Origin of the sequence: Ulvibacterium sp., from assembly GCF_028285715.1 — a bacterium.
Classification (GTDB): domain Bacteria; phylum Bacteroidota; class Bacteroidia; order Flavobacteriales; family Flavobacteriaceae; genus Ulvibacterium.
In genome coordinates this window covers 576715-692057 of the sequence record NZ_JANQOO010000035.1, presented here as the reverse complement: position 1 = coordinate 692057, position 115343 = coordinate 576715, and the positions used below count along the sequence as shown (strand labels likewise).

The 115343-nt window shown below is 43.1% G+C and carries 93 protein-coding genes (2 of these 93 only partly in view); 50 read left to right on the top strand and 43 right to left on the bottom strand.

Going from position 1 to position 115343, the window contains the following annotated elements; translation table 11 throughout:
* The 10 genes from Q0993_RS20935 to Q0993_RS20890 form a co-directional block, all read right to left on the bottom strand.
* Positions 1 to 193, bottom strand: partial view of a phosphopantetheine-binding protein gene (locus tag Q0993_RS20935; RefSeq protein ID WP_299537104.1) — the 5' portion only. The gene continues 59 nt to the left of window position 1, outside the view; the window shows 193 of its 252 coding nt (coding positions 1–193); its start codon is at positions 191 to 193; its stop codon lies off the left edge, out of view.
* Positions 194 to 233: 40 nt separating this feature from the next.
* On the bottom strand, positions 234 to 1508 hold the full coding sequence (locus tag Q0993_RS20930) for a beta-ketoacyl synthase (RefSeq protein WP_299537102.1): 1275 nt from the start codon (positions 1506 to 1508) through the stop codon (positions 234 to 236).
* Positions 1501 to 1956 (bottom strand): 3-hydroxyacyl-ACP dehydratase FabZ family protein, encoded by a 456-nt coding sequence (locus tag Q0993_RS20925; protein ID WP_299537100.1) that lies wholly within the window; start codon positions 1954 to 1956, stop codon positions 1501 to 1503. Before Q0993_RS20925 ends, Q0993_RS20930 begins: the two co-directional genes overlap by 8 nt.
* 11 nt (positions 1957 to 1967) lie before the next feature.
* On the bottom strand, positions 1968 to 2759 hold the full coding sequence (locus Q0993_RS20920) for an SDR family oxidoreductase (protein WP_299537097.1): 792 nt from the start codon (positions 2757 to 2759) through the stop codon (positions 1968 to 1970).
* A 97-nt stretch (positions 2760 to 2856) separates the two neighbouring features.
* Entirely contained in the window at positions 2857 to 3912 is a 1056-nt protein-coding gene (locus Q0993_RS20915) for a type III polyketide synthase (protein ID WP_299537094.1), read from the bottom strand.
* Complete coding sequence (locus Q0993_RS20910; protein ID WP_299537092.1) at positions 3905 to 4630, bottom strand: methyltransferase domain-containing protein; 726 nt, start codon at positions 4628 to 4630, stop codon at positions 3905 to 3907. The genes Q0993_RS20915 and Q0993_RS20910 overlap by 8 nt, the downstream gene beginning before the upstream one ends.
* A gap of 2 nt (positions 4631 to 4632) precedes the next feature.
* Entirely contained in the window at positions 4633 to 5757 is a 1125-nt protein-coding gene (locus tag Q0993_RS20905) for an NAD(P)/FAD-dependent oxidoreductase (protein ID WP_299537089.1), read from the bottom strand.
* Positions 5758 to 5830: 73 nt separating this feature from the next.
* On the bottom strand, positions 5831 to 6520 hold the full coding sequence (locus Q0993_RS20900) for an OmpA family protein (protein WP_299537087.1): 690 nt from the start codon (positions 6518 to 6520) through the stop codon (positions 5831 to 5833).
* A gap of 11 nt (positions 6521 to 6531) precedes the next feature.
* Complete coding sequence (locus Q0993_RS20895) at positions 6532 to 7017, bottom strand: lipocalin family protein (RefSeq protein WP_299537085.1); 486 nt, start codon at positions 7015 to 7017, stop codon at positions 6532 to 6534.
* Positions 7018 to 7156: 139 nt separating this feature from the next.
* Complete coding sequence (locus Q0993_RS20890) at positions 7157 to 9133, bottom strand: dehydrogenase E1 component subunit alpha/beta (protein WP_299537083.1); 1977 nt, start codon at positions 9131 to 9133, stop codon at positions 7157 to 7159.
* A gap of 114 nt (positions 9134 to 9247) precedes the next feature.
* On the opposite strand from Q0993_RS20890, the gene Q0993_RS20885 reads away from it, so the two are divergent.
* From Q0993_RS20885 to Q0993_RS20855, 7 genes are all read left to right on the top strand, one after another.
* Entirely contained in the window at positions 9248 to 10198 is a 951-nt protein-coding gene (locus Q0993_RS20885; protein ID WP_299537081.1) for a 2-oxoglutarate and iron-dependent oxygenase domain-containing protein, read from the top strand.
* A gap of 27 nt (positions 10199 to 10225) precedes the next feature.
* Positions 10226 to 11812 (top strand): sulfatase, encoded by a 1587-nt coding sequence (locus tag Q0993_RS20880; RefSeq protein ID WP_299537078.1) that lies wholly within the window; start codon positions 10226 to 10228, stop codon positions 11810 to 11812.
* 17 nt (positions 11813 to 11829) lie between these two features.
* Positions 11830 to 12159 (top strand): translation initiation factor, encoded by a 330-nt coding sequence (locus Q0993_RS20875; RefSeq protein WP_299537075.1) that lies wholly within the window; start codon positions 11830 to 11832, stop codon positions 12157 to 12159.
* Between the two features lie 124 nt (positions 12160 to 12283).
* Entirely contained in the window at positions 12284 to 13216 is a 933-nt protein-coding gene (locus Q0993_RS20870) for a DUF1835 domain-containing protein (RefSeq protein WP_299537073.1), read from the top strand.
* An 8-nt stretch (positions 13217 to 13224) separates the two neighbouring features.
* Positions 13225 to 14097, top strand: a complete 873-nt coding sequence (locus Q0993_RS20865; protein WP_299537070.1) for a nucleoside phosphorylase — start codon at positions 13225 to 13227, stop codon at positions 14095 to 14097.
* Between the two features lie 61 nt (positions 14098 to 14158).
* The gene (gene ppk1 / locus Q0993_RS20860) at positions 14159 to 16195 is read left to right on the top strand and encodes a polyphosphate kinase 1 (RefSeq protein ID WP_299537067.1); all 2037 of its coding nucleotides are present in this window, start codon (positions 14159 to 14161) and stop codon (positions 16193 to 16195) included.
* Positions 16192 to 17043 carry a substrate-binding domain-containing protein gene (locus Q0993_RS20855; RefSeq protein ID WP_299537064.1) on the top strand — a complete coding sequence of 284 codons (852 nt, stop codon included), beginning with the start codon at positions 16192 to 16194 and terminating at the stop codon, positions 17041 to 17043. The genes ppk1 and Q0993_RS20855 overlap by 4 nt, the downstream gene beginning before the upstream one ends.
* Before the next feature lie 76 nt (positions 17044 to 17119).
* Here the strand turns inward: Q0993_RS20855 and Q0993_RS20850 are convergent, their stop codons facing one another.
* Both Q0993_RS20850 and Q0993_RS20845 read right to left on the bottom strand, forming a co-directional pair.
* Positions 17120 to 17785: a uracil-DNA glycosylase gene (locus Q0993_RS20850; protein ID WP_299537387.1), complete on the bottom strand. Its 666-nt coding sequence runs from the start codon at positions 17783 to 17785 to the stop codon at positions 17120 to 17122.
* Positions 17786 to 17974: 189 nt separating this feature from the next.
* Entirely contained in the window at positions 17975 to 19021 is a 1047-nt protein-coding gene (locus tag Q0993_RS20845) for a DUF6340 family protein (protein WP_299537062.1), read from the bottom strand.
* Positions 19022 to 19268: 247 nt separating this feature from the next.
* On the opposite strand from Q0993_RS20845, the gene Q0993_RS20840 reads away from it, so the two are divergent.
* A complete protein-coding gene (locus Q0993_RS20840) occupies positions 19269 to 20996 on the top strand; it encodes a hypothetical protein (protein ID WP_299537060.1) in 1728 nt (575 codons plus the stop codon).
* 86 nt (positions 20997 to 21082) lie between these two features.
* On the top strand, positions 21083 to 23254 hold the full coding sequence (locus Q0993_RS20835) for a DNA mismatch repair protein MutS (protein WP_299537058.1): 2172 nt from the start codon (positions 21083 to 21085) through the stop codon (positions 23252 to 23254).
* A 132-nt stretch (positions 23255 to 23386) separates the two neighbouring features.
* Here the strand turns inward: Q0993_RS20835 and Q0993_RS20830 are convergent, their stop codons facing one another.
* Entirely contained in the window at positions 23387 to 24997 is a 1611-nt protein-coding gene (locus tag Q0993_RS20830; protein WP_299537056.1) for a thiol-activated cytolysin family protein, read from the bottom strand.
* A 301-nt stretch (positions 24998 to 25298) separates the two neighbouring features.
* Between Q0993_RS20830 and Q0993_RS20825 the strand changes: the two genes are divergently transcribed.
* From Q0993_RS20825 to Q0993_RS20815, 3 genes are all read left to right on the top strand, one after another.
* Entirely contained in the window at positions 25299 to 27194 is a 1896-nt protein-coding gene (locus Q0993_RS20825) for a tetratricopeptide repeat protein (RefSeq protein WP_299537053.1), read from the top strand.
* Positions 27195 to 27667: 473 nt separating this feature from the next.
* The gene (locus tag Q0993_RS20820) at positions 27668 to 29554 is read left to right on the top strand and encodes a tetratricopeptide repeat protein (protein WP_299537051.1); all 1887 of its coding nucleotides are present in this window, start codon (positions 27668 to 27670) and stop codon (positions 29552 to 29554) included.
* A gap of 24 nt (positions 29555 to 29578) precedes the next feature.
* Positions 29579 to 30001 (top strand): thiol-disulfide oxidoreductase DCC family protein, encoded by a 423-nt coding sequence (locus Q0993_RS20815; RefSeq protein WP_299537049.1) that lies wholly within the window; start codon positions 29579 to 29581, stop codon positions 29999 to 30001.
* A 233-nt stretch (positions 30002 to 30234) separates the two neighbouring features.
* On the opposite strand, the gene Q0993_RS20810 is transcribed toward Q0993_RS20815, so the two are convergent.
* From Q0993_RS20810 to aroC, 5 genes are read right to left on the bottom strand one after another with little or no spacing between them, the layout of a single operon-like run.
* Complete coding sequence (locus tag Q0993_RS20810) at positions 30235 to 31407, bottom strand: flavohemoglobin expression-modulating QEGLA motif protein (protein ID WP_299537047.1); 1173 nt, start codon at positions 31405 to 31407, stop codon at positions 30235 to 30237.
* The gene (locus tag Q0993_RS20805) at positions 31404 to 32231 is read right to left on the bottom strand and encodes an N-formylglutamate amidohydrolase (RefSeq protein ID WP_299537045.1); all 828 of its coding nucleotides are present in this window, start codon (positions 32229 to 32231) and stop codon (positions 31404 to 31406) included. The genes Q0993_RS20810 and Q0993_RS20805 overlap by 4 nt, the downstream gene beginning before the upstream one ends.
* The gene (gshB, locus tag Q0993_RS20800) at positions 32224 to 33255 is read right to left on the bottom strand and encodes a glutathione synthase (protein WP_299537042.1); all 1032 of its coding nucleotides are present in this window, start codon (positions 33253 to 33255) and stop codon (positions 32224 to 32226) included. Before gshB ends, Q0993_RS20805 begins: the two co-directional genes overlap by 8 nt.
* 12 nt (positions 33256 to 33267) lie before the next feature.
* Entirely contained in the window at positions 33268 to 34605 is a 1338-nt protein-coding gene (locus Q0993_RS20795) for a dicarboxylate/amino acid:cation symporter (protein ID WP_299537040.1), read from the bottom strand.
* A gap of 58 nt (positions 34606 to 34663) precedes the next feature.
* Positions 34664 to 35728, bottom strand: a complete 1065-nt coding sequence (gene aroC / locus Q0993_RS20790; RefSeq protein WP_299537038.1) for a chorismate synthase — start codon at positions 35726 to 35728, stop codon at positions 34664 to 34666.
* Between the two features lie 304 nt (positions 35729 to 36032).
* Here aroC and Q0993_RS20785 point away from each other — a divergent pair, with 304 nt between their 5' ends.
* Positions 36033 to 36917 (top strand): UDP-2,3-diacylglucosamine diphosphatase, encoded by an 885-nt coding sequence (locus Q0993_RS20785; protein ID WP_299537035.1) that lies wholly within the window; start codon positions 36033 to 36035, stop codon positions 36915 to 36917.
* Here the strand turns inward: Q0993_RS20785 and Q0993_RS20780 are convergent.
* On the bottom strand, positions 36897 to 39806 hold the full coding sequence (locus Q0993_RS20780; protein ID WP_299537032.1) for an FAD-binding and (Fe-S)-binding domain-containing protein: 2910 nt from the start codon (positions 39804 to 39806) through the stop codon (positions 36897 to 36899). The two genes, Q0993_RS20785 and Q0993_RS20780, sit on opposite strands and share 21 nt — an antisense overlap.
* 93 nt (positions 39807 to 39899) lie before the next feature.
* Here Q0993_RS20780 and Q0993_RS20775 point away from each other — a divergent pair, with 93 nt between their 5' ends.
* The gene (locus Q0993_RS20775) at positions 39900 to 40409 is read left to right on the top strand and encodes a hypothetical protein (RefSeq protein WP_299537030.1); all 510 of its coding nucleotides are present in this window, start codon (positions 39900 to 39902) and stop codon (positions 40407 to 40409) included.
* A 97-nt stretch (positions 40410 to 40506) separates the two neighbouring features.
* Positions 40507 to 41640 carry a TlpA disulfide reductase family protein gene (locus Q0993_RS20770; RefSeq protein ID WP_299537028.1) on the top strand — a complete coding sequence of 378 codons (1134 nt, stop codon included), beginning with the start codon at positions 40507 to 40509 and terminating at the stop codon, positions 41638 to 41640.
* A gap of 71 nt (positions 41641 to 41711) precedes the next feature.
* Here the strand turns inward: Q0993_RS20770 and Q0993_RS20765 are convergent, their stop codons facing one another.
* Entirely contained in the window at positions 41712 to 43361 is a 1650-nt protein-coding gene (locus tag Q0993_RS20765) for a hypothetical protein (RefSeq protein ID WP_299537026.1), read from the bottom strand.
* A 152-nt stretch (positions 43362 to 43513) separates the two neighbouring features.
* Entirely contained in the window at positions 43514 to 44164 is a 651-nt protein-coding gene (locus Q0993_RS20760; protein WP_299537023.1) for a rhomboid family intramembrane serine protease, read from the bottom strand.
* Between the two features lie 57 nt (positions 44165 to 44221).
* Here Q0993_RS20760 and Q0993_RS20755 point away from each other — a divergent pair, with 57 nt between their 5' ends.
* Together Q0993_RS20755 and Q0993_RS20750 are read left to right on the top strand one after the other, a co-directional pair.
* Positions 44222 to 45109, top strand: coding sequence for a lysophospholipid acyltransferase family protein (locus tag Q0993_RS20755; protein WP_299537020.1), 888 nt, complete (start codon positions 44222 to 44224; stop codon positions 45107 to 45109).
* Positions 45110 to 45185: 76 nt separating this feature from the next.
* Positions 45186 to 46175 carry a sterol desaturase family protein gene (locus Q0993_RS20750; RefSeq protein WP_299537017.1) on the top strand — a complete coding sequence of 330 codons (990 nt, stop codon included), beginning with the start codon at positions 45186 to 45188 and terminating at the stop codon, positions 46173 to 46175.
* On the opposite strand, the gene glmM is transcribed toward Q0993_RS20750, so the two are convergent.
* The gene (glmM, locus tag Q0993_RS20745) at positions 46172 to 47560 is read right to left on the bottom strand and encodes a phosphoglucosamine mutase (protein ID WP_299537014.1); all 1389 of its coding nucleotides are present in this window, start codon (positions 47558 to 47560) and stop codon (positions 46172 to 46174) included. The genes Q0993_RS20750 and glmM overlap by 4 nt on opposite strands.
* Before the next feature lie 73 nt (positions 47561 to 47633).
* Between glmM and Q0993_RS20740 the strand changes: the two genes are divergently transcribed.
* Together Q0993_RS20740 and ggt are read left to right on the top strand one after the other, a co-directional pair.
* Positions 47634 to 48227 carry an acyl carrier protein phosphodiesterase gene (locus tag Q0993_RS20740; protein ID WP_299537011.1) on the top strand — a complete coding sequence of 198 codons (594 nt, stop codon included), beginning with the start codon at positions 47634 to 47636 and terminating at the stop codon, positions 48225 to 48227.
* Complete coding sequence (gene ggt, locus Q0993_RS20735) at positions 48215 to 49900, top strand: gamma-glutamyltransferase (RefSeq protein WP_299537008.1); 1686 nt, start codon at positions 48215 to 48217, stop codon at positions 49898 to 49900. The genes Q0993_RS20740 and ggt overlap by 13 nt, the downstream gene beginning before the upstream one ends.
* A 4-nt stretch (positions 49901 to 49904) precedes the next feature.
* Here the strand turns inward: ggt and Q0993_RS20730 are convergent, their stop codons facing one another.
* Positions 49905 to 50999 carry a transporter substrate-binding domain-containing protein gene (locus tag Q0993_RS20730; RefSeq protein ID WP_299537004.1) on the bottom strand — a complete coding sequence of 365 codons (1095 nt, stop codon included), beginning with the start codon at positions 50997 to 50999 and terminating at the stop codon, positions 49905 to 49907.
* 321 nt (positions 51000 to 51320) lie between these two features.
* On the opposite strand from Q0993_RS20730, the gene Q0993_RS20725 reads away from it, so the two are divergent.
* On the top strand, positions 51321 to 51509 hold the full coding sequence (locus Q0993_RS20725) for a hypothetical protein (protein WP_299537002.1): 189 nt from the start codon (positions 51321 to 51323) through the stop codon (positions 51507 to 51509).
* A 47-nt stretch (positions 51510 to 51556) separates the two neighbouring features.
* Here Q0993_RS20725 and Q0993_RS20720 read toward each other — a convergent pair whose 3' ends face one another.
* Entirely contained in the window at positions 51557 to 52318 is a 762-nt protein-coding gene (locus tag Q0993_RS20720) for a LexA family transcriptional regulator (RefSeq protein WP_299537000.1), read from the bottom strand.
* A gap of 191 nt (positions 52319 to 52509) precedes the next feature.
* On the opposite strand from Q0993_RS20720, the gene Q0993_RS20715 reads away from it, so the two are divergent.
* The 11 genes from Q0993_RS20715 to Q0993_RS20665 all read left to right on the top strand — a co-directional run bounded on the left by Q0993_RS20715 (position 52510) and on the right by Q0993_RS20665 (position 67410).
* A complete protein-coding gene (locus tag Q0993_RS20715; protein WP_299536997.1) occupies positions 52510 to 53772 on the top strand; it encodes a putative DNA modification/repair radical SAM protein in 1263 nt (420 codons plus the stop codon).
* Between the two features lies 1 nt (position 53773).
* Positions 53774 to 54550, top strand: coding sequence for a TIGR03915 family putative DNA repair protein (locus Q0993_RS20710; RefSeq protein WP_299536993.1), 777 nt, complete (start codon positions 53774 to 53776; stop codon positions 54548 to 54550).
* Positions 54551 to 54613: 63 nt separating this feature from the next.
* Positions 54614 to 55390, top strand: a complete 777-nt coding sequence (locus Q0993_RS20705) for a DNA alkylation repair protein (RefSeq protein WP_299536988.1) — start codon at positions 54614 to 54616, stop codon at positions 55388 to 55390.
* A gap of 201 nt (positions 55391 to 55591) precedes the next feature.
* The gene (gene uvrA, locus Q0993_RS20700) at positions 55592 to 58465 is read left to right on the top strand and encodes an excinuclease ABC subunit UvrA (protein ID WP_299536985.1); all 2874 of its coding nucleotides are present in this window, start codon (positions 55592 to 55594) and stop codon (positions 58463 to 58465) included.
* 48 nt (positions 58466 to 58513) lie between these two features.
* A complete protein-coding gene (locus tag Q0993_RS20695) occupies positions 58514 to 59200 on the top strand; it encodes a TIGR00730 family Rossman fold protein (protein ID WP_299536982.1) in 687 nt (228 codons plus the stop codon).
* 11 nt (positions 59201 to 59211) lie between these two features.
* Entirely contained in the window at positions 59212 to 62067 is a 2856-nt protein-coding gene (locus Q0993_RS20690; RefSeq protein ID WP_299536980.1) for a metalloprotease, read from the top strand.
* 158 nt (positions 62068 to 62225) lie between these two features.
* A complete protein-coding gene (locus tag Q0993_RS20685) occupies positions 62226 to 64637 on the top strand; it encodes a thiamine pyrophosphate-dependent enzyme (protein WP_299536978.1) in 2412 nt (803 codons plus the stop codon).
* Positions 64638 to 64688: 51 nt separating this feature from the next.
* Positions 64689 to 65885 carry an AraC family transcriptional regulator gene (locus Q0993_RS20680; RefSeq protein WP_299536975.1) on the top strand — a complete coding sequence of 399 codons (1197 nt, stop codon included), beginning with the start codon at positions 64689 to 64691 and terminating at the stop codon, positions 65883 to 65885.
* A gap of 115 nt (positions 65886 to 66000) precedes the next feature.
* The gene (locus tag Q0993_RS20675; protein ID WP_299536971.1) at positions 66001 to 66498 is read left to right on the top strand and encodes a DoxX family protein; all 498 of its coding nucleotides are present in this window, start codon (positions 66001 to 66003) and stop codon (positions 66496 to 66498) included.
* Positions 66499 to 66510: 12 nt separating this feature from the next.
* Entirely contained in the window at positions 66511 to 66999 is a 489-nt protein-coding gene (locus Q0993_RS20670; RefSeq protein ID WP_299536966.1) for a hypothetical protein, read from the top strand.
* Between the two features lie 12 nt (positions 67000 to 67011).
* Positions 67012 to 67410, top strand: coding sequence for a hypothetical protein (locus Q0993_RS20665; RefSeq protein ID WP_299536962.1), 399 nt, complete (start codon positions 67012 to 67014; stop codon positions 67408 to 67410).
* A 29-nt stretch (positions 67411 to 67439) separates the two neighbouring features.
* On the opposite strand, the gene Q0993_RS20660 is transcribed toward Q0993_RS20665, so the two are convergent.
* Positions 67440 to 70223, bottom strand: a complete 2784-nt coding sequence (locus Q0993_RS20660; RefSeq protein ID WP_299536958.1) for a pitrilysin family protein — start codon at positions 70221 to 70223, stop codon at positions 67440 to 67442.
* Between the two features lie 162 nt (positions 70224 to 70385).
* On the opposite strand from Q0993_RS20660, the gene Q0993_RS20655 reads away from it, so the two are divergent.
* Together Q0993_RS20655 and Q0993_RS20650 are read left to right on the top strand one after the other, a co-directional pair.
* The gene (locus tag Q0993_RS20655) at positions 70386 to 72635 is read left to right on the top strand and encodes an aminotransferase class III-fold pyridoxal phosphate-dependent enzyme (protein ID WP_299536953.1); all 2250 of its coding nucleotides are present in this window, start codon (positions 70386 to 70388) and stop codon (positions 72633 to 72635) included.
* A 22-nt stretch (positions 72636 to 72657) separates the two neighbouring features.
* Positions 72658 to 73035, top strand: coding sequence for a DoxX family protein (locus tag Q0993_RS20650; RefSeq protein WP_299536951.1), 378 nt, complete (start codon positions 72658 to 72660; stop codon positions 73033 to 73035).
* 2 nt (positions 73036 to 73037) lie between these two features.
* Here the strand turns inward: Q0993_RS20650 and holA are convergent, their stop codons facing one another.
* Positions 73038 to 74039, bottom strand: coding sequence for a DNA polymerase III subunit delta (gene holA / locus Q0993_RS20645; RefSeq protein WP_299536948.1), 1002 nt, complete (start codon positions 74037 to 74039; stop codon positions 73038 to 73040).
* A 26-nt stretch (positions 74040 to 74065) separates the two neighbouring features.
* Between holA and Q0993_RS20640 the strand changes: the two genes are divergently transcribed.
* From Q0993_RS20640 to Q0993_RS20625, 4 genes are all read left to right on the top strand, one after another.
* The gene (locus Q0993_RS20640) at positions 74066 to 74512 is read left to right on the top strand and encodes a type I restriction enzyme HsdR N-terminal domain-containing protein (RefSeq protein WP_299536946.1); all 447 of its coding nucleotides are present in this window, start codon (positions 74066 to 74068) and stop codon (positions 74510 to 74512) included.
* Between the two features lie 12 nt (positions 74513 to 74524).
* On the top strand, positions 74525 to 75526 hold the full coding sequence (locus tag Q0993_RS20635; RefSeq protein ID WP_299536944.1) for a glycosyltransferase family 2 protein: 1002 nt from the start codon (positions 74525 to 74527) through the stop codon (positions 75524 to 75526).
* Positions 75527 to 75625: 99 nt separating this feature from the next.
* Positions 75626 to 76477: an OmpA family protein gene (locus Q0993_RS20630; RefSeq protein WP_299536942.1), complete on the top strand. Its 852-nt coding sequence runs from the start codon at positions 75626 to 75628 to the stop codon at positions 76475 to 76477.
* A gap of 178 nt (positions 76478 to 76655) precedes the next feature.
* Positions 76656 to 79223, top strand: a complete 2568-nt coding sequence (locus Q0993_RS20625; protein WP_299536940.1) for a zinc-dependent metalloprotease — start codon at positions 76656 to 76658, stop codon at positions 79221 to 79223.
* Between the two features lie 8 nt (positions 79224 to 79231).
* Here the strand turns inward: Q0993_RS20625 and Q0993_RS20620 are convergent, their stop codons facing one another.
* The 3 genes from Q0993_RS20620 to Q0993_RS20610 are packed head-to-tail and all read right to left on the bottom strand — an operon-like array spanning position 79232 to position 83092.
* Complete coding sequence (locus Q0993_RS20620) at positions 79232 to 79852, bottom strand: L-threonylcarbamoyladenylate synthase (RefSeq protein ID WP_299536937.1); 621 nt, start codon at positions 79850 to 79852, stop codon at positions 79232 to 79234.
* A 10-nt stretch (positions 79853 to 79862) separates the two neighbouring features.
* Complete coding sequence (locus tag Q0993_RS20615) at positions 79863 to 80735, bottom strand: glycoside hydrolase family 16 protein (RefSeq protein ID WP_299536935.1); 873 nt, start codon at positions 80733 to 80735, stop codon at positions 79863 to 79865.
* A gap of 29 nt (positions 80736 to 80764) precedes the next feature.
* The gene (locus Q0993_RS20610) at positions 80765 to 83092 is read right to left on the bottom strand and encodes an ATP-dependent helicase (protein ID WP_299536933.1); all 2328 of its coding nucleotides are present in this window, start codon (positions 83090 to 83092) and stop codon (positions 80765 to 80767) included.
* A gap of 131 nt (positions 83093 to 83223) precedes the next feature.
* On the opposite strand from Q0993_RS20610, the gene Q0993_RS20605 reads away from it, so the two are divergent.
* From Q0993_RS20605 to Q0993_RS20590, 4 genes are all read left to right on the top strand, one after another.
* On the top strand, positions 83224 to 83769 hold the full coding sequence (locus Q0993_RS20605) for a DsrE family protein (RefSeq protein WP_299536930.1): 546 nt from the start codon (positions 83224 to 83226) through the stop codon (positions 83767 to 83769).
* Positions 83770 to 83881: 112 nt separating this feature from the next.
* The gene (locus Q0993_RS20600) at positions 83882 to 85456 is read left to right on the top strand and encodes an FMN-binding glutamate synthase family protein (protein ID WP_299536927.1); all 1575 of its coding nucleotides are present in this window, start codon (positions 83882 to 83884) and stop codon (positions 85454 to 85456) included.
* A gap of 39 nt (positions 85457 to 85495) precedes the next feature.
* A complete protein-coding gene (locus tag Q0993_RS20595) occupies positions 85496 to 86272 on the top strand; it encodes a hypothetical protein (RefSeq protein ID WP_299536925.1) in 777 nt (258 codons plus the stop codon).
* An 83-nt stretch (positions 86273 to 86355) separates the two neighbouring features.
* Positions 86356 to 86874 (top strand): hypothetical protein, encoded by a 519-nt coding sequence (locus Q0993_RS20590; protein ID WP_299536923.1) that lies wholly within the window; start codon positions 86356 to 86358, stop codon positions 86872 to 86874.
* 55 nt (positions 86875 to 86929) lie between these two features.
* On the opposite strand, the gene Q0993_RS20585 is transcribed toward Q0993_RS20590, so the two are convergent.
* Positions 86930 to 87841: a patatin-like phospholipase family protein gene (locus Q0993_RS20585; protein WP_299536921.1), complete on the bottom strand. Its 912-nt coding sequence runs from the start codon at positions 87839 to 87841 to the stop codon at positions 86930 to 86932.
* A gap of 1 nt (position 87842) precedes the next feature.
* Positions 87843 to 89921, bottom strand: coding sequence for a M1 family metallopeptidase (locus Q0993_RS20580; protein ID WP_299536919.1), 2079 nt, complete (start codon positions 89919 to 89921; stop codon positions 87843 to 87845).
* Positions 89922 to 90002: 81 nt separating this feature from the next.
* Here Q0993_RS20580 and recG point away from each other — a divergent pair, with 81 nt between their 5' ends.
* Positions 90003 to 92108 (top strand): ATP-dependent DNA helicase RecG, encoded by a 2106-nt coding sequence (gene recG, locus Q0993_RS20575; protein ID WP_299536916.1) that lies wholly within the window; start codon positions 90003 to 90005, stop codon positions 92106 to 92108.
* A 59-nt stretch (positions 92109 to 92167) separates the two neighbouring features.
* Here the strand turns inward: recG and Q0993_RS20570 are convergent, their stop codons facing one another.
* Entirely contained in the window at positions 92168 to 93277 is a 1110-nt protein-coding gene (locus Q0993_RS20570) for a DUF2911 domain-containing protein (RefSeq protein WP_299536914.1), read from the bottom strand.
* Positions 93278 to 93520: 243 nt separating this feature from the next.
* Between Q0993_RS20570 and leuC the strand changes: the two genes are divergently transcribed.
* From leuC to leuB, 4 genes are all read left to right on the top strand, one after another.
* Positions 93521 to 94939: a 3-isopropylmalate dehydratase large subunit gene (leuC, locus tag Q0993_RS20565; protein ID WP_299536912.1), complete on the top strand. Its 1419-nt coding sequence runs from the start codon at positions 93521 to 93523 to the stop codon at positions 94937 to 94939.
* 88 nt (positions 94940 to 95027) lie between these two features.
* A complete protein-coding gene (gene leuD, locus Q0993_RS20560) occupies positions 95028 to 95624 on the top strand; it encodes a 3-isopropylmalate dehydratase small subunit (RefSeq protein ID WP_299536910.1) in 597 nt (198 codons plus the stop codon).
* A 6-nt stretch (positions 95625 to 95630) separates the two neighbouring features.
* Complete coding sequence (locus tag Q0993_RS20555) at positions 95631 to 97148, top strand: alpha-isopropylmalate synthase regulatory domain-containing protein (protein ID WP_299536908.1); 1518 nt, start codon at positions 95631 to 95633, stop codon at positions 97146 to 97148.
* A 22-nt stretch (positions 97149 to 97170) separates the two neighbouring features.
* Entirely contained in the window at positions 97171 to 98226 is a 1056-nt protein-coding gene (gene leuB, locus Q0993_RS20550; RefSeq protein ID WP_299536906.1) for a 3-isopropylmalate dehydrogenase, read from the top strand.
* Between the two features lie 100 nt (positions 98227 to 98326).
* Here the strand turns inward: leuB and Q0993_RS20545 are convergent, their stop codons facing one another.
* The 11 genes from Q0993_RS20545 to Q0993_RS20495 all read right to left on the bottom strand — a co-directional run bounded on the left by Q0993_RS20545 (position 98327) and on the right by Q0993_RS20495 (position 111586).
* Positions 98327 to 99532, bottom strand: a complete 1206-nt coding sequence (locus Q0993_RS20545) for an MFS transporter (RefSeq protein ID WP_299536904.1) — start codon at positions 99530 to 99532, stop codon at positions 98327 to 98329.
* A 296-nt stretch (positions 99533 to 99828) separates the two neighbouring features.
* The gene (locus Q0993_RS20540; protein WP_299536902.1) at positions 99829 to 101421 is read right to left on the bottom strand and encodes an NADP-dependent glyceraldehyde-3-phosphate dehydrogenase; all 1593 of its coding nucleotides are present in this window, start codon (positions 101419 to 101421) and stop codon (positions 99829 to 99831) included.
* Positions 101422 to 101490: 69 nt separating this feature from the next.
* Entirely contained in the window at positions 101491 to 102966 is a 1476-nt protein-coding gene (gene ilvC, locus Q0993_RS20535; RefSeq protein ID WP_299536898.1) for a ketol-acid reductoisomerase, read from the bottom strand.
* 38 nt (positions 102967 to 103004) lie between these two features.
* A complete protein-coding gene (ilvN, locus tag Q0993_RS20530) occupies positions 103005 to 103535 on the bottom strand; it encodes an acetolactate synthase small subunit (protein WP_299536896.1) in 531 nt (176 codons plus the stop codon).
* 89 nt (positions 103536 to 103624) lie between these two features.
* Positions 103625 to 104206, bottom strand: a complete 582-nt coding sequence (locus Q0993_RS20525; protein ID WP_299536894.1) for an O-methyltransferase — start codon at positions 104204 to 104206, stop codon at positions 103625 to 103627.
* 48 nt (positions 104207 to 104254) lie between these two features.
* Positions 104255 to 105988, bottom strand: a complete 1734-nt coding sequence (ilvB, locus tag Q0993_RS20520; RefSeq protein ID WP_299536892.1) for a biosynthetic-type acetolactate synthase large subunit — start codon at positions 105986 to 105988, stop codon at positions 104255 to 104257.
* Between the two features lie 4 nt (positions 105989 to 105992).
* A complete protein-coding gene (ilvD, locus tag Q0993_RS20515) occupies positions 105993 to 107669 on the bottom strand; it encodes a dihydroxy-acid dehydratase (RefSeq protein ID WP_299536890.1) in 1677 nt (558 codons plus the stop codon).
* A gap of 419 nt (positions 107670 to 108088) precedes the next feature.
* Entirely contained in the window at positions 108089 to 108928 is an 840-nt protein-coding gene (locus Q0993_RS20510) for a biotin-dependent carboxyltransferase family protein (RefSeq protein WP_299536887.1), read from the bottom strand.
* Positions 108921 to 109658: a 5-oxoprolinase subunit PxpB gene (gene pxpB / locus Q0993_RS20505; RefSeq protein WP_299536885.1), complete on the bottom strand. Its 738-nt coding sequence runs from the start codon at positions 109656 to 109658 to the stop codon at positions 108921 to 108923. Before pxpB ends, Q0993_RS20510 begins: the two co-directional genes overlap by 8 nt.
* Entirely contained in the window at positions 109655 to 110392 is a 738-nt protein-coding gene (pxpA, locus tag Q0993_RS20500) for a 5-oxoprolinase subunit PxpA (RefSeq protein ID WP_299536882.1), read from the bottom strand. The genes pxpB and pxpA overlap by 4 nt, the downstream gene beginning before the upstream one ends.
* Positions 110393 to 111586: an Nramp family divalent metal transporter gene (locus tag Q0993_RS20495; RefSeq protein ID WP_299536880.1), complete on the bottom strand. Its 1194-nt coding sequence runs from the start codon at positions 111584 to 111586 to the stop codon at positions 110393 to 110395. It lies immediately after the preceding gene.
* 242 nt (positions 111587 to 111828) lie between these two features.
* Here Q0993_RS20495 and Q0993_RS20490 point away from each other — a divergent pair, with 242 nt between their 5' ends.
* The 4 genes from Q0993_RS20490 to Q0993_RS20475 all read left to right on the top strand — a co-directional run.
* A complete protein-coding gene (locus Q0993_RS20490) occupies positions 111829 to 112272 on the top strand; it encodes a hypothetical protein (protein WP_299536877.1) in 444 nt (147 codons plus the stop codon).
* Positions 112273 to 112288: 16 nt separating this feature from the next.
* Positions 112289 to 112852 carry a hypothetical protein gene (locus Q0993_RS20485; protein ID WP_299536874.1) on the top strand — a complete coding sequence of 188 codons (564 nt, stop codon included), beginning with the start codon at positions 112289 to 112291 and terminating at the stop codon, positions 112850 to 112852.
* 125 nt (positions 112853 to 112977) lie between these two features.
* On the top strand, positions 112978 to 114090 hold the full coding sequence (locus Q0993_RS20480; protein ID WP_299536871.1) for a histidinol-phosphate transaminase: 1113 nt from the start codon (positions 112978 to 112980) through the stop codon (positions 114088 to 114090).
* A gap of 458 nt (positions 114091 to 114548) precedes the next feature.
* Positions 114549 to 115343: the 5' portion of a Gfo/Idh/MocA family oxidoreductase gene (locus Q0993_RS20475; RefSeq protein ID WP_299536869.1), read on the top strand. 294 nt of this gene lie beyond the right edge of the window; only the first 795 of its 1089 coding nucleotides appear in the window; the start codon lies at positions 114549 to 114551; its stop codon lies off the right edge, out of view.

Genomic DNA, 115343 nt, shown 5'->3' with positions numbered 1-115343 from the left:
GTTCCATATCCTCATTTTCGAGCATAATATCAAAGGCATCCTCAACATCCAAAATAATATCCACCAAATGGGCGGAATTGATATTGAGTTCGTTGGTGAAATGGCTTTTTTCCGATATATCGGTAACGGATACGTCTTCGGGAAGGTAAATCTGTATGATATCCCTTAGCTTGTGATAGCGCTCTTCGTTCATCTTTTCATAGCAATTTGGACTCCGGGAAGTCGTTGAGGCATCAGTCGTTAAAAGCCCTAAAAATAACACATGCATTGACATCTCCAAAACCAAAACTGGCCTTTGCTATTATTTTTGGGGAATAAGGTATCGTTTTGACCGGGATTCTGGCCGGGTCTACGCTACTGGAAACCTCAGGGTGCAGATCATCACAATTGCTATTGCCAAATAGACATTGGTTCTGAAATTGCAACAAGGCCCCTACGCATTCTATACTTCCCGCAGCTGCCAAGCAATGGCCGAACAGGCTTTTAAAGGCATTGACATATGGGAATTCGGATCCCTCGCGTTCCAGGGCAAGGCTCCAATTTCTGATTTCTATAGGGTCCTTCGCCGTTGCGGTAAGGTGGCCGTTGATGACATCCACATCTTGCTTTTGAATTCCCGCTTGTGCTATCGCTTGCACGATACATCGTTGTACGGCTTCGTTATTGGGGGCGGTCATGCTACCTCCTGCACGTTGTCCTCCACTATTGACCGCTCCTCCCAACACTTCGGCATAAATTCGGGCTCCCCGGGCCTTGGCACTTTCCAAGGATTCCAAAACCAGGGCCCCCGCCCCACTCCCCGGTACGAATCCGGCCGCAGAGGCACTCAAGGGCCTACTGCCTTGCGTAGGGGTATCGTTGTACTGTCTGGGTAGGATTCGCATGGCATCGAAACCACCCCAAACATAGGGTCCACTATCACTGCAACTCCCAGCGAGCATACGCTCCGCCTTTCCCGAAGCAATGCGGTCATAGGCCATTAATACGGCCTCGGTTCCGGTTGTACAGGCCGATGAGTTGGTGGTCACTTGATTGCCACAACCCAAAATGCCCCCTAAATAGGCACTGATACCACTGGCCATGGTCTGCAATACGGTAGTACTTCCCAAACGCCGCACCTTGTGATCATCTACCAAATGAATGGACTCCCGAAATTTGTCGACACCCAAAATTCCAGTTCCAAAAACTATTCCGCTTTCCCAGTCGGGTTTGTCCAGATCCCGAGGTTTCAATCCGGCGTCCTTCCAGGCATCACTACCCGCAATGACCCCATAGACGACCCCACTGGCATTTAGACCTCGTAATTGCAGGGGAGTAAAATAGTGATGTACCAGATTGTCCCTGATCAAAGGCTCCCCGGCAATTTGACAACCAAAATTCAATTCCCTTAGTCGGGCTTGAAAACGGATACCACTCTTCCCATGCTGCAAGGAGTCAGCAAATTCTTCCAGCCCTACTCCATTCGGTGCACAGACACCCAAACCCGTAATAACGACCCTCCTATTCAATATCCTGCAACTTTAACATCCCTGAAATAATTCCCTTGCATACCAATTTTCCGGAAGCGTTGTGCATTTTTACCCGACATTTTAACTTGTTGAAACGAAAATAGATTTTCTCGGAGGTGACCGTCACTTTTTCATTGGGCAATACCGGATGATAAAAATCCATCTCGGAGCTGCTTAATCCCACCGCAATTCTGGCACCTTTGTTTTCCCTTATATATACCTCCATCAAAAAAATTCCCAAACACACCAATCCGATCTGCGCACAACACTCTGTTAGGATTACTCCGGGGGTAACCGGAAAATCCCTAAAATGACCCTGATAAAAATCCAGATTGGGTGAAAAAGTAAAGGCCCCAACTACCCCATCCTCGGTCACCTCCAGAAGTTCCTCTACAAAAAGAAAGGGTGCGGTATAAGGCAGTAAATCTAAAATCTCCTGATTCTTCAAAGTCCTATAGTTTATCTAAGGCTTTCACCGCCATCTACTTTTATCACCGTGCCCGTTATCCATTTGGCCTCTTCTGTGGTTAAGAGATACACGGCATTGGCCACATCCTCGGGGGTGGTCAAACGACCATTGGGATTGCGTCTTATGGCGCTTTCCCGTAACTTTTCATAACCGGGAATCCTTTGAAAGGCTTGGGTCTCCACTACCCCGGCCTGAATACAATTCGCCTTAATACCCATAGGTGCAAACTCCAAAGCGATATTCCGGGTCAAAGCCTCCAGGGTTACTTTTGCGGCGGATACAGCTGCATACCCCGGCCAGGCCTTGGTGTTACCTTCACTGGTAAAGGATATGATTCGTGCATCATTGGCAAATAGTCCCAATGTGACCAGATTTCGGGTCCAATCATAGAGACTCAGGGCCATGGCATTAAGGGTGAGCTGAAAATCCTGCTGGTTTAAGGTGCTTTGCGTTTCCCCATACATAGGCTTAAGGCTTCCCTTGGCAATACTATGTACCAAAACCTTTAGGTGCTGTCCTTCACCCAAATGGGTCTTTATTTCTTGAAGGGTTTCTTCCCTTTTTTCGGCATTGGCCGCATCCATATTAAAGCTCAACAATTGTACCCCCAAAGCCCTGATTCCTTGAAACTCCGATTCTATCCCTTCCAATTCCGATCGTCTATCCCGATGAACCACGAGGATATTAAAACCGTGGAAGGCCAATTTTTTTGCGGTAGCCAGCCCTAACCCACTACTACCGCCCAATACCAAAGCCCATTCTATATTTCTACTATTGTTCATATACGCTATTAAAAAACGTGTTGAGTCCTTAAGTCTTTAATCCTTGGTCTTTTGTACCGGCTTCCAGCCGCTAACCAGCGCCTACAAAACGTACTGTTTACCATTCCAACAACACGCGTTGTGCCGAAAACCCAGGACCAAAGCTCAATAGCAATCCTTGCTGCCCCTGTGGTATCTCCCGTTCCAAAAATCGTTCTAACACGTAAAGCACCGTAGCACTGCTCATATTGCCATATTTACGTAAAACCTCCCGGGTATCATCTATATTTTTCCCTAATTTTCCAAAAAGCTCCTCTACCGTCTGTACAATCTTCCGCCCCCCGGGATGAAAGATCAGGTGGTCCACATTTTCTATAGATGTACCCTGTTTTTTCAAAAAAGGATGGATTATCTTGGGGAAATGTTCAGCTATGGTCTCCGGTACCGAAGCGTCCAATATCATTTTTAACCCGGTATTCGTCAAATCAAAGCCCATTAGATGCGTGGCCTCGGTAAAGTGATACATGCCTTCCCCAACGATTCTGGGACCTGAAGCTTTGTCCTCGGAAGATAGCAGTACGCAGGCCGCCCCATCGCCAAAAATGGCAGCACTTACCATATTGGCCATGGAGAAATCGTCTAGTTGAAAGGTGGCCGTGGGACTTTCCACTGCTACGAGTGCCAGTCTTTTCCCAGGATTGGATTTTAGAAAATTATGGGCATATATCAACCCGGAAATTCCCGCGGCGCATCCCATCTCCGTTACGGGAAGCCGCACAATGTCCTGTTTGAGTCCCAAATCGTTGACCAAATAGGCATCCAAGGATGGAATCATGATTCCAGTACAACTTACCGTTACGATATAGTCCAATGATTCTGGTTGCCAACCACTTTGCTCCAAGGCCTTCTGCAAAACCGATTTTCCCAATTTCTTGACTTCCCTGACGTATATCGCGTTTTTTTCCTCAAAAGAAGTAGCCGTAAACACTTCTTCAATATCCATTATTCCGTACCGCCTTTCCACTCCGGCCCCTTCAAAGATTTTAATGACCTTCCTTTTAAACCGCTCCTCCTGACCGCTTAACCAGAAATCGACAAAAGGGAGGATATCCTTGGTATCCCTGGAATAGGCGGGTAATACCTTGGTGGTAGAAACTATACGTACCTCATTCATATGTTCGGGTTAGTCGGTGCATTTTAATGATCCATACATATCTAAAGGCCCATTGTCCCATAATTTTGTGTTCGACCCCTGAAATCCCTTTGGAAAATTGCATCAATTCAGCTTTGGTAAAACCGCGCTCTATAGAGACCAGGCCATCGTTTTTAGCGATTGCGCTATGTATAAAAATAAGGCTAAACATCTTAAAAAGGGAATACGCCAAAGGACTTCTTTGTAAATCGTTGATTACAACCCCAATATGGGCCAACGTACTGAATCGTTTTAGAATAGCGGGTATCTGTTCATCATAAAAATGGTGTAAGGTTAAGGTGGTTATCAGGATGTCACATGCCAGACCCTGGGTATCCGAATCCATGATATCCCTTTCCAGGTAGGTGATTTCAGGAAAATCCAAGGATGCCTTCCGGGCGATTTGTAGTGCATTCCCGTTTAAATCAATTCCGAGACACTTTACACTTTTACCGATTCGCCTAAAAAAGAAAACCACCTCACGTAGCATGGCCCCGTCTCCACAACCCATATCCAAAACCGAATAACTTTCCTTTGGATTTTGGGAAACAAGTTGGGCTACGGCCCTTATGGTGCCCTTGTTGCCTCCCAAAATCCGGTTGGCCCTGTTAATGTCCTGCAATACCTCCTTTAAGGTTTGTGGAGAAACTTTGGGGTCGTCCATCAGTTCCGCTTCCCGGCTTCTTTTTGAAAAATCCATTTTCATAGTATGGGCTTACCATGGGTTTGCTTGATCAAATATCGCAATAAGCCAGGCGAACGGGTGGCCAAACCCAGGGCTATATGTGATAATTTCTTGTTGAGCAGCAGTGATTGAAGTTGTCTGCCCATCCACAAGCGATTACCAAAATGCTGCTTCCATAAGGCCGTGTACCGTTTCTCCATTATGTCCCGGTCAAATATGGAATCGGTCAAATAACAATGTATCTGTTCCGAAGCCAGTTTGGCGGAATGGATGGCCATGGCCATCCCGTTGCCACAAAGTGGATGTATAAGCCCGGCACTATCCCCGCACATGATTATGTGTTCCTTTACGGTCTCCTTTGCTTCAAAAGAAACCTGGGCAATAGCTAAGGGTTCCTTGAACAAGGGCTCGGCGTTTTCCAAGAAAGCACACAGAAAGGGATTCCGGGCCACCACCTTCTCGTTGAATCCATGAACATCGTTTTCCTTGCGAAAACTACGGTATGAAACCAAATAGCAAAAGTTTACGGCCCCGGTTTCCGTTTTGGAAAGCCCACCGTAGCCTCCTTCAAAGGTATGGAGCGCCACAAGGTTATCCGGAAAATCCTTATAGGCGTAATGGGCCTTTATACCTAACCAATGTGATTTTTTCCGAAAGAAAGGTCTGTTCAAATGTTTGTCCAGATTACTCCGCTTCCCATAGGCGCCAATTACCATTTTGGCTGAAAATGCATTACCGGATGCCGTACGTACCTCAAATTGGTCATCTGCAAATTGTATGTTCGTTACATTTTCGAAAACAAAGGGTATGTTTCTTTTTAAGGCCGACTCATACAGCAGGTTATCCAAGGCATATCGGCTGATTCCCTTTCCGCCCAAGGGAAGTTTGCCCTTTATGGATTTTCCGGACACCGTGCTTAGTTGCATGGTATCTATGGAAACGATGTTGTGGGCATCCAGGGAAATCCCAAGTTTTTTCAGATAGGGAACTACTTCTGCCGAAACATATTCCCCACATACCTTGTGATGGGGATATTGCTGTTTTTCGCAAACCAATACCGCATGTCCATTCTGCTCCAAATGCAAGGCGGCGGTAAGACCTGCCAATCCGCCACCAACAATAATCACCTCAAAATACTCCACTAAGGAAAGATAGACATTTCAAAAAAAATCCCGACCAAACGATCGGGATTTACTAGAAAAAAATGGAACTTTTCTAATTCTTTGATTGGGTTCTGGCTTCCTGTTTCAATTCATCACTTGCCATAATGGCCAATTCTACCCTCCTGTTCTTTGCCTTTCCTTCCGAAGTGGTATTATCGGCAACAGGCTGGCTCTCACCGTACCATTTTGTGGTAAACCTTCCACTGTCCAGACCTTGGGATACCAGATAATTGGAAACGGATTCCGCACGTTGTTGGGATAATTTCATATTGTACTCATCGGGACCGGCACTGTCCGTATGACCTTCTATCAAAATAACGGATTTGGGATATTCCTTGAAGATCCCTGCCAATGTATTTAGGGTTTCGGCCGAAGTGCCTTTTACATTGGACTTATTGGTATCAAAATATACGCCTTGACCTTCATTAAAGGTAACATTGATTCCCTCACCAACACGGGTAACCTCGGCTCCGGGAATTTCCTCCTCAATACGTTCGGCCTGTCGATCCATACGATCTCCGATGTAACCCCCGGCAACACCTCCAATAGCCGCGCCGATAAGGGCACCAAGTACGGTATTGCCCTTGCCCACATTGTTTCCGATAACACCGCCGATTACAGCACCACCACTGGCCCCGATTACGGCCCCCTTCTGTTTGTTATTGGCGTTCTGAACCGTTTTACAACTAATGACCAAAGTAAGGGCCATCATTACATAAATACTCTTTCGTATAGCTTTCATTTTCTTTTATTTTATTGTTTTTTGGTGAAGTCGTAGACTATGGTAACGGATTCTCCGTCCACGGACACATTGGATTTAAGGGTCATGCTTTGTTCGGATAATGAGGCGATATTTAAACGATATCCTACACCGCCATCTATATCCTTATTCTTTTCGTTGATAAATTTAAACTGCAGTTGGCTCGTATAGTTTTCCGGACGTTCAACAACGGACCAACGGATGTACCTATCCCCACCGTTGCAGAGGGTAGATGGACTAATAGTATAGCGTCCTGTACTGTTGTTATCCCTAAAGAACCATTCACTGTCCTCAAAACAAATATCTTCGGCATCGTTAAAAATGACCGATTTGAAGTTTCCGGTATTGTTCTCATAGGAAACATTGTCCAAGTTCCAAGTACCGCTTAAGAGGTTTCTCTGACCTCGAGCCGATTTGGAGACCGAACAGGATACGGATAACAGGGCAAAAGCCGTCAGCAGTAAAAAGGTTTTTTTCATTGGTGTTATTTTTTTGGTTTTCCTATATACGGGCCAAGACAATTTTTGGCCTTTTATTTTTGACAATATTTTGTTAAACCTCATCGGGTTGTTCTCGATGGCCATGTATGGTTATTGATCAACCTTTGTTTAACCTCGATCAATAGGCCAACAGCTCCTGTAATTCCTCGGCAAAACGCTTTTTGGGGAGGTAATTGTCCTCCAAACTCTTGGCAAACGGAATGGGCGTCTCCAAGCTGGCCACCCGCTTTATGGGACCATCCAAAGAGGCAAAACAATTTTCCGTGACCAAAGCGGAGATATCACTTGCAATACCCCCGAACAGACTATCCTCCTGAAGAATAATCAGTTTCCCCGTCTTTTTTACCGAATCATAGACCGTATCCATATCCAAAGGGGCCAACGTGCGCAGATCGATGAGATCGGCCTCGATTTCAGGTTGACTTTCCAAAACCTCCAGAGCCCAATGGATTCCCGCTCCATAACTTACTATGCTTATGGCCTCCCCCTCTTTCAATATCTTGGCTTTTCCGAAAGGCAATGTATAGTAATCCTCGGGTACATCTTGATATACGCTGCGATACAGGCCTTTGTGTTCAAAGAACAAAACGGGATTGGGATCGTTGATGGCCGTGGCCAAAAGGCCTTTGGCGTCATAAGGGAATGCAGGATAAACCACTTTTAATCCCGGGGTCTTGGTAAACCAGGCCTCATTGGTCTGCGAATGGAATGGCCCCGCACCTACCCCGCCCCCGCAGGGCATACGGATAACGACATCTGCCTTTTCGCCCCAACGATAATGCGATTTGGCCAAGTAATTTACTATAGGGTTGAAGCCGCTACTCACGAAGTCGGCGAACTGCATCTCCATAACGGCCTTCATTCCGTTAATGGACAATCCCATGGCCGTACCCACGATACCCGACTCACAAATGGGCGTGTTGCGGACCCTTTCCTTGCCAAATTTCTCCAGAAAGCCTTGCGTTATCTTAAAAACACCGCCGTACTCCGCGATATCCTGACCCATGACCACAAGATTATCATGCCGCTCCATAGATTGTTGCAATCCTTTGGAAATAGCATCCACTAAACGTATATTTTTGAATTTTTCTTTTGGTTTAACTTCTTGATAATCATAATTTTTAAAGACATCATTTAATTCATGAGTTTCAGTTGAATCAATACTGTCTTCCGCAAAGGCCTTCTTCAGGTTTTCCTCAATCTCATGGACTATGACCTTTTTAATGGTTACTTCCTCTTCCTCGGAAAGGATCTTTTGGTTCCGCAAATATTCGGTGTAGTTTTCCAAGGGATCTTTGGACGCCCAGTGATCCATCAAGGCCTGTGGCACATATTTGGTTCCGCTGGCCTCTTCATGGCCCCGCATCCGGAATGTTTCAAATTCCAACAAAATCGGTTGTGGGTTCTTGCGAATTCGCTTGCATAGGGAATCCACCATGGTATACACCTCCAGAACGTTATTGCCATCAATGGTATGGGATTCCATACCATATCCTATCCCCTTATCCCTTAGATTTTTGCAATTGTACTGTTCGTTGGTTGGCGTAGAAAGGCCGTAGCCATTATTTTCAATGCAAAAAAGGACCGGAAGGTTCCAGACCGAGGCTATGTTCAATGCTTCATGAAAATCCCCTTCACTGGTACCCCCTTCTCCGGAAAAAACGGCCGTTACCTTGCCTTCATTTTTGAGGAGATGGGCCAAGGCAATCCCATCCGCAACCCCAAGCTGGGGGCCTAAATGGGAAATCATACCTACAATTTTAAACGCCTGTGTTCCAAAATGAAAGCTCCGGTCCCTGCCTTTTGTAAATCCACTGGCCTTTCCTTGCCACTGTGCAAAAAGCCGATGCAAGGGAATACCCCGGGTCGTGAAAACACCCAGGTTGCGGTGCATGGGAAGTATGTATTCATCGGGCTGCATGGCACTGGTAACCCCCACGGCAATTGCTTCCTGACCTATACCACTGAACCATTTGGAAATTTTCCCTTGACGCAACAGAATCAGCATCTTTTCCTCGATCATCCGGGACTTCTGCATCCGCTCATAGAGGTCGATTTGGGTCTGGATATCCAACCCCTTATTTTGGTACTGCATGTGCGTGAATTAAGACAGGGCAAAAGTAGTGAAAAACCTTCCAATCCTTAAATTGGTTTAAAGAACGATGCGCCATTATTTATTAACTTTGGCCTATCTCAGAATTCAAAGATTATGGATACGATACCCAGTGTAGATTTAAGGGAATTTACATCCGGACAACCGGATAGGAAGCTAAAGTTTACCCAAGACATCGGGGACGCCTTTGAACAGATAGGGTTTGTGGCATTGAGCGGCCACTTCTTGTCCAACGAATTGGTAGAGGAGCTTTATGCCGAAATTAAGGGATTCTTTGGTCTTCCGCAACACATTAAGGACAAATATGAAATTGAGGGAATCGGCGGGCAAAGAGGGTATACCTCTTTCGGCAAGGAGCACGCCAAAGGCAGAAAGGAAGGGGATTTAAAGGAATTCTGGCATTTTGGACAATTTGTGGAGAACGACCCTGTATTGGAGGCGGAATATCCAGCAAATGTGAAGGTAGATGAACTCCCCAATTTTAACAAGGTCGGCAAGGAAACCTATAAAATGCTGGAAAAGACGGCCCAATATGTTTTACGCGCCTTGGCGTTACATCTCGACCTGGAAGAAACCTATTTTGACCCCTATATTACCAATGGGAACTCCATCCTTAGGCCCATCCATTATCCCCCGATAACCCAAGAGCCCAAAAACGCCGTACGGGCCGCCGCACATGGCGACATCAATTTAATTACCTTATTAATGGGTGCCCATGGGAAGGGGCTTCAGGTACAAAATCATAGAGGCGAATGGATCGATGCCGTGGCACGTCCTGACCAACTTATGATCAATGTGGGGGACATGTTGTCCCGACTTACCAATGACAGACTGAAGTCCACCATACATCGGGTGGTGAATCCTCCTAAGGAGCTATGGGGCGTTTCCCGTTATTCGATACCGTTTTTTATGCATCCCATTAGCCAAATGCCCCTAAATTGTTTGGAACACTGTGTAGATGACGAACATCCCAAACACTATGCGGATATTTCTGCAGGCGAGTTTCTACATGAACGATTGATCGAATTGGGATTGATAAAAAAATAATTTTTCCAACCAAAAAGTAACTAAACCTTGCGAAAAACGATACGATTACTCCTTTTCTCCCCCATCTTGTTCCCATGTATATCATGTAAGGAACATCCCGAAGTAATTAAAAAACGGCCCAACATACTTTTTATTCTGGCGGATGATCTCGGTGTTCACGACTTAAGCAGTACGGGGAGTACCTACTATGAAACTCCTAACATAGACCGCATTGCATCGGAAGGGATGGTCTTTGAACAAGGCTACGCCGCCAGTAGGGTGTGCAGCCCTTCCCGGGCCAGTATCATGACGGGGAAGTTTACGGCACGACATGGCATTACGGATTGGATAGGGGCCAAATCCGGGACGGCTTGGCGGGATCATAAGAGGTACGATAAACTGTTGCCGGCGGAATATGTCCACGCCTTGCCCAAAGCCGATGTGGTCTTGCCCGAGGCTATAAAAGCCGCAGGATATACGACCTTCTTTGCCGGAAAATGGCATTTGGGCAACAAGGGGTCTTATCCCGAGGAGCATGGATTTGACATCAACAAGGGTGGATGGGAAAAGGGCAGTCCTATCGGAGGCTATTTTTCGCCATGGAAAAACCCAAATCTCGAAAACTTGGTCGATGGGGAAAACCTATCCATGCGTCTGGCCAAGGAAACTTCCGATTTCATTAAAACGCATAAGGATTCCACGTTTTTTGCCATGCTCTCTTTCTATGCGGTACATGGCCCCATACAGACCACCCAAAACAAATGGGCAAAATATCGCGAAAAAGCCACAAATACCGGATTGGCTGAGAATGGCTATGTCATGGAACGAAATCTTCCCATACGGCAGGTACAGGACAACCCAATTTATGCCGGTCTGGTGGAAAGTATGGATGATGCTGTAGGTTTGGTCCTAAATACACTGGATCAATTGGGTCTTGAAGAGCATACCATAGTCATTTTTACCTCGGACAATGGCGGGGTCGCTTCCGGGGATGCTTTTTCGACGAGCAATCTTCCTTTGCGTGGCGGAAAGGGATACCAATGGGAAGGCGGCATCCGGGAGCCTTATTTTATCAAGGTACCGTGGTTGGACAACAAGGGAGGCCGTACCGATTATCCCGTATCGGGAACGGATTTTTATCCCACGATTCTCGATCTGGCCGATATCGACCCCTTGCCCGGACAACATATGGACGGCATAAGCCTAAAACCCGTGCTGGAAGGGAAGACCTTGCCCGAAAGGACTCTTTTTTGGCATTATCCGCATTATGGCAACCAAGGCGGCGACCCCTCTTCCATAGTCCGCAAGGGCAAATGGAAGTTGATCCATTACTGGGAAGATGGTAGCCAGGAACTTTATGATCTGGAGGAAGACCCAGGGGAGCAAAAGGATGTTAAAGCGGAACACCCTGAAATAACCGCAGATTTAAGTAGTGCGCTAAAATCCTGGTTGGCAGAGGTCAAGGCGGTTATCCCCGAAAAAGACGCTGAATATGACCCAAAAATGGACGAGCTTCGAGATGCCCGTATTACTAACGAGTTGTGGCCCAAATTGGAAAGGGAACGTTTGGAATTCCTTTCCGAAACCTTTGAACCCAATGCAAATTGGTGGGGGAGCCAAACGACTACCGATTAACCAAAAAGTATTCAAGAATGGATCTTAAAGACCAGCTCAAAAACCTTTTCCCGGACCATATTCCGGAGGAAGGAGAAGCAAAACCCCATGCAAAACCCGACATCTGGCTACAGGACGACCCCATCCTTTGTAAATATGAAAAACGCAAAGGCAAACCCGTTACAATTCTGGAAGGATATAATGGGGCGGATAAGGACTTTAAAAAATTGGCCAAGGAATTGAAAACACGGTTGAGCGTAGGTGGCTCTATTAAAGGTGAAATTATCATCATTCAAGGGGATTATCGTAAAAAAATAATGGAAATCCTTACGGAAAAGGGGTTTAAGGTAAAACGTGTGGGCGGGTAAAATATCCGTTCTTTTATTGCGATGCCTTAACACTCAATGAGTTGCGTAGTTTTCTGTTAATTTTTTTTGTTTTTTTCGATTAAATGTTACTTTTAACCGATTAAACCTAAACCGAGACCATTTTATGAGTTCCCTACTACATATTACCAACGGAGACAGTTTCACAGAGCGGTTAAAAACGCTTGATTTTAAGGGGGACATCATTACTTGGCGTGAAATGTTGTGTGAGGGCCGAACCGAAACCAACGTGGGCAGTGAATCCTTCTGGAAGATCCGATTTGAGTTTCTACATAAGAATTATAAGGTCTCCAAATCTTGGTTTATTGAGAAGACGTTAAAGGAATACCGATCACTTTGCAATCACAAACAACAAGACCAGATCATTTTGTGGTTTGAATACGACCTATTCTGCCAAATAAATCTGTTGGCCGTGGTCAGTTGGCTCAAGGCCAACCGAAAATATGCCGAAATTTCCTTGGTTTGCAGTGGAAAGGAAGATGAATCCGAAAGGTTGTATGGTCTTAACGAACTCACAAACGAACAATTACAAAAATTGTTCGACCATCGGATAATTCTAAATCAGGATGACATAGAATACGCCGATTACATTTGGCAGCTGTACTGCAGTGACAATCCCATACGCCTTGAAAATTTGACCGATTTTGGCGATTTTCAGTTCAACTACCTTTCCGATGCCATTCAGGCGCATCTAAAGCGGTTCCCTACCATTAAAAATGGGCTGAACAATGTGGAAAACCATGTGTTGAACCTTTCCTTGGAACATAGACCCAAGTCAAAACGGGAACTCATGGGTACTATTCTTCGGAATCAGGGGATTTATGGTTTTGGCGATTCCCAATTTGAACGTGTTATCTCCTTATTAAAACCTTTGTACACCTCTTTTAACCCTGTGAGGCTTTCCAAAAAAGGCAAGGAGATACTAGAGGGAAAAACCAACTATTATTCCGCTATGAGGGATAATGAGGCCTATTTGGGAGGTGCCTTAAAATACAACTATCTCTACAATACGGATTCTAACAGAATACTTAAGCTCTAAGGGTATTCATGAAATTCGAGAAGTCCGAGCTCATCCTTAATCCGGACGGCAGTATTTACCACTTAAACCTGTTACCAGAAGACATTTCGGAGACCATTATTACGGTCGGTGACCCTGAACGGGTATCGGACGTTTCCCGATATTTTGACCATGTTGAGGTAAAAAAGGAAAAAAGGGAATTCCATACACATACCGGAACTTTAAACGGCAAAAGGCTTACCGTTATCTCCACAGGAATCGGTACGGACAATGTAGATATCGTTTTAAACGAGCTGGATGCCTTGGCCAACATTGATTTTGTGAGCAGGAAGCCCAAAGAAAATCGTATACGATTTGAAATAATCCGCATTGGCACTTCCGGTGCCTTGCAACCCGAAATTCCCATCGATTCTTTCCTGTTAAGCGAATATGGAATCGGTTTTGATGGTCTGCTTTATTTCTATAAAAGCGAATCCATCCGGCACTTGGAAATTTCCGAGAATTTAAGGTTGCATTTGGGATGGGAAGACGTCCCTATGCGGCCCTATGTGGTAAAATACGATCAAGATTTAGCGGATAAAATAAGCGAAAATCGTATACGATTAGGGGCAACTGTCACTAATTCAGGATTTTATGGCCCTCAAGGAAGGCGATTACGCCTTGAGCCCAAAGATGATGATTTCCTTTCCAAACTAACAGCTTTCAATTTTAAAAACCTGCGCATTACCAATCTGGAAATGGAAACTGCCGGTATTTACGGGCTTGCGCAATTACTGGGACACCGTGCAATTTCGCTCAATTGTATCCTGGCCAATCGGGCTACCGGGAAGTTTTCAAAAAATGCCCAAAATGCGGTCGATAAATTGATTCGTTTTACCCTGGAGGGCCTTACTTCTTCATGAATCGGTAGCTTAACATTCGCTTTAACTAAAACGAAGCTCTATTTCCTACTTTTGCCCTTACATGGAAAAAGAAATATACAAGCACCGCGATGTAAATTGGCTCTTTTTTAACGAACGTGTGCTATTGGAGGCAGCGGAAAAGACTACCCCACCCTTCGAACGTTTAAAATTCCTCGCGATTTTTTCGTCCAATCTTGATGAGTACTTCAAAGTTCGGGTTTCCCAACTACGTCAGCTAAAAAAGGTAGACAAACCGCTCCGCAAGAAATTGATGCTAAGACCTAACAAAAAACTAAAGTACATTTTAAAGGTTATTGATGGCCAACAACAACGTTTTGGGAGCATTCTAAGGGATATCTTGGAGGATTTAAGAGGACATGACATCCATTTTCCCGATTTGGACCACTTAACCGATGCCCAGAAGAAATATATATCGGAATATTTTGCCGAGCACATTCAAAACGACTGTGAAATACTGGGAATGGATGAGAACCCCAAGTTAATGGATGGTAGATTATACCTTTTGGTATACTTTTTCGATGAAAATTTCAATTTTGTCAAAATCCCTACGGATAGACATCCTCGATTTGTCGAAATTCCCGGGGAAGGCACCACCTATGTCTTCTTGGATAGCGTTTTAAAAATGAATTTGGAAAAGCTGTTCCCCGAAAAGCAAATTGCGGGAAGTTATGCTATTAAACTTTCCCGGGACGCCGAATTGTACCTGGAAGACGATTATGGGGACACCGCCCTGGTAGAGCGTATTTATGAATCCTTGGGGCAAAGAAAATCGGGACAACCCACACGTCTTCTCTATGATTCAAAAATGCCCGAAAATCTAAGAAAGTCATTGCGCAACCATCTTAATTTGGGCAAGGTAGACCTTTTCCCGGGCGGTACCTTCCATAATTTTTCCGATTTTTTTGGTTTTGGCAACCCCACTGGAAACCCCAAATTGAATTATGGGCAAAAAGAACCGCTGCCACACCCCGTGCTTTCCAATTCCACCGATTTTTTCGCGAGCATCGCCGAAAAGGACAGCATAGTTCATTTTCCCTATCAAAGCTTTGATTCGGTCGAAAAATTCATGCTTACGGCAGCCCGGGACGAACATGTGGAGCACATTAAAATGACACTTTATCGGATTGCCAAAACCTCCGTACTGACGGATGCCCTGCTTACCGCCCTTGAAAACGGCAAGAAAGTAACCCTATTTATCGAGGCCAAGGCCCGTTTTGATGAACGAAACAATATAGAGTGGGGAAAAATATTCCAAAAGCAGGGAGCCCAGGTATTCTTTAGCGTGCCCAATATCAAAGTACACTCCAAAATAGCGCTTGTGGAACGCCGCGAAGGGCGGGTACTACGACGTTATGCCTACATAGGTACCGGAAATTTCAATGCAAAGACGGCGAAATTGTATTGTGACCATGGCCTTTTTACCGCCCACCCACAGATTACCGAGGACCTGCACCAAGTTTTTTCCACTTTGGACCGTAAATTGATCGTTCCCAAACTAAAACAGCTTTTGGTTTCGCCCTATACCACACGGCACACCTTTCTGCAATGCATAGAAAATGAGATTAAGCATCGTCTAAAGGGAAAATCGGCTTCTATCAGCATAAAGATGAACAGTCTGGAGGATAAGACCATGATAGATGCCTTGTACAGGGCTAGCGATGCAGGAGTTAAAATACGGCTTTTGGTTCGGGGATTTTGCTGCTTGGTGCCCAATACCAAAGATGAGGCCCACCCCAACAGGGAACCTATACAAGTGACCAGTATCGTGGATCGCTATTTGGAACATGGGCGGATTTACGTATTCGAAAATGGAGGGGACGAGAAGATGTATATAGGTTCGGCCGACTGGATGGGCCGAAATTTGGACAGGCGTATCGAAGTATTGACCCCTATCCTGGATAAAGCAGTCTTTGCGGAACTCAACCATATCCTACAGCTTCAATTTAGCGATAATGTCAAGGCCCGGATTCAAGATGCCTCGGATAGCAATGAAAGGGTACGGCAAGAGCAAGGTGGGAAGGCCATACGGTCACAATACGCCATTTATGACTATCTTCAGCTAAAACTAAAAAAATGAAAACGGTAAGGATAGTGGGCGTTCCCGAACATTTTAACCTTCCGTGGCACATGGCCATTGAGGAAGGGGCTTTTCAAGAAAGGGGTATTGATCTGCAGTGGACGGATATTCCTGAAGGTACAGGCAGAATGTGCCAAATGTTGCAAAACCGTGAAACGGATCTGGCCATAATCCTGACTGAGGGAATGGTTAAAAGCATTTCCGACGGAAATCCCGCCAAGATTGTTCAGGAATATGTTTCCTCTCCCCTGCTCTGGGGTATCCATGTAAGTGCTAAAAGCGATTTTAAGGCGGTTTCCGAGCTCAAAAACACCACGGCGGCAATTAGTAGGTTTGGAAGCGGAAGTCATCTCATGGCCTTTGTAAATGCGCAGAAAGAGGGCTGGGATACCGATGCCTTGCCTTTTGGGGTCATCAACAACTTGGAGGGCGCCGTTGAAGCCTTGACCCAAGGGCAGGCCGATTATTTCATGTGGGAGCACTTTACCACCAAGCCCTTGGTGGATAATGGGACTTTTAGAAGATTAGGCGACTGCCCTACCCCATGGCCCTGTTTTGTAATAGCGGCAACGGATGCGTTTTTGCAAAACGATACCCGGACCTTGGAACATGTTTTGGAGATAATAAATCTGTACACCTCGGAATTTAGGCGAATTCCGAGTATAGATAGGACCTTGGCGAATAGGTATGGCCAGCAATTGGAGGATATTCAAAAATGGCTTTCGTTGACAAAATGGAATCAACAACAAATTAGTGTTCAAAATATTGAAAACGTGATTAATACACTAATTGAATTAAAGTTGATTAATAAGCAAATAAGGCCAAGCGATATTTTAGCTTCCCTGTAATTTCGCATGTTACGAAACAACTTCGCCGATGTTCCATGCTTCAGTCAAGACCATTTCCACAATGTTACCTAGCATCTCACCAAACTATGGGCTCCTTCCCCATTTGCTGCAGCAAGGCATTGGTTTTGCTAAAATGACGATTCCCGAACCAGTACCCCTTGTTGGCACTTAAGGGAGAGGGGTGGCCCGATGTGAGAATGTGGTGTTTGCTTTTATCGATTAGAGCGGCCTTCTTTTTGGCGAACCCGCCCCAAAGCAGAAAAACCACGCCTTCCCGACTGCTCGAAAGCTTTCGTATAACGGCGTCCGTAAAGGTTTCCCATCCTTTGTTTTGATGGCTTCCCGCCCGATGCGCCCTCACGGTAAGGGTAGCATTGAGCAGAAGAACGCCTTGCTCGGCCCAGGATTCCAAATTGCCGCTTTTGGGATAGGGTTTGGCGACATCCACCTTTATTTCCTTGAAAATATTGACTAGCGAAGGGGGATGTGGAATTCCATCCTTTACCGAAAAACAAAGCCCGTTGGCCTGCTCCGGGCCATGATATGGATCCTGACCTATGACCACCACCTTGGTTTCCCAAAAAGGACTATGGTCAAAGGCGGCAAAAATATCCTTCCCTTTGGGGAAACAGGTATAATTCTGATACTCCTTCCGCACAAAATCGGCCAAGACCTGAAAATAAGGCTGGTCAAATTCCGAATTCAGTTGTTCCTTCCAACTGGGGTGAATGTCTACGTTCATGGACATACTTTGTCGATTGGGAACCACCGGTCGCTCCTTCCCTATGCAATCAGGGGAATTCTCGAAGCAAACGCCAAAAAGGCTTTCGGAGGTCCGAATCAAAAGTAGTCAAAAAACCTTCGCAAAATTAGGAGTGATAGACGCCAAAAAAATAAAAGAATGGACGCCCAACCAGCCCATTAACTGGGATTATCGGGAAACCTGCTGTTCCAAGGCCTCGTTTTGGGCAAATCGGTATTTTAGGACATTAAGGTAACGTAGGGCATTCCTGTCCCTGTAATCCGCGTAGGATTTGGAGGCCCAATCCATAGCCTCTACCAAATTCCCGTTTATCTCGTTTATAATGGCCATGTTATAATGGGCCCGACCGGCAATCTTTCGATTTGGGTTGTTAATTTCCTTTTCCCATAATTCCGCGGCCCCATCCCAGTCCCCGGTCTGTGCCCTGCGTCTGGCTATTATAAAATTATCCGTTCCGCGCACATAGTAATCCCGTGATATACGAATACGAAAGGGCAATAAGCGCAAGGCATAGGAACTGCCCATATTCTTGCTAAGCTCTACCACGCCCTCATTTCTATTGGCAATTGCCTCCACGGCCTTTATAGGGTTTAAGCCTCTGCCCATGGAGGTTAGGCCCTCGTTGAAGACAAATTGATCTACAATGCGTCTTTCCGAAGGATAGTATATCCGCCATCCGTTCTTTATCAGTGTCCGTAGGTGAACCTCATGGGCGGGAATGGGCACCTCAATACCCAAACTGTTGGGCAATTGCATAGTAGTCATGTTGTAGGATGCCTTGGTATCCGTATCATAAAAGGCCAAGGAAAAAATGGCATCTACATGGTGTATGGCACAAAGAGATTCTATTTTTTCCCACGAAAGGGAAGCGGGAAACACACCCAATCCCTTACTGACATCGGTATCCGATAGGATTTCTACCTTTCCAAAGGAATCGTGGCGCTCTAACTCTTCCTTAAGGGCGGTAACTGCGGCATGTGCGCCCTTTTTATCGAGTTCAAGCCCCTCGGCGGAAAGTATTTTATCGATTTTGTCCAAGGTCCGATTGCCCTCAGAGGGTGCACTTCGGTCAATAATGCCGATGTTTACGACTTCCTTGGGCAGATGCACGGGAGCAGGTTCCAATGCCCCCATGGTTAATTGGTTTGTTGCACTACAGGATGAAATGAGCAAGGCGAGGCCAAAGCCGATGGCGAGTAGGTTAGGATTTTTCATTGGGACGAAACAATTATGTCGCTTTTTTTTAGCGGACATTTGGTTTGTTTTAAAAACTCAAAAAGTCCATGAATATTGTAGTAACTCCAATTCAAAAAGCCGAGAATCGAATATTTTAAACAAAAAATGAGGGTTCATCGAAAAAATGGAGAATTTAGCTTTTTATCAAAAGAGCCATTAGAATTATTTAGTAACTATGCATAAGAGTTACATATGATTCCTGCATAGTTAATTATTAGACTAAACAATGAAAATTAAAATTAGTTCCCTCTTCATCCTGGTTTTCATCGTATGCTGTAGCAAAAACGAATCCAACACCATAGCGGAAGGTGAAAACCCAAAAATTCCTACCGTAACAACAAACGAAGTATCCAATATTACTAGTTCCTCGGCGTTGGTTGGTGGCAATGTGATTGCCGATGGCGGGAGTGAGGTAATAAAGAAAGGCATCTGCTGGGGTATAAACGAGAACCCTACAATAGAGGACAATGCTTCGGATAGCGGTAAAGGTATGGGGGAATTTTCCTACGAGATAACTGATTTAGAGGAAAATACAACGTACTTTGCAAAATCCTATGCCGTTAACAACACTGGGATAGCCTATGGGAACGAAATAAACTTTAGCACTACGAAATCCCCTGAATTGGTTTACAATGGTAGTGTCGTTCTAAGGACTCAGTCGGAGATAGATAATTTTGGTGAACCGGGTTATACTAGAATCAAGGGCAACCTTGTAATTTACCCAAGTTCATCTGGCAATACTATGAACCTCAAACCCCTGAGTAATTTAAAAGAAATTGATAGTACACTTCAAATTACTGGACGCATGGGTATTCAAAATCTAGACGGGTTAGATGAGTTAAACAGAATAGGAGGCAATCTTTGGATACAACATGAAAAACTGTCAGACCTAGAAGGATTATTAGGCCTTAATTCTATAGGAGGCAATCTTATCATTCATGGAAACGAAGTTATGAGCGACATTAATGGATTAAAAAACGTTTCCAGCATTGGAGGCGATATCCAAATTTCAGCAAATGTTTTTTCAAATATTGAAGGGCTTTCCGGTATTACCGAAATTAATGGGAATTTATTTGTTCAAGAGATGGGAAACTTAGTTAATCTTAATGGCCTGAATAACGTTACACGTATCGGGGGCGTTCTATGGATAATTTCCAATAGGTTTTTGACCGATGTAGATGCATTTGAAAGTTTGGAAAGCGTAAATGGGTCTATTTATATTAGGTTAAATAATCAACTTACCAATATTAACGGATTAGGTAGTTTATCAAAAATCAGTGGGGATTTAAGCCTGGATCAAAATCAAAAGCTTGAAAACATCGATTTTTTAGAAAGCTATGAGAGTATAGGAGGCGACCTGGTTTTTCATCTTTTGACTGAATTAAATGATTTTAGTGGTTTAACAAATATTACTGAAATCAATGGAAACATGGATTTTTACGCCTTACCATTATTGGAGGACCTCAATGGGTTAAGTAAGTTATCCCAGGTTGGAGGCGAGTTGAGAATACGTAGTTTAGAACAAGTAACCGAGGTAAACGGATTGGGCAATCTGGTTTCAGTTGGGGAAAATCTTATCATTGATTCCAACTATGCGCTTACTAGTTTGGAAGGATTGAAGGGGCTAGAATTTCTAGGCGGTTCATTGCAACTTTCGAGCAATATTGCACTGCAAAATTTGAATGGCTTGGAGTCACTAACAGTATTGGGTGGAGAGCTCGCCATAATGTTTAATTATTCCCTAAAAAATATTGATGGGCTCAGTAATTTGTCCCAAATTGGGCGAAGATGTAGGATTTTTGGCAATTCGGACTTGACAGATTTTTGCGGAATAAGCTTGTTGGTGGAAAATGATCTTTCCTTTACCCCAAATGATTATTCGGTCAATCAAAATGCCTACAATCCCAGCGTTCAAGATGTTATAGACAAAAATTGCAGTTTGCAGTCTCAGTGAATCCCATGAATTGCTAAAGGTAATGGTTTACCCAAAACTCAGCATCTTACAAATCCGTACCTTTGCCATCGTTCAAAAAAACCAAGATGGACAATACCTTGAAAAAAGTAATTCAAGACCTTGAATTGCCCGCGGTACTGCAACAAGTATCTTCGCGCTGCACGACGGAATTGGGCAAGGAAAGGACATTGTCCCTTATGCCACTGTTCGATAAGGCCAGTATTTTGGACGCTTTGGGCCAGACTTCGGAATATGTTTCCTCGCTGATAAGTGACAATCGTGTCCCTAATCATGGTTTTGACATGATAGACGGGGATCTGAAGCTACTTAAAATAGAGAATACCACTCTTGAAATTAGCGGGTTTCGGAGAATAGGCTCCCTTTGTACCACGGTAATGGGGCAAAAGAAATTCTTGGGGAAATTCAAGGAATATTACCCATTGCTTTTTGCCAAATCCGAAGAAATTGAACCCAACACGGAGATTCCGGTTGCTATTGACGTGGTTATCGATCGTTTCGGGGAGGTCAAGGACAGGGCATCCGAGGCACTTTTTCGCATACGCCGGGAAATACTACAGGTAAAGGGGAAAATTAGCCAAAGTTTCGCATCGGCCTTAAATACGTATCAAGGGTCGGATTATTTGGATGAAATCCGGGAGTCGGTCGTGGAAAATCGGCGGGTTCTCGCCGTAAAGGCCATGTACCGAAGGAAAGTCAAGGGTACGGTAATGGGCACCTCCAAGACAGGAAGTATTGTCTACGTGGAACCAGAGGCCACCTTACGCCACAGTCGGGAACTGAACAATCTGGAATTTGATGAAAAGGAAGAGGTGCAACGGATTTTAAAGGAATTGACGGACGTTATCCGTCCTTTTGCGCCGTTACTTTCCGATTACCAGGATTTTTTGGCCTTTATGGACGTTACCGCTGCCAAGGCCAAATACGCCTCGGACATCAATGCGCTAAAACCGGAGATCAATGAGGACCGTCGTCTCTTTCTGCGTGAGGCCTATCACCCCCTACTCTATTTGACCAACAAACGCAAGGGCGAAAAAACTTGGCCACAGACCATAGAGCTACATCAGGAAAATCGCATCATTGTGATATCCGGACCCAATGCAGGAGGGAAAAGTATAACCTTAAAGACCATTGGGCTACTACAGACTATGTTGCAAAGTGGTTTACTTATTCCGGTTCACGAACGCAGTTCCGTCTGTCTTTTCGGGCAGGTTCTTACTGATATTGGAGATAACCAATCCATTGAAAATCATTTAAGCACATACAGTTATCGGCTTAAAAACATGAACCGTTTCTTACGGAAGTGTAATGGCGATACCTTATTTCTTATCGATGAGTTCGGTACAGGTAGCGATCCTGAATTGGGCGGTGCTTTGGCGGAAGCCTTTTTGGAAGTCTTTTATGAACGGAAAGCTTATGGCGTTATTACCACCCACTATGCCAATTTAAAGGCGTTGGCCAATGAATTGCCCCACGCTACCAACGCCAACATGCTTTTTGACGGCAGGACCTTGGAGCCTACCTTTCAATTGGTACTTGGGGAGGCCGGCAGTTCGTTCACTTTTGAAGTGGCGCAGAAAAATGGCATTCCATATAGCCTTATCAACAAAGCAAAGAAGAAAATAGAGCGCGGTAAAGTACGTTTTGATGCCACGATAGCGAAATTGCAAAAAGAACGCAACAAAATGGCCCAAACAGGCTCTAGGCTACAGGAAGAGGAGTCCAAGGCCAGGGAAGAGGCCATGCGCCTGGAAAAATTAAACGCAAAGATCAAATCCAAGCTGGAGAACTATCAGGAACTCTACGACCATGACCAACGGATGATCCAATTGGGCAATAAGGTCAACAAAGCGGCCGATCGCTATTTCCACGATAAGAAAAAAAGGCCTTTGGTATCGGCACTATTGCAGATTATTGAGACGGAGAACAGCAAACGCAAGAAAAAATCGGCTCGGGAGGCCAAAGCGGAGCGTGTCAAGAAGGCCCAGGTCGCCCAGGAAGTACAAAAGGAGGTGCAAGTTATCCGGGCAAAAAAGAAGGTGGCTCAAAAAAAAGCAGCTCAACAAGAGAAGAACAAACCGAGACCTGTTTTTAAGATCGGGGACCGTGTTCGGATGCAAGACGGAAAGGCCGTGGGCAGTATCGACAAACTGGAAAAGGACAAAGCCGTGGTCAATTACGGTGTTTTTACCACCAATGTAAGCGTAGACCAGTTGGAATTGGTCCCGGGCAAAAGGTAATGCCCTGGCATAATTTGCAAACGCCCTGGGCAAAACGGGCAAAAATGACTAAAGAAACAGCCGATACCCAAGTTATTGAATCCACAACTTTAGATACCGACTGTAAATAAATGGGATAGCCAATGGATAATTTTAATTGGGCTCTACGGAAACGGTTTTGCAAAAACCGATGAAATCACGTTCGGAGCAGAAAACCCTAAAATCTTCCTCATTTCTGATGTAACCCAGATCAAATTCCCCCATTCTATCCCATTGGAACAAGGCGTTCTGGAGATCAAACTGGACTAGGACATCGTATGCACCGTCCGGAGGGCTGCCACTTACACGCTTGTCGTTGTTTACCTCAACGAACCCGGTTTGCAACTCGTCATTGTTACCGGCCAACTTATAGATGAAACGGAAGCGGGTATCGTAATTGGATTCATTTTCGACCACAATATTTTTATGTTCAAATCTGAACGAACCACATTTCTCCACGGTATAATCGGTAGTATATCCCATTTTCGCCAAGGTATTGTCCTTTAGATACCGGATGGTATACGCAATTGGAACGCCGGGGTTGTTTCTGCTGTATACGGCATTTCCACCGGTTATGACACTGTTCAAGGCACCAAAGCCCGTGTTGATATCGGCCAAACTGATCGCCTCTGAAGCTGCCTCCGCATTTCCGCCAATGGTAACTACCGTAACACTAGAATTCTTAAGGATTTCATCATATTTGGATTCCAAGGAGCCGGCGGCACGATACCCGCCTGCATATTCCAGTACTGCATCCAGTTCGATCGAGGTGTCCTCCTCTGTGGTCTGCATACGGACCATGATGACCCTTCCGTAGGAGACGGAACTTACATAAGCGGGTGGTGTATCCGAATCAAAGGCCGCCTCGGCCTGCTCTTTGGTAACTGCGGGAGCAAATACGCTTGCCGCTGAACTCGGGGTATCCATGGTTACCGTGTAAAATACCTGTTTAAATACAATAGCAGCGGTCCGCTCCGTTCTATTGCTTTCAAACTCGAACTGCGATGCCAAGGAACCGCTGGCCCATTCCACATTTAAACCCACATCCAAGCTAAACTGCTTTGAAGAATAGGATGTAGTTGCCTGGTAGGAGGAATTTGCCGCATTTACATACCCTTCTTGGTAGGCATTGGCGTTCCACCATTCCAAGGCGTTGTCTATACTGGACTGTACGGATGAATTCGTGGGGTCCTCGACAACTATGGTACCCTGGTCCCCGATACCGGGAAGATCTATACTTAGCGTTACCGCGGACCTGTCCAGGGTCAAGGGATCCGGCGCGCCATCTAGCATACCATCGTTTCCAATGACCAGCGCACCAGGAAAGATTACGCCGTTTGTAGGCCGCAAGATGGCTACATCATCAAAATTGGATTCCAGATTATAGTCCTTGATCTTGCATTCGGTCACCCAACCTTCGGTCGGGCCTTGATTGTCGTTTCTGCTGCTCGTTTCCTCGCGATCCGGCACCAAGGAACCGGTATTTTGGACATTGAGGAGCACATCGGCATCATAGCTGAGATTGGCAATCAGGGAGTTAAGCTCCTCAAGGTTGTTCTCGTTTTCCCCTTCTCCCGGATTTTCCCCGCCAGCGTTTCCATCCCCTCCCTCGGCTGGGGGAGGATCTACTGGAGCCTCATCTTTACTACAGGAAATCACAAGGCAGCACATTGAGGTCAACAGTAAAAGAGCCCCCATTTTAATTTTTGAAATCGTTGTTTTCATAACTTTTTGGTTTTTAAGGATTCAACAGCTCGAAACTAGCTTCAAATCAACGCCGTAACTAATTATGTCCATGGACAAACCATGGACATACATTCCTGTATTCCGATATTTCTTACATGGACAGTCTGTATTTTTATTTTCGGAATTTACTATTTAAGATATTATATATCAGTACTTTATAATTTATTTAAAAAAGAGTGATATTCCTAAGATCATGGACAAAGTATGGACAGCGTCCTTTTTGGATATGGATTGGTGTTTTATCATACTACATTAATTAATTAACTTAGAACAAACCAATATGCACAACTGTACCATGACCAAATTACCTATTTGGATATTCGTTATCGTTCTTTCCCTAATCAAAGTCCAAGGTCAAATCCAAAAAAAGGCGGATAGTCTACTTTCTATCTACAATTCCACAAACAAAATTGAAATAAAGGTGGATTTGCTGGAATCTCTGATAGACAATTACATTTATAATGACACGGACAAGGCAAAGGCTTACATTCAAGAATTGGTTTCCATTTCAAATAAGGAGAAGTATGATGCAGGCTTAATTTTGGGTCAATTGAACCTTGGTAACTATTATTATAGCATTGAAAAGATGGATTCCGCATCATTTCACCTGAACCGGACTTTGGATCTAGCGAAGGAAAAAAACAAAAAAGTCGGTATGGTAGAGGCACTTTCGAAACTTTCATTGGTTCAAGGGCACAATGGGGATTATGTTTCGGCCATACGGCTTATGGACTCTGTTGCCAGAATATATTTAGATCAGGGGGATTATCTAAACTATGGCGTTTCGATCAACAACACCGCTGCCCACTATTATGATAAAGGAGACTACCTAAAGGCCATGCAAGGTTATCGAAAGGCACTGAAGATTTTGGATACCATTCCACGTGAACCTTATAGAAAAGCTGATGTACTTCGCAACATTGGAAAACTAAATACCAGGCAAGGAAATCAAAAGCAGGCACTGGACTATTTTGGGCAAGCCCTTGAAACTTATTTGGAAATAGAGGATTATGTATACGCCGCTTCCACCTTTACGGACATGGGAAGCGTTCATTCAGATCTAGGAGATGAAAACAAGGCCCTTGAATTCCATAAAAAGGGATTGGAGATTAGCCAATTAAGCAAAAACAATTCCGTGTCCATTATTTCTTATGGAAACATTGGAATAGCTTACAAAAACTTAGGGGAATATGATATGGCCATCGAAAATCTAAAAAAATGTCTAGCGTATGATCGACAAGAACTTTCGGATATCAATGAGGTAATCTATTTGTATCACATTGGCAACTCTTTTACGTACAAAAAAGAATTCTCCATAGCGGAAAAATATCTAAATGAATCCATCTCACTTGCGAAAAAAGGAGGAATAGGCAATGAGCTCCTTAATGCCTTGGATTATAGAGCATTCAACTCTGAGCAAAAAGGGGAACCACAATCCGCTTTGGTTGATATTAGAGCATCCCAGGCTATAAAAGACAGTCTATTCTCCACCCAAAAGGCGAAACAAATCAGTGAGCTTCAAACCGCCTACGAAACCGAAAAGAAGGAAGCTGCCATTGCTCTGCAGCAAGAAGAAATAAACACTTTAAATGAAAAGGCAAAGGTCGACCGATTGACCAAGGGGCTCTATGCAGGGGGAATGTTCACCTTCCTAGCCGTTTCAGGATTGTTGTTCTTTGGCTTTCGGCAACGGATGAAAAAGAATAAAATAGCACGCGAAAAACAAGAAGAAATCTACCAAAGAGAGATAGAGCATAAACAAAAGGAACTAGCCAGCCAGACCTTGCATCTTGTGCAAAAGAACACCTTTATTCAGGAGTTATTGGAAAACTTGGAAAACATCCGATATTCCCCGGAGAAGTTCAAAATGGAATTCCGACGAATCATGATGTTGCTTAGAAAGGAAAATGCCTCGGACAAGGACTGGGAGGTGTTCAAGACCTATTTTTCAGAGGTGCACAACGACTTTGACCAGAAGCTAAAGACCTTATACAACGATATTTCAGAAAAAGAAATCCGATTGGCCGCCTTTTTACGCATGAACCTGACCACCAAGGAAATCGCCGCGACCCTCAATGTGTTGCCGGACAGTATCCTCAAATCCAAATACCGGTTAAAGAAGAAGCTGGGATTGGATAAGGCAACGGATTTGACAAGTTTTTTGAACACTATTTGAATCACAAAACCCTATTCATGCTTTATTACCAGAATTGGAAGATTCAATTACTGGTAGATAGCATCAAATGCTATTGATAATGGCACTACAAACCAGGTTATTTCTTTTTAACATACCCTTTTTAATCACTATTGCCTAGGCGAGTCAATACTCCAAAAAACAACGCCTGGAATAACCTACCCAAAATGAGTGAAATTAATTTCATGCTCCTTTGGTTTTTAAAAATTGTCCTAGAATCCGCGCCAAGCCATTATGAATCCACGCGTATTGAAGTTTGGATTAATTCTAATTGCTTTTTCCACATGGACAGCGCAAAGCTCTATGTGCTAACCAAAAGTATTAACCCTTTAATAAACAACATATTACATATATTCTTTCAAAAGAGAGGTATCCAGAACCCATGGACAAACTATGGACAGGGAACGTTTACCCATTGAACGGAGGTAAATTGGAATATCTCATTACCATCGTTTATGCAAACAAAGCTTATAGCTGGCCTCATTGCCCTATTTTCACTTTGGACATGTTTAGGACAGGGAAGAAACCAGATAAAGGTAGACAGTCTTTTAAAGGTTTACGAAACCTCTAATAGCATTGAAGGTCAGATTGAAATACTGGATGATATTATCGGTCTTTTGATTTACAATGATTCGGAAAAGGCGAAGACCTTTATTCTAAAGATGCGTAAAATCTCTAAGGATGCTGAGTATCCAGTAGGCATACTTCAAGGAGATTTTAATTTGGGATACCACTATTTCAATCTAAAGGAAATGGATTCGGCCGAATACTATTTTAATAAAACCCTAAAGCAATCAAAAAGAATAAATGACGATTCCTTTGTATCCAGTACGCTGAAAAATTTGTCCATCTTAAAGGCACATAATGGGAATTACCTGGACGCTATCCGCTTAATGGACAGCGTTGCAAAAATAAATGTAGTGGGGGGAGACTATTTAAGGTATGGTTCGGCGCTCAGTGATAACGGAGTGCACTATTACGAGTTAGGTAATTATCCCAAGGCCATGGAGCTCTATAAAAAAGCCCTGACCATATATGACTCCTTGGACATAAGAACTTATCACAAAGCAGATTTGTTCAGGAACCTGGGCAAACTACACAGTGTAATGGCAAACAACGAAAAGGCCATCACTTATTTTGAACAAGCCATTATCGTGTACAATAGATTGGAGGATAATTACTTCCTTTCCAATACCTTGTTGGATATAGGCAATGTCTACTCCTCCCAAAAAAAACACGCCGCTGCCATAAAAAAATACCAGGAAAGCCTGAAAATGGCCTTGGCCTACACTTTCCCATCCTCAGAAATCATTGCCTATGGTAACATTGGCAATGAGTACCTGAATTTAAAAGACTACCCAAAAGCCATAGAATATCTGGAAAAGGCTTTTATTAAGGGAAAAGAAATTTCCGCAACCAACAACTGGATTACCGACATGTCCAACCTTGGCCATGCCTATGCCCTTACGAAAAGGTTTCAGAAAGGAATCATTTTATTGGATAAGGCCGTAAGTTTATCCGATTCAATTGGGATCTCCAATGAATTGCAAAATACACTTTATATAAGGGGTTTGGTCTATGAAGAAAATGGAGACCTCCAGAAAGCCATCCAAGATTTCAAAAGATCGAGAGTTATCAGTGATAGTTTATTCTCCAAAGAGAAAGCAAAACAAATCGATGAGTTGCAGACCTTGTATGAAACCGAACGTAGGGAAGCAGAAATTGCATTAAAGGAAGAGGAAATCAATACTTTAAACGAAATGGCTAAGGTAGATAGACTTAGCAAAGGGCTCTACGCGGGAGGAATGTTTACCTTTATTGCCGTTTCCGGTCTGTTGTTTTTTGGGTTCCGCCAACGTATAAAGAAAAACCGAATAGAACGGGAGAAGCAAGAACAGATCTACAGACAGGAAATTGCCCATAAAAAGAAAGAGCTCGCTAGCCAAACATTGCATTTGGTCCAAAAAAACACCTTTATCCAAGAACTTCTCGGCAACCTCCAAAATATAAAAAACGATCCAGATCGTTTTAAGGTTGAATTCAGGCGCATTGTAATGCTACTTAAAAGAGAAAATGCCTCGGATAAGGATTGGGAGGTCTTTAAGACCTATTTTGCCGAGGTGCATAACGATTTTGACCAAAAGCTAAAAACATTGTATCCGGAAATTTCAGAAAAAGAGATACGATTGGCCGCCTTTTTACGGATGAACCTGACCACCAAGGAAATCGCGGCAACCTTAAACGTATTGCCGGAGAGTATCCTTAAGTCCAAATACCGGTTGAAAAAGAAATTACGCCTGGACAAGGAGGTGGATTTGACCACATTCTTAAATACATTATAAAATTTAGCCTACCTGTTTTCCCTAATGTATCTTTGTATAGTGGAAAAGAATAAAAAAGTTATTCTCTTTGATGGGGTCTGCAATCTGTGTAACAGCTCCATTCAATTCGTCATAAAGCGGGACAAGAAAGATGTCTTCCGCTACGCTGCCTTACAAAGCGAAATTGGTCAAGAACTTATTAGAGAACGAAACATTGATACCTCCAAGGTGGATTCCATCATTCTTATCGATCCCGGGGTCGCATTTTACACCAAATCGGACGCGGCACTGAAAATAGGTCGTTCTTTCGGAGGCATTTGGATAATTCTCACCGTATTTAACTTGATTCCCAGATCATTACGTGATATCGTATATGATTTTGTCGCCAAAAATAGGTACCGTTGGTTTGGTAGAAAAGACGCCTGTATGATCCCAACCCCCGAGTTGAAGGCGAAGTTTTTGGGTTAAAGCCCGTTATGGTTCTCGATACAATTTTATTTTTCGTTATTATTCGAAATAAAATCACTCGAACCGATATCACATGATTTTGATTTAATGGTTTTTGTCTCTTAGAGTGGATTTTACGAACAAAGTGAGGAAAATTTGTACCGAGAAATATTTAAAATTTCTTTTCAGCCAAATTTGTAATTGGTTATAATTAATTCCCAACTTGGCCTACAATCTAAAAAGCCTAGCGGTAACTATTTCAGATTGTTCAGGATAAAATCCAGTGTCTTGTTTTTGTTCAGGTTTTGTGCGTAAGCGAAGTTTATGTGGGTAATCTTACGGGCCAGTCCCATATTAAAAAGGTGTTTGATGTCCTTTTCGTGTTCCAGGGTCACTTTTCCGGTCATCAATTCATCCATGGATTCTTCACGTAGATAGCGTTTGTATATTTTTTGAAGTCCGCTTAGGTAAAGCCGGTCTTTGGTGAACCCCCCTCCCCTATGCGCCCTAAGGGTAATGGCAAATGCTTCGTGGCGGTTGAGTTTGTATTGATTATGAATCAAATCGAAGGTGTCCGAAAAGTTGTATCCCTTGATCAAACTGTCCGAGGCCAATACGCGGTAGGCCAATTCCTTTAAACGTTTAAGGGTAAGGGCACCGCTCATGTATTCACTGAACACGGCCAACCCTTCCTGGGTTTCTACATTTTTGGGGAAACCGTTGGAAAATATTTTTAAGGGCTGCATCAATCCATTAAACGTGGTCACCAAATGCACGCCAATTTCGTGATTGGCCAAGGTAAGAAGTTCGTTGCTACTGAATTTGGCGTTTTTTTTGATGAGCAGGGTCCGCGATATGTTACTGACCATGGCATCCGCGGCAATATGGGTCGAAAACTTAATATTTAGTGGAAAGTCGTATTGCTTTGCAAAATCCTGAAAGTAGACCTTGGCCTCATCTGCAGTAAACCGCTTTTCCATAGTATTGGAAACGTGTTCATCGGCAAAATGCAGAATAAACTTTGCATTTTGCACGTCCCTTTCCGTAGGGGAACCGTATACCCTGAGGGAATTGTAATAAAAATCCTTGCCCTGTCCAATAGTCTCTATACATTGGACCATATTGGAGTAGTAGTAAATAATATCCTGATATAGCTTTCGGATTCGCTCATCGGGAATAACGTCCAGACGCTTGGAAAAGAACAAGCGATGCAATTTATACGGATCGAATTTTAGCTTTGGGTAACGAAATTGAGGTTCTTCATTATACTTGGACGCAAAAAAACGTTGTTTCTCCTTTTCAATATTCAAGGGGTTCACATAACTCAGCAACTCAATTCGCTTCACCAACCTATCCAAATGCGTATCTATGGCCAATAAATTGGCATGTTCCCGTTCAATATCGCTGCGCTGCGCTTCCCCTATCATAATTTAACTTCCAAGAATTCCTTGACCTGCAAAGGTATCAATTCCATTAATTGCTTCGTTGCGGAATGCACTACTTCCGGATAAAGTATTCCGGTAAGCTCATCGCAATACACTTTGGCAATTTCCGTGGCCAATACCAAGGTATAATCAAAATTTCGGGTAATGTATTTTAAAAAATGTCCGTTTCCCTGAAAGGTGTCATTGATTTTTGAGGAAGGCTCTATGCCATTTGGCAAATCTATAGTGCCCAGTTTTTGACTCCAAGAAGAGGTGGTTTCCCCAAATCTTTTCATATCGATATTGATCGTTCCCAAATTCCAGGTAGGTACTTCCCTATCCCAACGTTTCCAATTATAGCTGTGCATATCAAAAACCAAGGCTCTCCCGTGTTTTGATTCCAGTTTTCCGATTAGGGCGTGTACTACCCGGTAAAAATTGGCATGTTTCCTCAAACTATGCTTTCTTTCGGAATCAGGTAAGGGGTTTTTCCATAGTTGTTTTCCCCAGGCCGTATCAAAGACAGTAGTTTCCGGAGACCGGTTCAGATCATATTCAAAACGGCTGTCACATCCTGCTATAACGATAGGGTGCGATTGTACCATTTCCTTAGTACAGGGATCCTCCTCGTACCAGCGCTCATATTCCGTGTGCAAACAGTTTTCCCAGAGCGATTTCCGAAATTGATGACCATCGTGGACAGCCCCACAAACATAAGGAACGTAATCCTCTATTTTAAGGGTAAAGGAGTAATCCTCGGATACCGCTTCAAAAGGGGTTTCCGATTGAATCAATTCAATTATATTTTCAACGGAAAGTCTACGCATTTTCTACCTCATCGCGTAGCCTGGAACGTCTTTGGAAAGCCTTCAGCTTGTCTATGACCTTACTTTCCACAAAATCGATGACCTTGGACTGTATCTTTGTCTTATAGACCTTGTTCATGTAGGTGACCCCACCGGGAGACATTACATTTACCTCAACCAATTTACCACCTATTACATCAATACCGACAAAATACAGCCCATCCTTTACCAATTTTGGGCCAATCTGCTTGCAAAGGGCCTTTTCCTGCTTTGTCAAAGAGTGTTTGGCCACAGAACCCCCTGCGGAAACATTGGAACGATGATCATCTGAACCAGGTACTCGTTTCATGGCCCCAATAGGTTCTCCATTTAGCAGAAGAATACGTACATCGCCCTGGTCAGCACCTTCAATGTATTCTTGAAGTATGACATAGTTAGACGTTCCATCCGAGTTAGTTACATAAAAATCCAATAAAGATTTGATATTGTTCATGGCCGACTTCTCGATAAGGATTACCCCTGATCCCCCAAAACCGTTTAAAGGCTTCAAAATCATCTTGTCCGATTTGGACTCCTTGATTTGCCGTAAGAGATAGTTCTTGTTCTTGGACACATGTGTAGCCGGTATAATATTACTATGGGAATCACCGAATGCTGCGGTATACAATTTGTTATTGGCTTCACGAAGCCCTTGTATGGAATTCACAATGAATACATCGTCCTTGACCGAATCCAGAAAATTGAGCATAATTGGGTCCAACGGCGGATTGGCGCGCATAAAAATAACATCAAATCCGGCCAATGGCAACATCTCTTCCCGGATGTCGGCCTGTTTATAGAAGGATTTCAAACTACTTGAAACCTTCTCCATTCTATTGATTACCGTGCAAAAAGCGTTAGTAACGCTATTTCGGATGGTCAGGTTTGCAGGGCTACATAGCGCTACCCCATGATTGCGTTTTACGCATTCGTGTATCAATGCCAGGCTTGTATCGTTTTCAGGATCGATTTCATCCCAGGGATACATTAAAAAACAAATGTTCATCGCTCTTGCTATTTAATTTTTTGAAATTACCTCTTCCAAATGGTCGTCCCATTCCTGTGGATGGGGCTCGCCCAGTTTGCCAACGGATTTTGCAACCACCATGGACACGGTGGCGTCACCCGTAACGTTCACGATCGTACGACACATATCCAAGGGTCTGTCTACCGCAAAGATCAAAGCCAGTGCTATGGGATATAGATTTGGGGGGAAACCGATGGATTCCAGAACAATAACCAACATGACCATACCCGCACCCGGCACAGCGGCCGAGCCAATGGATGCCAAAAGCGCTGTGAGGACTATGATAATCTGATTACTGAACAATAGGCCTTCCGGCCAAAGGACCTGCATGGCGAAAACTGCAGCTACCCCTTGGTACAGACTGGTACCGTCCATATTGATCGTTGCCCCTACCGGGAGCACGAAACTGGAAACCTCCTTATCCACGCCTATGTGCTCCTCCACCCTCTCCATGGTCACCGGAAGGGTAGCCGCGCTGGAACTCGTGGAAAAGGCCAATAATTGCGCAGGACTGATCTCCTTTAAGAACCAGAAGGGGTTTTTTTGGGTATATGTGGAAACCAGAATGGTATAAAAAATAATCATTAAGAATAAACCCAGTACCACCACACCGGCATACTTGAGAAGCGCTACCAACAGATCGGAGTCCCCGGAGGAGGCCACGACATTTGCCAATAACGCGAAAACGGCATAGGGAGCTGTAAGCATGATCAAGTCCACCATTTTTAAAACCACCTCGTTCAAGGCATCAAACAACTGCTTTAGGGGTCTTGCCTTTTCCTCACCGATCAACAACATGGAAATCCCCATAAAAATGGTGAAAAATATCACCTGAAGCATCAATGCATTTTCGCTCATGGCCTTTACCGCATTGTCCGGAACCATATCCTCCAAGAATTGAAGCGGCCCACTTTCCTTTTGTTTCAAGGCCTCGTCCAATTTTGAGGTAACCCCGCTATCCGAGGCATAGGTCTCCGAAAGCTTGGCGACCGTTTCTTCGGAAATGCCATTGCCAGGTTGCAATACATTTACCAATAAAAGGCCAATGGTTATGGCTACAACGGTAGTAAAAATATAAATGCCGATAGTTCGAAGTCCGATTCTTTTAAACTTGGAAATGTCCTTAAGGTCGGATATACCTTTTATCAAGGAAGCCAGAATCAAGGGAATTGCAATAAGTTTTAGCAGCTTTACGAAAATAGTACCCCATGGTTTGATCCAATCGGTGACGAATTCCCGCCCCCAATCCGGATAGGTCATAACAAAGCCAAAGACCAATCCTAGGAGCATGCCAATTAGGATTTTCCAATGCAGTTCCATTTTCCTCATACCTGATGAATTTTGGAAGTAAGATACTATTTTGGAAGGAAAACCCCTAGAAAGCGGATTACAATTTTACGGTACGATCAATAAGCGTATAATCGGCCAAGACCAAGGCCGCCATGGCTTCAACGATAGGTACGGCCCTAGGTACCACACAGGGATCGTGGCGTCCCTTTCCTTGGGTCTTTACTTTGTTGCCTTCCTTGTCTATAGTCTCGTAACCCTGGATTACCGTGGCAACCGGTTTAAAGGCCACATTGAAATAAATATCCATCCCATTACTAATTCCACCTTGAACGCCACCACTGTGGTTTGTCTTGGTGGTACCATCGGAATTGAACGGGTCATTATGTGCACTACCCTTCATTTTTACCCCGGCAAAGCCACTTCCGTACTCAAAACCTTTTACGGCATTTATGGACAACATGGCTTTTCCGAGTTCGGCGTGGAGTTTATCAAAAACAGGCTCTCCCAGTCCTATAGGTACATTTTGGATAACACAAGTTATGATTCCGCCAATGGTATCTCCTTCTTTTCGGATTTCCTTGATGTACTCCTCCATTTTTAAGGCGGTCTCCGGATCTGGACAACGCACCGGGTTGGATTCGATGAGGGAAAAATCGAGCTCCGTGTACGGTTTATCCAAAGACAATGTGCCTACCTGGGACACAAAGGCATTAAACCGTATATCCTTTAAAAACTGCTTGGCAATGGCACCGGCCACCACTCTACTTGCCGTTTCCCTGGCCGAACTTCTACCGCCACCCCGGTAATCGCGAAAGCCATATTTTTTATCATATACATAATCAGCATGGGAAGGCCTGTAGGAATTTTTAATATGCGAATAGTCCTTGGATTTCTGATTCGTGTTGTATATGGCAAAACCGATAGGCGTTCCCGTAGTCTTTCCCTCAAAGATTCCCGATAGAAAATCGACCTTATCCGGTTCTTTGCGTTGGGTAACGATGGTGGATTGCCCAGGTCGTCTCCGGTTCAGTTCCTTTTGTATCGCCTCCAGATCTAATTCCAGGCCTGCGGGACACCCATCCAATACCCCCCCAATGGCAATTCCATGGGATTCACCAAAGGTGGTTAGCTTAAAACTGTTTCCGAAGGTATTCCCTGCCATTTTCTAGAATCAATTGATATTACGTTTATAAGACGCGCCGGTCCAATTTTTGATAAATGCCAAAGGTAAATCTTAAATCAGAGATACAAAAATTCATCCTGTGCTTAATATTTACTTAACAATTTAAGGGCGGTGGTTACGTAAACTTAACATTATGCCAATCAATTATTGATTTCAAATTCATTTCCAAGTTATACCTATAGGTTTATTTTGTAAGAAATTTGTCTTACATCAGCGAAAAAATGAATGGCAAATTTTACCCCACCAAAAAAATGACCCTTATGGCGATTTATTGAAGTTGTAGATGAAGAAACGAAAAATAGACCTTGTGGTTATTTCGGATGTGCATTTGGGCACCTATGGATGTCATTCCGACGAACTTATTGCTTATTTAAATAGCATTCAGCCAAATAGGTTAGTCCTCAATGGTGATATCATCGATATTTGGCAATTCAAAAAAAGGTACTTTCCATCCTCCCATATGAAAGTATTGCGTAAAATCATTGGAATGGCCTCTAAAGGAACGGAAGTATTCTATATTACCGGAAATCACGATGAGGTGCTAAGGAAGTTCAGTGATACCTCAATGGGCAATCTTCATATTACGGACAAACTGGTTCTAAACCTGGATGGGAAAAAGGCCTGGTTTTTTCATGGTGACATATTTGATGTCTCCACACAAAATGCAAAATGGCTGGCTAAATTGGGAGGATACGGCTATAGTACGCTTATTTCAATAAATCGATTCTTTAACTGGGTATTGGTCAAAATGGGACGGGAGCGTTATTCATTGTCCGAAAGGATAAAAAATAGCGTGAAAAGTACCGCGAAATATGTGCGCGACTTTGAAAAAACGAGTGTGGATTTGGCCATTGAAAACGATTATGATTATGTAGTCTGCGGACATATCCATCAACCTAAAAAAGAAATCCATATCACAAAAAAGGGGAAATGCACCTATTTGAATTCCGGAGATTGGGTAGAGAACCTTACGGCCCTGGAATATTCCTTTAAACGCTGGAAAATCTATAAGTACAACCAGGACAAGCTTTCGCCATTTTTTGCCGATGAGGAATTAAAGGAAATGGACATGCACGAACTCATTGCCTCAATTACCGCAAAAAAAGAGGAGGAAGAAAAAAGTAAGGGTAAAAAAGGAGAGAAATCCTTAGACGAGGGCCCTCTTTAAAATGGAAACGGGATGCAAGGCTTTCCTTTCCGTACCGTCATAAATTTGGTGTCTGCAACTAGTGCCGTTCGCTGCAATAATGACATCGTCCTTTGATTTTCTGATAGCCGGAAACAATTTTAGTTCTCCTACCTGCATGCTTACGGCATAATGTTCCTTTTCATATCCAAAAGAACCCGCCATACCGCAACAACCTGATGGGATAATGGAAACGGTGTAATTCTCCACCAGATTCAGGGTGTCAAAGGTTACTTTCTGATTACTCAATGCCTTCTGGTGACAGTGACAATGTATTTTTACGGTTTTAGGCTCCCTGGTAAAACGCTCCGGGCCCACATTCCCCTTCTCAATTTCGGTCGAGAGAAATTCTTCGAACAAGAAAACATGGGATGCAACCACCTCAGTGGCCTCCTTATCCGGGGAAAAACGTTTCAATTCATCACGAAAAGTCAAAATGGCCGAAGGTTCCAGGCCTACAACCGGGATTCCGGCGTCCGCAAATGATTTAAGGTCCCCTATGTTTTCCAAGGCCAACTTTTTTGCCTGCTTTAAAAACCCTTTAGAAATATAGGTTCGTCCACTTTCAGCATAAAAGAGCTGTACATCGTAACCCAAGCGCGTTAATACCTCTATGGCATCCCTGCCCAGATCGGTATCCAGATAACGCGTAAATTCATCAATGTACAGAACAACTTTTTTGTTAATTGGTTTATATTGGTTTTTAGTTTGTTGTAAGTGTTTATTAAAATTAAAGCTTGATACTTTCGGCAATTGTCTTTCCTTGGCTATTCCGGCCGACTTTTTTAACAACCCGCTGAGCACCGGAGAGGAATACACGGCATTCGTCAATCCGGACATCCTACTTCCGAGTTTATTCAATAAGGTGTTATGGGCAAAAAGCTTGGCACGCAAGGGGTAGCCGTTGGTTTCCTGATATTGATAGAGGAATTCGGCCTTAAGTGTCGCGATATCCACATTGCTGGGACATTCACTTGAGCAGGCCTTGCAGCTCAAACAAAGGTCAAAGACCTCCTTTAATTCCTTTTGGTTGAACTTATTGTTCTTTTCGGAAGTAGTGAGAAATTCCCGTAAGGCGTTTGCCCTGCCCCTAGTAGTGTCCTTTTCATTTCTTGTGGCATGGTAGCTGGGACACATCCCCCCTTTCATATGCTCGGATTTTCTGCAATCCCCGCTCCCATTACATTTTTCAGCGGCCCTTAGAATACCCTCACTATCCGAAAAATCCAACAAGGTCTGTATCTCGGGCTCTTTTCGATCTATTTCATAACGCATGGATTCATCCATCGGATAAGCATCCACTATTTTTCCAGGGTTAAAAATGTTCTTGGGATCAAAATAGGTCTTTATGCGCCGTAAAAGTTCATAATTGTCCTCCCCTATCATCATAGGGATAAACTCGGCGCGCACAATGCCATCCCCATGTTCACCACTAAAAGAGCCCTTATATTTTTTGGTAAGCCGGGCCACATCCGTGGTTATCTTTCTAAACAAACCAACATCCTTGGATTTTTTAAGGTCGAGGATAGGACGTAAATGTAGTTCGCCTGCGCCGGCATGGGCATAATACACGGCATCTTGTCCGTAATCCTTCATGATCTGGGTAAACTCACCTATAAAGTCCGATAAGTCCTCTAGGGCGACCGCCGTATCCTCGATACAGGCAACCGCTTTCCGATCACCCACCATGTTGCCCAAAAGTCCAAGGCCAGCCTTGCGCAATTCCAATGCTTTGTTGATCTCATTTCCCTCCAAAATGGGAGAAGCATAGCTCCGGGCCGATTTTTGAATGGTGGACTGCAGTGCTACTAGCTGTTCCGCCAGACCTTCCTTCGTATCGGCCTTTACTTCCAACATCAACAAAGCCGCGGGATCTCCGGACACAAAAAATCTGTTTTTTAGCTGCTCCCTGTTATTCTTGGTACAATCCAGAATTACCTTGTCCATCATTTCGCAGGTATGGAGATCGTGCTGCATTACCGGGGCAACATCCAAAAGGCAATCCTCCAAGGTTTTATAATGCGTCACCACCATGGCGGCCAGTTCCGGTGGTTTTTCCTCCAGTTGCAAGGTAATCTCCGTGGTAAAGGCAAGGGTCCCTTCACTACCACTGAGCAGCTTGCAAAAATTAAAGGGCTCCCGGGATTCACCAAAAACGACATTCCGCAACAGTTCATCCACGGCATATCCTGTATTCCGACGGTGTATGGATGGCTTGGGAAATTCGGCTATAATCCGGTTTCTAATGGAGTTATTGGACAACTCCTTGTAAACCCCCTTGTACAATTCACCTTCCCGGCTGTCCAATTCCAATTTTTTTTGGAATTCATTAAGTTCCATGGATGAAAACTCCGCCATGTTGCCGTCGGAAAGCACAGCTTGTAAGCTAACCACTTTGTCCCGGGTAACCCCATATTGGATAGAGGTAGTACCGGAAGAATTATTTCCGACCATACCCCCTATCATACATCTATTGGATGTTGAGGTATTGGGGCCAAAGAAAAGGCCATGCGACTCCAGATACCGGTTGAGTTCATCCCTTACCACACCGGGTTGTACCCTCACTTGTTTTTTTTCCAGATCCAAATGGAGGATTCGGGTAAAGTGCTTGGATACATCAACCACAACACCGTCCCCCACACACTGTCCTGCCAAGGAAGTACCGGCAGTTCTTGGAATAAGCCCAATGGCGTTTGTAGCTGCAAAACGAACCAGTTTTTTAATATCATCTACGTTCTTTGGAAAGGCAACTGCCTGTGGTATTTTACGATAAACGGAGGCGTCGGTCGCGTAAAGTGCCTTGGTGAGTTCATCGGCATGTAGTTCGCCGTGCAACTCCTTCCCCAATTCTTTTAGCAAATTTTTAGTCAAGCTGAAACAATTTTAGGGGCTAATTTAAGTTTTTATTGTTTGAGCCTGATAACGAAGACTCTTTTATTTAAGCGAAACTTAAACAGAAAACTTATGAAAATCACAAAAGGAATTACCTTCATTCTTTTTCTAGCTTCCCTGTCCGTGGGGGCGCAGGAAATATCGAATCACGCCATTGGGCTTCGACTTGGGGATAGTGATGGCTTTGGGGCCGAAATTTCTTATCAAAAATCCATAGCACGATACAATCGGGCAGAATTCAATCTAGGCTGGCGGGATAGTAGAAACTACGATGCCTTTAAATTGTCCGGACTATACCAATGGGTACATAATATTGACAAGGGCTTCAACTGGTACTATGGTGTCGGAGGCGGATTGGGTAGTGTAGATTTTGATGGAAGGTTCAATTCGGACAATGAACCCTTTACCCCGGATGGAGGACTTTTTGTTTTTGCGGCTGGGGATATCGGAGTAGAATATAACTTTGACTTTCCACTACTGTTATCCTTGGACTTTAGGCCAGAAATAGGGATAATAGGGTACGACGATTTCTCCGATAATTTCGATTTTGATATTGCACTTGGGGTACGTTATCAATTCTAAAAACACATTTTATCCATGAAAAGCCCTTACATACATAATGTTAAGGGCTTTTTATATATCCCATTATATACCTACATTTGCCCCCATTAAACCATATATGATGAAAAAATTCTTGTTCGCATTTATAACGATTTCCGCTTTTATGGCATGCAACCAAAATCCTAAAGGCTACGTTGTTGAAGGTTCCCTTAGGGGCGATTTGGAAGATGGCACCAAGGTGTTTCTTAGAAAGCAAGGTGAAAATAGGCAACCTGTAGATGTGGACACCACAACTACTTTGGACGGGAAGTTTACATTTACCGGGGAAGCGGCCATTCCGGAAATGCATTATATTTTCTTGGAAAATGCAATGGGCTATTCCGCTATTGTTTTGGAAAATGGGAAAATAAGCTTATCCGCCCATATGGACAGTCTTGGGCTTTCAAAATTGGAGGGCACTCCACAGAACGAGGTATTTACCGACTATTTGAAGAAGTCCAAGGATATATCTGAAAAAGCGAGGTCCATTCAGCAAGACATCCAAACAGCTACCATGAGCAAGGATACGGCTTCTTTGGTTTCCCTTAGGGACGAGATGATGGAACTTCAGGACGAATACAAGAATTTTGAACTCACCTATATAAGAGAACACCCCACTGCACTAATTTCCGCCTTGCTGATTGATAGAGCCATGGGTTCCCAATCGGTATCTTCGGAGGAAATTCAGGAACTATACGATGGTCTTTCCCCGGAAATTAAGGAAACCAAGGTGGCCAAAAGTGTTTTGGAAAGATTGCAATCGGTCAAGGAAAGGGAAGAAAGAAAAAAGAGTACAAGTATTGGCGCCAAGGCCCCGGATTTTTCAGCTCCTACTCCCACTGGTGGGGAACTGGCCCTAAACGAGGCTTTGGGCAAGGTAACCCTTGTGGATTTTTGGGCAGCTTGGTGCAAACCCTGCAGGGCAGAGAACCCCAATGTGGTAAAAGTATATGAGAAATACCATGGCAAGGGATTGAACATTGTCGGTGTTTCATTGGACAAGACCAAGGCGGCCTGGGAAAAGGCGATTGCCGACGATGGATTGACATGGAACCATGTCTCCAATCTTGCCTACTTTGATGATGAAATTGCAAAACTTTACGGTGTCGATGCTATTCCGGCCGCATTTCTATTGGACGAAAATGGGGTGATTGTTGCAAAAAACCTGCGTGGCCCTGCCTTGGAAGCGAAAGTGGCGGAGCTACTACAATAATAGACTATGAAATTGAACAAAAAAAGCCCTTTCGGCAGAGTCGAAAGGGCTTTTTTATGTGATGCCTCATTTTAAAACTTGTTCTGAATATCACTAAAGGTACCTTTCACTTCAGTATTTCCTGAACGCCTTACACGACCAAAGATATTTACTACGGAGCCATCACCAATAAACTCTATAGTGGCACCGTCATTTAATATTAGGTCACCGTAAATGGTCAGATTGCCCTCCACTCTAAAGACAGCTCCAGAGTTTACGATTATGTTCTTCCTTTTATTATTTCTTCCGATAACAAAAGTACCGTTCATTTCAAACAAGCCATTGCTATTAATTGTGCTATTATTATTTGCCGTCCAAGAACCACAAAGCAAAAGCGACCCGTTTACATTCAATCTATTGAAGCGTTTTGAGCCTCTATATCCCAGGGTTTCCCCGCCGTTGACATTTAAATTGGCACTTCCTTGATAGGAAGGGAGCTCGGCACATCGTTCCACCAAACTTTCACTAGGCCGGTTTAATTTAAGTATCTGCAAACCTTCAAGCCCGGAGGCGGCAAAAATATAATCTCCCTTGGATTCCACATAATTAATAGATCCTTCCAGGGCTATTATACCAAAGGTCTCGATGCTTCCCGATTCCTCTTGGGATAAACATAAACCGTTTGATCCATTGGCCATTAAAAGGATGTCGTCGTTTACCGCCACGGCATTGGTGACATTATCCGAGGCTATACCGATCTTGTTTTTTTGATTCCCTAGGGTATTATCCAGAAGTGGAATATGCTGTAGTAGGTTTCCTGTGCCGGCATCGTAGACCCCGGCTCCCTTTTCCCCCTCTGCAACGACCATTTTTTCGGCATAAAAATCCAAAGTCCTTTTGGCAGCTTCCGGAAAATCGGACCCAACGGGTATTTCTTTTTCGATTTCTAGATTCCCATCCAAAAACACGATTCCTTGATCGGCATCCAAAACGGCAATTTTATCCTCATTGACCGAAACCGAACGCAAATCCGCAAAGGGTGTTTCATCCAGAATTTCCAAGGTATTTCTATCATACATGGTTACCGATCCCTCGGAACCGCTGCTTACCAATACCGAATTGCCACTTATGGCTACATCGTTGGCGACCTTTCCCTGTTGGAAACCGTAGATAATAGTACCAATATTGAATCGGGCATTGGAAACCGATATTTTGGCTATAAAAGAATTGGAGGTGGCCCTCACCGAAGTTTCCGCATCCACACCACCAACGACATAGACATGTCCATCCGCGTAGACCAAAGAATTGACATCGGCATTTCTATAGGTAAGCCTAGATCGAAGTCTTGGCCTATTTGGGTCCCTTACATCCACAATATCTATGGCTCCAAGGTAAGTATCATCCGCTGTGTTGTAGCTCACGTAGGCATAATTGCCCTGAACATCTACATGGGTGGCTCCCAAAGTAGAGGATGGGGATTTTATGCGTGCTATCAAGGTCAATGGATGGTCCCCGGCCAATTCATCATCGGAGCTCTTGGAGGATTTACCGGCAAGCTCTTCTTCTTCAAAAATATCCAGTACACCGGCGTCATCAAGGGCTATACTTCCCTCTAATTCAGATTCGCTGTTTTCTACAACAATATCGTCCTGAAGCTTATCTTGATACACTGTAGTTTCATCCGTACATGAAATATTAGACCCCAAAGCAAATGCGATTAGGGCAAAAGAAACTCTTTTCATTATAAGTAGGTTTAATCAGTTATATTTGGTTAACAACCTAACGATGAAACCTCTGGAAGTGTATACTTTATTGTGCTTTTTCGATGAACTACTACCTATGGAATTTATCTAGGTATACCTATGGGGCATCATGGTTTATGTAGGAATTCAGGTCAGATTTTTCCTGTTTTTTCCATAACAAACAAAATAACAATGGGAATGGCCAGAAGAATAACCATAAGTGTCTCTGTAAGAAATAGCTCGGGCATAAACGCCAATGTGGTCAAATACCCCCCAATTGCTCCACCAAAATGGGCCGTATGGCCAATATTGCCTAACCTACTCTTCATACCGTAGATGGAATATAACAAATATCCTATGCCGAGAACATAGGCCGGAATAGGGATGGGGATAAACATAAGAAGAAGATCCATATCCGGTTGTAAAAGAATTGCGGCATAGAGGATACCCGTAACGGCACCACTGGCCCCCACTGCACTGTAATAGGGTTCGTCTTTGTGAAAAAAAAGTGCCAATAGACTTCCTGCCACCAAGCTTATGAAATAAATGCCTATAAACCTACCGGGGCCAAACCAACTGATGACCACATCGGCAAAAAAATATAGGGTAAACATATTAAAGAACAAATGGGCAATATCCACATGCAAAAACCCTGAGGTAACCATACGTTCCTTTTGTCCGGCCTGTATCTGGGCTATTCCAAATTTATAGCGCTCAAAAAAGGAAGTGTCGTTGAATCCCTTAAAGGAAACCAGAACGTTGGCAGCAATAATGGCTATGGTCGCAAAATGAATATCGTACATGCGGGCTTTGGTTATTTTGGGCCCAAATATAGCTATATTTGCCCATTATACAGACGCATGCAGCTACTCGTTTTTGTATTGGCCTATCCATTTTTATGGTTGATTTCCATTTTGCCTTTTAGGTTGTTCTATGCATTCTCGGATTTCTCTTTTTTTCTGATATACCGGGTCATAGGATACCGTAAAAAGGTGGTACGGGACAATTTGAAATTAGTATTTCCGGAAAAATCCGATAAGGAAATCAAAAAAATTGAAAAGGACTTCTATCGGCATATGTGTGACCTATTTTTGGAAATGGTGAAGACCATGCATCTTTCAAAAGCAGAGGTGAAAAGACGATATCACATTGTCAATATTGAAGAACTTAAGAAAATTGAAAAAAAGAAGAGTATCCTCCTGGCCTGTTCCCATTATGCCAATTGGGAATGGAACACGAGCATTAACAACTATATTGATGCCAAGGGGTATGCTGTATACCAAAAAATATCCAATACCTATTTTGACGGCCTAATCCGAAGGATACGGGCCAGATGGAATACTACTTTGCTAACCCAAAAAGAGGCCATGGTGGCCGTAGTTCGAAATCACAAAAATAATGTAAGGGCTATTTACGGAATGGTCAACGATCAATCGCCCCAAGCGCATTTGGCACAATATTGGACCGAATTCATGGGTATAAAGGCACCCGTTTATACGGGTACGGAGAGCCTCGCCCGCAAATTGGATCTTGCGGTAGTTTTTTTAAAAGTCTCCAAAGTAAAGCGAGGGTATTACAAGGCTGAATTCATACCGATATCCACTTCCAGTAAATCCACCGAAAAAAACGAAATCACAGATCGCTTTTTAAGGTTAACGGAGCAGCAAATCCGGGAAAGACCGGAACACTACTTATGGACACACCGCAGATGGAAACATCGGGACAAAGTGCCGGACGAGTTTTTATAGGGACTAGGGCCAAAGTGGGCACCATTTAATTTTCTTTTTACTAATTTGACCCATCTTAAAACATAATCAGCTGCTGATGGAACTATTGCAAATCCTATATGAAGAATTGCTTGGCTTTTTGGGCATTACCCAAGTATTGGAAATATTCAAAACAGGCGATTATAGTGTACTTAACACCTATGAGGGCATAACCGCCTTTATCCTGCCCATCATACCCTTGCTGGTTATCTTGGAACTTATCCTGGCCTTGGTCTATAAAAAACCACAGACCAAGGTATACAAGGTAAATTTCCTCATTTATATCTTTAATCGCTTTGTAGGTCGATTCATTTCCATTGCTATGGTCGCCCTTTGCATCGGTTGGTTTCAACCCTATGCCCCTTTTCAGACCAAACCTACCTGGTATTGGTTTATATATGGTTACATCGTATGGGAATTTGGTCATTTTCTGTACCATTATTGGGGACATAAAGTACGTCTTTTCTGGTGCCTACACTCCACCCATCACGCACCGGAGGAAATGAACCTTACGGTTACCTATGCCCACTTTTTCCTGGAAGGTCCCTATGCGGATGTTATTCGTACCACGGTATGTATATTGGCCGGAGTAGAACCGACCTTATTATTTGCCATTATGTTCATCGATGGTACGTATGGAGCCTTTATCCACGTAGGTGAAAATTTAATCAAAGATGCGAGGTTCGGTTTTTTGGGAAAATTTATTCTTACACCTTCGCATCACCGCGTACACCATGCCAGAAATCCACTTTATATGGATACGAATTTTTGCAACTTATTCAATATCTGGGACCGCGTTTTTGGGACTTACCAAGAAGAAAAGGATGCTGTAAAGATAGAATATGGCATAACGCGAAAAATGGACTCCGGAAGTTTTCTAGATGTTTATTTTGGGGAAATTGTCGCTTTGGCCAAAGATGTGGCCAACGCCCCAGGAATAATGAACAAACTGAAATATATTGTTATGCCTCCTGGTTGGCACCATAGCGGGGAACATCGAACGGCAAAAATTGTTAGGGGAAATTATCTGAACGAGCAAGAAGCTTAAATTCCTGCGACCGCTTTAATTTCCGAGATTATCCTCTCCGCCAGTACATCGGCCTCGGATTGACTTTTGGCCTCGGTATATATCCGAATAATCGGTTCTGTATTGGATTTTCTGAGATGCACCCAATTCTCGGGAAAATCTATTTTCACGCCGTCAATGGTACTCACCTCCTCATCCCGATACTTTTTCTCCATGGCTTCCAAAATACGGTCAACATCCAAATCCGGGGTCAGTTCAATTTTCTTTTTGCTCATGAAGTAGGCGGGATAACTGGCCCTAAGTTCGGCGACTGTTCCGCCTTTCTCGGCCATCAGCATTAGAAAAAGTGCCGTGCCGACAAGAGAATCCCGGCCATAATGGCTTTCTGGATAAATAATCCCGCCATTGCCTTCCCCACCAATAATGGCCCCGTTTTCCTTCATTTTAATAACCACGTTTACCTCGCCAACAGCTGAAGCTTCGTACGTGCCTCCATGTTTTTGTGTGATGTCCCGCAAAGCCCGGGAGGAAGAAAGATTGGAGACCGTATTGCCCTTGGTTTTGCCCAAAACGTAATCCGCACAGGCAACCAAGGTATACTCTTCCCCGAACATTTCACCATCATTGCTGATAAATGCCAATCGATCCACATCTGGATCTACCACAATACCGAAATCGGCTTCCTCCTCAACTACCAATTGGCAAATGTCGGTTAGATGTTCCTTTAAGGGTTCTGGATTATGTGGAAAATGTCCGGTAGGGTCGCAATAAAGTTCAATGACCTCGACACCCAGTGCCTTCAAAAGTTTGGGTATGGCTATCCCTCCAGTGGAGTTCACCCCATCCACCACCACCTTAAACTTGGCATTGCGTATGATATCCGCATCCACAAGAGACAAATTCAATACTTCATCAATATGGATGTCAATATAGGCGTCGTTCTTGATCACGGTACCTAAATGGTCCACTTCGGCAAAATTAAAATCCTCTCCCTCAGCAATTTCCAAAATCTTTCGGCCCTGTTCGGCATCCAAAAACTCTCCCTTTTCATTCAACAATTTTAAGGCATTCCACTGTTTGGGATTGTGGCTAGCCGTAAGGATAATGCCACCATCGGCTTTTTCCAAGGGAACCGCAATTTCTACTGTGGGGGTCGTAGAGAGCCCAAGATCAATGACATCAATTCCAAGGCCAATAAGGGTCGAAACGACAAGGTTCTGAATCATTTCCCCGGATAGTCGGGCATCTCTTCCAATAACCACAATTAGCTTATCCTTTTTGGAGTAGTCCTTGAGCCACATACCGTAGGCGCCAGCAAATTTAACGGCATCAATTGGGGTTAAGTTGTCTCCTGGTGGGCCTCCAATGGTGCCACGTATGCCGGAAATAGATTTTATCAATGTCATAGATGTGAAAAAGTTTTTGCAAATATATTCATCTGAGATAAAACCGGTGTTCCTTCTTTGTAAATTCGTCTTTATGAATTTTTTGGCCCATATATATCTTTCCTTTGGGGATGACGATGTCACTATTGGAAATTTTATTGCCGATAGTATTCGGGGCAATAAATTCCAACATCTGCCGGACTCCATCCAGAAAGGAATTTTATTGCACCGGGAAATCGACACCTATACGGATACCCACCCTATTCCTAAAAAAAGTAGCAAACGTTTGCATAAGAACTATAGCCATTATAGCCGTGTAATCGTGGATATTTTTTATGACCATTTTTTGGCCAAGAACTGGCAACGGTATTCGGACGTTCAGTTGGAGGTATTTGCCGATCGTTTTTATGACCTTTTGGAAGTAAATTACGTACTATTGCCCGAAGGCATAAAACGGATGATGCCCTATATGATCGCGGACAACTGGCTGGTAAGCTATGCCAAAATGAAAGGTATCGGGCGGGTATTGAACGGTATGAACCGAAGGACCCAAAACAAATCCAAAATGAACTTTGCCATTTTGGACCTTGAAAAACATTATACACTCTTTGAGGAAGAATTCACGGCTTTTTTTGAGGAGTTAATTATTTTCTCTAAACAAAAGTATATCTCCTTATGCGAAAACTGATACTGTTCCTCCCCCTGTTGCTCCTCTGCCTGCATTGTAAAGAGAAATCCCCAACGCCCACTGGAACAGTGGCCCAAAAGGCCATGGTCGTTTCCGCACGGGAAGAAGCTTCTAAAATTGGAGTAGATATCCTAAGGGAAGGAGGTAACGCCTTTGATGCCATGGTGGGTACGGAATTGGCATTGGCCGTCGCTTACCCCTACGCCGGTAATTTGGGTGGTGGTGGATTTATGGTCTACCGCAAGGCCAATGGAAATATGGGCGCACTGGATTATAGGGAAAAGGCACCCTTGTCCGCCCATAAGAACATGTATTTGGATTCCCTGGGTAACGTAATTCCAAATATGAGCACCAAGGGAGCAACGGCCGTGGGTGTTCCAGGAACCATTGCCGGCATTTTTGAGGTGCATAAAAAATTCGGCACCCTACCTATAGAACAAATTATGGCTCCGGTCATCGAATTGGTGGACAAGGGCGTGGTAGTAACGGAAAAACAAGCGGCCCGACTAGATCATTACTGGGAAGCGATTTTGGAGGTGAATGGGGACAGTACTTTATTCTACACACAATGTATGGCAGGGGATACTTTGCGATATCCCGCCTTGGCCAACACCTTGCGACGAATAGCAAAAAACGGCCGTGATGAGTTCTACAAGGGAAAGACCGCAAAGGCGCTGGCCCAATTTATACAGAAAAAAGGTGGTTATGTTACCGAGGAAGATTTGGCAAAATATGAAGTGAAATGGAGGCAGCCCGTTATCTTTAAATATAAGGATCTGCGTATCATTTCCATGAGTCCACCCAGTAGTGGCGGGGTCACCATCAATCAGATCTTTAAGATGATAGAACCCTTCGATATTTCCGAATATGGGCACAATTCCCTTGAGGCCATTCAGTTGTTTACCGAAGCGGCACGAAGGGCGTATGCCGACCGAAATTACTATCTGGGTGATCCGGACTTTGTAGATATTCCTCTAGACGTCCTTTTGAGCAGCCGGTATATTGAAGATAGAATGGGCGATTTTTCCTTTGAAAAAGCCACACCGTCTTCGCAAGTACGACAAGGTTCCGTTGAAATCTTAGAAAGCGCCGAAACTACCCACTATTCCATAGTAGATCAGCAAGGCAATGCGGTTTCCGTTACTACCACCCTAAATGGGGCCTATGGTTCCAAACTTTATTGTGATGAACTGGGTTTTTTCCTGAACAATGAAATGGATGATTTCAGTGCCAAACCCGGGGTTCCCAATATGTTTGGACTCATTGGTGCCGAAGCCAATAGCATCGCCCCGGAAAAAAGGATGTTAAGTAGTATGACCCCCACCATTGTGGAAAAGGAGGGTAAACTCTGGATGGTGGTAGGCACTCCCGGTGGCTCAACGATTATTACGGCTGTAGCCCAGACCATTTTGAATGTTTATGAATTTGGAATGAGCATGCAAGAGGCTGTAAATGCACCGCGCTTCCACCACCAATGGTTACCCGATCATATTAAATTTGAACCAGAAGGATTCCCCTCAGAGTTAAAGTTGGCCTTAAAAGCCAAAGGTTACCCCATAAACGAAAAACGCGCTCCCGTAATAGGTAAGGTAGATGCCATTCGGGTCTTGCCAGATGGCCGCCTAGAAGGTGGAGCCGACCCGCGAGGTGATGATAGTGCAGTAGGTTTTTAGTCACCTAAAGTTCGTTTAATTTAAATTCATGTAGTACAATACGCCATTCCTCGGTCTCCATAATTTCCAAAATGCGCTGGGAAATGGCCTGTTCCAATTCAGTACGTTCCTGGGCAATACCAAAGGCATAGAATTGTATATCAAATTTAACGGGAAGAATACTGATATGGGCCATCGACGAATCCTTGGCAATACGATATTTTAAAATGGGTTCATCGTACATAAATGCCTCAATTTCATTGTTTTTTAAGGCCGAAAGGCCTTCAGCAACAGAACTATACTCCGTTAAATCCTTAAAGAATCGGGATTTTAAAAATTCACTGGTTCCCGTATTCTTTATAGAACCCACGGTACGTTTCTTAAACTCCTCAAAACTGTCCGGGTCATTGGTCAAATGGTTAACAGTAAGACCGGATGCGATACTCGCGGTAAGTCCGGAAATAAATAAAAGTCCTCCAAACATCAGTATCAAGGCTACGATTTTCCCCATTCTGGTCCTCGGGGCCTTATCCCCGTAGCCCACTGTAGTGAGTGTAACGGCAGACCACCATAGTCCATCCCAAATACCGTGGAGGCCAGAGCGAAAATGGTCCGGGTTTTTTCTACGCTCAAAGTACCAACCCGCTAAGCCAAACAGCAGTATGATCAAAAGCAAAACCCCAAGACCTTTCAAAAAATTAAGGTTGAAAAAAGCACGTATGAATTCAAGAAGTTTATCAAAAGAAGATGTCTCTGCAACCGCAATGGTTGAATTGGAAGCGTAAAAGGAATGGGTAAACTCCATTTTCTTGCTCCGTTCACTGGTAATGGTAAGTGGATTTATGCTTAGGTCAATACCTCCTGTTTCCAGGGAATCCAACATATTGGAAAAATCCATGGGCAAAAACTCAAATTTTAGGTCCAAATCCTTGGCCACCTTCTTCCATAACCAAACATTAATACCCCGTAAAACTGTATCCTCCCGAACAACAAAAGGCGGAGCTGTAGCATAGCCTACTTTTAATATTTCCGAATCTGAAAACGAAACATTATCTGTGGATTGACCTTTTGCCCACACCCAGAACAGCATAAAAAAGAGAAGGGACCATTGTAGTTTCATGGAATTACTTGGATTTCTGAAATGTAAACATACGAATTTCAAAAACCCAATGTTTCCCTAATTATTAGATGGTTCTTGAGAATAGAATGACCTATCCTCTCATGAGGTAAAAATATAAATATTTTTCTTACTTATTTGTAAGAATTTATTTGCTAAAAATAGAATATTAAATTATTTTTAAGTTATAATAATCATTTCCCAAACCTCTGGATTGCACAAAGCTGGCTCTTGATCATGAAGATATTCATTCGCGAAGAATAGACACAGGCCCCTGAGTGTCTTTAATTGTTCAGGGAAGAATTGAATCTTTAAATTTTTATCATGAAAAAGTCCATTTTAAATCTTGGCAGAATCTTGACCAAAACGGAACAAAAGGCCATTAGTGGAGGTTCCGGAGATTGTCACAATTTAGGAAAAGCCTGTTTCGGCCATTGGGAATGCGGTTCCCAAAACTGTCCCTTGTTATGCCTAAGCTTCCCAGGTTCCGGCTACATATGCGCGCCGGCCTAAAATAGACAAACAGAGACTTATTCAAGTCTCTGTTTGCTTTTCAACTTTTAATTTTTGGTAAGTCGCAATTGGTCTTTTAGCTCTTCCATGGACTCCTGCAGCTGCCTAAGAAGTCCTTTTTCCGTAGTGGCATCCACCCCAAAAGTAATCTTACTACTTACTTGCCAAAGTTCCTGTATTTGAAAAGGCTTAATTTCATAGGGAGGATAGGACTCGTTCAAGGATACCAAGGTGATATGGTTTCGGTTTGGTAATCGCTCTATCTTCTTTACCAAAACCGCGTCCTGTAGCACCACTACGTATATCTTATTGGGGTTTACATGGTCAATATCCTCCACGGATTTCGCCAATACCCATTCCCCAGGCTTCAAGTTGGGCAACATACTATCCCCTTCTACCTGAAAACCGCGGTAGGTGGCATTGCGAAACTCGGGAATAGGCAAGTCAAACGCCGGTAATTGCCGGTACCAACTTGTATCCTGAATGTTCTGAGGATAACCTGCAGCAGCCTTGGCATTGACCAGGACCATATTTTCCCTGTCCGAAGAGTCAACGGTAACTACTTTGGGAATAACACTAGTTTTGGAAGTATCCAGATACTGCTGTTCGCTTTCCCCGAACAACCATAAGGGATTTATCTTGAATTGTCGTAAAAGTTCCATAACAACCTTGCCCGAAAGTTTGGTACGCCCCCGCTCAATATCGGCTGTGGTATTGGATACACCAAGAAGTTTGGCGAATTCGGCCTGGGTATATCCCAGTTCCCTCCGTAAATCCGTAAAGCGTTTTAACGTAAGTTCGTTTTCCATTTCCGTTTATTTAAATCACCTTGGATACTTTGAAAACAAGCAGTGAATCCATTAAATCTCGCAATGCCCTGAGAGTTTTTTGTGCATATCCATTTCAAATATACGTAATTTGGAATATTTCCAAAATTTTATTGGGAATATTTCCATTATTAGGAATATTTCCATAATTTTGGAATTATTACAATATTGGTATGTCCTTTGATCGAATTAAAGAAAAACTCAATATTTTGGCAGATGCGGCCAAATACGACGTTTCCTGTTCCAGTAGCGGCAGTAACCGCCCCAACACCCGTAAAGGTTTGGGGAACGCCGCTCCCATGGGAATTTGCCATAGCTATACGGAAGACGGGCGCTGCATTTCCCTGCTTAAAATCCTCCTGACCAACCATTGTATTTTTGACTGCGCATATTGTGTAACCCGCAAGAGCAACGACATAAAACGGGCCGCCTTTAAAATTCAGGAGGTTGTAGATCTCACCGTAAATTTTTATAGACGAAATTATATAGAGGGGCTTTTTTTAAGTTCGGGCATCTTTAAAAGCCCCGATTATACCATGGAACGTTTGATAGCCGTGGCAAAAAAGCTCCGGATGGAGCAGAACTACAATGGATATATACATCTCAAATCCATTCCCGGGGCAAGTGACGAGTTAATGTATGAGGCCGGTCTGTATGCCGATCGGCTTTCTGTAAATATTGAGGTACCTACCATTTCCGGACTGAAATTGCTGGCACCTGACAAAAAACACGAGGACTTTACCAAGCCCATGCGAAAGGTGCAACACGAAATTATCCGACATAAGGCTGAAAAACGAGTTATTAAAAGTACCCCAAAATTTGCTCCTGCCGGACAAAGTACCCAAATGATTATTGGGGCCACCGGGGAATCCGACAAGGATATCATGTACTCCGCCCATCACTATTATACAGAGTATCAAATGAAACGGGTCTATTATTCCGGTTATGTTCCGGTTGCCGAGGACCACAGATTACCAGCCTTGGGATCACAAGTACCCATGCTGAGGGAAAACCGACTCTATCAGACGGATTGGCTTTTGCGGTTTTATGGTTTTGGGGTACAGGAAATCCTGAACAATGAGCATCCCAACCTGGATATGGATGTGGACCCAAAGTTGGGTTGGGCCTTGCGCAACCTTCATCTATTCCCTGTGGATATCAACAAAGCCGATAAGGAAATGTTGGCCCGCATACCAGGGGTAGGCATGCTTTCCGTAGGTAAGGTCATAAGTGCAAGACGTTTTAGAAAGTTAAACTGGGGGCATCTTAAAAATATCGGTATTGCCCTTAACCGGGCTAAATATTTTATTATTTGTGATTCCAACCAATGGGAAAACCATGAGCTGGAGCCACAAAAGATAAAGGGGATGATTTTAAAAAATTCCGTAGGGAAGTTTAGAAAAAATTACAGTTCACAATTACAATTATTCAATTAAAATGGACGAAACTAGAATTTTAATTTATGATGGAAGCTTTAACGGTTTTCTAACCGCTGTATTCAAAGCTTTTGAGGAAAGGATAAATGTTGCCGATATCCAGCGCAATGGGCAGGCGCAGAACGCCCTTTTTTCGGATACGGAGATTATTTTCACCCAAATGGATAAGGCAAAACGGGTCTGGAACGGTATTCAGAACAAAAACAACACGGCCATTAAGAACATATATTTTGCCTTCTTGAGTGAATATAAAGGCATTGAACTCTTACTCTACCGATATATTCAAAAACTGTTTGCATCCCAAGTTTCAGTCCATTCGGATTATTCGGATGCCGTTGTCTTAAAAATTAGTCAATTGGCCAAGAATGTCGGGCGCGAAAAGCATCGTATGGAGGCCTTTGTACGGTTTCAGTTGACCAAGGATGCCATTTATTTTGCCAATATTGAACCGGATTTTAATGTACTACCGTTGATTTCCAAACATTTCCGCTCTAGATATGCCGATCAGCATTGGCTTATTTATGACATAAAACGAAAATATGGGCTTTACTACAATTTGCAAACCGTGGAAATAGTTTCTTTGGATTTGGAAGAGGTTTATGCAAACAGCATCCGCAAAAACGATCGATTTCTGGGCGAGGAGTACAGCTACCAGGACTTGTGGGCCAATTATTTTAGAAGTACACATATTAAGTCCCGTATCAACAAGAAGTTGCATACACAACATATTCCAAAGCGCTATTGGAAGTACTTGAGCGAAAAGAAACAGGCGGTTTAGTCAAAACAAAGTGCAGCGTAAGTATGGAATACTTTATAATTTCATGAAAAACATATAGGTTCTATGGCACACAAACAATTGAAATTATGGTTCGATAAGGACTTAGCCCTAATGTTGGCCGATAAGCTCATTGCAAATGGAGTAAAATTTGACAAGAGCACTTTCGCCCAAGAAGTAGAGCAAGGCACTAAGGATTTGGAGCTTAAAGATCGGGTTGAATTGATAGCTGATTTATTACGGCGACATCTGGCCGTGGACTACCTGTCCGCCGTGAAGGAGTTGGTGGATATTCTTGGACCTGAAAACGAAAAGGAAACAGGAATGTTCAAGGCCTTTTACTGGGTAATGCCCATTGCCAAGTATGTAGAAAAGTACGGACTACAACATTTTGAGGTATCCATGAGTGCTATACGGGAAATTACCAAGAGAAATACAGGAGAATACACCATACGTCCTTATTTGGAGGCCTTTCCCGAAAGTACACTAAAAGTCATGGAGGCTTGGTCCAAGGATAAAAACAAACATGTTCGCCGTTTAAGTTGTGAAGGTGCCCGGCCTCGATTACCCTGGGCGGCAAAACTCGATATCTTTATTAAAGACCCCACGCCGCTAGTGCCCATTTTGGAAAACCTAAGGGACGATCCCAGCAAATATGTTCAGAAATCCGTGGGCAATTGTATCAATGATATTCTAAAAGACCATCTGGAAGTTGGGAAAAATCTGGTCGATAGTTGGTTGCCTTGTCCAACAAAGGAACGTAGATGGATCGTAAAACATGCATTGAGAAATTTATTGAAGCATAAAGACCCGTGGGCACTGGCAGTTTTAGATCGAATGTGAAGTTGAATCGATTGCAATCCTTTTCAAAGGTGGGATGATTGTTTTTTAGGTAAACTGGAGTTTACTTGTCGTGAGGGTATTCCATTGATGAACTTATGTCGAAAATCCAATGTTTTTAGGTCGCTCATTAACAAAGATTGGGATATCCCCTACTTCCTTTTTAGGTGCCAAATTCCTACCTTTGCAACTTTGCTTTGAAAAATGATAAACTACGAGGAGAATATTGAGGTTAAGGGCGCGCGCGTCCATAACCTTAAAAATATTGATGTCACCATTCCGCGGGAAAAACTCGTAGTTATCACCGGCCTCTCCGGAAGCGGCAAATCCTCACTGGCGTTCGACACCATTTACGCAGAGGGACAGCGGCGCTATATCGAAACCTTTTCGGCTTATGCTCGGCAATTCCTAGGAGGTTTGGAGCGACCGGACGTGGATAAAATCGATGGACTCTCTCCGGTAATTGCCATTGAGCAAAAGACTACCTCCAAATCGCCCAGATCTACCGTGGGCACCATAACCGAAGTCTATGATTTTTTACGGTTGCTCTTTGCAAGGGCCGCGGATGCCTATAGTTACGTTACCGGCGAAAAGATGGTGAGCTATAGCGATGAGCAAATCAAAGCACTGATCAAGACCGATTACGCCGATAAAAAAATAAACATGCTGGCGCCTGTTATAAAATCCAGAAAGGGGCACTATAGGGAACTTTTTGAACAAATAGCCAAACAAGGTTTTGTAAAGGTCCGGGTTGACGGTGAAATCAAGGACATTGTAAAGGGAATGAAAGTAGACCGTTACAAGACCCATGACATTGAAATTGTTATAGATCGGCTTAAGGTTACAGACTCAGAAGACACGGACAAACGGTTAACGGAGACCATAAATACGGCCATGTACAGCGGCAATGATGTTTTAATGGTACTTGAGGAAGGCCAGAACGATCCGCGATATTTTAGTCGTGACCTTATGTGTCCGACTTCGGGTGTCTCCTACCCCACCCCGGAACCGAATACGTTTTCCTTTAACTCACCAAAGGGTATGTGTTCCCATTGCAGCGGGTTAGGACATGTATACGAGGTAAATGCAAATAAGATTTTCCCTAACCGGAAAATATCGATCAAGGCCGGGGGAATTGCCCCGCTCGGGGAATATAAAAAGTCCTGGGCGTTTAAGCAGATAGAAACCATTGCCCAACGTTATAATTTTGAACTGACAGAACCCATCGAAAAGATTCCGGAAGAGGCCATGGATGTATTGCTGAACGGGGGAAAGGAAAGTTTTGAACTGGACTCCAAGACATTGGGGGTTAGGCGTACATATACCATTGATTACGAGGGCATCGCCAATTTCATCAAACATCAATTCAATGAATCGGAATCGACCTCCATTAGAAGATGGGCAAAAGAATATATGGATAAAATCGTCTGCCCCGTCTGCCAAGGATCAAGATTGCGAACGGAATCCTTGAATTTTAGGATCAGTGATAAGAATATAGCCGAGTTAGCGCAAATGGACATCGCTGAGTTGGCGGAGTTTTTTGATGGACTCAACCAAAAACTTGATGGGAACCAGCAGATAATTGCGGAGGAAATCATAAAGGAAATCCGTACCCGTATCCGATTTCTTTTGGATGTAGGCCTTGACTACCTTTCATTAAATCGAGGTTCAAAATCACTTTCCGGAGGAGAAGCGCAACGTATTCGTCTTGCCACACAGATTGGGTCACAACTTGTGGGCGTATTGTACATATTGGATGAACCTAGTATAGGATTGCACCAGAGGGACAATAATAGATTGATTCGTTCATTGGAAGCGCTTCGGGATATTGGGAATTCGGTAATTGTCGTAGAGCACGATAGGGACATGATCGAACGAGCGGATCATGTTATTGATATAGGGCCGAGAGCCGGAAGGCATGGTGGTGAAATCATATCCCAAGGCAGTCCGCAAGACTTAAAGGACCACCATACCTTAACCGCGGATTACATTACCGGAGACAAGCAGATTCCCGTTCCGAAAAAGCGAAGAAAAGGCAATGGAAAAAGCATAGTACTATCCGGATGTACGGGAAACAACCTCAAGAATGTGACCGTGAAATTTCCACTCGGAAAGATGATCGGTGTAACCGGGGTGTCCGGAAGTGGCAAATCTACCTTGATCAATGAGACCCTCTACCCTATCATGAACGCCCACTACTTCAACGGCGTAAAAAAGCCGATGCCCTATAAAAAAATTACCGGACTGGAGCATATAGATAAAGTCATAGACATCAATCAGTCACCCATCGGAAGAACACCTCGCTCCAATCCGGCCACTTATACAGGGGTCTTTAGTGAAATACGCTCCCTCTTCACCAAAACTCCCGAAGCGGCCATTAGGGGATATAAGCCAGGACGCTTTAGTTTCAATGTAAAAGGGGGTAGATGCGAAACTTGTCAAGGTGCTGGCTTAAAGGTGATTGAAATGAATTTCTTGCCCGATGTTTATGTTGAATGCGAAACCTGCAATGGAAAACGTTTCAATAGGGAAACCTTGGAGATACGTTATAAAGGTAAATCCATTGCAGATGTATTGGAAATGACCGTAGATGAGGCCGTAGATTTTTTTGAAAATATCCCGAAGATATACCGTAAGCTGAAGACCATTAAAGATGTCGGTTTGGGGTATATTTCCTTGGGCCAGCAATCCACGACACTGTCCGGAGGTGAAGCACAACGGATAAAATTGGCAACAGAGCTTTCAAAGCGCGATACGGGCAATACTTTTTATATCTTGGACGAACCTACAACAGGCCTTCATTTTGAAGATATTCGCGTATTGATGGAAGTTTTGGAACGTTTGGTAGACAAAGGAAATACGGTCTTAATCATTGAACATAACATGGATGTAATTAAAATGATGGATCACATCATAGATATTGGTTACGAAGGTGGCCGTGGAGGAGGAATGGTGGTGGCCCAAGGGACCCCCGAGGAGATTATCAAGGACCAAAAAAGTTATACGGCAGAGTTTTTGAGGTTGGAAATTGAACAACAAAACGAAAAGGCAAGGATGGCCCTGGCACGGGACAAGTAGCTTTCTGGTCGGCAAAATATCAATTAGTATCTAAAGAACTGGACTACTATGAGAAAAGAACAGCACCATAAAGGGTGGAACGAGATAAAAACCAATGATTCTTGGGCCATATTCAAGATCATGGGTGAATTTGTGGGTGGTTTTGAAAAAATGAGTGCCATAGGTCCATGCGTCTCCATATTTGGCTCTGCCCGGACCAAAGAGGACGGGAAGTACTACCAACTTGCCGTGGATATTGCTAAAAGCATTGCTGAGGCTGGTTATGGAATTATCACCGGTGGCGGTCCCGGTATAATGGAAGCGGGAAATAGAGGTGCACATTTGGCAGGAGGTACTTCGGTAGGGCTCAATATTGATCTTCCCTTTGAGCAACATGACAATCCGTATATCGACGATGACAAAAGCCTGGATTTTGATTACTTCTTTGTGAGAAAGGTAATGTTCGTTAAATATTCCCAAGGATTTGTAGTCATGCCCGGAGGTTTTGGAACTCTGGACGAACTTTTTGAGGCCATTACTTTAATTCAAACCCATAAAATTGCGGGGTTTCCCATCATATTGGTGGGCTCCGATTTTTGGAAAGGGCTTTTGGAGTGGATTAAGAATACCGTGCTGGAATTAGGCAACATCAGTGCAACCGATTTGGATTTAATACGAATTGTGGATACCAAGGAAGAAGTAGTGGAAATCATAGATGCCTTTTATAAAGGCAATTCTCTGAGCCCAAATTTTTAAGCACAACCTTTTTGGAACAAACAAGATATTTATCCTACCCGATTGCTTTAGTAATTTTTTTACTTGGCTTTGGGGTATCCCCCGCCCAACACATTAATACCCTTACTGCCGAGTTGGACAAAGGGAGCAATGAAATTCGTATTCAACAAGAGTTTGAATACAAGAACACCTCGGACGAAACTTTACGTAACCTTTATTTTAATGACTGGGCTCACGCGTATTCCAACAAAAATACGGGTCTGGCGAAGCGATTTGCCGAGGATTTTAGAAAAAGCCTCCATCTCGCCAAAGACCATGAAAGAGGATTTACGAAGATTCAGAGCGCTGTTGACAATGAATATAGAGGTCTGTTTTGGGAAAGGGTCACAGGGCAGGACATCCTTAAAATTAAACTGAACGACCCCTTAAAGCCAGGGGATTCGGCCAAAATCTTTATTACATATACCGTAAAACTGCCTTCTAAAAAGTTTACCCCTTATGGATACGATCCAAAAAGTGGGTACTACTTAAAAGATTGGTACTTGACCCCGGCAGTCTATGATGGCAAATGGCATTTGTATTCCAACAAAAATCTGGAGGACCTTTATACGGATGTAACCAATACCAATCTAAAGATCACCTACCCGGACAGTCTCTTTATAGTTTCGAATTTCAGGGTGTTGGGCCAAACCAAATTCCCAAATGGCAATGTGGCCCAATTAGAAGGTATTGACCAAAAAAGCTGTGAAATAATCTTGACTCCAAATAATGGGTTTACCACTCATGTAACAAGTAATATAACCGTTATTACGGATCTAAGGGCTGGCAAATACGATCAAATATCCCAAGGGGTCTCTATTCATAAGGTGACAGATTTTATCCATGAGAATTTGGGGGAGTTTCCACATTCCCACTTATTGGTCAGTGAAATCGACTACCAGAAAAACCCCATGTATGGTATAAACCAGCTCCCCTCCTTTATACGACCTTATGAGGACCAATTTCAATTTGAAATAAAGTTTCTTAAGACGGCCCTCATCAATGTTCTGGAGGAGACTGTTTTTTTGGATCCAAGAAAGGATCAATGGATATTGGACGCCATTGCCAACTACCTCATGATCGCCTATGTGGAAGAGCACTATCCCGATCAGAAATTATTAGGGAAACTGTCCAAAATATGGGGCTTTAGGAGCTATGAATTGGCCAAAATGGGCTTCAATGAGCAATATCCATTTTTATATATGTTCAGGGCTCGTAAAAATCAAGATCAGCCCTTGACCACCCCTAACGATTCACTTATAAAATGGAACCAAAAAATAGGCAATAAGTATAAGGCAGGTCAGGGGCTTTCCTACCTGGCCAGCTATATTGGAAAGGAAAAGGTGGACGAAAGCATCAAAACCTTTTATAAATATTATAAACTGAAAAAGGTAAAACCCCTTGATTTCGAGTCCATATTAAAGCGAGCCTCGAATCGTAATATTGACTGGTTTTTTAACGATTATGTCTCCACGGACCGGCTTATTGACTTTAAAATAAAAAAAGTGGAGAAGAACGAAGATTCCCTGCATGTTACCTTAAAAAACAAGGAGGGAACCAATGTTCCTATTTCACTTTTTGGTCTTAATCAGGACTCCGTGGTATCTAAATATTGGTTTTCGGGCATTACAGGGCAAAAGACATTTACTATTCCAAATAATAACGAGGAACGTTTAGTGTTGAACTACGATCAAAAGATTCCGGAGTTTAACCAGCGGGACAACTGGAAATCCTTGAAAGGTTTTTTCTCGAGCAATAAAAAATTCAAGTTTACTTTTTTTAAGGATGCGGAAAATCCTTATTACAACCAGATATTCTACGTCCCGATTTTAAACTTCAACATTTACGACGGTTGGTCGCCCGGACTTCGCTTGTACAACAAAACCCTTTTGGAACGCCCTTTCGTCTACGACTTTCATCCATCGTATTCCTTTCGGGAAAATACCCTTGTAGGTTTTGGAAGTCTGGGGTATAGAAAGTATCTAAAAAAGAGCGGACTCTATTTGTCCAATTACCGTATCAGTGCTTCCACATTCCACTTTCAGACCAATTCCAGATATACCTCAATTACCCCATCTATGACCTTTGGATGGCGCCCGGCCGACCTCATTTCCAACAAGCGACAGTTTTTGACCTTTAGGTATGTGAATATTTTTCGGGATTTTGATGAGAGCCTTGTTGATCTTAGCAATGATCCGGACACTCCGGATTACAGCGTCCTTAATGCCAGGTTTACCCATATAAACAATGGGATTATTGATTTTGATTCTTGGTCCGCGGATTTCCAACACTCCAGCGACTTTACAAAGTTGGTCCTTGAATTTGAATATCGGAAACTCTTTGAGAACAACACACAGTTTAATGTCCGTTTTTTTGCCGGAAAATTTCTAAGGAACAAAATAGAACCGGGGAATAGATTTTTCGATTTTGCCCTGGATCGGCCCACGGACTACCTTTTTGATTACAATTATCTAGGACGTTCCGAAGATAGCGGTATCTACAGTCAACAAATCATCATAGCCGAAGGCGGATTCAAATCTTTTTTGGACGATCGGTATAGGTTTGCCAATGATTGGCTTACCACCGTAAATACCAGTGTAAATCTCTGGCGCTGGATCGAGGCCTATGGCGATTTGGGGTTTGTGAAGAACAGAGGGGAAAGGCAAAAATTTGTCTATGACTCCGGAATTCGCTTAAATTTGGTCACGGACTTTTTTGAACTGTATTTCCCAGTGTATTCCAATAATGGGTGGGAGATTGCACAACCTAATTATGAAGAACGGATCCGTTTCATTATTACCATAGACCCTAGGACACTTACCGGCCTGTTTACTAGAAAATGGTTCTAGCACTCTGAAATATCCTTAGAAATTGACCTTTTTAGGTTTAAAAAACTACATAAAATCAAAAAAAAGGTATTTTTTTTGACAATATAGAAATAATTTAACTTTTGTAGAGTTGTAAAAATCTATCCTAATGGATATTTTTGCAAAAACTTTATTTGCCCATGGACCTATCCCCGAAAACCAGTACAGATATTTCATTTGAAGACTTTAGGGCACAGATTCTACATGATTATGAAATAGCGGTTTTGAGTAGGGAATGCAGTCTAATGGGACGTAAGGAAGTACTTACCGGGAAGGCAAAATTTGGGATTTTCAGTGATGGAAAGGAACTTCCGCAATTGGCAATGGCACGGTCCTTCAAAAATGGGGATTTTAGAAGTGGATATTACCGAGATCAGACGTTTATGATGGCCTTGGGCCTACTGACGCCCAAACAATTGTTTCATGGGCTTTATGCCACCACCGATATCGAAAAGGAACCCATGAGCGCAGGCCGGCAAATGGTGGGCCATTATATGACCAATAGTATAAATGAAGATGGCAGTTGGAGAAATCTTACCCGGCAAAAAAACAGTAGTGCCGATATATCGTGTACTGCAGGACAAATGCCCAGATTATTAGGTCTGGCGCAAGCTTCCAAAATGTATAGGCATCTAAAGAACCTGGATTCCGAGAAGTTTTCAAATAACGGCAATGAAGTAGCTTGGGGAACTATCGGCAATGCCAGTACCAGTGAAGGAATGTTTTTGGAGACCGTAAATGCCGGTGGCGTACTTCAAGTGCCTATGGTCATTAGTATTTGGGACGACGATTACGGCATTTCGGTACCTGCCAAATATCATGCGACCAAAGAGGACATTTCAAAAATGCTCATTGGATTCCAAAGGGACGAGGAACAAAAAGGATATGAGCTCATCAAAGTAAAAGGCTGGGACTATACGGCCCTGATGCATGCTTATGAAAACGCCTCGGACATCGCCAGGGAGGAACATGTTCCTGTTATCATCCACGTTGTGGAACTTACTCAGCCCCAAGGACATTCTACCTCAGGTTCCCATGAGCGTTATAAAAGCGAAACACGGCTGGAATGGGAAAGGGAAAACGACTGCAACAAACGTTTTAGGGAATGGGTTTTGGAAGCTGGCATTGCCGAGGATTCAGAACTTTTGGAATTGGAAAAATCAATCAAAAAAAAGGTTAGAATTGCAAAAAAAGAGGCCTGGGCCGAGTATTTGGAGCCACACAAGCAAATGAAAAGAACCTTGGTTCAACTTTTGGAAAATGCCGCTCAGAAAAGTCCGAACAAAAACTTCATCAACAAAATAAAAAACGATTTAATAGCGGTTGAAGAACCGATCAAAAAAGACCTTGCCCTCAATTCACGAAAGGCCTTGCGCTATCTGTTGGGTGAAAATACATCCGAAAAAAAAGCCCTGGTGTCCTGGGTGAATCGCTTTTTGGAAGAGACCCAACCCAAATATAGCTCGTTGTTATATAGCGAACTCCCAACCAGAGCTACTAAAATTCCAGGAGTCCGTCCCCAATATGATACCAACGCCAAAACCGTAGACGGAAGAGTGGTGCTCCGGGATAATTTTGACAAATTATTTGAGAAATACCCGGAAGCCCTGGTATTTGGGGAGGATAGCGGTAAGATAGGAGATGTAAACCAAGGATTGGAAGGACTCCAAAAGAAATACGGGGAATTACGGGTCGCCGATACCGGTATTCGAGAGACAACCATTATAGGACAGGGTATAGGAATGGCCCTAAGAGGGTTAAGACCGATTGCTGAAATTCAATACCTGGATTATATCTTTTATACCTTGGCTACCCTTACGGATGATTTGGCCAGCCTACTATACAGGACGTTTGGAAAGCAGAAAGCCCCTTTGATCGTAAGGACCCGAGGGCATCGGTTAGAAGGTATTTGGCATTCCGGCTCGCCTATGGGGGGGTTGATTCACGTCTTGCGAGGTATGTATATTCTTGCACCGCGTAATATGACCCAAGCGGCCGGGTTTTATAACACCTTGATGAGAAGCGATGAACCTGCCCTTATTATAGAAAGTCTAAACGGATACCGATTAAAAGAACCTATGCCCAATAACCTCGGGGATTTTTGCACACCTATCGGAAAAATCGAGACCCTAAGAAAAGGTAACGATATTACTATTCTGTCCTACGGGTCTACCCTACGGATTGTTGAAAAGGCGGCCCGGGAGCTTTCCGAAGTCGGTATCGATGTGGAAATTCTGGATGCCCAGACCTTATTGCCTTTTGATGTCAACGGGGATTCCGCTAAAAGCGTGCAAAAGACCAATAGGTTGTTGGTGGTGGATGAGGACGTTCCCGGAGGTTGTTCAGCTTATTTGGTTCAAGAAATAGTAGAGCGCCAAGGAGCTTATCGCTATTTGGATAGTGCTCCCCAAACCCTAACTGCAAAAGCCCATAGGCCTGCTTATGGAACCGATGGAGATTATTTTTCCAAACCCAATGCAGAGGATATTTTTGAAAAGGTTTACGAAATCCTTCATGAAGTGGATCCGACCAACTATCCAAAATTACGTTGACAAAGCGCGGATACGCTCGTTCAAGTTTTTTATATTTAGGAAAAAATTGAATTGACGTCCCTCGTTTTTCCAAGCTTCAATTTATATAGCACTCCCTTATTGGTCCTAGTAAGTCAAGGTCTATTATTTGGGGGGCTCCTGTTACATAGGTTCTATACCAAACGGCGTGTATCCGACCTTTTTTTAGCACTTTTGGTAATCATTACCTGTTATCATCGTACTACCTATACCATCGGATTTATGGATTGGTATGACACCTATCGGAACACCAAAATCAATTATTGGCTCATTTCCTTATCGCTCGCTATTGGACCCCTAATTTACTTTTATGTAAAATCTGTTACCACTTCCAATTTCAAATTTGGAAAAAAGGATGGGCTTCACTTTGTACCTGTAGCTATTTATGCCTTATACCGAATTTTCATTTTTGTATATGATGCCGGCCAAAGCGGATTCGACGAAAAACAAAATGGAATCCTTATGGAAAAATGGGCCATGGGTGCGGTAGGCAGTTTTGCGGAAGCCTTTAATGCCATACAGCAAATACTATATTTGGCCTTTTCTTTACAGTTGTATTTTGCCTATAGAAAGAAAATCAGGGACTATTTCTCCAATATCTATAAACTGGAGCTTAACTGGATTCGCAACTTCCTCTATATTTATTCGTTTCTTTTCCTTTACGGAATCTTGCAGCAGTTTATTATCCTTTCCGTTGTGGAACTGAGTTGGATCCAAAAATGGTGGTACCAATTCTTTTCGGCTCTTGCCGTAATATACATCGGCATTAAAGGATACTTTACGGATACTACCTCCCTGGAAGGTTTGGATTTTCAGTTTTTGGGAAGGTTGCATAAGAAAGAGACCTCGATCAAGGAAAGTATGGCTTATTCCAAATTGCAGCCTGTGGAGTTGGAAAATCTAAAAGAACGTTTGTCCAGTTTCATGAAGGCCCAGCGCCCTTACTTGAACCCTGACCTTAATCTTAAGGAAATGGCCCAAGATTTACAGATGTCCAGAGGGCAATTGTCCGAGGTAATTAATATTGGTTTCGGTAAAAATTTTAACGACTTCATCAACACGTATCGGATCAACTCGGTAAAAAACATGTTAAAGGAGGGGAAGCACGAAAAACTTTCTTTATTGGGGATAGCCTTTGAATGTGGTTTTAACAGCAAGGCTACCTTTAACCGGGTGTTCAAGAAATTCACCAATCACTCTCCCACCGAATTCTTGAAAAACTCAGTTTAAGCCGGAGTACTTTTTCAAGACGTCTCAAATCGTATTTGAGACCTAATTCGAACGATTTGAAACTTCGTTACTCCCCTTCTATCCCAAATTTGTATCGGAAACTAAAATATTCGATATGAAAGATACTATCAGAAGGATTATCATACCAAAACTTCAAAAGGACTGGATAGCCGATTTGTTATTCGCCATAATACGCTTTATCTGCGGAATGTTGCTTGCCTTGAGTTTTGGAGCGGATAAGTTTGGGATGCCCTGGACCCCGGAAGGACAAAACTTAAATCTCTTTGAAGTTTCCGCATGGTTCCCGGAGGATGTGGCATCTTACGGTGGTCTTTTCGCCATGGCACCGGTATTCTTTGCCTGGATGGGAGCCTTTAGCGAAGCTGTGGGAGGATTGTTTTTGGCTTTCGGATTAAAGACAAGGGTAGCCGCCTTCCTCATCATGCTTACTATGCTAACGGCCATTTTCATGCAAAAATGGGGGCAAGGGGTTTGGAGTATACTCCCGGCAATGGGTTTTCTATGGATTTCCGTTTACAATCTGTATTTGGGATCCGGCCGGTTTGGACTAGACTATCTACTTACCAGAAAACATGTCGTTCGTAATCCATAAAATTTAAAACCTATGAAAACGATACTACAATCCATTGTAGGCCTATTTTTTCTATCGACGGCAATTGCCCAAAATACGCTTTCGCCTTCCAACTTTGAATACCTCAATGCCAGTTCTTGGTCCGGCAATCTGATGTATATCAATTATTCGGATGGTAAGGAGGTAAACATCAGAACCACCCTAAAAATTTTTCTTAAAGATGACACAATTATACAAGAGATGGAATTTCCGGACGAACCGAAGGCCAATTATGTCAGTCGCATTAGGATTAAAAAAAATGGAACCTATTTCGGTAATGAAAAGGTAGAGGCCCTAGATTTCACAGAAGGTAAAATCACGAATCTTACCACAAGTTATCAAGGACGGGACAACAACAAAAAAGCGAACATCTATAAAACCTATATGTTTGGAGAACAGAACTTGTCCATCACCAAAACGGTAGTTTTCCAAAAGAGCGGAAAAAAACTCATACGCAATCGCTACACCTACAACAGACAATAAAATCCAAACCTTATGAAGACTTTTTTCAAACTCTCCTTCTTTCTTGTTATTATTTTAGGATGCCATTGGAGCTGCGTACAGGAGACACATCTAAAGACGGTGACCTTTAAGGTAAACATGAACAGTATGGAAAATGCCCAGGATGTTGGCCTAAGAGGTAATTTTACCTCCCCTCCATGGGAGATTACCCTTCCTATGGAAGACAGGGACCAAGACGGGATTTATGAGACGACGGTATCAAAATCCACCGCTCAGAACGAAGTTGAGTTCAAGTTTGTCAATTTCAACAATCAATATGAACTCAACTGTTCCGGGAATAGGGTGATTATTTTTGAATATAGACCGGAAACTTTGGTTTATGAGGCCACATTTAACGAAATGGATGGCCGGCAAGTACCAATACAACAATAAAGAGCCCTTAAATATATGAATAGACCGTGCTAATTCCTTAAGTCATTTACCGGGAGTTGGACCAAGGGATTTATTGGGTTTCCATCCGCATCGATTTCAATGATGGCGTCGAAACCCAATTCGTCCAATTCGTCAATAATCTTGGCCTTGTCCCCTACCATGAACCAATTAACGGCCTCGGGTCGTATTACTTCTTTGCTTACTTTATGGATGTCTCCCAAAGAGAGGCCTCTTACATTCTGATCGTACTTTTGGTAATAGTCATCCGGCAGGTCGTATTTGACCAATTGAGACATCGAATTATTCACGGCGCTATTGGTCTCCCATTGACCTGGCAATTTCAATACTTGATTGGTCTTTACTTTTTCCAACTCCTGTTGCGTGGCCGGTCTTGTTGAAATGAATTCAGAAATTTCCTTGCGCAGCTCGGTAACGGATTCTGCTGACTTGTCCGTTTGAACCGGAGCGTAAACGAGGAAAGGACGTTCTTCCTTATTAGACATCACAAGGCCTCCGGCACCGTAGGCCCAATGCTTGTCTTCCCTTAAATTCATATTGATACGCGAGGTGAAATCCCCACCCAAAATACTGACCATTTGCTCCAAAGCAATTTCGGATATTGCACCATACTTATGTGTCAGATGGCCGGCGAGGATAAAGGATTGTTGTGATTCTGATCTGTTGATCAGATACAAGGTATTTTTAGAATTGACTTTAGGAGCGTTAAAGGTCACGGAAGGCACTTCGGATTTTTTCCATTTTCCCAGTAATTTTTCCAGTTTGGATTTTAAAACCTTCATATCCACATCTCCGGTGACTACCAATGTGGCATTATTTGGCCTTATCCAGGTTTTATAGAATTTCAACGCATCATCCCTAGTAAGTTCGGCTACGGTTTTCTCATAACCCGTACCGGTATATGGATTACTGTAGGGATGACCTTCACCGTACAGATACTTATTCATAACGCGCAACGCCACAGCAATAGGTTGGGATTTTTCGTTTTTTATAGTATTGATCTGTTCAGTTTTAAGCCGATTAAATTCCTTTTCTGGAAAAGCAGGATTAAGTATCACATCGGCAAAGAGGTCCAAACTCGCATCCAGGCTCTGTTTAAGTGTGTTTAGATAGACGTTGGAATTGTCTTGACTGGAATAGGTGTACATATTAGCTCCCAAAAGTTGGAGCTGCTCATTGATTTCAAGGGAACTCAATTCCTCAGTTCCTTCATCCATTAAGTTCATGGCCAATTCCGCTGTTCCGGGACTGGAGAGATAATCGGTTTTATAACCGGCATCCATCATAAGGTTCATTATTACGGTAGGAACGCCTTCCCTTCTAGCCAAAACAATGTTCAACCCATTTGAAAGTTGGGCCCGCTCCAGTTCCGGGAATTTAGAATTCTTTTGGGGGGCTAATTCCGGTAATTTGGAGCGATCAACATCGGTCTCCTGCACCGTATAATCCGGAAAGGGATTACATACAAGGGTATGCTTTCCCCGGCGGAGCCATTTTTGTGCGGTAGACTTTATATCTTCTGTGGTAGCTTCCTCAACATATTTCAATACGGTCTTGTAATAGGACGCGTTCTCGAAATAGGTTTGATTGGAAGCCAATCTATCCGACACTCCGCCAAAACCTCCGATGCGTTCCAGCCCTTTTATGAATCTGGCAAAATAGGCAGCCTTTACCCGTTTTAATTCCAATTCCGTCGGACCATTTTGAATAAGATTTTCAATTTCGGATTGAAAGACTTCCTTTACTTTATCAGGATCTTCACCGGGTTTAACATTTACCCATGTAACAAAGTTACTTGCTATTTCCTTGGAGGACTGATACGATACCACTGAGCTCGCCGTTTGATCCTCATAAACCAATTTTTTGTACAGTCTGGAATTTTTCCCTCCGGTCAAAATAGCGGATATCAAGTCGAAATGAGTGTCTTCCCTATGTCCGTACTGTGGTGTATTCCATGCAAGCAGAATACGGGTTTCCGGAACCCTGTCCTCATAGACCTGATAGGTATCGCTGTCAAGAACGGGGATATTGATCTCAGGGCGAACAATTGTTGGACCCGATGGAATGGCCCCGAAATACTTCAATACTTTTTTATAAACCTCATCTGGTTTTATGTCCCCCGCTATAGCTATAACCGCATTGGCCGCACCATAATAGGATTTAAACCACTCCTGGACATCTTCAAGGGTAACCGTATCCAAATCCTCCATTTCACCTATTACGGTCCATGAGTATGGATGTCCTTTGGGATACAAGGCCTTAGTAAGCAATTCTCCCTGCCTTCCATAGGGCTGATTTTCTCCTTGTCTCTTCTCATTCTTTACTACCCCGAGTTGTTCGTCCAATTTATCCTGGTCAATGGCACCTAAAAGATAGCCCATACGATCGGATTCCAGGAATAGCACTTGATCAAGGGCAGAAACGGGAACATTCTGAAAATAGTTGGTCCTGTCAGAATTTGTGGTCCCGTTTAAATCAGTAGCTCCAATACGTTCCAAAGCCTGAAAATAATCATCATTGAAATTCTCGCTCCCGTTAAACATAAGATGCTCAAATAAATGGGCAAAGCCGCTTTTTCCATGTTTTTCGTTCTTGGATCCCACATGGTACCAGACATTTACAGCCACTATCGGTGCCTTATGGTCTTCATGCACCAATAGGGTTAGTCCATTGGGTAGTATAAACTTTTGATGAGGAATATCTATTTCACTTGCCTTAAATTCCGTATTCTGGGATTGAAGGCCTTGTAACGATACAAACAAAAGGACAAACAAAAAGTGAAGCGATTTTTTCATGATTGATGATTTAAGAAACTTTAACTAATGCCAATAGTAAATATACCATTTAACGGCCAGGAGCACAATTTTTTATGATTTATCTACGTCTGCCAAGAAATGGTTTTTTATCCATAACAAAAAATGCGATGCCTATCTTTGCTATATAAAAATCTTCTACCATTGAAAAGGATCCTCTCTGAATACTACGGTCTAAATCAAGTAAAATTGACACCGCTGGAGGGGTATGATAGCGTGAATTTCAAAGTCGAGAAAAAAAACAAAATCTACGTCCTAAAACAATACCCCTATTCAGATGCTAACCAAGAGTTGCTCCGCGCCGAAAACCACATACTGGAAAGTGTATCAAAATTAGAAGGCTATGACTTCCCTAAAACGATCAAAACGGTAACTCAAAAAAAGCTTATTGTAAAGGGAGAAAAGGTTTTCCGCTTGCTGAGTTATGTGGAAGGCGATTTTTTGGGCAACGTTCAACATACTCCCAAGTTTTTAAAATCCTTTGGGGAATTCTTGGGAAAAATGGACAGGTCATTGTTTGGAGCATATGAAGTTGCACTTTCGGCCAAAGAAACGCCATGGGACCTGAAGTATTTCATGGCCAACGAAAAACACCTAAAATTCATTCCCAAAGCTAGAGATCGGAGCTTGGTGGATTATTTTTTCCTCCAGTTTCTTGAGAATGTCTCCCCCATCGCATATGAGTTGCGAAAAAGCATTATTCATAACGATGCCAATGACTGGAACGTGCTTTCCAAGAATGGCATGGTTTCCGGTATCATTGACTTTGGGGATATGTGCCACTCCTGGACGGTAAACGAAATTGCAGTGGCCATTACCTATGTAATGATGGAGAAGGAGAATCCCTTGGAAGTGGCTTCCCAAGTCATTAAAGGCTATCACGAAGTTTTTCCATTGGAAATAAGGGAACTGGATATATTGTACTATTTGGTAGCCGCCCGTTTGTGTACCAGCGTTTGTAATTCAGCATACGCCAAAACGTTAAAACCGGAATCCGAATATATCACCATAAGCGAAAAACCGGCATGGCTACTATTGCGAAAATGGTTAAGCATAAATCCGATTAAATGCAGGGACACATTTCGTCTTGCGGCCGGTTATCCGAAGACCGATAAACCAAGACCCCAGGAGCAGCTAAAACAGAGGGATTCAAATTTGGGCAAGGCACTTTCCCTAAGTTACAGCAACCCCATCCAGATGAGGCGTTCCGCATTTCAATATATGTATGATAGTCAAGGAAATACCATTTTGGATGCCTACAACAATATTATGTTGGCGGGGCACTGTCATCCAAAGGTAGTCAGGGCAGGCAGGGAGACCATGGCAAGATTAAATACCAATACACGCTACCTGTATCAAGAAATTTTGGCGTATAGTGAAAAACTATTGTCCAGATTTCCAAAAAACTTGAACAAGGTCTTTTTTGTCAACTCGGGAAGCGCGGCCACAGACTTGGCCATCCGAATGGCTTTGGCTCATTCTAAAAAGAGGAAAATAATGGTCTTGGAACATGGTTATCATGGAAATACAAGGATTGGAACGGATATAAGCCATTATAAATACACTAAAGGAGATGACCTTGGGAAACAGCGCTATATAGTAGAAGCTCCAATGCCCAAGGTTTTTGGTTCGGGGTTAAAGGACGATGGTACCGCAGGCCAGTACTTTGCCAGGGAGACCATTTCCAGATTGGAAAAAGCCACAGGTCAGGTAGCCGCCTTCATAGCCGAACCCATATTGGGCTGTGGTGGGCAGGTACCCTTGGCCAAAGGCTATCTCAAGGAAGTATATCCCAAAATACGGGATCAGGGCGGTATTTGTATTAGTGACGAGGTACAGGTAGGTTTTGGTCGTTTGGGAGATTACTTTTGGGGTTATGAAATGAATGGGGTGGTACCGGATATGGTAGTCTTGGGCAAACCCATGGGCAATGGACACCCCATAGGCGCAGTAGTCACTACTACGGAAATTTCGGAAAGTTTTGCAAAAGGCCCTGAATTTTTCAGCTCGTTTGGCGGCAATCCGGTTTCCTGTGCCATAGGGAATGCCGTATTGGAAGTAATCCTCGAGGAAGGACTACAGGAACATGCCCAAAAGGTAGGGAATCATTTGGAATCACTTTTAATTGAGTTGCAACAAGAATTTATGGAGGTTGCCGATGTACGGGGGAAAGGTCTTTTTTTGGGTGTAGAAATATTGGATACAAAAGGAAATCCCAATACTATTCTGGCCCATAAAATTAAGGACGGGCTAAGGGAAAACCATATCTTGATTGGGACCGATGGGCCGCATGACAACGTTTTAAAAATAAAGCCTCCATTATCCTTTTCCAAAGATGATGCCGACCTACTGGCTCACCATTTGCGGAAAATACTTCATGATTTACTAAATTAGCCCTACTCTAAATCATTACCTTATGAAAAATGCCATTTTCAACGATTTGGGCTTGGCCCTACTTCGCATTGGTGCATCTGCATTGCTTTTGACCCATGGTTTTCCCAAATTTCAAAAACTTATATCCGGTAATTTAGAGTTTGGGGACCCTATTGGTATAGGGGCTGCCCCTACTCTTTTTCTGGCCGTGCTAGCTGAATTTATCTGTCCTATTCTAATTATATTGGGTTATAAAACCAGATGGGCCGCTGTATTTCCCGCGGTGACCATGGTAGTTGCCGCATTTATTGTCCATGCCCAAGATGCCATGGATGTAAAGGAAAAAGCCTTGTTATTTTTAATGGCTTTTGTATGCATAAGCCTATTGGGACCTGGGAAGTACAGTATTGACAAAAAATAGGGTCAAATAATCTTGACCAATAACTCCTTTAAAAGATCGGATTGCGAAATGCCATAGGCTCCCACTCCTTTTCCCTTAAGATCCATCTCCCTTAAGGATGATACAATACGACTGACTTTTTTCATTGGATAATTTTTCGCGGCAATACGAAATTCATCAACAAAGTAAGGGTTTATCCTCAAGGCACTGGCCACATTTTTTGGGGAATGATCATTAAGACCATGGTACTGTAATAATTGTGAAAAAAAGGAATGCAACAAGGTCACGGTTAGTACAAATGGATTGTCCTTGGGGTTCTGGGAAAAATAATGCACAATTTTAGTCGCTTTAAGGATATCGCGTTCCCCTATGGCCTTCTTAAGCTCAAAATTGTTATAATCCTTGCTTATACCAATATGTCTTTCGACAGTTTCCGGGGTTATTTCTTTCTCTTTGGGTAAAATTAATTGGAGCTTTTCCAATTCCTTACTTATCCTACTTAAATCGGTTCCAAGAAATTCCACCAATAAACTAGCTGCTTTATGGGAAATATGATAGCCTTTGCCCAAAAGTACTTTTCGAATCCAGTCGGATACTTGGTTGTCATATAATTTTTTGCTTTCAAACAGCACTCCTGTTTTGCGAATGGACTTATACAATTTCTTGCGCTTGTCCAATTTTTTATACTTATAGCAAATGACCAAAACGGTGGTGGGTTGGGGATTATCCGCGTATCCCGTTAGTTGTTCAATAGTTCTTGAAAGGTGCTGTGCTTCCTTAACAATAACTACCTGTCGTTCGGACATCATGGGGTATCGTTTTGCGTTTGCAATGACATCGTCTATGGTAACATCCTTTCCATATAACACTACCTGATTAAAACCCCGTTCTTCCTCGGTGAGTACCTCTTTTTCTATAAATTCGGCAATTCTATCTACATAGTAGGGTTCTTCGCCTGATAAGAAGTATATAGGTTTTAGGAATCCTTTACGTATGTCGGCGACAATTTGCCTTACTTCATCCATTCAAAAAAAAGCATCAAATTTGCAGTATGCAGAAACTATCCTTTCCCACTTATGATTTCCGCTTTAAAAGTAGGGAAAATAAGATTTGTATTTTTGATGAAATACGTAAAAAGTTTGTGGTCCTACTACCGGAAGAATGGGTAAGGCAACATGTTGTCCAGTACCTTATGCTGCAAAAAGGATATCCAAAGAGTCTCATCAATGTGGAAAAACAATTGACTATCAACTCCATCAAAAAAAGATACGATGTGGTGGCTTTCAAAAAGGATGGAAGCATCCACACCCTTGTAGAATGCAAAGCTCCCAATGTAAAGATTACGCAACATACCTTTGATCAAATTGCAAGATATAATATGAAGCTAAATGCGGACTACTTGATGGTCACCAATGGAATGGAGCATTTTTATTGCAAAATGGACTATGAAGCGGAAAAATACCACTTTCTAGAGCATATTCCTGATTTTAGCCGTTAATTTGCGGTCGATTTGAAAATAGCTGTTGTCATACTAAATTGGAACGGGGAGGCTTTATTGGAAAGATACCTGCCCACAGTTGTGGAACATTCCGAAATAGCCGATGTATATCTGGCCGACAATGCCTCCACGGATGATTCCGTCACCTTGGTCCGTACAAATTTCCCTACTGTTAAAATCATACAAAACACTTCCAATGGAGGGTTTTCCAAAGGGTATAACGATGCCCTAAAAAAAGTTGACGCGGATATATATTGCCTTTTGAATTCGGACGTCGAAGTTTCGGAAAGCTGGTTAGATGCCATAATCGAAGAGTTTAAGAATCTTCCCGAGGCCGCCATAATACAGCCAAAAATTCTGGACCTATTACGACGGGATTATTTTGAATATGCAGGAGCTGCCGGAGGTTTTATAGATCAATTGGGATATCCCTTTTGCAGGGGAAGGATCTTTCAGGCATTGGAAAAAGACGAAGGGCAATATGACCGGACCACAGAAATCTTTTGGGCCACCGGTGCCTGTATGTTCATTAAAAGTAAAGTCTATTGGGAATTAGGTGGGTTTGATGAAGATTATTTTGCGCATCAGGAAGAAGTAGATCTATGCTGGAGGGCAAAAAACAAAGGGCATAAGGTATATTACGTCGGTGCATCCAAGGTTTATCATTTAGGCGGTTCCACCTTAAGCAATATGAACCCGAAAAAGACCTATCTTAATTTTAGAAACTCCTTATTTTCAATAACCAAGAACCTCCCTAGAAGGAAGGCATTCTTGATTATCGGTGTCCGATTGTTACTGGATGGCGTCGCGGCAGTCCGATTTATTTTTCAGTTTAGATTTCAACATTGTTTGGCTATCTTGCGGGCGCATCTTAGTTTTTATAGAAATTTTGGGAGAATTTACAGAAAAAGGGAAAAAGCTAATTTTATACTAAAGTATTACGTCACAAAATCCATAGTGTGGTCCTATTTCGTACATCAAATAAAGAAATTTAACATTTTAGTAAAAGATTAACGAATAAGAAATTTTGAGGTTTCCCATTGTTATCTAATTTTGCGGCCAGACCAATACATTCAAAACAAATAACAAACATTAATAATAGAATCCGTAATTATGAAGAGAATAATCTTAGGTTGTTTAGGAGTAGCACTATTGCTATCGTCCTGTGTATCACAGAAAAAATTTGCAGATCTTGAAGCCAAACACAAGGAAGCTCAGGATTTATTGAATTCGGCAACGGTAAAGTTGAACGACTGTTTGGAAGAGAAGGCCACAGCCGCTTCCAAAATGAAAACTTTGGAAGATCAAAATGCCTTCCTTAAAGCGAACAATCAGGAACTGATCAACAATATGGGCAACTTGACCACCTTGACCACCAAAGGTGCCGAGAACCTGGAAAAATCCCTGGAAAGCCTAAAGGAGAAAGATCTTACCATCCGTAAACTGCAGGATGCCATCACAAGAAGGGATTCCGTAAACTTGTCATTGGTACAAAGCCTTAAGGGAGTACTCGGAAATTTGGATGACGAAGATATAGAGATAAGTGTTGAAAAAGGAGTTGTTTTTGTTTCCATTTCTGACAAACTACTTTTTAGCAGTGGAAGTTATAATGTAACCCGACGGGCAAAAGAAGTTTTGGGAAAGGTGGCCATGGTAGTGAACAACAAGCCTGATTTTGAATTTATGGTAGAAGGTCATACGGATGATGTTCCTTACAGAAGTGGGGTATTGTTGGATAACTGGGATTTGAGCGTTAAGCGGGCCACAGCCGTTGTGCGCATCCTGCAAAATGATTACAACGTTGATCCCAAGAGGATGACCGCGGCCGGTAGAGCTGAATTCATCCCAGTTTCACAAACTGAGAAATCCAAAAACAGAAGGACCCGCATAGTGGTTCTTCCGAAAATCGATCAATTCTATAGTATGATCGAAGAGGGTATGAAAGACCCGGCGATCAATAACTAGACAGTATATAGTAAGCCTAAAAACCGCAACAGGAGTGTTGCGGTTTTTTTATACCCCAACCTTTACGCAATTTCAGAATGACGGTCCCATTATTATTTTGTACTACCTTTGTTGAAGATAGTCCAAGCCAACAACCACAAAAGAATACTATATTTTCGTTTAAAACGTTAGCTTTCGTATGAGGTTATTTTTTGGACTAGTAGGGGCATTATTAGTTGTTAGTTCCTGTAATTTCCTGAGGCCGGTAACGGCAAACAATAAAAAGATTTCTTCCAAGCCCGGCTCATCTCCAAGTTCCAAGACACTAGATAAGGTTATTCTAAAAGAGGGAAAGACGCAGCAAGGGCTTTTTTCGGTTCATCAACTAGGGGATAAATTCTATTTTGGAATTCCCGATAGCATTCTACAAAGGGAAATATTGGTCGTGACTCGTTTCATTAAGACCCCTGCCGGTTCCAAAAGTTATGGAGGGGAAAAGATTGGACAAAAAACTATTCTTTGGGAAAAAGGACCCTCCAAAAATATTTTCCTTCGTATCGCCACCTTGGTAAGTGTAGCCAGTGAGACTGACGAGATTTCAAGGGCCGTAAACAATTCCACGATTACGCCCATTTTGGAAACTTTTGAAATTAAGGGTCGTGATGAAAAAAGGAAATCCTCGCTTATTGAAGTTACCGATTTTATAAATAGTGAAAACAACCTGCTAGCACTTAACAGTACACAAAAGGAATCCTTTAAACTTACTTCATTGGAAAAGGACAAATCCTATATTTTGGGGATTAAGTCCTTTCCAATAAATACGGAAATACAATCGGTTAAGACCTATAAGGCAAAATCGAGCAAGGGCAAATCAAAAAAAATGTTACCGGCAGCAGCCTTGTCGGGAGTAGTTACCCTGGAAATAAACAACTCCTTCATTTTGTTGCCCAAGACACCTATGAAAAAGCGATTTTACGACCCCAGGGTAGGGTATTTTGCCAGCTCTTATTTGGAATATGGGGATGAACAGCAGAAGGTAGACCGTAATACCTATATCCACAGATGGCGACTGGAACCCAGATCCGAGGATAGGGAAAAATGGGAAAGCGGTGAATTGGTAGAACCTAAAAAACCCATTGTTTTTTATTTAGATCCCGCTACGCCAAAAAAGTGGAGACCCTATCTTATCAAAGGAATCAACGATTGGCAAAATGCTTTTGAACAGGCCGGGTTCAAGAATGCCATTATTGGTAAGGAGTGGCCCAAGGATAACAACGAAATGAGTTTGGAAGACGCAAGATTTTCTGTTCTACGCTACTTTGCCTCACCTTTTAAGAATGCTTATGGTCCCAATATAGCAGATCCCAGAAGCGGTGAAATCTTGGAAAGTCATATCGGCTGGTATCATAATCTAATGAAGCTACTTCATAATTGGTATATGGTACAAGCCGGCGCCGTCGATCCAAGAGCTCAAAAAATGGAATTTGATACGAATCTAATGGGCGAACTTATTCGTTTTGTGGCCTCCCATGAGGTTGGCCATACATTAGGACTTCGGCATAATATGGCCGCCAGTTACGCCACTCCTGTGGAAAAATTGAGGGATGCGAAATGGCTCAAGAAAAATGGCCATACGAGTTCCATCATGGATTATGCCCGTTTTAACTATGTGGCGCAACCACAGGATAGCGTTCATCCGAAAGACCTAATGCCCCGAATAGGGGATTATGATAAATGGGCCATTCAATGGGGTTATGGCCACGTTCCCAATAATTTGGATGCCGACGAAAGGGATATCCTTAATCAATGGGTAATAGATAGCGTTGGTTCCAATGCAAGATTGTGGTTCGGAGGCGAAGGTAGGGATTTTGACCCCAGGTCCCAGACGGAAGACTTAGGAGATGATGCCATGGTAGCAAGTAACTATGGAATTATGAACCTACAACGTATTGTTCCTTTTTTGACCGAATGGACCAAGGAGAAAAGCAGTGACGACTATTCTGGATTGGATGAGGTTTACCAAGGCGTAATAAAGCAGTACGAAAACTATCTTTTTCATGTTGCCAAAAACATTGGTGGCATCTATGTAACCCCAAAGACGGTAGGCGAGCAAGGTGATGTGTATTGCCCGGTTACAAAACAATCCCAAAAAGAAGCTTTGGCCTTCTTGAACAATCATATCTTTAAGGAACCCAAATGGTTGATCAACAACGAAATTCTGAACAAAACGTTTTCCCCCCAATCCAAAGAATCCATTACAAAGACCATGGAGAGTGTTGTCATGAACCTGCTGGGCGGTAGTAGAATGAGTAGAATGACCTTTATTGCAGAAAGGTATGAGGATGAGGATGTGTATACACCTGAGGAATATCTGGATGATTTGTATCAACTGGTTTGGGGAGACATGAACGTTTTTTATTCTACGGACGCTTACCGAAGAAAATTGCAAAAGGCCTATGTCGCCAACATGATAACATTGTATAAACCCAGTGAGGCGGAAGGTATCGTTGAAGGCATTCTTGCCAAACTTTCCGAGGGATATACCACAAATACCGATGTACGTTCATTGGCTCTGGACAATCTTACCATGTTGCAGCAAAAGATAAAAGGCACCATCCCCGTAATTACCCATAGAATGACCAAGGCGCACCTAAACTATTTAAAAAAGGAGATAGAGGAGGTTATTGGGGAAACCAGAGATTCAGAGCATCTTTATATCCCGGCCAACCCGGATCTGTCCATCGAACAGGAAGACGGAGAAGAATAGTTATAGGTTCAAAAAATATCAGGGTCCCCCTTCCCTTCCCGCAAAAGGATAGGTTCTCCTTGCGACAGGTCGATTACGGTGGAGGCCACATTACCGCCGTATCCTCCGTCAATCACCAGATCTACTTTATTTTGCCATTTTTCGAATATCAATTCAGGGTCCGTGGTATATTCCAAAACTTCGTCCTCATCATAAATTGAAGTAGAAACAATGGGATTCCCCAAACCGTCTACCAAAGCTTTGGCAATGGCATTGTCCGGCACCCGTATCCCAACCGTCTTTTTCTTTTTAAAATCCTTGGGCAGATTATTATTACCGGGTAATACAAAAGTATATGGACCCGGAAGTGCCCGTTTCAGAATTTTAAAGGTGGCGGTATCAATTTGCCGGACATAGTCCGAAAGATTGCTCAGGTCAGCACACACAAAGGACCAATTGGCTTTGGCCAACTTAACCCCTTTTATCCAAGCAATCTTTTCTAAAGCCTTGGAATTGGCAATGTCACAACCCAAGCTGTATACAGTATCTGTTGGATAAATAATCAACCCTCCTTTCCGGAGAATGCCTACGGCATTTTCAACCTCTCTGGGATTGGGGTTGTCCTCGTATATCTTTATAAATAAGGCCATAGGAGACTATCTATTGCACTTGGTAGACACGGACAAAATCTACCTCCATCACAGCTGGAAAAATATCGTTATCCACTCCTTCCAGTCCACCCCAAGTACCTCCTACTGCAATATTCATTAAAAAATAAAAGGGTTTGTTAAATGGCCAGTTCTCGGCGGTTGTGGGAGACGGTCTTATAAAATTCAATTGTACGTTTTCCGGATCGTCTATATAGAACTTCAAATATCTATCCGTCCAAAGGAGTCCATAAATATGGAATTCTTCCTCAATGGTGTTTAGATCAATGGGGCCGGAGGTGATTTGTGTGCCGTTCACATGGTTGTTTGCCGTGCTATGGATGGAAAAATGCACCGTATTGGGGTCATAACTTACGTACTCCATAATATCGATTTCCCCACAAGCCGGCCAGCCGACATTTTCAATGTTCGAACCCAGCATCCACAATGCAGGCCATAATCCATTGCCCCTATGGTCCGGTAGTTTTGCCCTGATTTCTATTTTCCCGTATCTAAACGATTCCCTGCTATTAAGCCTAGTAGAGGAGTAATTGGACGATCCGCCCTCCTCTTTTTTGGCGATAATCTTTAGGGTACCATCGCTCACTTCAACGTTGTCATTTTCAATGTAATTTTGAAGCTCATTGTTGCCCCACCCATGGGACCCTGTCTCAAAGATCCAGTCCTCATCGGATAAGCCCGTTCCTTCAAATTCATCGCTCCAAATCAATTGGGCATCGTCCCAATAATCAGGTGCAAAGACGTCCCTTAACTCGGATGAGGTCTCATTTTCGACCTCCTGAATTTCTTGACCAGAAGCACTATCCTTTCCACAACCCATAAGGAATAAGCTTATAAGGACCGATAGTAAATACGTGTTTGGCATATTTTCTTTGATTTTCATTGGCTCCAACATCAAGATAGTATTTCTAGTTTGGCAAAACGAAGTAAAAGCTTCTTTATATCGCCTTTTTCGAATTGGATTTCAGCTTTTTTGTCGTTGCCCAAGCCCTCTATTTTCAAAACCTTGCCCTTCCCAAATCGCGTATGGTTTACAAGCGCACCTTCTGTCAAATTTAAATCCGCCGCATTTGCGTTGCCCACAGGTACGGCCAGTTGTGGCTTTAGCTTTCGCAATTTTCGAAGCTGATTTTCATTGGGTCTACGGGTATTTGGTGGTTTGCCGTTTACGGGTTTGGACTGTCGTAACCTGCTCTTGTCCACTTCCCCAAAAATGGCATTGTCCACCAAAGGTTTAAAACGATAGGTATTCTCTATAGGGGTCAGGTTTTCTATGTATTCTTCATCAATCTCCTCCAAAAACCTACTGGGCTCCGCATCGATTAGTTTTCCCCATCGGTATCTGTTCTGGGTATAAGTTAAGTATGCCTGTTTTTCCGCGCGTGTCAGGGCCACGTAGAATAAACGCCGTTCCTCCTCCAGTTCGCTTCGTGTATTCATACTCATGGCAGAGGGAAAGAGATCCTCTTCCATCCCCACAATATAGACATAGGGAAATTCCAGTCCTTTGGCCAAGTGAATGGTCATGAGAGCTACGCGATCATCATCCCCGGTATCCTGATCTAAATCCGTGGCCAGGGCAACGTCCTCTAAAAATTCGGTAAGATCCCCCTTGGCATCCGCCAACTCCTTTTGGCCTTCCACAAAGTCCTTTACACCGTTCAATAATTCCTCAATATTCTCCATCCGGGCGATACCTTCCGGGGTACCATCTTTTTTGAATTCGAGTAATATCCCCGTTTTCTTGGCAACGTGTTCCGCAAGGGTAAAGGCGTCCGAACTCTCGTTCATAATCTGGAAGCTCTTGATCATGTTTGCAAAATCCTCCAGTTTCCTTTTTGTGCCTGCATTGATTTTCAAATCGATATTATCAAGATTCTCGATTACCTCAAAAATAGAGCGCCCGTAGTGGTTGGCCGCAACGGTCAACCTATCCAAAGTGGTCTGCCCGATACCCCTCGCCGGAAAATTGATTACCCGTTTTAGCGCCTCTTCATCCTTGGGATTTATCACTAGTCGGAGGTAGGAAAGAACGTCTTTGATTTCCTTTCGCTGGTAAAAGGAAAGTCCTCCATAAATTCTATAAGGCATGTCCTTTTTTCGCAGCGCATCTTCAATGGCGCGGGACTGGCTATTGGTTCTGTAGAGTACGGCAAAGTTACCATTGGGCAATTGTTCCTGCATTTTATTCTCAAAAATGGAACTTGCCACGTACCTACCCTCTTCGGCATCCGTAATACTTCGATGAACTTTTAGGGTAGCACCTTCATCATTGGCTGTCCATACCACCTTTTCCAGTTGATTTTTATTCTTGGCTATAATGGAGTTGGCGGCATTGACAATATTTTTTGTGCTTCGGTAATTTTGTTCCAATCGGTATACGGCCACCTCATCATAGTCCCTTTGAAAATTTAGAATATTGCTGATATTGGCTCCTCGAAAGGAATAAATGCTCTGTGCATCATCCCCGACTACACAAATATTTTGATAGCGGTCGGAAAGGGCTTTTACAATGAGATACTGGGAATGATTGGTATCCTGATACTCGTCCACCAGAATATATCGAAATCGATCCTGATATTTTAATAGTACCTCAGGAAATCTATTTAACAGCTCATTGGTGCGCAGCAGCAAATCGTCAAAGTCCATAGCGCCGGCCTTGAAGCAGCGGTCTACATAGTTCTGATAAATCTCTCCTAACCTCGGTCTTTTGGCCATGGCATCGGCTTCTTGTAATTCAGGGTTCTGGAAATAGGCCTTTACCGTAATTAGGCTATTTTTATACGAGGATATCCTATTCTGTATCTGCTTATACTTATAAACATCCTTGTCCAACCCCATTTCCTTTATAATCGACGCAATCAACCGCTGGGAATCCTGGGTATCATAAATGGTAAAATTGCTGGGATAGCCCAGTTTATCACCGTCAAAACGTAATAATTTTGCGAAAACGGAATGAAAGGTACCCATCCAAAGATTCTTGGCCTCGGAATTACCCACAATTTGGGAAATTCGTTTTTTCATTTCCCGTGCCGCCTTATTGGTAAAGGTAAGGGCCAAAATATTGAAGGCATCCACACCCTGCCCCATCAAATGCGCTATTCGGTAGGTTAAGACCCGTGTCTTTCCCGATCCTGCCCCGGCAATGACCATAAGTGGGCCATCCTTGTGCAGAACAGGGGCCTTTTGCGCTTCATTAAGTTCATCTAAAAACGTCTTCAAAAGCTATGGCGATTTAAGTAGGTGAATTTAACCATAAATACCATTATCCTAAAATCATCTTTTTTTGATTTATAAACAACCTACGGCGATTCTCTCTCTTTTTGGATATATTTAGCCCTCAAGAACTGCGTATGAGAAGTAAAACCGTCTTAACACTATTGCTATCCCTGTTTCTTAGTTCACCACTGTTTTCCCAGGAGGAGAGAAAAAGCGGCCCAATTATCAAAGATTTTGGAAAGGTCTGGGAAGTCAACGACCCAGACTTTAAACTCGAAAAAAACGGGGAACTCAAGGTAGTATTTGACATTATGTATTCTCCCGATTCACATAAAGAGCTCAACAGAACAATTGAAACTGCAGCTAGATTCTTAAACATGCATGCCCAAAACGGTATGGCTTCCGATCAACTAAAAGTGGCCTTGGTGGTACACCACTCCGCATCCAAGGATATTATGTCCAATGTAGCATATCGTCAGCTTTATGGTGTTGACAATCCCAATTTTGAATTGATCAAATCCTTGCTCGAGGCCGATACCCAAATCATTTTTTGTGGCCAATCCTCAAAATCTAGAAAGATTCCCAAGGATGATTTGATCGAAAACGTGCAATTGGCCTTGTCTGCTATGACAGCATTAATACAATTACAGAATGCGGGATATAGCCTCATTAAGTTCTAATCCGGATTTCATGAAATATATTATCGGATCAAGTATATTATTTTACATGGGCTTGCCGATTTTTTAATGGTATCGTTTTACATTCCAAATTAAGTTGTTAAAACGTATTTATATGGATTTGTTTCTTGACTTTGTTTACAATATTCCCTGGTGGGCATGGGTCGTGGTAGTTTTGGCCCTCATTGCCATTCGTGACATCTTTTTGCAAAGGGCACACACCATTACACACAACTATCCCATTGTGGGCCATTTGCGTTACTGGCTGGAAAGTATTGGTCCGGAAATGCGGCAATATTTTGTGGCCAACAACCGGGAGGAGTTACCTTTTAACAGAATCGAAAGAAGTTGGATATATGCCTCGGCCAAACAAGAGAACAATTATGAAGGCTTTGGTACGGATCGTGATATCTATGCCCATCAACATATTTTTATCAAGAACCAGCTCCTGGCCTACAAGGTTCCTTCAAATCATCCCAATACCAGGGACAAGACCTTTTTGCCCTGCGCAAAAGTAATTGGCGCATTCAACAAACGTAGGAAACCCTATCGCCCGGCATCCGTAATCAATGTGTCTGCCATGAGCTTTGGGTCGCTTTCGGCCGCGGCAGTCGAGGCTATGAACAAGGGAGTTGCCAAAAGTGGGGCCTATCACAATACCGGAGAGGGAGGACTTTCATCCTATCACAACCAAGGTGGGGATGTTATTTTCCATTTTGGCACCGGATATTTTGGCGTGCGCAATGCGGAAGGTGCTTTCTCTTTGGACAAATTGATTTCGTTAACTACGAAAAATCCATGTATCAAGGCGATCGAAATAAAGCTCTCCCAAGGTGCAAAACCCGGTAAGGGCGGTGTTCTTCCTGGAGCGAAGATCAGTAGGGAAATTGCCGAGATCCGCGGGGTGGAAATGGGAAAGGATGTACTGTCACCGGCAACACATTCTGCTTTTTCATCGATACCCGAACTACTTGAATTGATAGAAGAAATTGCTGAAGCGACAGGGCTTCCCGTAGGTATCAAAGGGGCTATCGGAAAACTGGACCAATGGGAGGAACTGGCCGAAATAATGAAGAAAACCGGAAAAGGACCGGATTTCATTACCGTTGATGGTGGTGAGGGAGGTACGGGAGCGGCACCGCCCAGTTTCGCAGATCATGTCTCCTTGCCTTGGGTATATGGTTTTTCGAGTCTGTACAAAATCTTTCAAGAAAGACATCTCACCGACCATGTTGTTTTTATTGGTAGCGGGAAATTGGGTTTTCCGGCCAAGGCCGCCATGGCATTTGCCATGGGCATAGATTGCATTAATGTGGCCCGGGAGGCCATGATGAGCATTGGCTGCATTCAGGCCCAAATTTGCCACACCAATCGATGCCCTGCGGGAATAGCAACTCAAAATAAATGGCTACAAAGTGGAATAAGTGTACCATTGAAAGCGGATAGGTTGGCCCAATACTTCAAAACCTTCCGCAAGGAATTCTTGGAAATCACGCATGCAGCGGGTTATGAGCATCCCTGTCAATTCACTATGCAGGATATTCACGTAAATGTAGATGATGATTATTTGCACAGTGATTTAAAATCGACCTATGGTTACGAAAAGGTCCCGATTCCGTTCAATGGCATGCAAGAACTCATTGATTGCCAATATTTAGGCGGAAAGGTATTTCAGAAAATCAATGAATAACCTACTTTTGCGACTATAAAAGCTAAATCCAAGTAGTCTATGATGCGATTATTACTCACTCTTTTATTTGTTTCCATTACAGTTTCCCAAGTTACAGCACAACGTAAAAGCGAATTAATTGCCGAGATCGACAATTTGAAATCGGAACTTGATTCTGTAAAAACCGAGCTTTTTACTGCAAAAAAAATTGAGAAGGCCAGTGTTGTAAAGGCAGAAGCCTTAGAGTCCCAGGTTAATGAATTGCAGGATGCCAATGCCACCTTGTTGACAAACTTGAACAATTTTGCCAAGGTTTCCAATAAGAATTCGGATATTGCCAATAGCGCCATGGCCAGTCTTCAGGCAAAAGAGGGGCAGCTTAAGGCCATGAAGGATGCCATTGCCAAAAATGATTCAACGGCAATAGTGGTACTCACCAATGCCAAACAGACCTTGGGAGAAAATGCAAAAATAGCCGTTTCCAATGGCGCTGTGGTCATTTCTTCCAGTTTGGCTTCCCTTTTTGGTGCGGATACGGAAAGCACGCTGACCGAAGAAGGAAAGGCATGGATAGAAAAAATAGCGGCTATCCTGAATGTAAATCCTGAGGTAGCCCTTACCGTTGAAGGACTTAGTATGACCGGGGATTTGGATTTACCGGGAAAACAGGCGGCAACGATAGCCACAGTCCTCCAAAAAGATTTTGCCATTGCCCCGGAACGGATTACTTCCTTGGGTCGGGACGGCAATCTCAAAGAGGGTATTAGCCTAAAATTAGGTCCTAGCTATCAGGCTTTCTATCTTATGGTCAAAGAGAATATGAAGAGTTCCAACTAAAGCCCGTGATTTAGTAGTAAAGAAGGTATACTTTTTACGAGTTTTGTACGTTTTACAAGCATCAAACTAACAAAACCATACCTATGACCGGAGACGGAATTTTTCAATTGTTCGCTTACTTATTGCCCGCCGTTGTAACCGGTGCGGTTGCTTTTTACTTTTTTCGAATGCACACCAATAACGAAGAAGGTAGAAGAAGATTTCTACTGCACAAGGATTCCCAAAAAAATACGCTTCCTATACGGCTTCAGGCCTATGAGCGAATGGCCCTATTTTTGGAGCGTATCGCTATTCCAAGCTTGGTAGTACGGATTTCCCCAAAATCCGCGGATAAAAATGAATACGAAGCTTTGTTGATCAAAAACATCGAAAACGAATTTGATCATAATCTTTCCCAGCAAATTTATATGACGGATGAATGCTGGAACATTATCAAGGCGGCCAAAAGCGCGACTATCCAAATGATTCGGAAAGCGGCCCTTAGTGATACGGATTCATCCGATAAACTTCGGGAGGATATCTTAAACCAGACTATGGACAAACAATCCCCTTCGGCCACGGCCCTTTCCTTCGTAAAAAAGGAAATTGGGGAACTTTGGTAGTGAAGTTTTAGAAACACTTTCAATAATACTACCTATTATCGTCCAATAGTTTTCATTATTCCTTTTCGGGCTCGATCTGGTTGAGTTCTATGTTTTTGTGCTTTGCAAAGTTGAAGCCACTCTCCCACCACTTGGTCATTTTTTCCTTATTAAAAATTAAGGAGTTCGTGGTCAAAACCGTTGGAGTATAGTAGAAGTTGATAATGGCATCGTTATGGTTGGCCACAAATTTCCCAATACGAATGTTCTGCCGCTCTATCCTGTCCAACATAAAGGCGAACATGTTGGTCAATAGTGCAAATGGGTTCTTGGACGGCAATCGATTCAAATGGGTAACTTCGGTCTGTAGAATTATGGCATCTATTTCCGTAGCCCCTCGCTTGATAGCCTCCTCTATAGGCACCATATTACCCAGGCCTCCATCCGCGTACTCACATCCATTTTTGCGTACCAAACTCATAAAAGGGGTATAGTTACATGAAATCCATATCCATTCGCAAAAGTCTTCATAACCATAGTCATTTATGCTTTTGTACTCCACTTGGTTCAAGGATAAATTGGAAACCGTAACTACAATCTCCTTTGGGCCGTTTTTTAGTTTCTCAAACTCTTCAACGGTCAAGGTATTCCTGATCAATTCCAAAAGGTTATGACTTTCCCCAAACGTTTTGCTGCCCCTATAAAAGTTTTTGAACACATTCCAATGATTGATGGCGATATTATCTACCCCATGTTTATTTTGAATAAGGAAGGGACAATTGCTAAAGATGCTATCCTGATTTACAGAGGTGTATACTTCCTTGATCTTTTCAATCTTTTGAAGGGCCAAGTGAGAGATAAGCAGGCTGCCCGTTGAAGTCCCGAGAAATAAATCATAATCGTGTCCTAGCTTCCGCATCAGGTACTGGGCCACTCCGCCGCCAAAAGCACCCTTGCTACCTCCTCCGGAAATTACTATAGCCCGCATCCTACTTTACTTTACTTTCTATATAACGCCGTTCTTCAGGCTTTAGTTTTCCCAAAAGGGTTATGATGCGTTCTTTATACACCTCATCCCCTAACAATTCCATCATTAAGTTTCTGGAGAATTTTTTAAACTGCCATGAATGATGGGTAGTGGCCTGGGCCAAATCCATTAGATTACTGTCCTTAAAACCAAAGGCTTGCTTAAGGTATTGAAAAGCACCCTGTCTTACCTCAAAGGAATATTCAGGTGCCGTGTAACCACTTAGTTCATCAAAATACAATTTGGTATTTCGCCCTTCATAACCTTCTGTGAAAATAGCAAGGGTCAGCCACATAAGGCGAACGTTCTTGTTCGGAAATCCCACAATCCCCTTGGTTTTTTCCAGATATGTATTTCTTTGCTCCGGATACGCCATCCATAGCTTAAACAAAGCATTTTCCAGGGTAACATAACTATCGTCATTTAAAAAACTTTCGAACTTCTCCCTGGCATAATCCTTGGCATCTTGGATAGTCAATACCAAAGCCTGCCTAAGTTCCAATTCATCCGAACTAAAAACACTATCTATGATGTCTCCCGGCATTTCCTTGAGAAAATTTTGTAGCATATATTTTCGTAGTTCTACAGAATAGGTACCGTTCCAATACGCGGTGAAATTTATATCGGTGCTACCCCGTTTTTCCAATTCTTCCTGCATGGAGAACAATGATTTTAAGGACATTGACTTTTCAGCCAATTTTTTACGGGCAGCAACAAAAGGAAGTGCTGTATCTTCCAACCAGATTTTTACGAAATCGGATAAATCCGTGCCGCTTGCTCTTTCCATTTCCTGGATAAAATCGGAGACCCTTGCATTGCCAAAAGCATATTTCTCCAAATACGATTTAATTCCCATTTTAAAAGCCTCTTCCCCGATCCGCTCCCGAAGCATAAAAATGGCCCAGGCCCCTTTCTCATAAAAAGTTAGACTACTGGCCTTAGGGTCCAAAAGACTCTGCCCCTCTCCTTTTTCAATTGAATTTTGAAGTGCGGTCAAAGTTTCGTACAACTTCCAATAAAAATACTCTTCCCCAAAAATTTCCTTTTCCGCCAAATAAGCATAATAGGTAGCGAAGCCTTCATGTAACCAGTGATGGTCCCCGCTTTTTTCGGTAACTAGATTTCCAAACCATTGATGGGCCAATTCATGGGCGTTTACATTCACATAATTCTTATCCATAAATGCTACCGAATCGATGACGTACCCATCGGAAAAAATAGTGCAGCCCGTATTCTCCATTCCCGCATACAGAAAGTCATGCACCGGAACTTGTTTGTAGTTCTGCCAAGGATAAGCAACGCCGATTTCGTTTTCCAAAAAATCGAAAATCTCCTTGGTATGCCTATAGGTCGGTTCAACCCGGGTACTATCTGGAGGATAAAAATACGTTTCAATGGATATGCCGCTTGTGGAAGTCAATTTCTGTTTTTTATAGTTACCGATGGCAAACGCCAAAAGGTAGCTGCTCATCGGTTCCTTCATATCAAAGGACCAGATTTTTAGGGAATCCGTTTCCTCGGTTCCTATCAGTTTTCCATTGGCAATAATTTCGTAATCTTTGTCAAAAGTTAGGCTGAGGTCAAATTCCACCTTTTCCATCATATCATCGAAACTGGGCAACCAGTAGCTCGTATACTTCCCCTGACCTTGCGTCCATATTTGGTTGTTATTCAGATTGTCATCGCTCCAATTCATAAAATACACGGTTTGCTTGGGTCTTGCCGTATAATCAAGTTCTAAAGTGTAGGACTTACCCCTTTTGAATTTTTTCTTGATGGAAATAGTTTTTCCCGAATTGGAATACTTCATTATTCTGTCGTCCAGGCGTACGGATGTAAACTTCATATTCCTTGCATCCATAAAAACGGAATCTACATCTTGAAGCACATCAAATGTATAGGCCACAAAGCCTTTTACATGCCCCGTATTCGCCAAAGGCATAATCCTGACTTCGCCATGCCTAAAGTTCACTTTGTCCTGGCGTTGGGCCAATAGGCAGATGCCTTGAAAAAGAAAAAGAAATGTTATTATTCGCTTCATAAGCACTATACTACAAAACTCAAACCAAATTTAGCATTTTAGTTAATTGGAGTTGAGGAACGCTTACCCTATTTTAGTTCCATGAACACCCCAGTGCTACAGACTCCGATTACCTATCTTAAAGGTGTTGGTCCCCATAGGGCGGAAACATTACAATCCGAGCTGGGCATTGCAACGTACCAGGATCTCATCAACCTTTTTCCAAATCGATATATCGATAGGACCCAGTACTACAAAATAAATCAATTGCAGCGTAGCAATGCCGATGTTCAAATCATCGGGAAAATCATTCATATCAAAACCGTAGAGCAAAAAAGAGGAAAACGTTTGGTAGCTACTTTCGTCGACGAAACCGGTGAAATGGAATTGGTATGGTTTAGGGGGCAAAAATGGATACGTGAAAATTTAAAACTCAACACACCCTATGTAATTTTTGGAAGATGCAATTGGTATAATGGAAAGTTTTCGATGCCTCATCCGGATATGGAATTATTCGATGAGCATCAAAAAGGTCTAAAAATAGGCATGCAGCCTATTTATCCGTCAACGGAAAAACTTTCCAATAAGGGTATTACCAACCGGGTCATTAATAAAATGATGCAACAATTGTTCTTGGAGACCAAAGGCAGGTTCTCGGAAACACTTTCCGATAAGATCCTTTCTGAATTACAGCTATTGCCAAAAAGTGAATCCTTGCTCAACATTCATTTTCCAAAAAACCAGGAATTGCTGGCAAAGGCCCAATTCCGCTTAAAGTTCGAGGAACTTTTTTACATACAGCTACAACTCATTTCCAAGAAATTAGTGCGCAAACAAAAAATAAAGGGGTTCAATTTTGACCAGGTAGGCCATCGCTTCAATACCTTTTATCGGGATCACCTTCCTTTTGAATTGACGAATGCACAAAAGCGTGTAATCAAGGAAATTCGGGCAGATTTAGGGAGCAATGCGCAGATGAACCGATTACTTCAAGGCGATGTGGGTTCTGGGAAAACGATTGTTGCCCTGATGATTATGCTCCTGGCCATAGACAACGGTTTTCAGGCCTGCCTTATGGCCCCTACCGAAATTCTGGCCCAACAACATCACAACGGCATTAAGGAATTACTGGATAACACTGGTGTTACCTGCGAATTATTGACGGGATCCGTAAAGAAATCGGCCAGGAGACCTATTCATGAACAATTGGAAAGTGGAGAATTGCATATTCTAATCGGTACCCATGCGGTCTTGGAGGATAAGGTACGCTTTAAAAATTTGGGGCTTGCCATTGTGGACGAGCAACATCGATTCGGTGTTGCCCAGCGCAGTAAGCTTTGGCATAAGAACGAGGTGCCACCGCACGTTTTGGTCATGACGGCCACCCCTATTCCACGAACCTTGGCCATGAGCCTATACGGGGATTTGGATATTTCCGTAATTGATGAGCTGCCACCTGGAAGAAAACCCATAAAAACCGTTCATCGCTATGATTCTAATCGGCTTAAGGTCTTTCATTTTATAAGGAATGAAATTAAAAAGGGTAGGCAAATTTATGTGGTATACCCATTGATTCAAGAATCCGAAGCTTTGGATTATAAGGATTTGATGGACGGGTATGAAAGCATCGTAAGGGACTTCCCCCTACCCGACTACCAGATATCCATTGTTCATGGCAAAATGAAACCGGCCGATAAGGATTATGAAATGGAACGCTTTGTTAGGGGTGAGACACATATTATGGTGGCCACAACGGTTATTGAAGTTGGAGTGAACGTACCCAATGCTTCAGTAATGATTATTGAAAGTGCAGAGCGTTTTGGTTTATCCCAATTGCACCAATTACGGGGAAGGGTGGGTCGAGGTGCCGATCAGAGTTATTGCATATTGATGACCGGCCATAAGCTCTCCTCCGAGGCGAAAACCAGGTTGGAGACCATGGTCCGCACCAATGACGGTTTTGAGATTGCCGAGGTGGACCTAAAACTTAGGGGACCCGGAGATTTAATGGGTACCCAACAAAGCGGTATTCTCAACCTCAAAATCGCTGATATTGTAAAGGACAATGATATTTTGAAAACCGCAAGGCATTATGCCATCCAAATCTTAAAGAACGATTCCTATCTGGAACAATCCGATAACCGGATTATTCGTCATACGTATATGCAGTTGGTAAAGCATAAGAATATTTGGACATATATAAGCTAATGGCATCAAATAAAAGCCCGGCATATGCCGGGCTTTACATTTTTCACACAATTCGTTTTTTAATTGATACCTTCCCCGTTCTCCAACTTGGTGATATTGATTGCGATAGTATTTTTATTCAGGGCATCAGGAGCCCTTCCTTCAGCAACTTTTAAATGCTTGAGCGCGGTTTTATAGTTACCCAGGGCGGAATAGCCTCTTGCAAGCCCGTAATCCACGGGCCAAGTCCCTTTATTCTTTTTGGCGTTCATCTTAAACACTTCCAAGGCCTTTTCTTTTTTTCCCTGCGCTATCAATTGCCGGCCATATCCGTGTATCTCGAAAACCGTAGCCATTTCCAAGGCTTCGTCCATTAAGGCCTCCGCTTGGGCATTTTTTCCTTGTTTGGTCAGAATCTGTGATTTTATATTCAAGTTGTTGTAGCTCTTCTCACTAAAAAACTGACCTTCAATGGCGGCGTCTATCCATCCCAGTGCCTCGTCCAAATCCCCATTGTTGTTCAGTGCAAAATTTGCGGCCTGTTCCCAAGTTTGCCTGCTAAATCCAGGAACGTCCTGTAGCTTTTGGCGAATATCGGCCAGTACCACATCGGTAACATCCACCTCTATTTTAAATGGAATCTGTTTTTTCTCCCAATTAAGGGCCAGAATCGCCGAATTGGCATCAACATTATCAAAGGTAAAGGTAAGTTGTTCCATGTGAGGAATTTCTTTGGTCTGCACATTTACCTGAAGCGCATCTTCGGAAGGCTCATAAAAATAACTTCCCCACGCGCCATGGTTCTTAGAAAAAATTATGGTTGCGCCCCCACCCTCTTCAATAATCATATGGAGACCATATTTTCCAGCAGCCAGGGGTTGGCCCTCTATCTTAACATCATCAGTAAATTTGATCGTCGTATTTTCATTGGCCCCGGCCCTCCAAGGTGATTCCTTGGCAGTTCCAAAACCTAAGTTGTTCATGCCATAGGGGACCAAACTGCCCCAAATCTCCCTGTCGCTTACACTTGGTCTGGAATAGACAACCGAGATATCCGTAATTCCTATGCGTTGCGATACCGTAGCCATTTGGCTCCCTCTTGGCAAATCTAACTGGGCAAGGACTTCCGTGGTAAGGAACAATGCACCCAACAAGGCGATCATTAGGCCCTTCCTGTAAAAACGTTTCATACTTTCTTTTTTTGATTTATAAATTGATTGAGTTGTTCATGTACAAGGTATTTATACCATAAGCTCAAAACCGTTACCATTGTGTTAAAATTGAAATTCTGTATGTTAAACAGAACACCTTCGGACTCAAAATTCCACAAGTAAGTCTATTGCGCATGTGGTTGAACATCGTAATTTTTCATAGCAATAATTTCCTAAAACCACTCCATTTCATAGTTTTGTACGCTTCTAATGGGGAGAAATATGAGTACGAAAAGAACATTATTTGACAAAGTTTGGGATTCTCATGTGGTTCAGCGCATTGAAAATGGTCCCGATGTTTTATTTATCGATAGGCATATGGTGCATGAGGTGACCAGTCCTGTTGCCTTCCTGGGTATAAAAAATAGGGGCATAAAGGTAATGCATCCGGAAAAGACATTCGCTACGGCCGATCATAACACGCCAACCATAAATCAACATCTTCCGGTCAAAGACCCACTTTCGGCAAAGCAGTTGCAAGCTTTGGAGGAAAATGCCAGAACACATGGTATTTCCTATTGGGGACTAGGACACGAAAAAAATGGTATCGTTCATGTGGTTGGGCCGGAATACGGGATTACGCTGCCCGGGGCAACCATAGTTTGTGGAGATTCGCATACCTCCACCCATGGTGCTTTTGGTGCCATTGCCTTTGGAATTGGAACTTCGGAAGTAGAAATGGTATTGGCCACGCAATGTATTATGCAAATAAAGCCCAAGAGTATGCGTATTACTATTGAGGGCAAATTGAGCAAAGCGGTTACCCCAAAGGATGTGGCCCTGTATATTATTTCACAACTAACGACTTCCGGGGCCACAGGATATTTTGTGGAGTATGCCGGTGAGGTTTTTCGGAATATGAGTATGGAAGGCCGTATGACAGTCTGTAACCTGAGCATTGAGATGGGTGCCCGGGGTGGAATGATCGCGCCGGATGAAACTACCTACAATTATGTAAAAGGAAGGGAGTTTACACCAAAGGGAGAGGATTGGGAAAAGATACTTGAGTATTGGAAAACGCTTCCCACGGATGAGGGTGCAGAGTTCAATAAGGAAGTAACTTTCGATGCTTCGCAAATAGAACCTATGATTACCTATGGTACCAATCCCGGGATGGGTATTGGTATTTCCAATGGGATTCCCAAAGCCGAGGCTGTGGAGGGAGGAATCGCTACTTATAGAAAGTCCTTACAGTACATGGATTTTAACGAAGGTGAGGAGATGATGGGCAAGAAAGTGGATTTTGTCTTCCTCGGTAGCTGTACCAACGGACGCATTGAAGATTTCAGGGCATTCACCTCCCTAATAAAAGGAAGAAAAAAGGCAGATAACGTTACGGCATGGTTAGTTCCCGGTTCCCATAAAGTGGAAACTGCGATTCGGGAAGAAGGTCTATTGGAGATTTTGCACGAGGCGGGATTTGAATTACGCGAACCCGGTTGCTCTGCATGTTTGGCTATGAACGATGATAAAGTTCCAGCAGGAAAATATGCCGTAAGCACCTCGAATAGGAATTTTGAGGGAAGACAGGGTCCCGGTGCAAGAACCTTATTGGCCAGCCCCCTAGTGGCGGCGGCGGCGGCAGTTACCGGAAAGGTAACCGATCCCCGGGAGTTGATGGAAGAAATCGTTGCTGGTTAGTGGTTGCTGATTGGTTTTAACCATCTAAACCATACGAGCATCAAATAGTACCATTAACAAACAACTAATTGCAAACAATTTTGAACAAATGGCATACGATAAATTTGATATACTTACTACAACGGCCGTACCCCTTCCTATAGAGAATGTGGATACAGACCAGATTATTCCCGCTCGATTCCTTAAGGCCACGGAGCGCAAGGGCTTTGGCGACAATCTCTTTAGGGATTGGAGATATCATCCGGACAACTCTCCTAAAGGGGATTTTATCCTTAATAATCCCATATACAGAGGAAAAATTCTAGTGGGGGGAAAAAACTTTGGCTCCGGTTCTTCCAGGGAACATGCTGCCTGGGCCATCTATGATTATGGTTTCCGCTGTGTGGTCTCCAGTTTTTTTGCAGATATTTTCAGAAATAATTGCCTGAATATCGGAGTACTTCCCGTACAGATAAGTCCAGAATTCTTGGAAAAGACCTTTAGAGCCATCGAAGCGGATCCCGACACACAAATCGAGGTAAATCTTCCTGAGCAGACCATAACCCTTTTGGCCACTGGGGCCCAGGAAACTTTCGGAATTAACTCCTACAAAAAATCGAACCTTCTAAATGGTTTTGATGATATCGACTATCTACTGAACATTAAGGAAGATATCGAAGCATTTGCCCAAAAAAGGCCTTTGTAAACTGTTATGGCAAAACGGAAGTTAGAAATAATGGACACCACCCTTAGGGATGGGGAACAGACCTCAGGGGTTTCATTTTCGGCATCGGAGAAATTAACTCTGGCCAAACTGCTCTTGGACGAACTTAAAGTAGATCGCATAGAAGTGGCATCGGCCCGAGTATCCGAAGGGGAATTGGAAGCGGTCCGGCAAATTACGGAATGGGCTGCTTCAGAAAATTACCTAAATCGCGTAGAGGTACTCACTTTTGTAGATGATGGTGTTTCGTTAAAATGGATGGAGGAGGCTGGTGCCAAGGTTCAAAATTTACTGAGTAAGGGATCTTTAAACCATCTCACCCACCAACTGAAGAAAACTCCAGAGCAGCACTTTGCCGATATTGCAACCGTTTTTGAATTGGCCCAAAAACAAGGTGTAAAGACTAATGTATATCTAGAGGACTGGAGCAATGGCATGCGGAATTCCAAGGAATATGTATTCCAATATTTGGACTTTTTGGCCACCCAACCCATAAAAAAATTATTGCTTCCCGATACCTTGGGGATTCTTACCCATACGGAAACCTTTGATTACTTGTCCGAAATCCTGGAGCGTTATCCTGATTTCCATATAGACTTTCACGGCCATAACGATTACGATTTAGGTGTCGCCAACATTATGGAGGCTGTGAAGGCAGGATGTCACGGACTTCACCTAACTGTTAACGGAATGGGGGAACGTGCCGGTAATGCCCCTATGGCCAGCGCAGTAGCTGTAATCAACGATTTTTTGCCGGAAGTAGAGATTGCCATTAACGAATCTTCGTTGTTTAAAGTAAGTAAATTGGTCTCTGCTTTTACCGGTTTTGGCATACCGGCCAATAAACCTATTGTAGGGGACAATGTTTTTACACAAACTGCTGGTATACATGCGGATGGAGACAACAAAAACAATCTTTACTTTAATAGTCTTTTACCTGAGCGATTTGGTCGAAAACGAAAATACGCCCTGGGAAAAACCTCTGGCAAAGCGAATATTCAAAAGAATTTACAGGAACTAGGACTTACCCTGAACGATGAGGAACTTAAAAAAGTGACCTCCCGCATTATTGAGCTTGGGGACAAGAAAGAAAAGGTCACGAAGGATGACCTACCTTATATTATCTCAGATGTTTTGGATAGTGGCACCTTTCAGCAAAAGGTCTTCGTGAAGTCATACGTGCTCACCCATTCCAAAGGGTTAAAACCTTCGACCACGGTGTCCGTTAAACTCAATGGAAAGACCTATGAGGAAAACGCCCAAGGGGATGGACAATTCGATGCCTTTATGAATGCCTTGCGCAAAGTGTACCATTCCGAAAAGTTGGAATTGCCCAAACTGGTCGATTATGCGGTACGCATTCCGCCGGGCAGTAATTCCGATGCCCTTTGCGAGACTATCATCACTTGGCAGGATAATAATACCGACTTTACCACCCGGGGATTGGATTCCGATCAGACCGTTTCGGCAATCAAAGCTACAGAGAAAATGCTCAATATCATTTGATTCAAACCAACATAAATAGTTTATGAAGCTAAACATAGCCCTTTTGGCCGGGGATGGCATAGGCCCGGAAGTAATTGACCAAGCTGTAAAAGTATGCGATGCCATTGCAGTGAAATTCAATCATGAAATCAATTGGACATCAGCACTTACGGGAGCTGTGGCCATTGATACCGTTGGGGAACCCTATCCCGATGAAACCCATGAAATCTGCGCCAATTCGGATGCCGTTTTATTCGGGGCAATCGGGCATCCAAAATTTGATAATGACCCATCAGCCAAGGTTCGGCCTGAGCAAGGGTTATTGAAAATGCGACAGAAATTGGGGCTGTTTGCCAACGTTAGGCCCACATTTACATTTCCCTCACTAATTGATAAATCACCCTTAAAGCGCGATCGCATAGAGGGTACGGATTTAATTATATTACGAGAGCTTACCGGAGGTGTATATTTCGGAGAAAGAGGCCGAAAGGACGAAGGGGATACCGCTTTTGACACCATGACCTATCAGCGGTTTGAAATTCAACGTTTGGCCAAAAAGGGCTTTGAAATGGCCATGAAGCGTTCCAAGAAATTGTGCTGCGTAGATAAGGCCAATGTATTGGAAGCCTCCCGCTTATGGCGTGAAACGGTTCAGGCCATGGAAAAGGATTACCCAGAAGTAGAGGTGTCCTATGAATTTGTGGACGCTGTGGCCATGCGCCTGATACAATGGCCCAAGGACTATGATGTAATTATTACCGCCAATCTTTTCGGTGACATTTTAACGGACGAAGCTTCCGTAATATCCGGTTCAATGGGTTTAATGCCTTCCTCCTCTGTGGGAAGTAAGGTCTCCCTATATGAACCCATTCATGGTTCCTATCCCCAAGCGGCAGGAAAGGATATTGCCAATCCCTTGGCCACGGTACTTTCAGCAGCCATGCTTTTTGAGGATTTTGATTTGACCGCGGAAGCCCAAGCTATCCGCGATGTAGTCAATACATCATTGGCGGAAGGCGTCGTAACCGAGGATTTGGCCGGTGATGGCAAAGCGCATAAAACCAGTGAGGTTGGCGACTGGCTGGCAGCAAATATTTAATCGATTTTTTCAGATTTACTATAAATAAATCAATTGACAAAAGCCCCAAAACGTTTTCTCACGTTTTGGGGCTTTTCTTTTTCACTTTTAAATTCTGCCATTAAGAATGATAGGCAAGTCTTTTATACCTTTTGGTTTTTTGCTGCCTGTACACCAAAATACTCAAAGCTATTCCTACACCTATCGCTGCCAGTACCGCCCCTACCAACCCTGCATATACGACTCCATTACCATAGGCTATAGGTAATCCGGCTAAATAGGCTCCGGAAGCATTACCCATGTTAAAAGCACTTTGGTTCATTGAAGAACCCAGCATTTCCGATCCCTTGGAAGCGTTGATAATAGCCATCTGAATCGGAGTCGCTACGGTAAACGAAGCGGTACCGATCAAAAAAGTCATCACCAGAATAGCGTACGGATTCAAAGCGACTACGGCATTGATTATCAATAGAGCTACCATAATCGATAAACTAAGGGCCACGGCCCGTAAGGGTGATAACCATTCTGCCATTTTAGCCCCGATAAAGTTGCCTATGACCATTCCAAATCCCGCAAGAATCATGGCATAGCCTATGACGTAATCTCCTAATCCCGCCACTTCGGTAATCAATGGCGCAATATAGCTGTACCAAGCAAAAAACCCACCCGTACCAATAGTAGTCAATAGAATTAGGGCCCAAAGCTCTCTGTTTTTAAGACCCTTGCTGCCCTCGGATGTATGCACTGGGGGCAACTGTGGTAATTTTGGCATCCAATAATAGATACTGGCCATGGTAATCAGTCCTACAATGCCTACCATGTAGAAAGAAGCGCTCCAGTTATAGTGATGACCAATGTACGTTCCAATAGGGACTCCTATGACATTGGCAATAGTGAGGCCGGAAAACATAACGGCAATCGCCTGTGCAATCTTACCGGTTTTCGCCAATCTACCGGCGACAACCGCACCAATCCCAAAAAATGCCCCATGGGGTAGACCCGACAAAAACCTCGAAATCAAAAGTGTGGTATAGTTATCGGAAAGGCCAGACAGACCATTGAACAGAGCGAACCAAGTCATTAAAAGCAATAAGGTTTTCCGGGAATCCATCCTTCCGCCCATTTTGGTAAACAATGGCGCGCCTATCACAACCCCTAAGGCATAGGCTGCTATGGCATGACCGGCCTGCGGAATGGAGATATTCAACCCTTGTGCGACATCGGGCAGGATTCCCATAATAACGAATTCTGTTAGTCCGATACCAAAACCCCCTAATGCCAAAGCGACAAGGGCTTTTCTATTTGCATTATTTCTATTTGTTTCCATATGAACAATTTTATATCCAATCAATGGCCGGACAACTATTCAAGTGGCCTAGCCCGATTATTACGAAGACAAAATTATTTTAGGAAACCCTTGTGGAGCTATTCGTTTTTATCGAGTTTATGTGCGGTATTAACCATAATTCGCACGCATACTGATAGAATAAGGTAATTTTTGACATCTGGGCATTACTCCTACGATATCAAAAAAGTTGAATCGAGGCTGATATGCGTAGAATGTTTAAAAAATTGGAGTACCTCCCCAAATATGGGGAGGTACAATCATACCAATTGGTACTTTTAAAGAATATAATCCGTACTTACAAAATTGGAGAGTTTAGTATCCAGTAATTTTTCTACGGTCTCATTGTTAAGATCATTATCCTTAAAGGCCACAAAGGTGCGGACCGAGAATGATCGAAGTGCATCATATACGCTTAAAGTGGACTGTGCCGAATCCTTTCTGCCCGTAAACGGATATACATCAGGTCCTCGTTGACAGGAACTATTCAAGTTTACTCGGCATACTAGATTTACCAATGTATCTATAAGCGGGGCAAGGGCATAAACGTCCTTTCCGAAAAGGCTCACCTGTTGACCGTAATTACTTTCTGCCATATCATCCAACGGTTCTTGGATATCGGAAAACGAAACTACAGGAATAACAGGGCCAAATTGCTCCTCCTTATAGACCCGCATATCTTTCGTAACAGGATGCAACACTGCGGGCCATATGTAATTGGAAGTTTGTTGGCCCCCTTTTTCATTCCAAACTTCGGCACCTTTCTGTACGGCATCGTCGATTAGTTCCTGAATATAGGCAGGTTTATCCGGTTCGGGTAATGGGGTTAGTTTAACACCATTATCCCAAGGGTTACCAAACTTTAGGGAATCCACTTTTTCCGCAAAACGCCCTAAAAACTCTTCCTTAATATCTTCGTGTACATAGACTATTTTAAGGGCGGTACAGCGTTGCCCATTAAAGGATAAGGTACCGGCAATGCATTCGTTAATGGTCAAATCCAAATCGGCATCGGGCAAGATAATAGCTGGATTTTTGGCTTCCAATCCTAAAACCAATCGCAATCGATTACTCTTTGGGTGTTGATCCTGCAACGCGTTGGCCGATTTACTATTTCCTATCAACGCCAAAACATCTATTTTTCCCGTCTGCATTATCGGAGCGGCTACTGCCCTACCCCTACCGAATAAAATATTCACAACGCCTTTGGGGAAGCTATTCTGAAAAGCCTCCAAAAGTGGCGTAATCAATAAGACCCCAAATTTGGCTGGTTTAAAAATAGTGGTATTCCCCATAATAATTGCTGGGATGAGAAGTGCAAAGGTCTCATTCAAGGGATAATTATAAGGTCCAAGACAAAGTATTACCCCCAATGGCCCTCTTTTGATATGGGCATATACGCCATCGTATTTTTCGAATTTAGCGGCATCCCTGTCCAATTGCTTATACTCTTCAATAGTGTCCCGGATATACTCTACCGTACGATCGAATTCTTTTTGGGAGTCCGGCAAGGACTTGCCAATTTCCCACATTAACAATTTGACAATTTCGTCCCTTTTGGTTTCCATTTGTCCCACAAATTTTTCCATGCACTCTATCCTGTCCCTTACATGCATGGTAGGCCACACCCCTTGTCCCTTGTCATAGGCCATAAGCGCGGCGTCCAAGGCCCTTAAAGCCTCAGGCTCTCCCATATCCGGTATACTGCCTAGAAGCGTGGGTTTATCGTCCCCTTTAGAGGAAATAGTGGAGAACACTTCGGAGGTGTTCCCATTCCACACTTCCATTTCCCCGTTGATCAAATATTTTTTTTGATGAATCGGATTATCAATTTGAAACTCGGCCGGTATGATTGTTTGTGTAGTTTCCATAAAAATAGTCAGTTAATCGATATGAATTGACTTGATAAAAAAATCCCCGATTTCTCAGGGATCTTATTGTTAAACAATAGGTTTCATTGCGGTCATGGACTCCCTGAGACGGGCCCCGACAATTTCTACCGGATGTTCCCGGAGTACCTTGTTAACGGCGATCAGTTTGGCATTGTCTACCCCGGTATCCGTGCCTTCGCTATAGGAGGACCCAATAACATCTGCTTCTATTTTCTTCATAAAATCCCCCAATAAAGGTTTACAGGCATGATCAAACAAGTAACAACCATATTCCGCCGTATCCGAAATTACCCGATTCATTTCGAACAATTTTTTCCGCGCTATGGTGTTGGCTATCAATGGAGTCTCGTGCAGGGATTCGTAATATGCGGATTCACCGATGATTCCGGATTCGGTCATGGACTCATACGCCAATTCTACGCCTGCCCGTACAAAAGCGACCATTAAAACGCCATTGTCATAATACTCCTGCTCCGATATGTTATCATCTCCAGCCGGAGTTTTTTCAAAAGCCGTCTCTCCCGTGGCAGCTCGCCATTCCAACAAATTTTTATCGTCATTGGCCCAATCTTCCATCATAGTCTTGGAAAAATGTCCGGTCATAATGTCGTCCATATGCTTATGGAATAGGGGTCGCATAATATCCTTTAACTCTTCGGAAAGTTCAAAGGCCTTTATTTTGGCGGGATTGGACAAGCGGTCCATCATATTCGTGATTCCTCCATACTTCATGCCTTCGGTAATGGTTTCCCAGCCGTATTGGATTAATTTGGAAGCATAGCCTGGGTCCACACCCTTCTCGATCATCTTATCAAAACAAAGAATGGAGCCTGTTTGTAGCAGGCCGCAAAGAATGGTCTGTTCTCCCATTAAGTCCGACTTTACCTCGGCTACGAACGATGATTCCAAAACCCCTGCCCTGTGGCCTCCAGTGCCCACGGCGTAGGCTTTGGCTTGTTCCAAACCTTTGCCCTGCGGGTCGTTATTTGGATGAACCGCAATCAAGGTTGGCACCCCAAATCCTCTTTTATACTCTTCTCTAACCTCCGAGCCAGGACACTTTGGGGCCACCATGATTACAGTAAGGTCCTCACGTATCTGCATTCCTTCTTCAACGATGTTAAAACCATGGGAATACGACAAAGTAGCCCCTTTCTTCATCAAAGGCATCACCGCATTGATAACGCTTGTATGTTGCTTATCCGGTGTTAGGTTAATTACCAAATCGGCTTTCGGAACAAGTTCTTGGTAGGTGCCCACGGCAAAACCATTCTCCGTTGCATTTTTGTAGGATTGGCGTTGTTCCTTTATAGCCCCCTCTCTAAGGGTATATGAAATATCAAGTCCCGAATCCCGCATATTTAGGCCTTGGTTTAAGCCTTGGGCACCACAACCTACAATAACGATTTTCTTTCCTTTCAATGCGGATACGCCATCCGAAAACTCACTGGATTCCATGAATCTACATTTTCCCAATTGTGTTAATTGATCTCGTAAGGATAGCGTATTAAAATAATTTGCCATTTTGTGTTCTCTTTTTTTAGTATTTAAAAGTTTAGGATTTATTTATCTTGATAAAAATCTTCCAACATTGCGGTAATGGGCATCTCGGCTTTGGTAACGGTTATGCGTCCAGAACGGACAAATTGCATAATCCCAAAAGGTTCCAGTGCATCATGCATTTCATCGATTTCATGTCGTCTACCCGTTTTCGCCAATACAAAGAAGTCTCGCGAAACGGTAACGATCTGTGAATTGCTCTCTTTAATGATGTTCTGTATTTGTCGTTCGTCGAACAGCAAATGTGAAGCAATCTTAAAGAGGGCGGACTCTTGGTAAATCGTCTCATCATCCCTATGGTAGAAGGCTTTGATAACCTCTATCTGCTTCTCAATTTGCGCCACAATTTTACGGGTCCAATCCTCAGTGGTATTGACAACTATGGTAAATTTTGAAACATGTTCAATTTCTGATTTTGAAACATTTAAACTCTCTACATTAATGTGTCGCTTTAAGAATATTCCTGATATCCTATTCAGTAATCCCACATTGTTCTCAGAATACACCGATATGGTAAACCATTGTTTTTTCATCTTTTTTCTTTTCCAAAAATTTGATAGGCCTGGCCTAGAATTAAATCGCTCCAACCAAAGCCTCTCGCCCAAACTCTAAATTAAAATCATTAAAACCTTCTTACCGCCACGATCACTCCCGTAGACCAATTCATTTTGGTTATACAGAAGTCTTCCCTTTCCTCCAGATAGGAAACCAATCCGTCAACGTTGCCCTGATGCCCTTCCGGCCAATTGGGTTGGGCCGTCATATCATCAACGATATAAAACCCACCTACTTTTACCAATTTGAGAATTTCATCGATTTCGCTGTACTTTCCGGGCCAGGCATCTGCAAAAATCAGGTCGAATCCTCCTCCCTTATATGTTTTTATCCAATGAGACCCGTCCTGGCAAAGAATTTGAATTCTTGGGTCATCTCCAAAATATTCCTTTGCAATAGCAATTAATTCCAAGTCATTATCCACGGTAATCAAAACCGATTCGTTGTCCATTCCATCCACCATCCAAGACAGGCTCAGTCCTATTCCAGTACCCAGTTCCAAAAAACTTCCTTTGGGCCTACTGGTCACCAAAGTCTTCAGTAAGGAACCAATATACAAATCCGAAGGCATGTTGAAGCCAACTTCAATACACCTACGTTCAATTTCCGAATGGATTTTTGGCTTGTCAAGAATATGGGTATCGTTCATGACCTGGTTTGGATTGCGACTGTCGGTATCGAAACTTAAAAATTTGTATTATTTCAATCGAATCTCGGACACCGACGCACCGGACGGTATCATAGGAAAAACATTATCCTCTTTCTCCACCCTGACCTCCAGAAAATAAGGATTCTTTGAAGCTATCATTTCCTGAACGACCGTTTTTAAATCCTTACGTTCCGTGACACGTTTGGCCTCTATGTGATATCCTTCCGCAATTTTTACAAAATCTGGATTGGTCATAACCGTAGAGGCATATCTGCTTTCAAAAAATAATTCCTGCCACTGCCGTACCATTCCCAAATGATCATTGTTAAGTACAACAATCTTTACAGGAATATTATGTTGAAAGATGACCCCTAATTCTTGAATGGTCATTTGGTAGCCCCCATCCCCGATAATGGCCACCACCTCCCTTTCCATAGCACCCATTTTGGCGCCTATGGCTGCAGGCAATGCAAAACCCATGGTTCCCAATCCGCCTGAGGTTATATTGCTTTTGCTATGCTTAAACTTGGCGTATCTACAAGCCGCCATCTGATGTTGACCAACATCCGTAACGATAACGGCCTCATGTTCCGAAGCTAGATTGATTTCCTCAATGACCTCGCCCATAGTTAGGCCAGGTTTGGAGGGATGCAGGTCCTTTTCTATCACCTGTGCAAATTCTTCCTTGTACTTTTTGTCGAACTCCTTGTGCCATTCCTCATGGGAATTTTCGTTGATAAGCGGAAGTATGAGTTCCAAGGTGGTTTTAGCATTGCCCAGCACGGCAATATCCACCGCAACATTCTTATTGACCTCGGCAGGGTCAATTTCAAAATGAATAATTTTTGCCTGTTTGGCGTAAGTATCCAAATTTCCGGTTACCCTGTCATCAAATCGCATTCCTATGGCAATAAGAACATCGCACTCATTGGTTAACACATTGGGGCCATAATTACCATGCATTCCTACCATGCCTACGTTCATAGGATGGCTAGTGGGCAAAGCGGATTCTCCCATAATGGTCCATGCCGCCGGAATCCCGGCTTTTTCTACAAATGCTTTCAAAGCCTCCTCGGCCTTTCCCAAAATAACCCCTTGTCCCCAGACGATATAAGGTTTTTTTGCCGAATTGATCAATTCAGCCGCTGCCTCAATGGCCTTTATGCTGGGTTCCGGTACGGGTTTATAACTGCGTACTCCAGTACACTTTTCATAGCTAAATTCAAATTCCTCAAATTGGGCGTTCTTGGTTATATCAATAAGAACCGGCCCGGGACGACCAGACTTGGCAATGTAAAATGCCTTGGCCATGACTTCAGGAATTTCGGAAGCCTTGGTAATCTGATGGTTCCATTTGGTAACTGGGGTGGAAATTCCTATGATATCCGTTTCCTGAAACGCATCCGACCCCAATAAATGTCTCGGGACCTGTCCGGTAATACACACAATTGGAGTAGAATCTATTTGTGCATCGGCAAGCCCAGTAACCAAATTTGTGGCTCCAGGGCCAGAGGTCGCCATGGCCACCCCGACCTTTCCGGTAACCCGTGCGAATCCTTGGGCCGCGTGGGTAGCGCCTTGTTCATGCCTGGTCAAAATGTGCGTTAATTTGTCTTGAAATTTGTACAGCTCATCATATACGGGCATAATTGCCCCCCCGGGGTAACCATAGATCAAATCTACCCCTTCGGCCAATAAACAATGGATAATGGCCTCGGCACCAGTAATCTTTATACCTGTGCTTTTCGTGGATTGGTCCTTTTTTAATTTTATTGTTTCCATAAATTCATATCTCATCGGTAACGCAGCCTTGTGAGGCCGATGATACCGTTTTTGCATATTTGTATAAACTACCTCTCTTAACCTTTAGGTCGGGCTGCTTCCAACTCGCTCGCCTTTTTTGGAGTTCTTCATCCGTAAGATCCACTGAAATGACATTCTTCTCGGCATCAATGGTCACCATATCGCCATCCCTCAGCAAGGCTATATTTCCGCCCTCCTGCGCCTCAGGTGAGACATGGCCTACCACAAAGCCATGGGTCCCTCCGGAAAAACGACCGTCCGTAATCAAGGCCACCTCCTTCCCGAGGCCGGAACCCATAATGGCAGCAGTCGGTTTTAGCATTTCTGGCATTCCAGGTCCACCCTTGGGCCCCTCGTACCTGATAACGACAACATCACCTTTTTTAACCCTTCCCGCGCCTATGCCCGCATTGGCATCGAACTCACTTTCAAAAACCTTGGCAGGGCCGGTAAAGTGCAATCCTTCCTTGCCCGTTATTTTGGCCACCGCACCATCCTTGGCCAAGTTTCCATATAGTATCCTTAAATGCCCTGTTTCCTTTATGGGGTTGTCCAAAGGCTTTACAATTTGCTGCCCTTCCATCAAACTTGGAACATCGGCCAAATTCTCGGCCACAGTCTTCCCGGTCACGGTCAAACAATCGCCATGTAACATACCATTTTCCAACATAAATTTCATTACGGCCGGGGTTCCGCCAACCCGGTGTACATCTTCCATAAGATAGCGTCCGCTGGGCTTTAAATCTGCCAAAAAAGGTGTGGAATCGCTGATGCGCTGAAAATCATCTAGTGTAAAATCAACCTTGGCGGCCTTGGCTATGGCCAGAAAATGCAAAACTGCATTAGTAGAACCTCCCAATACAATAACCAAACGAATAGCATTTTCAAAGGATTTTTTGGTAATGATATCACTAGGTTTTATATCGTTTTCCAATAGGTTTTGTATGGCTCTTCCGGATTCGAAACTGTCTTTTTTCTTGGTATCCCCTATTGCTGGATTGGACGAATTATACGGCATTGCCATACCCAAAGCCTCAATTCCCGAGGCCATGGTATTGGCTGTATACATACCCCCACATGCCCCAGCTCCGGGACAGGCGTTTTGAATTACACCCTTATAGTCGGCTTCGTTCATTGTACCGGCCACTTTTTCACCCCATGCTTCAAAAGCGGATACAATATCCAGTTTTCTATCCTTAAAACATCCCGAGGCTATAGTTCCTCCATAAACCATTACAGAAGGCCTATCCAAGCGTATCATGGCCATAAGTGCACCGGGCATGTTTTTATCACAACCGACAATGGTTACCAAACCGTCGTAATTCATGGCCTGTACCACGGTTTCCATGGAATCCGCTATGATGTCCCTAGAGGGTAAGGAATATCGCATTCCTGAGGTACCCATGGAAATTGCATCACTTACGCCTATGGTATTGAAGACAAGACCTACAGAACCACCGGCCTGAATTCCTTTTTTGGCATCTTGCGCCAAATCGTTTAGATGCATATTACATGGATTGCCTTCATATCCCGTACTTGCCACTCCAACGAACGGCTTCTTCAAATCATCCTCGTTAAGCCCAATGGCATAAAGCATGGCCTGTGCCCCTGGCTGGGTATCATTTTGGGTAATGGTCTTACTGTACTTGTTTAATTCCATTTGTGTCCTATACTGTTTATTCGGTTTGGTATTTTTTGACAATCAAAGATAAATCTTTCCTATACCGCATTTTTTTAACAAAAAAGAATGGTCTAAATCCAATTACCGCAATATCTATTTATAATTCTAATAATCAGACGAATAGCTCCCTAATCCATATCATATTCAATAGAAGCAATATGGTTCGCCATCAAGGCCTTATCCCCTTATATCAAAGAAAAAGCCTGTATCAAAATAGCATTTGATACAGGCTTTTCATTAAACAATGCAAATCCGTATCATCCACCTAAGCGGACGACTACAAGTACATTATTTAGGCTAGGAAAAATATCCATACTTCAATATTACGTAAAAAATCCATTGCGGCAAAACGTGCCTCTTAATTTTATTTTTTTAAATGGGAAGTAAGCCAAAAACCCTTAGGTCAGTTTAAATGAGATGGTATCGCCAAATTTCTTTTGGGCCAAAATGGAGATGGCATTATCCGAAAGTTGGAAAATTCTAGGGTATCCCCCAGTAGTTTGGCCATCCTTCATTAATATCATAATCTTCCCAGATGGTGTTAGCTGCACCGTTCCCGGCAAGGTTGCCGAGGTCAACATACTTACTTTATGTCCTTCAACATGTTCCACTAATTGGTAGGCCATACGATCGTTTTCGTTTGCGATGGTGAAATCTTGAAAAAATAAGGTTTCCAACTGCTTGTCCCCTAACAGTTCATATTCAGGGCCCTTTGAGACGTTCAAAACTTTGTTGTCCAAAACAGAATCCACCTTTAATTCCACAATTTTTGGGAAAAATACTTCACAGCTATCATATGGGATGGTCTCGCTATCTTCCAAATGACTCTTAGGTGTTACCGGGGCATACAAGGAACGGCTTCCAAGTATTTTATCTGTCTTAAAACCATTTTTAACGGCCAGATAACTTCGAAAACCCTTTTCCAATTTACCGTAGGATACGATATCCCCGGGTGAGACCTTATGCACTTGGAAGTGCCCAATGGGATTGTTGTTCAGGGTCACGGAATGCTTAGCGCCTCCAATACATATAAAGGTAGGGCTATCAAACTCCAAAGTAGGACCTGTCATAGTAATTTCCATTACGGCAGAGTCGACAGCATTTTCCAAGAGCTGGTTAACCTTATGGGCGGAAGCCGTATCCATAAAACCGGCAACCGGCACTCCTTTGTTCAGGTATCCGAATCTTCCTGCATCCTGAATTGTGGTAAACAAACCGGATTTTAATACCTTAAGCATCCCATTTGGTTTTTTCCAGTTTATAAATGCCTACCTCCCCCTCTATCTTGTACAAATCGTATTCGGCCTTTGTAATTGAATAGAACTGCACCTTATCCCCAACACTAACAAAACAAGGCTCTTTCTTTTTAGGGTCAAACATCGAAACCGAACAGCTTCCGATGATGTTCCACCCCCCCGGGGATTCCTGCGGGTAAATCCCCGTTTGTTTGCCTGCCAGACCAACCGAACCCTTTTTTACCTTAAGCCTAGGTTCAGCTCGTCTAGGCACTTCCAATGAGGAAGGCAAACCACCCAAGTACATAAATCCAGGTAAAAACCCGATTCCGTATACCGTGTAGGTATAGCTCGTATGCAGCTTAATGATTTCCGCTATGTCTTTTTCCAATTTTTCCGAAACACTGTTTAGGTCTATGCCAAATTCCAGGTCATAACAGACCGGTAGCCGCCAAATGAACCTTTGCGGTAAGGACGTTTCCTCCAATTGCGCATACCATGTTTTTAATTGTTCTTCAAATTCCGCAAAGTTGATCGGTGCCTTTCTATAAATTAGCGTGAGTGAGTTGTATGCTGGGATCATTTCCCATTCCTCTTCCCCCAAATGGCTTGTTTTAAGGTGATTTTGAAATTGCAGGATGTTTTCCAAAATGGCCTCATTCACTTCATTTGGCCATTCGATTAATACGGCATGTATACCAAAAGGTCGTATGGAAATTGAGTAGTGGGTCACTTTTTAAGTTGGATATTGTGGTTTGGTAATTCTTGGGAAAGATACGATACAATTTGTAAAGCTAAAGGGTTATCGCCATGAATACATATGGTATCCGCTAAAATATGGATAGAATTTCCGTTGGAAAATTTTAGCTCCTCATTTTTTACAATGGAGACCACTTGCTGCAGTACCCCTAATGGATCCTCGATAACGGCGTTGGGCAAATTTCTTGGAATCAGACTCAGGTCTTTTCGGTATCCCCTATCCCCAAAAGCTTCGTACATTATGGAAAACTTCTGGTTTTTGGCTTCACGGGCCAAGGCCGAGGCATAGGGCACGTACATGGATACCTTGGGCCTATAGATCTCCAATGCCTTTAACACCATAAGGGCAATATCGGTATCCCGGGCTGCATCGTTATAGAGTGCGCCGTGCAATTTGATATGATGCAAATCCAATTTTTCCGCTTTCAGGATAGTGGTTAAACTTTCTATTTGCTCCCGAATAGTCTTAATGAGTAGATTTTCGGATATATCCATTGAAATTCTTCCAAAATTCTCCCTGTCGGGATAGGAAGGATGTGCCCCGACCTTAACCCCATACGCCTTGGCCCATTGGACAGTTTCCCCCATGGTCACTGCATTTCCGGCATGTCCTCCACAAGCAATGTTGCAGGAGGAAATAAAAGGGAACAGTTCCCCTTCGTTTCCTATTCCTTCACCAACATCACAATTGACATCAATCTTATGCATTTAGAACAAATTGAAAACTTTTAAAATACCCTTTACCCCCAGAAAAACCGTGAGGGCGATGATAACGACCCCTAAAACATTCTGCAAGGTCTTGTTCCTATACCTTCCCATAAGGGCCGATCTATTTACCGCCCACACTAAAAAAATAGCCGTAAATGGCAACAAAATACCATTGGCTATCTGAGCGAACTTGATAATTTCTATCGGTTTTAGCCCTAATGACATTACTAACACCCCAAGGATCAAAATAATAATCCAAACCGATCGAAACCTGTAATCTTTCAATGCCGCTTTCCAGCCAAAACAACTATTTGCCACGTAAGCAGCCGCCAAAGGGGCAGTTATGGCCGAAGTTACTCCCGCGGCAAATAATCCAATACCCATGAAATATCGTGCCGCATGGCCATATAGGGGTTCCAGCCCTTTGGCCAAATCGAGCACGCCGGAAACGGTCTTCCCAGGAATAGCAGCGGCAGTAATAATGATGGCCATTGAAACAAGCCCTCCCAATATCAAAGAAAAAAAAGTATCCCAACGGGCCCATTTTAAGTCGTCCGGAGTCTTCCATTTTTCACGGACCAAGGAAGCATGGAGAAAAAGATTATAGGGAACCACTGTGGTGCCCACCAGGGCTACTACCGTTAAGACACTTTCACTGGGCAATGAAGGAATAAGGATTCCTTTCCATACAGCTTTTAAATCCGGTTTGGTAATCAATGCTGTGATCAGGAAGGATAAACTCATAACAAAGACCAGGGTAACAAATACTTTTTCCAAGGTCCTATAATTGCCCAGATACAGCAAAATAAACGCGAGGATTCCTATACCAAAAGGATAGTAGTCCATACCCTTGGGCCCAAAAATCGCCTCAAGCCCCAAAACACCTCCGCCGATATTACCGCCTTCGTAGGCTGCGTTGCCTATAACAATGGCCATTAATACGATACCAATAATCAAATTTCGTAGAAAGGGAGACCTTATCTCGGAACGAACCACTTCGGCTATACCCTTTTGGGTTATAACTCCCAAACGGGCGGACATTTCTTGTAACACTACTGTGGCTGTAATGGACAAACCCATGGCCCAAAGCAGAACATAACCAAATTCCACCCCGGCCAGGGTACATGCCGTAATAGTACCTGGTCCTATAAAGGCCGCCGCAATCAAAATTCCCGGACCGACTTTTTTAAGCATACCTCAGCAGTACCATAGTTTTATAAATATAAGGGGTAATCTTTGAAATTAATCCTCTTGAGGAAAAGAATTTCACAACAGTTTTAACAATTTTTAATGCGGTTCATCTAAAAAATTGCAGTTCATCTAAAAATGCGGTGTCATACATCGATGTTATATACTATTCTTATAATTACCCGGTTATTAATATCACAAATCAACCTGTTCCGATGGCTATCGGCGCAAAAAATCGACCTACTTAAATGAGATGTTTGGAATGTAATAAGGAACTAGGCTATCTAGAGCATAGAAATTCCATGGAATCCCTGGGCGTAGAACTATGTTCGCAGCACTTGGCGCGTATGGAAAATCTAATGAAGAAAAAGGGGACGCCATTGGAAGCCATTCAATTGTACTATGGTTTAAAGGAGGCCGGAGTGTCCGCTATGCTGGAGTGGTGGGATGGAAAAAAATCGATAGATATAGCCATTTCCCGAGTAAAATTGAATATTGAAATAGATACGGAATATCATATGATGACCCATGAACAGGCCATAAATGACCTGGAGGAAACCATGCACTCCTTCAAGAACGGTTTTACCACTATCCGTATACCCCATGTACTGGTGCGACATTATTTGAAAGAGACCGTCAACAACATCATGGGTATTATGGAGGGATTAAAAGCAAATGTAAAAGTTATATAACCTAAAGACAGATTTCATGTCAGTATCCCACAGAGTTTTAAAAACCCCCATAAGGGTATCCATTGCCATCTTACTTCTAGGTATGTTGGCCCAAGTACTTCAATTGCCCTATGCATCGGAAATCATGCTTTTTGCTTTTGGAGCGATCGGTATTTTATATACCATACGCTTTTGGAAAAAAATGGAAAAGAAGTTCATTGACTACGTTAAACTTGTCTTAGTGGTCTTTTGGACTACCAACGGTATCTTTAGGATATTGGATTTTCCATATACCATCGTCTTCCAAGTAATCATAGCCGTTTCCTTTCTTACTTGGTTCGTTATGGAGGGAACCGCTTATTTTCTGGATGAGGACAGAAAAGCCAAAAATAGCTTATCCCAAATTTTATGGAACTGCGCCATGGTATTGGGTACCTTGGCCATTATATGCGGTAGCCTGTTGAAAATATTGCACTGGGACTATGCCATGCCACTATTTGCCGGAGGTATTGCCATTGTAGGGGCGTACATCCTTAAAGATGTGTTCCCCATTAAGTCCCTGAAAAACGAGGACGGGAACCATGAAGAGTTTCAACTATAAATCGGTAGCCGAGCTTACGCCTACCTTCTGATTCTTTTTGGATAACTTTACCGGTCGTTGGCCTAATCCTTGAGGCTCTGAAATCTTCATTTATTATTTGTATCTTTTTCTCATAAGAAATACTTATGAGACAACTGGACCGAAGAAACTGGTTGAAAACTGTTGGATTGTCGGGTGGTTTTGCGTTGTTCAGTGGATTGGAAAGCTGGGCAGCGGATTTTCCGGGAAGACCTTTTCTCCCTGCCGGTCCTATCCGTCTTAATGCCAACGAAAATCCTTATGGTCCTTCCCGTAAGGTGCGGGAAACCATTATTTCCTCCCTAGACGAAGCTTGTCGTTATCCCTTTAGGGCATTGTCTGGTCTCGTGGACGGTATTGCAAAAAAAGAAGGGGTAACCCGGGATCATGTCGTTGTCACCGGTGGTTCCACGGAAGGATTACGGGCAGCCGGGCTTACCTATGGTATTGGCAACGGAGAAATTATATCGGCAGATCCCACTTTTCATGTCATGATGCAATATGCGGAGACTTTCGGGGCCCGCATACACCGTATCCCGGTAAACGAAGAAATGCTCCACGATTTGGAGGGCATGGCCCAAAAGGTAAACCAAAAGACCAAATTGATTTTTATCTGCAATCCCAATAATCCAACAGGAACCATATTGGAACGTAACAAACTTGTAGATTTCTGTACTTCATTCGATACGAAGACCACGCTATTTGTAGATGAGGCCTATTACGATTTTATAACCGAAGCCGAATATCCCTCCATGATCGATTTGGTCAAAAAAGGGAGAAATGTAATCGTCTCCAAAACTTTTTCCAAAGTCTATGGCCTTGCCGGACTTAGAGTTGGTTACCTGATTGCCAAACCGGAAATTGCCGTTAGGTTAAAGGCAAGTGTTATGGCCAATACCAACATTTTGGCCATAGAGGCAGCCAAGGCAGCATTAAAGGATGACGAATTTTATAAATTCAGCTTGCTTAAAACCGAGGAGGCCAAAAGGCATATCTACAATACATTGCAGGGTTTAGGGCTCCATTATATCCCCTCCCATACCAATTTTATCTTTTTTAGGACAGGACGGCCTATTCAAAGTTTGATATCCGCCATGCAAAAAGAGCATGTTTTCATTGGTAGGCCGTTCCCTCCTTTCCTAAAATGGGCTCGTATCAGTACTGGAACTATGGAAGAAACAGCGTTTTTTGGTAAGGCCCTTATAAAGGTTATGGCATAAAACCTTTTAATTACCGGTATTTCAACGGTATTTCCTTACCCTTTATCCGATTAGTGCTTTTTTAGACCAAGTACAAAATTAGGTCGTTCATCGATTTTGTTTCCTTTTACCGAAAATTCCATACTTTATACAGAGCTTCTGGGCCCGTTTCTTCTTTCTCATTGTTTCTTTATGGAAACCCGAAAATCCAATGGACAAAAGAACCCTTTCAAATTACTTGGTCTACGCTTTTTGTACGTTCTGTATCATTTGGGCATTTTATGTCCTTTTGATAAAGATACCTTAGTTAAGGTATTCCTCAACAGATTGCATCCTTACCATATTAGGTCATTAAGACCGTCCGATCAAGAAGGTTGATCCCACTTCCCTATTTTCAGTTCTGATTTTTGGAATACTGTTCCATTCACCATTGATTTTTTCAAATTCTTGTCGTACTTTTTAATCCAAATCGAGAAGACATGGAAAAACAACGACGGGAGTTTTTACAAAAAACAGGTATGCTGGCCGCTGCGACGGTTTTGGCCCCCAATATATTGGTATCCGCAAAACGATTTCAAAACAAAAAATTAGGGATAGCCCTGGTAGGCCTAGGTTATTACAGTACGGATGTATTGGCCCCGGCATTGCAATTGACCCAACATTGTGAGCTTAAGGGTATCGTTACCGGAAGTCCGGAAAAAATTCCCGTATGGCAAGAAAAATATGGCATTGAGGATAAAAACGTCTATTCCTACCAAAACTTTGATACTATTGCCAATAATGAGGACATAGACGTGGTTTATGTAGTGCTGCCACCTTCTATGCATGCGGAATATACCATACGGGCTGCAAATGCAGGCAAACAGGTATGGTGCGAAAAACCTATGGCCCCTTCCATAGCTGATTGCGAGGCGATGATCAAAGCGTGTAGCGATAACAAGGTGAAACTGGCTATTGGTTATCGGTGTCAACATGATCCTAACATTCAAGCTTATATGAAGGTGGCGAAAGAAAAACCTTTCGGCCCCGTGAAAATGGTAACTTCTGCAGCAGCCTATTTCGACGGGCGCTCAAATCACTGGAAGCAGAAAAAAGCCTTAGGAGGCGGTGTCATGGGCGATATGGGTGTTTATGCCATTCAAGGAGCACGACTCGCTACTGGAGAGGAGCCTATTTCCGTTCTGGCCCAGACCTTTACCACAAGGCCCGAAATATACCACGAAGTAGAAGAAACCGCCATGTTCCAATTGGAATTTCCAAGCGGGGCCCGCGCC

Coding starts and splice junctions, on each gene's coding strand:
- Q0993_RS20620 (WP_299536937.1), bottom strand. CDS start 79,852: ATGGCCTTATTTATAAAGATATACGAGGACAACCCCAATCCCAGAGAG.
- Q0993_RS20920 (WP_299537097.1), bottom strand. CDS start 2,759: ATGAACAATAGTAGAAATATAGAATGGGCTTTGGTATTGGGCGGTAGT.
- Q0993_RS20810 (WP_299537047.1), bottom strand. CDS start 31,407: ATGATAGGGGAAGCGCAGCGCAGCGATATTGAACGGGAACATGCCAAT.
- Q0993_RS20585 (WP_299536921.1), bottom strand. CDS start 87,841: ATGCGGGCTATAGTAATTTCCGGAGGAGGTAGCAAGGGTGCTTTTGGC.
- Q0993_RS20615 (WP_299536935.1), bottom strand. CDS start 80,735: ATGCCAAACACGTATTTACTATCGGTCCTTATAAGCTTATTCCTTATG.
- Q0993_RS20900 (WP_299537087.1), bottom strand. CDS start 6,520: ATGAAAGCTATACGAAAGAGTATTTATGTAATGATGGCCCTTACTTTG.
- Q0993_RS20730 (WP_299537004.1), bottom strand. CDS start 50,999: ATGAAACTACAATGGTCCCTTCTCTTTTTTATGCTGTTCTGGGTGTGG.
- Q0993_RS20755 (WP_299537020.1), top strand. CDS start 44,222: ATGCAGCTACTCGTTTTTGTATTGGCCTATCCATTTTTATGGTTGATT.
- pxpA (WP_299536882.1), bottom strand. CDS start 110,392: ATGCATAAGATTGATGTCAATTGTGATGTTGGTGAAGGAATAGGAAAC.
- Q0993_RS20525 (WP_299536894.1), bottom strand. CDS start 104,206: ATGAACGATACCCATATTCTTGACAAGCCAAAAATCCATTCGGAAATT.
- Q0993_RS20850 (WP_299537387.1), bottom strand. CDS start 17,785: ATGAACGTAGACATTCACCCCAGTTGGAAGGAACAACTGAATTCGGAA.
- Q0993_RS20600 (WP_299536927.1), top strand. CDS start 83,882: ATGGATTTGTTTCTTGACTTTGTTTACAATATTCCCTGGTGGGCATGG.
- Q0993_RS20665 (WP_299536962.1), top strand. CDS start 67,012: ATGAAGACTTTTTTCAAACTCTCCTTCTTTCTTGTTATTATTTTAGGA.
- Q0993_RS20865 (WP_299537070.1), top strand. CDS start 13,225: ATGAAATTCGAGAAGTCCGAGCTCATCCTTAATCCGGACGGCAGTATT.
- Q0993_RS20840 (WP_299537060.1), top strand. CDS start 19,269: ATGAAAATTAAAATTAGTTCCCTCTTCATCCTGGTTTTCATCGTATGC.
- Q0993_RS20710 (WP_299536993.1), top strand. CDS start 53,774: ATGGACGAAACTAGAATTTTAATTTATGATGGAAGCTTTAACGGTTTT.
- Q0993_RS20715 (WP_299536997.1), top strand. CDS start 52,510: ATGTCCTTTGATCGAATTAAAGAAAAACTCAATATTTTGGCAGATGCG.
- Q0993_RS20910 (WP_299537092.1), bottom strand. CDS start 4,630: ATGGATTTTTCAAAAAGAAGCCGGGAAGCGGAACTGATGGACGACCCC.
- Q0993_RS20495 (WP_299536880.1), bottom strand. CDS start 111,586: ATGCTTAAAAAAGTCGGTCCGGGAATTTTGATTGCGGCGGCCTTTATA.
- Q0993_RS20895 (WP_299537085.1), bottom strand. CDS start 7,017: ATGAAAAAAACCTTTTTACTGCTGACGGCTTTTGCCCTGTTATCCGTA.
- Q0993_RS20815 (WP_299537049.1), top strand. CDS start 29,579: ATGTATCTTTGTATAGTGGAAAAGAATAAAAAAGTTATTCTCTTTGAT.
- Q0993_RS20890 (WP_299537083.1), bottom strand. CDS start 9,133: ATGCAGTACCAAAATAAGGGGTTGGATATCCAGACCCAAATCGACCTC.
- gshB (WP_299537042.1), bottom strand. CDS start 33,255: ATGAACATTTGTTTTTTAATGTATCCCTGGGATGAAATCGATCCTGAA.
- Q0993_RS20785 (WP_299537035.1), top strand. CDS start 36,033: ATGAAGAAACGAAAAATAGACCTTGTGGTTATTTCGGATGTGCATTTG.
- Q0993_RS20675 (WP_299536971.1), top strand. CDS start 66,001: ATGAAAGATACTATCAGAAGGATTATCATACCAAAACTTCAAAAGGAC.
- Q0993_RS20845 (WP_299537062.1), bottom strand. CDS start 19,021: ATGAAAAATCCTAACCTACTCGCCATCGGCTTTGGCCTCGCCTTGCTC.
- Q0993_RS20640 (WP_299536946.1), top strand. CDS start 74,066: ATGCAGAAACTATCCTTTCCCACTTATGATTTCCGCTTTAAAAGTAGG.
- leuD (WP_299536910.1), top strand. CDS start 95,028: ATGGCATACGATAAATTTGATATACTTACTACAACGGCCGTACCCCTT.
- Q0993_RS20595 (WP_299536925.1), top strand. CDS start 85,496: ATGATGCGATTATTACTCACTCTTTTATTTGTTTCCATTACAGTTTCC.
- Q0993_RS20490 (WP_299536877.1), top strand. CDS start 111,829: ATGAGATGTTTGGAATGTAATAAGGAACTAGGCTATCTAGAGCATAGA.
- Q0993_RS20650 (WP_299536951.1), top strand. CDS start 72,658: ATGAAAAATGCCATTTTCAACGATTTGGGCTTGGCCCTACTTCGCATT.
- Q0993_RS20480 (WP_299536871.1), top strand. CDS start 112,978: ATGAGACAACTGGACCGAAGAAACTGGTTGAAAACTGTTGGATTGTCG.
- Q0993_RS20820 (WP_299537051.1), top strand. CDS start 27,668: ATGCAAACAAAGCTTATAGCTGGCCTCATTGCCCTATTTTCACTTTGG.
- leuB (WP_299536906.1), top strand. CDS start 97,171: ATGAAGCTAAACATAGCCCTTTTGGCCGGGGATGGCATAGGCCCGGAA.
- Q0993_RS20830 (WP_299537056.1), bottom strand. CDS start 24,997: ATGAAAACAACGATTTCAAAAATTAAAATGGGGGCTCTTTTACTGTTG.
- Q0993_RS20570 (WP_299536914.1), bottom strand. CDS start 93,277: ATGAAACGTTTTTACAGGAAGGGCCTAATGATCGCCTTGTTGGGTGCA.
- Q0993_RS20485 (WP_299536874.1), top strand. CDS start 112,289: ATGTCAGTATCCCACAGAGTTTTAAAAACCCCCATAAGGGTATCCATT.
- leuC (WP_299536912.1), top strand. CDS start 93,521: ATGAGTACGAAAAGAACATTATTTGACAAAGTTTGGGATTCTCATGTG.
- Q0993_RS20805 (WP_299537045.1), bottom strand. CDS start 32,231: ATGCGTAGACTTTCCGTTGAAAATATAATTGAATTGATTCAATCGGAA.
- ilvN (WP_299536896.1), bottom strand. CDS start 103,535: ATGAAAAAACAATGGTTTACCATATCGGTGTATTCTGAGAACAATGTG.
- glmM (WP_299537014.1), bottom strand. CDS start 47,560: ATGACATTGATAAAATCTATTTCCGGCATACGTGGCACCATTGGAGGC.
- Q0993_RS20625 (WP_299536940.1), top strand. CDS start 76,656: ATGAGGTTATTTTTTGGACTAGTAGGGGCATTATTAGTTGTTAGTTCC.
- Q0993_RS20720 (WP_299537000.1), bottom strand. CDS start 52,318: ATGGAAAACGAACTTACGTTAAAACGCTTTACGGATTTACGGAGGGAA.
- Q0993_RS20855 (WP_299537064.1), top strand. CDS start 16,192: ATGAAAACGGTAAGGATAGTGGGCGTTCCCGAACATTTTAACCTTCCG.
- Q0993_RS20540 (WP_299536902.1), bottom strand. CDS start 101,421: ATGGAAACTACACAAACAATCATACCGGCCGAGTTTCAAATTGATAAT.
- Q0993_RS20510 (WP_299536887.1), bottom strand. CDS start 108,928: ATGCTTAAGGTATTAAAATCCGGTTTGTTTACCACAATTCAGGATGCA.
- aroC (WP_299537038.1), bottom strand. CDS start 35,728: ATGGCAGGGAATACCTTCGGAAACAGTTTTAAGCTAACCACCTTTGGT.
- Q0993_RS20580 (WP_299536919.1), bottom strand. CDS start 89,921: ATGAAGCGAATAATAACATTTCTTTTTCTTTTTCAAGGCATCTGCCTA.
- Q0993_RS20705 (WP_299536988.1), top strand. CDS start 54,614: ATGGCACACAAACAATTGAAATTATGGTTCGATAAGGACTTAGCCCTA.
- Q0993_RS20630 (WP_299536942.1), top strand. CDS start 75,626: ATGAAGAGAATAATCTTAGGTTGTTTAGGAGTAGCACTATTGCTATCG.
- ilvB (WP_299536892.1), bottom strand. CDS start 105,988: ATGGAAACAATAAAATTAAAAAAGGACCAATCCACGAAAAGCACAGGT.
- Q0993_RS20695 (WP_299536982.1), top strand. CDS start 58,514: ATGAGAAAAGAACAGCACCATAAAGGGTGGAACGAGATAAAAACCAAT.
- Q0993_RS20545 (WP_299536904.1), bottom strand. CDS start 99,532: ATGGAAACAAATAGAAATAATGCAAATAGAAAAGCCCTTGTCGCTTTG.
- ilvC (WP_299536898.1), bottom strand. CDS start 102,966: ATGGCAAATTATTTTAATACGCTATCCTTACGAGATCAATTAACACAA.
- recG (WP_299536916.1), top strand. CDS start 90,003: ATGAACACCCCAGTGCTACAGACTCCGATTACCTATCTTAAAGGTGTT.
- uvrA (WP_299536985.1), top strand. CDS start 55,592: ATGATAAACTACGAGGAGAATATTGAGGTTAAGGGCGCGCGCGTCCAT.
- Q0993_RS20885 (WP_299537081.1), top strand. CDS start 9,248: ATGGATACGATACCCAGTGTAGATTTAAGGGAATTTACATCCGGACAA.
- Q0993_RS20765 (WP_299537026.1), bottom strand. CDS start 43,361: ATGAAAAGAGTTTCTTTTGCCCTAATCGCATTTGCTTTGGGGTCTAAT.
- Q0993_RS20555 (WP_299536908.1), top strand. CDS start 95,631: ATGGCAAAACGGAAGTTAGAAATAATGGACACCACCCTTAGGGATGGG.
- Q0993_RS20660 (WP_299536958.1), bottom strand. CDS start 70,223: ATGAAAAAATCGCTTCACTTTTTGTTTGTCCTTTTGTTTGTATCGTTA.
- Q0993_RS20590 (WP_299536923.1), top strand. CDS start 86,356: ATGACCGGAGACGGAATTTTTCAATTGTTCGCTTACTTATTGCCCGCC.
- ppk1 (WP_299537067.1), top strand. CDS start 14,159: ATGGAAAAAGAAATATACAAGCACCGCGATGTAAATTGGCTCTTTTTT.
- Q0993_RS20870 (WP_299537073.1), top strand. CDS start 12,284: ATGAGTTCCCTACTACATATTACCAACGGAGACAGTTTCACAGAGCGG.
- ilvD (WP_299536890.1), bottom strand. CDS start 107,669: ATGGAATTAAACAAGTACAGTAAGACCATTACCCAAAATGATACCCAG.
- ggt (WP_299537008.1), top strand. CDS start 48,215: ATGCGAAAACTGATACTGTTCCTCCCCCTGTTGCTCCTCTGCCTGCAT.
- Q0993_RS20750 (WP_299537017.1), top strand. CDS start 45,186: ATGGAACTATTGCAAATCCTATATGAAGAATTGCTTGGCTTTTTGGGC.
- Q0993_RS20740 (WP_299537011.1), top strand. CDS start 47,634: ATGAATTTTTTGGCCCATATATATCTTTCCTTTGGGGATGACGATGTC.
- Q0993_RS20875 (WP_299537075.1), top strand. CDS start 11,830: ATGGATCTTAAAGACCAGCTCAAAAACCTTTTCCCGGACCATATTCCG.
- Q0993_RS20685 (WP_299536978.1), top strand. CDS start 62,226: ATGGACCTATCCCCGAAAACCAGTACAGATATTTCATTTGAAGACTTT.
- Q0993_RS20725 (WP_299537002.1), top strand. CDS start 51,321: ATGAAAAAGTCCATTTTAAATCTTGGCAGAATCTTGACCAAAACGGAA.
- Q0993_RS20605 (WP_299536930.1), top strand. CDS start 83,224: ATGAGAAGTAAAACCGTCTTAACACTATTGCTATCCCTGTTTCTTAGT.
- Q0993_RS20825 (WP_299537053.1), top strand. CDS start 25,299: ATGCACAACTGTACCATGACCAAATTACCTATTTGGATATTCGTTATC.
- Q0993_RS20770 (WP_299537028.1), top strand. CDS start 40,507: ATGATGAAAAAATTCTTGTTCGCATTTATAACGATTTCCGCTTTTATG.
- Q0993_RS20670 (WP_299536966.1), top strand. CDS start 66,511: ATGAAAACGATACTACAATCCATTGTAGGCCTATTTTTTCTATCGACG.
- Q0993_RS20915 (WP_299537094.1), bottom strand. CDS start 3,912: ATGAATGAGGTACGTATAGTTTCTACCACCAAGGTATTACCCGCCTAT.
- holA (WP_299536948.1), bottom strand. CDS start 74,039: ATGGATGAAGTAAGGCAAATTGTCGCCGACATACGTAAAGGATTCCTA.
- Q0993_RS20795 (WP_299537040.1), bottom strand. CDS start 34,605: ATGAGGAAAATGGAACTGCATTGGAAAATCCTAATTGGCATGCTCCTA.
- Q0993_RS20775 (WP_299537030.1), top strand. CDS start 39,900: ATGAAAATCACAAAAGGAATTACCTTCATTCTTTTTCTAGCTTCCCTG.
- Q0993_RS20835 (WP_299537058.1), top strand. CDS start 21,083: ATGGACAATACCTTGAAAAAAGTAATTCAAGACCTTGAATTGCCCGCG.
- Q0993_RS20760 (WP_299537023.1), bottom strand. CDS start 44,164: ATGTACGATATTCATTTTGCGACCATAGCCATTATTGCTGCCAACGTT.